We start from the raw sequence: 110905 nt of genomic DNA, 5'->3' as shown, positions 1-110905 counted from the left end.
CAACCGTGCGTTTACCCTGCACGGCGTGATCATGGTCTGGTTTTTCCTGATCCCCTCGATTCCCAGCGTGTTCGGCAACTTCCTCGTGCCGATCATGATCGGGGCCAAAGACATGGCGTTTCCGCGCCTGAACCTGTTCAGTTGGTACCTGCTGCTGGGCGGTGGTTTGTTCACCTTGCTCGCGCTGCTGCTGGGCGGGGTCGACACCGGCTGGACCTTCTACACGCCGTTGTCGACGATGTTCAGCAACGGTCATGTGGTCGCGGTGATTTGCGGGGTGTTTATCGCCGGGTTTTCGTCGATCTTCACCGGCGTCAATATCATCGCCACCGTGCATACCTTGCGCGCGCCGGGCATGACCTGGATGCGCCTGCCGCTGTTTATCTGGTCGATGTATGCCACCTCAATCATCCTGGTGCTGGCCACGCCGGTGCTGGCGATCACGCTGGTGCTGGTGGCCGCCGAGCACCTGTTCAATATTGGCGTGTTCGACCCGAAACTGGGCGGAGACCCGCTGCTCTTCCAGCACCTGTTCTGGTTCTACAGCCACCCGGCGGTGTACATCATGATTTTGCCGGCCATGGGCGTGGTCAGCGAACTGATCACGGCGGCGGGGCACAAGCGTATTTTCGGTTATCGCTTTGTCGCCTGGTCGAGCGTGGCGATTGCGGTCATCGGCTTTCTGGTGTGGGGCCATCACATGTTTGTGGCCGGGCAGTCGATGTACGCCAGCCTGGTGTTCTCGCTGTTGAGTTTTCTGGTGTCGATACCGTCGGCGATCAAGGCCTATAACTGGAGCGCCACGCTGTACAAAAGCGACCTGACGCTGCACGCGCCGTTCCTGTTCGCCCTGACGTTCATCGGCTTGTTCATCGTCGGTGGCGTCACCGGGCTGTTCCTCGCCTTGTTAGCCGCGGATCTGCACGCGCACGACACCTATTTCGTGGTCGCGCATTTCCACTACATCATGGTCGGCGCGGCGGTGGCTGGGTACTTTGGCGCGCTGCATTTCTGGTGGCCGAAAATCACTGGTCGGCTGTACTCGCAGCTGTGGGGCAAGATCACCGCGATCCTGATTTTCTGCGGCTTCAACCTGACGTTTTTCCCGCAGTTTTTGCTCGGCTACCTTGGCATGCCCAGGCGTTATCACAGCTATGACCCGGACTTTCAGTTCCTCAATGTGTTGTCCTCGGCCGGCGCGTCGATCCTGGCCGTGGCCTACGTGCTGCCGTTTTTTTACCTGCTGGGCTCGCTGCGTTGGGGCGAGCGGGCGCCCATCAATCCCTGGGAGGCTGCCGGGCTTGAGTGGCGCGTGGCGTCACCGCCGCCGGTGCATAATTTCGAAGCGCCAGTGACGGTGGATTTCGAAGCGTACGACTATTCGCCCGAGGCGCGTCGTGATCCGCTCTGACGAAAAACCCGCCGAGCCGTTCGTGGCCTGGGCCCAACAGCGCGACGCCGCACGCCTGGGCATGTGGCTGTTCCTGGCCAGCGAAGCAATGATGTTCGGCAGTCTGATCATGGTCGCCTGGTTGCTGCGGTTGCAGCACCCGGACGGGGTGGCGGAGGCGGTGGCAGGGCTGCATTACTGGCTGGCGGCCGGCAATACGTTCCTGCTGTTGACCAGCAGCTTGCTGATGACCCTGGCGATAGCCGCCGGTGAGCCGCGCCGGGTGCGTCACTGGCTGCTCGGCGCTGCACTGTTGGGTGTGTTGTTCCTGGGCTGCAAGGGCATTGAGTATGGCTTGGAGATTCAAGAGGGTGTGTTGCCCGGTTTCGCCCAGGCGTCGCACTGGCAAGTACCCTCGGCGCAATTGTTCATGAACCTGTATTTCATCGCCACGGCGCTGCACGGCGTGCATGTGCTGGTCGCCGTCGGCCTGGCGCTGTGGCTGTACCGTTCGCTGGGACGCGGCACGCTGGCGGTGCATCAGGCCGACACGCGGCTGGAAATGATCAGCCTGTATTGGCACTTGGTCGATGGGATCTGGATTGTGTTGTTCCCCACCCTCTACCTGGTAGGGCGCTGAGATGAGTAAGACGGGCGCACTGAAGGTCTACGCCGGGTTGCTGCTACTGTTGGCGCTGCAATTGCTGTGTGCAACGTTCTGGCCCCGGCAGGGCGGCGTGATCATGCTCGCCGCCGGTGCGCAGTTCCTGCTGTTGTTGCTGTTCTACCTGGGGCTGTACCGCCACCGAGGTTGGGCGCGCCTGTTTGGCTGGGTGTACCTGCTGTGGCTGCTGCTGATGGCGGTGTTTATCCTCGGTGAATCAGCCACCCGCTGAACTCAGGCGCACCGGCACCGACTTGGCCGCCGGCACTTTACTGCGTTCGGCGTGGTGCCAGAGCGGCACCAGCGGGTTGCATTCCGGGTAGTAGGCGGCGGCGCAGCCTTCGGGAATGTCGTAGGCAATGATTTCAAATGGGCCGACCTGACGCTTTACCTCCGGTTCGATGGCGGTGGTCAACAGCACCCGCTCGCCGACCTTGAAGCCCAGGCGCACGATGTCGTTGCAATGCATAAAAATCACTTCGCGCGTGCCACTGACCCCGCGAAAACGGTCGTCATACCCGTAGATGGTGGTGTTGAACTGGTCATTGCTGCGCAGCGTCATCAGTTGCAGCACGTCGCGCGCGGGTTCGGCGAGGTTGACGTCATCGTCTTCGGCCAGCGTCACGGGGGTGACGAACTGCGCCTTGCCCGTCGGGGTCTGCCATTCGCGTTGCGCCGCGGCGATCGGCCGGTGGAAACCGCCGGGTTCGGCCATGCGGGTTTCCATGTCATGAAAAATCTGCGGATAGATCGTGCCGATGGCGGTTCTGACCGTCGAGTAATCATCGCTCCAGGCTTGCCAGTCGATACGGTTGTCGGGCGCCAAGGCGGCCATCGCCAGGCCGGCGACGATGCTGGCTTCGGCGCGCACGTGCGGCCCCACCGGTTCGGCGCTGCCGTGCCAGCCGTGGATGCAACCGGTGCTGTCCTCGGTGGTGTAGGTTTGCGCCACGCCGTTTTGCCGGTCAATTTCTATGCGCCCCAGGCACGGCAGCAGCCACATGTTTCGGGCAGGCAGCAGGTGGGTGCGATTGAGTTTGGTGGCGACTTGCACATTCAGTTCCAGCCCTTGCCACGCCGGTTCCATGCGCGAGGTGTCAGGTATCGCCCGCAGGAAGTTGCCGCCCAGCCCGATGAACCCGCGCACGTGCCCCGACAGAATGCCTTCGCAGGCGTCCACGGTGCACAGGCCCTTGTGCGCCGGGACCTTGAAGCCGAAGTGCTGCTCGATCAGGTCTGCCGGGACTTTTTTCGGGTCTTCGGTGATGCCCACGGTGCGCTGGCCCTGCACATTGGAATGGCCGCGCACCGGGCAGATGCCGGCGCCGGGTTTGCCGATATTGCCGCGCATCAGCATCAGGTTCACCAGCATCTGCACATTCGCCACCCCGTGGCGGTGCTGGGTCAGGCCCATGCCGTAGACGAACATCACCCGTTGGCTGCTGGCGTACACCGTGGCGGCGGCTTCGAGTGCCCCGCGCGTGAGCCCGCTTTTGTGCTCCAGTTGCGCCCACGTGCAGTCACGCACGTAGGTGGTGAACGCCTCGAAACCTTCGGTGTGGGTGGTGATGAAATCGTAGTCGAGCACGGCCGGTGTGCCGCGTTCAGTAGCGCAGTCATCCATTTCCAACAGCGCCTTGGCGATGCCGGTGATGGCGGCCGTGTCCCCGCCAATCGCCACCTGATGGTACTGGGTGCTGATCAGGGTCGACTCGGGCGTGAGCATTTCGCTGGGCGATTGCGGGTTGACGAAGCGCTCCAGCCCGCGCTCGCGCAAAGGGTTGAAGGTGATGATCGGCACGTCGCGGCGGCGCACGTCCTGCAATTGATGCAGCATGCGCGGGCTGTTGCTGCCGACGTTCTGGCCAAAGAAAACCAGGCAGTCGGTGTGCTCGAAGTCGTCCAGGGTCACCGTGCCGACCGGTACGCCGATGCTTTCCTGCAAGCCGACGGAGGTGCTCTCGTGACACATGTTGGAACTGTCGGGCAGGTTGTTGGTGCCGTAGGCCCGAGCGAACAACTGGTACATGAACGAGGTTTCCAGCGAGGCGCGCCCGGAGGCATAAAACACCACGCTGTCGGGCTCCATCGTCTGGAGCTGCGCGCCAATTGCCTGATAGGCCTCGTCCCACGACGTCTCACGGTAGCGGTCGCTCTGCGGGTCGTAGCGCAGCGGATGGGTCAGGCGGCCCTGTTGTTCAAGCGCATAGTCGGGCCAGTCGCGCAATTCGCTGAGGGTGTGCTCGGCAAAAAACGCCGGGGCGGTCTTCAGCGACGTCAGTTCCCAAGCGGTGGCCTTGGCGCCGTTCTCGCAGAACTCCAACGCATGCGGGCGGCCGGGTTTGGCCCAGGCGCAGCTGACGCAGGCGAACCCGTCGGGCTTGTTTTGCTTGAGCAGCGCAACGGGCGCCTTGGTCAGCGCCTGTTCGCGCCAGAGGATCTGCATCACCGATTTAGCCGAGCCCCAACCTCCGCTCGCGTGGGTGTAGGGCTGGAAATGGGTCTTGGGATGAATGAGCATCGTGGCACTCCCGGGCGCTGGCTGGATAACCTTGGGACGGGCCGTCAGGGCAAAGGTTCGAGCGGAATGCCGGACGGGAGGTGCCGTTTGTCTGCGCTGTGCAACACCGAGTGAACCCATGGCCGCCGAGCGTCCTCCACACCCCTGTGTGCTCTGAAAAGACGAAGAGGTAAGTGGCATGAAAGCGATCAGGATTGAGCAATTTGGCGGCCCCGAGGTCATGCACGTACGCGAGGTCGAGGTGCCGGAACCCAAGGCGGGTGAGGTGCTGGTCAAGAATGTCTTTGTGGGTATCAACCCCGTGGACTACAAGATTCGCGAGGGTCAGTACCCGGAGGTCAAGCAGGACAAGTTGCCGCTGACGTTGGGCCGGGAAGTCGCTGGCGTGGTCGACAAGGTCGGTCAAGGCGTCAGTGATTTCAAGCCGGGCGACCGCGTGTTTGCCATGATCGGTGCCGACGGCGGTTATGCCGAGTACTCGCGGGTGCCTGCCGAGCATCTGGCGCGGGTCCCTGAAGGCCTCGATTGGCCGTCCGCTGCCGGCGTGCCGCTGGCCGGGCACACTGCCTGGCAGGCTTTGGTCGAGCACGGCCAGATCGAGCAGGGGCAGAAGGTGCTGATCCATGGAGGCACGGGTGGCGTCGGCCATTTCGCGGTGCAATTTGCCAAGGTAAAGGGCGCCGAAGTCTACGCCACCGCCTCCACTGACAGCCTGCCGTTCCTGCGAGAGCTGGGCGTCGACCGCGCCATTGATTACAAGACCGAACGGTTCGAGGACATCTGCAAGGACTTTGACTTGGTCATCGATTTGATCGGCGGCGACACCCAGGCGCGTTCATGGCAGGTGCTCGGCGAGGGCGGGCGATTGGTCTCGACCCTGACCATGCCCGATGCGCACCATCCCCAGGCGGCAGGCAAGACCGGCACGCGATTCACCGCCGACCCGCGCGGTGAGGAACTGACCGAAATCGCCGGGCTGATCGCGGCGGGCAATGTGCAAGTGTATGTGGCCAAGACCTTTAAATTGGAGGAAGCCAAGCAGGCGCTGGACTTCCTTGCCAACGGACACGTGCACGGCAAAGTTGTATTGCACGTCAGCGATTGAGGAGGCGGTATGAGCGAGCATTCAAAACCGGGCCCAGGCACGCATGCCGGGCAGAAAGTGCGCCCTGAAACGGCCAAGCGAAACGACAAATCGGAAAATCCGAATGTCGACCGCCCCTGGGAAGCCGAGACCGAGCAGGGCGGCGTTGCCCCTGGCGGGCCTTCAAAAGATCCTGAGTCAGGGGCTTGATAGAGCGCTCACGTGCCAGCCCTGTGTTCAACAGGGCTGGCCGTTCATTTGCGCTTCGCGCGGTTGATGCGCATCCACTCTCGATACGCGGCGGTACGTTGCGCGTCCGCGACCTTCTTGGCCTCGGTAAAGCGCGCCCAGGTGGCCGCATCACCGCTGTAGCGCTCGATGATTTCATAGGCGCGTGCGTCCAGCCGATCGGCCTCGAAGAACATCTCGGTGTTCTGTGCTATTTCGTCATCCCAGGCCTGCCTGGAGCTGTAGTTGAGTAGTCGACTGGTCATTGTGTAAGTCCTTCTGTCCACTGGATCTGTTCCGCGCCGCTCCATCGCACATGGGTGATGCCATATTTCTCAGCCATTGGTTTAGAGACGCGTTTGAGTTTTTGTTGGCCAAATTTCGGTATGACTGCCACGCCTGCATCGCAACTGGCCCAATGCCATGCCTCGCCGTTATCCATCCGTGTCGTTCGCACGATGAACGACTTCGGTTCACCGTGAAGTTCGTAGTTGATCCTGAATAAATCGTTGTGTTTCATGAGGCCCTCCCTATGCTCATGAACTACAGATATTTGACGTCAAAAAAAATTCAAAATAATTGTCCTACAATTCGATAAGCGACACGGGCCGCAGGGCCCTCAATCGTCCACCGTAAATGTCACCCACCCCGGTCCGTCATTTCGCCGTTCGATTCCGGCTATTACGCCGCTGACCGAAGTGCCGTCGGGCAAATTGATGGTGACGAAGTTGGGATTGCCGGGCCAATCGAGCGGGGTCTCGAAGCTCAGGCGCGCGAGTGTGGGTTTGCCGCTGCTGGTCAGATGGATCGAGACGGACGCATTCAGACATTCGTCCGATTGTGTTCCCAAATGCCGCGAGGCGGTGATGATGCTGGCGTTACCTTGGTAGTCGTAAGACATGTTGGTTACCTCTTCGGGTGGACGCGGTCAGGGGCGACGTTGAGGGTCCGATTGATAGCGGCGCGCAACGGCAACACCTCCCAGCAATAGCGCGGCGCCGACGGCAACGAGCAGATACGGTGCAGGTTTGCTGTTTTGCCGCCAGCCGCCCTCGACTCGGCGCTGCCCCGTTGACGGCGTAAACAGATTGCCTGAGGACGTGTCGGCCTGCGGGCTGCGACCGAGCGCGAAGCGCGTCAGCCAGCCCGACATGTGGGCAAAGCCTGGGACCAGGAAGTGAGCCACCCTCGCAGCGGTGGCGGCGGCGCCCACGGTGATGCTGTTGCGCGGCTGAAGGGCGCAGGCAACCATGGCGTCGGCCACCAGGTGCGGGTCATAAACCGGTGAGGGGGGCTTCAGCGCGTGGCCGGTGAAGTTACCGCCATCTCGAAAGCCTGGCGTGTCCATCACGGCCGGGTAAATGTCACACACGTGAATGTTCGGCAGGCCGGTCAGCTCGGCGCGCAATGCTTCACTCAGGCCGCGCAGGCCGTATTTGCTCGCCGAATACGCGACGGCATACGGCTGGGCAACCCAACTCCCGAGTGACAGCGTGTTGATCAGGATGCCGGCCTTCTGCGCCTTGAAATAAGGCCACGCCACATAGGCGCCACGCAGGTAACCGAGCAAGTCTGTCTGCAACACCTGTTCGTGGGCTTCCAAGGGCGTGTCTTCGAAGCTCCCCACGGCACCCACGCCGGCATTGTTGATCCATATGTCGATACGGCCGTGGCCGAACGCTGCGGCTTCCGCTGCCAAGGACCTCATCGGGTCGGATTGGGTAACGTCGGTCTGGACGGCAATCGCCTCGGCGCCGCGCAGGGCACATTCCTCGACGACTTCGGCCAGCGCGGTAGCGTCCCGGGCCGCAAGTACCAAGCGTGCGCCTTGCTTGGCGAAGGCATGCGCGGCCGCGCGCCCGATTCCGCTGGACGCACCAGTGATTACCACCGTTTTGCCGTGCAGTTGGCCGCTGACGGGACGGGCGACGGAGGCGCGCTCGGGCTGTGCGTTTGGCACATGCACTTGCGCGGCTTCCAGCTCGAGGCGGGCGCCATCATTCAATACCAGGGTCAGGTTTTCGATGATGCCCGCCACCCGGTCTGGGAAAACCGGCTCGCCCATGGCATCCAGCTCGTCGTACAAGAATTTCTGGCCCTCCAGCCACCCGACGGCCGTCATCAATTCCGGGCCCAGGTAGTACTTTCCATCAAGGAAGAACCCGCCGAAGTTGTGGGTTCGCTCCAGGTTGTGCACGACATAGCGTTCGCCGGGCCTCATTCCGGTGCCTGAATCGATCATGATGACATCCTCCATTCACGTGTGTTTGGGTAGAGAAGGCGGCGCAAATGATCGTTCAATCGAAATGACCGACAGGCACTGTCAATGGGCGTGCGGCGTTGCGGTCGGGTCGACGATTTGAATGATTTCACCCTGACGCCACGCATCGGCACCTGGTGCAATCGGCGGCGCAGCGATGTCTGCGCGCGCCTGCTTTTTCTGGCTGCTGTCGATACCCATCCGTTGGTCCCGCTCAGCGACCATGTGCGCATCCGCCTGCCCGTCGGCGGTGAACCCCATCATCAACTGAGGCACGCCCAACGGCAGGCGTTTGTCGAGGTCGGTATGCCAGGTGTGCCAGGTCTTGCCGTAGGTGTGCACCAGCTTTTCCATCAGCGCATGCTCGGCCACCGCCGGGATGCCTGGCGCCACCAGTTGCCCCGATTTCACCTCGTGCACATGGCTGTGCCACAACGCTTTCTCCGGCGTGGGCAGGCTGTTGAACAGTTGCTCGCTGATGATGTACTCCACGCCCATCAGCTTGGCGTCTTTGCGGTTGCCGTCATAGATCACGCACTGGATCACCTCTTCGTTGAGGATTGCGCAGTAGTGATGGGCTTCCACTTGCATCTCGGGGTGGCCGTTGTAGAAATGGAAACCATCCAGGTAAGCATTCAGTGCGTCGATTGGCGGGCGCGACTGCAACAGCGCGGCGCCGGCCTCCAGCGTCTGTGTGCCGGGGGTTTCAGGCTGGCCGGGTGCTTCGACGTTTGAGGGTGAAGTGTTGCCCGTGCAGGCGGTGAGCAGGGCCAGGGATGCCGTCAAAGAAAGTGATGGGGCGGTTCGGCGGGTTCGGGTCATCGTAGGTTCCATCCTTTTGCGCGTGTTCACGCTGAAAATTAAAGCAAGGGCTGACCGTGCACAGCGCACCGTCAGACGTGCGTGGTGGGGCGGCTGACCCATAAGCGGCGATACGTCCCGTGGTCTCTCTCCACAGGGCCTTGATCAGGAAACGGCAGCTGCTTGATGCTCGCCAGCTGCGCCTGCGTGGGCGCTCCGCGGCAGATATCCGCGTGCTGGCCTGGCGGGTAAGCGCCTACCACCAGGAAGTCATCGCTGGCCCCGATATTACGGTGACCGGTTCCGGCGGGCAGCAGCAGGACATCGCCCGCGCGCACCTCCAGAACCTGCCCGTCGGGGCCGCCCAGCATCAGTTGGGCGTGGCCTGTCGCAACACCCAGCACTTCATGGCCCTCGGTATGGTAGTGGTGATAGTCATAGACCCGGCTGCGCCATTTGGGCGGCCAGCCTTGGGCGCTGAACATTTCCTCAAACCGCGCGGCCAGGTCGCCGAGCTGTGGGGACAGTACTAGGGCGTAATGCAGCACAGGCAGGTCCGGGTTATTAGGAACCGGGTCATTGGGCTCGAGCATGAGCGACGTTGATGCCGGTGAATCAGCCTGTAAAACGTTCATGTAGACACTCCGATTGCACGTGTTGGGTTTATTGGGCCGCCTGCCACGTCCACTGGCCGCCGTCTTTTTCACAGTCGACTTTCGCTTGCTTGAGATCCTGCGCGGCGTAGTGGTACGTCACCATCCGGGCGTTGTCGGGCAGCATGGCACCTGCGTGATCAGGGGCTTTGGACGTAGCGTGAGGGTTGGCGAGCGCCTCCTGAGTCAACGTGGCCTTGCAACTGGCAGCAAAGTCGCCGGGGCACTGTGCAACCCTGGTTTTCTGTGTGGCCAGCATGTCTTTGTTTTCATTGCTGCATGACCAATCGATGGCGTCGGCGGGCACGCCTTCGTAGGCATAACAGGTGTGCTGTTCCACCATCGGGACCTGGTCAATTTGAGAACGCGTGACCACATCACAGCCAGCGGCCAGGGCCGTCGAAGAGGCGAAGCAGAGCATTAAAGCCATCGGGCCTGCCAGCGCAGCGACAGGTGAAGTGTTCATCGGTCATTCCTCGCAAGTAAGACGATTATCCGGCCTGCTGGCGCTTCACGATGCTGCACTTGAGCCGGTCCCTACACAGTGGGAGGCGTTGAGCGCGGGGAAAGTTTGAACAATCTGCACACGCTTCGACGAATGGCATTCGCCGTGTTTCATCAAGGCTCGGCGGGCAGATTGAGTTTGAACATCGAGAACGCTGCACGCTCTCAAATACACACCGGCAGTTTCACTGGAGGATGAAAAATATGAGCCAGGCACCTGAACGTCCAGAGCTTAAGGCCTGGTACCAATTGTTGAATGACGAGGGCTACCGCTTCGATTCGCCGGATGCGTACCACCGCAGCCTGCTGGACGCGGCGCAGGCATTGCTCAGCGGTGGCGTCATCGACTGGGACCAATGCGAGAGTTTGAAACAGCAGGCCGATTCGGCGCATGCCGAAGCGCTGCAACATGCCGTGGCGCGACAACTGCGCGATCCATCGGCGTAAGCCCCCCAGTTAGGGCTGGGTTTCAACCGCTACCAGCAATTCACCAGTGGGCAATGGCTGTGCGTCCTTGATGAGACCGTGGCAGGCAACGCCGTCGAACGCGAAGGTAATCGTGTGGGCATGCTGCAAGCGCGATGGCCATGGCGGGTTGAGCTGCAGCCGCCAGCCAGATGGCGTGCGAGCCACCTGTGCTGCGCATTCGCAGGAGAGCGCATTCACGCCGAAGAGCGTGTCTTGAAGGTAATCGATCTTGATGAGTTGCAGGCTTGTTTCAGAATGTTCAGGCATGAAAAGCCTCGCTTTTTTTACCCCGTGGATGACAGTCGGGAAGACTGCCGGGAAATCACCATTTCTTCCAAAATTTCACGGATGAGCCTGCTAAAACCTGGCTCTTCGTGATACTGGGCACGTTTGATGTTGGCGATGGTGAATTGGTCGGCACCCTGTACCAATACGGTTACCGACAGGTTGCCATCAGGGTTGACTGCGCATTTCACCCTACAATGAGGCAGGCGCGCCGAAAGCGCTATGTCAATCTCCGCTTTGGTTAGCGTGTCCATGTAGTTACCGTGCTGGAAGACTTTTACACAATAAGGCTAGTTCAGAATACGTTTACGTAAATACTGGCATGGCCGTAGCACTGGAGCGCGGGGTCGCTCGTCGAGATTTGGTCAAGTCCGACCATCGAGTTACGTGAAACCTCTCACGTTAACGCTTCGCGACTACCTGGCTTCCGTTGTGGCTTCCGGTCCGCACATCGGAAGCCTTCCATGAGTCCAGAAGCCAGCCGCACAGTGGGGTGACCTTTGGATTTGATCGATTGGGTGCAATGGCCCGCCATGGCAGTGACTTTAATCTCGGCTGGGTTTATGGGTTCTCAGCGGCCGCGTCAACGCATGATCGCCTTCTGGGGCTTCATCTTCAGCAATGCGTTATGGGTTGCTTGGGGATGGCATACAAATGCTTTTGGATTGGTCGTGCTCGAGTGCATTCTGCTGGGCATGAACGCCCGCGGGTTTAGGAAAAATCAACGCGCAAGCCAGGCCTCCAGATGATCGCCATTACTGATTTTGAAAATTCTTTTTTAACCCGCGCAGGTTCATCGAACAGAGGCAGATCTGTAGCACGATCAATGCGTAGGCTTCAGCGTGAGCCCCCCAAATAACCCACAGAACATTACTCAAAATAAAACAGAAGAACCCTGCCATTCTTCTTGCGGGGCGTTGAGAGCCGATAAGCCACGCTGCGACCACGGTCACTGCCATGGCTGGCCATTGAACCCAGTCAAGATAACTCAAGACAACTCCTCTAATCTCTTGGCGGTTTAAAGGAGAGAGGCGCCTAAGGGCGAATAATTCAGATTATTGTCGCGTGGCGTGCTGATTAACCGCTCGTCAGACTCGACGCTGATTTCTTGAACATACGATTCGTTCTCTCGGACAGATTAACCATGTGCTGGCGAAAATTCCCTTTCGTCTTGCTTGTGGGAGAACACTATGAAAGCCATCGTTTACAACGGCCCTCGTGACGTCAGTGTGCAAAATGCGCCTGACGCCAAAATCGAAAAACCCACCGACGTTCTGGTTCGAGTGACAGCCACCAATATCTGCGGATCTGATCTGCACATGTATGAGGGTCGCACCTCCTTTGAAACAGGCAGAGTGTTTGGCCATGAGAACTTGGGCGAGGTCATCGAAGTAGGCGCCGGCGTAGATCGGGTCAAGGTTGGAGACCGTGTATGTCTTCCATTCAACATTGGCTGTGGTTTTTGCGAAAACTGTGAAAAAGGCCTCACCGGATTCTGCCTGACGGCTAACCCAGGTAGTGCTGGTGCTGCCTACGGATTCGCTGACATGGGCCCTTATCAGGGCGGACAGGCGGAGCTGCTTCGAGTGCCGTACGCCGATTTCAACTGCCTGGTGTTGCCCGAGGACGCGCAAGAACGTGAAGAAGATTACGTCATGCTGTCGGACATCTTCCCGACTGGCTGGCATGCGACCGAACTGGCAGGCCTGCTTCCCGGAGAAAGCATTGCCATCTACGGCGCCGGCCCAGTTGGTTTGATGGCGGCCCACTCCGCCATGATCAAGGGCACCTCTCAAGTGTTCGTCGTCGATAATCATCCTGACCGTTTAAAGCTCGCTGCTCAAATGGGCGCTACGCCCATCAACTCGCTTGAGAAACAAGCAGTGGATCAAATTTTGAATCTTACCCATGGCAAAGGCACAGATCGCGGTTGTGAGTGTGTTGGTTATCAATGCTGCGACCACCATGGTCATGAGGCCAACCACCTGACGATGAACAACCTTGTCGCCTCAACCAAAGCAACTGGGGGCATCGGTGTCGTTGGTGTGTTCGTGCCGCAAGATCCTGGGGCTAAAAATGAATTGGCCAAGGAGGGCAAGATGGCTTTCGACTTCGGCGCTTTCTGGTTCAAGGGGCAGCAGATTCGAACTGGGCAGGCCAACGTCAAAGTCTACAACCGTCGCTTGGCCGAGCTTATCCATCATGGCCGAGCAAAACCTTCTCAGATCATTTCTCATCGCCTCAGGCTTGCTGAAGGCCCAGATGCCTACAAGCACTTCGACGCACGTGATGATGGCTGGACGAAGGTCGTACTCAGGCCAGCAGCCTAAATCGAACAGCCAATTTCTTGCGAGCCCGCTTCTGACTGGCGCCTTCTCATGAAGATAAACATTAATGCTCTCTGGGATGTGGCGTGTGTTACCCGCGAGTTCTTTCAGCACCGCGGCATTGGTGCAAAAAGCTTGAACGCCCGGGCGTATGCACGCTCTCGCTTGAAGATCGGCTTAATAAAATAGGCTTAGAGGGGTGTGATGATCGCTTTTGAGATCTCGCACCGTATTTGATCCATTCACTACCCGGTAAATGATCATGAAAAAGTTGAGTATGTGCTTGGCGTTATGCAGTGTATTCATGCTGCATGGATGCTTTGACAGCGCCGATAACGCAACGAAAGACAACTCCAGTGGCGCCAAGTCGTCTGTACAGATGCAAGAAGGAAAGGCCGACGAAAGTAGACAGTGATCGATGGCCCGGGCAGTCGTAGACCGCTTGGGCCAACAACCATTTACGATAGTAAAATGGTGATTGAGATGAATTGCCTGATTTCTGTGGGCACTGTCGAGTGCTTGATGTACCGACGCGGAATGGTGTGCCAACTGCGAAAGCGGCTAACCTTGGCGGTGATATTCCGGAACCCATTTATCGGGCGACCTGAACGTGGTCGGATTTGGATACTCTACAAAGGTAGGCACAGTGCTCAATAACTAAGAGGATGCGACCATGCCGCGCGGGGATAAAGATACGTACACCGATAAGCAAAAACGTAAAGCGAAAGCTATCGAAGACAGCTACGAAGCTAAAGGGGTTCCCGAAGATGAAGCAGATCGTCGTGCCTGGGGAACAGTGAATAAACAGTCAGGTGGGGGTGAGCGCAAGGGTGGTTCTGGGCAGAAAACCTCCGAAGCAACCAAGGCTAAGGCTCGAGAGTCATCAGCCCGGCGAGCTGCAGCGACACGGCAAGGTGCCCAGCATTCTCATCAACGATTAGAGGAGATGAGCAAAAATCAGCTGATGGATCGAGCTCGCAAACACCTAATAGCAGGACGTTCGACTATGCGCAAGAGTGAACTGATCGAGGCGCTGACGGCTGTGAGCTAAGGACTTCACTGAAGTAACTACGTGGCATGAACGGTTGCATGGACGCAGGCAGTCCGCTCGGAGTTCTCCTCATCAATAGTCTGCTCGTCTTCAGGTTGGGGGGCATTCGTTTCAAACCACCCAAGTTATTCCCTCAGATGTGCCCCCAATTCAGCAATCCGCTCGAATTGAATGGAGCTCTATGGCTTGTGGAGAGGCAGAAATGATCAGATAAACAACCTATCCGACGACGCCTAAAGATTCTCAGGGGCGCCAAAGAACATTTTGACAGGACTCTAGAGCGGTATTTTCAGGTCTTAAAAACTAAAATATGCCCTTAGTTTTGCGCCATTCGCATCGGGTCTAAGAGTGATTGCAAACGGCTATTTCCAACGGGCCAAAGTCTTGCTGTGCCTGGATCAGTGTATTCCGTTTGGGCTTCGGTGTAGGTTGGAGGTTTCTTCGCATAAACGAGTCTATGGTTGTTTGAGATGAAGGTTTGATCGGCCACTTTCCATAGCTGCCGGCGCCTAATGCCCGTTCTCGAGCATACGCCTGGCGTCGGGCAGCACGCCAATCCGCAAGATGCGCAACCGCTGTGTGCCGGTGAGTCTTGGGGGGATGCTGGGCTTTCAACAATGACGCCAGCATGAGCGGTGAGGTGCACCACACCTACTGTCGGAGCAGGTGGGTTTCGGCCCCCAATGCGATAACTGCATGCGACGCACCGGAATTTGGCAACCTGGGCGGTGCCAAGGAGCTCAACCCCCAAAGTATCGCCGCCTTGGCCCCGTGCATATCTGGCTACCCCATGTATGGGGTGCTAGGGGTCGAGTGTTCGAATCACTCCGTCCTGACCGTATAATTCAAGGGGTTGCGAGATTTTATCTTGCGACCCCTTTTTATTTTTCAGTGTTTTTACCCCTACAAAACGACTGGCTCTTGGTGGAATCTTTACCAATTCTAATATGGGTTTACATCCTGTATTGCGGCTTTCTCGGGTGAACTGGGCAACTTCACCGCCAGCTTTTAGCCATAGGGGAAGGTGCAGTTACTTGGCGTCTGTTTACGTAGTTGCAGCGCACCTGATCCCGTGTTTGCAATCGACCTGACCATTCAATTGCATTGGACTTGAACGCCGATTGCCGGGGGAATTGACTAGTCATAAGTCGAAGCTGAGAGGCTCATGACAAGCCAAGCGGTCATCGAGTAAGCGATTTTCCCTGTGCTTACTTCAGCCCTTTCAAGCGCACATTCGCCCTTTGCACCGCGGCCATTTTTTCAGGCCGCTTCATGCATTTCCACTTTCTGATGTCTTCCTTGCTTCGCCCACAACTCACACACAGATCCCCCCTCAGTTGGCACACCGAGATGCAGGGGTTTTCGATTTCTTTCGCCATCGTCAATAACCTTCAGCCAGACGCTTCTGCCAATCGCCACCATGAATGCGCTGGCATTCTTCCTCAGAGTCAAGGCAGACATTACGATCCGAAAGATTCAGATCGATGCCGGCCTCATTCAACGCGATGCCCGTCAGCATCAAAGATGCGAGCCTTCGCGTCAACCTGGGCGAGCTTTCTGTCAGCCAGGGTTTCGAACACCCAGGTCATCTTCAGGGTTTCAGTCAGCGCGTTCAGGTCAGCAGTGCGGGTGAGCCAGGTAAAGCCTTTGATTTCACCTTTGGCTGTTTCACACGCTTCGGTCAGCGTGGTTATCAACCGGCGTTCGATCCGCGCCAGTTCACGTTTCCCTGGAGGCATTGCAAGTCCTTTGGAGTTAATGGAGGGGAGGCCCTGAATCAGGCCGGTCGAAATTCGACCGTCAGATGGCTGACTTCGTGAACCGGCTTGAGACGTTCACGAATGCTGTCGGGGTTCGCAGTGGGCTTACCAAGGACGCTGACGATGGCCGCGTGGGCTTGCGGTCCAACCCGCCAGACGTGCAAGTCCGTGATGGTGGCATCCCCCGTTTGCTCAACCAGTTCGCGAATTTCCTCGGCAACGTGCGCGTCTGTCTGATCCAGCAATACACCAGCGGTGACCCCCATCAAGGTCCACGCCCAGCGCGCGATAACGATGGCGCCGACGATGCCCATGACCGGGTCCAGCCATACCCAACCCAGATACCGTCCTGCGAGCAGCGCTGCAATGGCCAGAACCGAAGTCAGCGCGTCCGCGATGACGTGGACGTAGGCCGATTTCAGATTGTTGTCGTTCCCGTGATGAGCATGGGCATGATCATCATTATCGTGCCCATGATTATGCCCGTGACCCAGCAGCAGGGCACTGACGATGTTGACGATCAAACCGGCAATCGCGATGAGCGTAGCGGTACCGAACTGAACTTCCGTTGGCTGAAAGAGGCGCATGACAGACTCAACGCCAATTCCCAAGGAGACCATACCGAGAATCAGCGCCGAGGCGAATCCGCCCAAGTCTCCGACCTTTCCGGTACCAAAACTGTAGCGTTGGCTGGAAGCGTGGCGTTTTGCGTATCCGTAAGCGGCCGCCGCGATGCCCAAGGCGCCGGCATGAGTTGCCATGTGAAAACCATCCGCCAGTAATGCCATCGAGCCCGTGATATACCCGGCGGTGATCTCGCCAACCATCATCACAACGGTCAGGGCTACAACCCAAAGTGTACGCTTGGCATTTTCGTCGTGCGCCGAGCCAAGGAACACATGGTCATGCGTGTAGTTGACGGTGGTGCTGTTCATGAGTGTGTGCCTGGATATGTTCACTTGGAGTAACGGCGAATGGCCTCAAGAAGCTCTTCGACCCCCTTGTTGCGTTCTTCTTCGCTGAGTGCTGGGTTCGCGACATGCTCCCGTGCGTGATCCTCGATGATTTCCTCCATCAAGCCATTGATGGCGCCACGCGTGGCAGCAACTAGGTGCAGCGTTTTGGCGCAATCGAGATCCGATTCCAATGCCCGTTCAACGGCTTGGATTTGTCCTGCGATGCGTTTGACGCGTTTGAGTAGATTGTCTTTGTTTGCTGCGATATGACCCATGGGATAAGCCCCCCTACCTATGCTATGCGTAACTTATAATAGGTATACCCCCTATACCTATGCAAGGGCCGACAGCCCTTGAACTGGACAGAAGCTTTAATTGCGAGGGAGCTCGAGAGCACCGGATTGTCCGCTTCTGGCAATGGTAGGCCCGTCGTCAAGGTCCTGGCGACGCTGCAAGCAGCTAGACGTTTAAACGAGCCCCCCTGAAAAAGGAGGAAGAATTTATCACTGGATTGTCAACGCTAGGCGCACTTCGCGGAGCCGTTGAAATTACTGAGTCATTGTTAATAGTTGGTTGAGGCATACTCAGCAATGAGTTGCGCATCGATTGGTAGAATCCCTGGATGTGGCAGCCAAATAAAGCTCGCTGCCATTCGAACAACCGGACGGGGTAACAGCATGCAGGTCGATCGAGCCAACCTTGCCGATTTTGTATTATTTTTGGCCATTGCCAGGCACAAAAGCTTCAGCCGGGCCGGACAAGAGGTTGGTATTAGCGCTTCAGCATTGAGCCATGCAATCAAAGGTCTGGAGACACGTCTCGGTGTTCGCCTTCTGAACCGCACTACCCGCAGCGTCACGCTAACAGCCGCTGGTGAAGAACTTCACAGCGTGATCAGCGTACCAATGGACGAGATCGGTCAAGCCATGGAAGCCCTCAATCGCTTCCGCGACGAGCCAACCGGCCGCATTCGACTGAACACCCTGAGCGATGCCGCCGATCTCCTCCTCGGCCCTGTTTTGCCAGTATTCAATGACCGCTATCCTGAAATCCAGATCGACTTGACGGTGACCAATTTGATTGTCGACGTGATCGGGGGCGGCCATGACGCAGGCATCCGAAATGGCGGTACGGTACCGGAGGATATGATTGCTCAGCGCTTGTCTCCGGACATCCGGTGGGTAGTGGCAGGTACTGCCGACTATCTTGAAAGGTTTGGTGTTCCCACACACCCCACCGATTTGCTCAAGCACCGCTGCCTGCGCATTCGGTTGGGAAACGGGTGCATGTACGATTGGGAGTTCGACAAGGATGGCGAGCATCTCGCCATCGCTGTGCCAGGCGTTATCACCATCGACGAGACACGTGTCGGTCTGTCGCTAGTACGCCAAGGTGCCGGCTTGATGTACGCGCCGGAGCCAGCGATGGCGGCCTTGGTGGAGTGCGGTGATGTGGTTAGGGTGTTGGATGATTGGGCCAGCATGGCACCAGGATTTCACATGTACTACTCAAGCCATCGCCAGCTTCCCATGGGCCTTCGCCTGCTCATCGACTTGATTCGTGAGCTTGATCCGTTAGGGGCGTGAGCGACTTTCCAAGTCAGGTTTTCTGGCGGCTGGAAAACACTTCGTTAACCACCGGAACTGCCGTAAACACATTTGGCCAGCCCGCGTAGAACGCGAGCTGCGTCAGCATTTCCGAGGCTTCGTCCTGGGCGAGCCCATTGTCCATGGCACGGTTCAGGTGAGCGCCAAGTTGAGCAACCTGGCCGGTGGCTATCAGCGCGCTCACTGTGATCAAGCTGCGGTCACGGGGAGCAAGGCCTGGCCGCAGCCATAAGTCGTGGAACAACGCAGTGCTGGTGTACTGCACCAGCCCCGGGGAGACCGGACCAACCGTCTTGTCGACGAAGGCTGTACGGACCTTTTCCGAGGCCTCATCGATAGGCAGCAGTTTTGGTGATACCGGTGGTAGCAGATCGGGGGTGATACGGCGCGCTGCGAATACATCCTTCGCGATGAGTACGGTGGCCGTTGCGTTCCCCCAGCCCGTATAAAAAGCAAGGTGGTTGATCATTTCAGACAGTTCGGCGGGTGTTACACCGTTATCAAGTGCCAGATTGAAGTGATAAGCCATTTCAGCCGTTTGCTGTTTGGAAATCAGCACCGCCAAAGTCACAAGACTGCGATCACGCGGCGACAAGCCGGGACGCTTCCAGACTTCACCCAGAAGAGTCGATTCAGTGTTATGCGCCAGCGCTGGTGATACTGCGCGCATGTCTGCCAGGCTTGGAACAATAGGTGAATGCGATGCGCTACTGGTCCGGCCGGAGGAGGTGCATGCCGCGAGCAGAATTGATAGCGAGGTCAAGCTCGCTTTCATAATGTTCATCGCGACGCCTCGTATTGCACTTCGGTAACAGGCTCCATCCACTCGACATTTTTTCCGTCCAGCGACTCCTGGATTGCGATATGGGCCATGCCTGTAGTCGCAGTAGCTCCATGCCAATGCTTCACTCCCGGAGGTGTCCAGATTACGTCGCCTGGCTTGATGACGATTTTTTGTCCGCCCTCCTGTTGCACCCAGCCTGTTCCTGCCGTCACCACCAGCGTCTGGCCAAGTGGGTGGGTATGCCACATTGATCGAGCGCCAGGTTGAAATGTCACCGCACCTGCTGAAACTTTCGATGGCGCGCGGACAGGAAACAGAGGGTCGATCCGAGCATTACCAACGAAGTTAGAGGGCGCGCCTTGGATAGACGCTTGCTCTCCGTTCCTGACGACGTTCATTGCCTGGTCTTTGGCGATGTCATCAGCGCACACAAGCGATGAGGTCATCAAAGCGGCGGCAAGCGCACTCATGGAGGCGAGGGTTTGCATGGTTCAGCTCCTGCTAACTAGCGATCGAACTGACAAAGCTAGTACATGGCCGATCCTTGGACTACCCGCCAAAAACCACATGAAATACTGAGCGGAATTCATTAATGGATCTGCTCTGTTAACGCTGCCTTGCAAGCTTTGCACCGCCCGCTTTTCACCTTACTGCTGAGTATTACTCAACAGATCATTCCGTTTACCCCAGGTATTCATCGCCATCGATGTTGTCTAGTTTGAAGGGATGTAATCATTAATGAACATGCGGTAGCAGCAGACTCTTCAAGCCGAGGTGTAACGATGACTCCACGACCTCTGTTAAATCAATTTTTCTATTGAGGAATCACCGATGGGCTTTTCATTTGAAAACAAGGTTGCGCTGGTTACCGGCGCAGCCTCGGGGATTGGCCTGGCCACAGCCAAGGCCTTCGCGGCCGCCGGCGCATCCGTCGCTCTGGCAGACATCAATAAAGATGCTGCTTGTGCAGCGGCTGAGGCCTTGGCCAAAGCAGGCTTTCAGGCAATTGGCATTGGTTGCGATGTTGGGGAAATCGATCAGGTGAAGGCTATGGTGGATGAAACCATCTCGACCTTTGGCCGTCTCGACGCTGCGTTCAACAATGCGGGCATCCAGAACATTCTTGCAGAGGTCGCCGATGCGACTGTGGAGGACTACGACAAAGTCATGTCTATCAACCTTCGCGGTGTGTGGAGCTGCATGAAATATGAACTTGAATACATGCGCCGACAGGGCAGCGGAACCATCGTCAACTGCTCCTCCTTGGGCGGGCTGGTAGGAGGCGCCGAGCGGGCCAACTACCACGCTGCAAAACATGGAGTTATCGGTCTGACCAAAAGCGCTGCGCTTGAATATGCCGCGCGCAACATCCGCATCAACGCCGTATGCCCAGGGCTGATCTGGACGCCAATGGCCGACCAGTTGGTCGCAGCAGGGCAGGGTGAGGCTTTGGAAACGATGGTGAAAAGCGTACCTATGGGCCGTCATGGCCTTCCTGAGGAAATCGCCGACGCGGTGCTGTGGCTGAGTAGTTCCACCTCAAGTTATGTGACTGGTCAATCCATCTCCGTGGATGGCGGTTTCATCATGCGTTAAGACGATGCAAAGGGGCCGTTGGCAGTTAAAGCGCGCAACTCTTGAGCCACAGGCATGACCCTGCCTCCATTGAGGACGGCTCTTTTACAGTCGTTGGTTGGGTTGCGCTTGAAATCCAGTTAAAGGAATAAGAATCCGATGTCACCCACCAACGTCTCGAAGATGAACAGCGTTTGCCTGATTATCCTGGGCACAGTGATTTTATTGGTAGGCCTGTTCATGCTGGTGGGCGGTGGATATCTCATCACCCTTGGCGGCTCCTGGTATTTCGCGATCGCAGGTTTGGGTCTAACCCTTAGCGGCGCCTTCGTGATACAGCGCCGTCTGATCGGGACAGTGCTCTATCTTGTTGTGTTCGCGGCATCCATCATTTGGTCGCTCTGGGATGTGGGGTTCGCGTTCTGGCCGCTGTTTTCGCGTCTGTTCGCACTAGCGGCACTCGCTGTCGTCGTGCTTGTAGCGATGCCACACTTTCATGGGCGTGAGCAACGAGTATCTGTTCCGTTTGCCTATATGGGCGCTGTGATCGTTGCGCTCGGCCTGATCGTGACTTTCTATTCTGCCTTGCAGCCGCAGCCTATACAGACGGCCGATAGTGCTCCTGAACCTGTACCAGGCAAGGCTGTGGGGACAGTCGAACCGGCTACCGATTGGCGCTATTTTGGGCATACACCTTCCGGGACCCGCCATGCTCTGTTGGACCAACTCACCCCCAGTAACGTCGCAGACCTTAAGGTTGCCTGGACTTACCGAACCGGAGAAATTCCCAAAGACAGCCAAGGCCACGTGGTAACACCGCTTCACGTCAACGGCGTTCTCTATGGCTGCACTCAATCCAGCCAATTGTTTGCATTGGATGCCGACTCGGGTAAGGAGATTTGGCACCACGATTCCAAAGCACAGGCCAACAATGTCTACCCAAGATGCCGAGGCGTGGGTTACTACGGCGTCGCGCCTGAGCCTTCATCAGTATCGTCTGATACGCCCACGGCAGCGTGTACACGTCGAATCATTGCCACTACCGTCGATGCCCGCTTGATCGCTGTTGATGCGCAGACAGGCCAGTCATGTGTGGACTTCGGTGAAGGTGGCAGCGTGAGTCTGCGCATCGGCATGGGCAGTTCTAAACAGGAGCTTTATTTCCCTACTGCGGCACCGACTGTAGTACGCGATCTGGTAGTCGTCGGTGGTCTCGTTTGGGACAACCAGACAACGGGCGAACCCTCCGGTGTCGTTCGCGCCTTCAATGTGCATACAGGGGCTTTGGTCTGGGCATGGGACTTGGGAAATCCGGCTATCACCCGAGAGCCGCCTCCTGGGCAAAGCTACACGGCCGGCACGCCTAATGTGTGGTCGACGCCCGCCTTCGATGACGCGTTGGGGCTGATTTACTTGCCGACCGGTAATGCGACTCCGGACTTTTGGGGTGGTCATCGCTCGGAGGCGGACGACCGCTACTCGTCATCCATAGTTGCGCTAGATATCGCTACGGGACGCGAACGGTGGCGTTTTCAGACCGTACATCACGACCTCTGGGACTATGACGTGCCGTCACAGCCGGCACTGTATGACGTTCCTGATGGTCAAGGAGGGGCGCTGCCTGCTCTGATCCAGACCACCAAGCGTGGCCAGATTTTCATGCTTGATCGACGTAACGGAAAACCTATAGCGCAAGTCGAAGAGCACCCCGTTCCCCAAGGCGGCGTTGCAGATGATCGAAGCTCTCCGACCCAGCCTTACTCGGTAGGTATGCCGGCCATAGGTACAGAGCCATTGAGTGAAAAACGGATGTGGGGGCTTACGCCGCTGGATCAGTTGATCTGCCGGATTGATTTTCGTAAAGCCCGGTATGAAGGTGAGTTCACACCGCCAAGCGAGCGGCTGACGATTCAGTATCCGAGCTGGCTCGGAGGTATGAACTGGGGCTCTGTTTCCATTGCCGAGAACCTCGGCTACATGATCGTCAACGACACCCGTGTTGCGATCTGGAACCGAATGATTCCACGCGCTGCCTACGACGAGAAGACCCTCAGCGGCGGAGGCCATGAAGGCAACGCTCCCCAGGTGGGAACACCATGGGGTATCGAGCAGGGGCGTTTCCTTTCACCGCTGGGCATTCCTTGCCAGGAGCCACCGTATGGAACCATCAGCGCTATCGACTTGGCCACCCGCAAAGTTGCCTGGTCGACACCGCTCGGCACCACCGAACAAACGGGGCCGTTCGGTATTGCCACACACTTGCCTATGCCTATTGGCATGCCGACACGTGGAGGCCCCATCACTACCGCCACTGGCTTAGTGTTTATGGCTGGAACCCAAGACTTCTACATTCGTGCGCTGGATGTGCGCACTGGCAAGGAGTTGTGGAAGGGGCGATTGCCGGTTGGAGCTGAAGCCACGCCCATGACTTACGTGTCGCCGAAAACCGGAAGACAGTTCGTAGTCATAAGCGCTGGTGGTAACTCGGCCACGACACAGAAAGGCGACTACGTGATTGCGTACGCGCTACCCGAATAGCAAGTTTTTGGCGTCTTGTTCGGCGAGGTTTCTAAAATCCGCGGGGGCCGGATGCCGACCGCGTAATTGCAACCATTGGAACTGTGTAGAGGAAACTATGGAACTTAAACGTGCAGGTTCTCAACCATCTGTTAAAGGCCCAGAAGAGTGGTTCACCGGAGCCGTTCGGATCGATCCGCTCAACTTCCCACCTGAGCCAGCGCGTGTCTCGGTAGCGAGTGTGACCTTTGAGCCGGGCGCTCGTACCGCTTGGCATACTCATCCATTAGGCCAGACGCTCATCGTCACCTCAGGGTGCGGTTGGACCCAATGTGAGGGCGAGCCAATTGTTGAGATTCGGGCAGGCGATGTCATCTGGTGTCCACCGGGACATAAGCATTGGCACGGTGCAACCATGACCACTTCAATGACGCATATTGCCGTGCAAGAAGCACTGAATGGCAAGAATGTTGAGTGGCTGGAGAAGGTCACCGATGAACAATATCAAGCTGGTCCAGGCGCAAGCGTTGCCCCACCTCACAACCATTGACTATGTGAGACCTGGCCGTCGGAAACGTATGGTGGGTTTCGCCCGTCAGCGAAACTCCGATGTCCTCCATCGGCCAAGGTCAGTTGCCTCGATACTTCACCGCATCCACGAACGCGGTGAAAGCGGATGAGGCTTGTCGCCGGTTCGGGTAATAAAGGTGAAAGCCCTGGAAGTAGGGGCACCACTCCGGCATCACTTCTTGTAGCCTGCCATCAGCGAGATAGGGCTTGGCCATGAAGTCGGGAACATACGCCAGCCCTATACCGTCGAGGGCACCGTTGACGACATGAATCATGCTGTTGGCGGTCAGTTGGCCGGTCACACGAATATTGAGCTTGCGGTCACCCTTCTCGAATTCCCACGCATAGCACCCGCCATCCATCGTGTGACGAATGTTGATGCAATTGTGCTGGGTTAAATCCTGCGGAATGACGGGAGCTGCGTGGCGGGCGAAGTAGGCCGGTGCTCCCACCACCACCAACCGCCAGTCCGGACTGACTCGAACAGCGATCATGTCTTTGCTGATCGATTCGCCCAAGCGTATGCCTGCATCGAAACGGTCGGTCACGATATTGGTGAAGCCGTAGTCGATGCTGATTTCTACACTGACGTCGGGGTACTGCTCAAGAAAGCTTGTAAGCATCGGTCTGATGATGCTTTCAGCTGCATCGTCCGAGCAAGTCACTCGGATCCTTCCCGCTGGTTTATCTCGCAGCTCACCGAGCCTTTCGACTTCGGCAGTGATCTGGTCGAACAGCGGCCCGATCGAGAGCACCAACTTTTCGCCAGCTTCGGTAGGAGCCACATTTCTCGTAGTTCGCGCAAGCAGGCGCACACCCAACCGCGCTTCCAGCCCTCTGATCGTGTGACTTAGTGCCGAGGGTGTAACGCCCAACTTTGCCGCAGCCTTCGTGAAACTTTGATCACGGGCAACGGCGAGAAAGGCTTGTAGATCGTTGATCTTGGGTGCGCTCATTGCTGATTTATTCTCAACACTACATGAAAACTATGGTGGCTAATCACGGTAATGGTTTCACCTTAAGCTGTCATTCAAATTCAGAATCCATCTGTCTCCCACTGACGCCGCACGGTCCACACCGTAGCTGACGTTGATGCAGATTCATCAGGTAAAAGATATATGACCACATTTGATGCCACGCTTGGGCGCGCAACGTCCGCTTCACATCCACCCGCATGGGGCGCCGTTTTCTCAATGGCGCTGTGTGTTGTTGTTCTAATCGCCTCAGAGTTCATGCCGGTCAGCCTCCTCACACCCATTGCTCAGGATCTGGGTATCAGCCAGGGCCAAGCTGGCCAAGCTATTTCGATCTCGGGTTTTTTCGCAGTACTCACCAGCTTGCTGAATACACCGCTGACAGGACGATTTGACCGGAAAAAGGTCCTGCTCGGCTTCAGTCTGCTTCTGACAGTCTCGGGTTTAATCGTCACCTTTGCGCACAATGGATTGATGTTCATGACCGGGCGTGCATTGTTGGGAGTGGCCATTGGTGGCTTCTGGTCGATGTCCACCGCAACAGTCATGAAGCTCGTCCCTAAAAATTCCGTCGCAAAGGGATTAGCGCTTATCAATGGCGGCAACGCGCTGGCCGCTACTGTTGCTGCTCCGTTGGGCAGTTTCCTGGGTCAATACATTGGCTGGAGAGGGTCCTTTTTCCTGGTAGTTCCACTGGCAGTTCTAGCATTCGCTTGGCAGTGGGCAAGTATCCCCGCAATGCGTAGCGAGCCTAGTGCCCGATCCAGCAACCCATTCCGCCTGCTGGGCAATTCTCAGGTCGCAATTGGAATGCTCGCAATCATGCTGTTGTTCATGGGCCAGTTCGCCGTCTTCACCTATCTGCGCCCGTTCCTTGAAACGATCACGCAGGTGAGCGTGACCACCCTGTCTCTCATGTTGCTGCTGCTGGGTGTTTTCGGGGTCATCGGCATCTATCTGATAGGGGCGCTCCTGCAACACCGCATGTATGCGTACCTGATCGGAATTCCGTTATCGATGGCACTGGTTGCAGCGGTTTTGATCGCCATGGGCAGTTCGACTTTGGCAGTCGAATTCCTGCTCGCCGTTTGGGGGCTGGTGGCCACGCCAGCGCCGGTAGCGTGGGGGCTTTGGTTGAGCAAAACCCTGCCAGACGATGCTGAGGCAGGCGGCGGTCTGATGGTGGCGACGATCCAACTGGCCATCACCTTGGGCGCAGGCTTGGGCGGATTTATGTTCGACGCCCTGGGCTGGTGGAGTCCATTTGCATTCGGTGTTGTTGCTCTAGCGGGCTCCGCAGCATTTGCCTGGGCCGCGCTTCGCAACGCTCACCCATAAAACAAGCTGGGCATTTGAGGTTTACAGGTCTCTGCCCATCGAGACCTGGCTGTTTGGTTATCTCTTGAATCGATATTAGAGGGACGTAGCATGAAACATATCATTGCAGCGATGGCACTGGGCGCAAGCGTAGCCACTGGTGGCAGCTATGCGGCTGAAGAAGACAAATGGGATAAAACCTTTCCGCGCAGCGATAAGGTGACTGTGCAGAAGGTTACCTTCAAAAACAGAATCAATCTTTCTGTTGTGGGTGACCTGTACTTGCCTAAAGGCCTGGATAAGACTCAGAAGCATGCGGCGATTATCGTCGGTCACCCGTTCGGCGGCGTGAAGGAACAGACCGCAGGTCTATACGCGCAGCGTATGGCTGAGGAAGGGTTTGTTACCTTGGCTTTTGATGCCTCTTTTGGTGGTGAGAGCGGCGGTGAACCCCGCCATATCTCATCACCTGAAATCTACACCGAGGACTTTAGCGCTGCGGTCGACTTCATCGGCACTCGACCGTTTGTGAACCAAGAGAAGATCGGGATTATTGGTATCTGTGGCTTCGGTGGCTTTGCTGTCAGCGCAGCTCAGATTGACCCGCGCATGAAGGCGATCGCTACTGTATCCATGTACGACATGGGCCGCGCCCGTCGCCAAGGCCTAGCGCCAAACGTCGACAAAGAACAGGTGGCAGCAACGTTGAAAGCCATTGGCGAGCAACGCTGGGCTGAGTTTGACGGCGGTACGGTTAAGTACGAGCCAGGCGTTCCTACGGCTCTGAATAAAGACTCCTACGAAGTCGAAAAGGAGTTCTTTGATTATTACCGTACGCCAAGAGGCCAGCATCCACGTGCCTCGACGGATATGTCGATGACCAGCACTGGACCGTTGCTGAATTTCTACCCGTTTGAACATATCGCCAATATCTCTCCTCGGCCGCTGCTGTTCATTGCAGGTGAGCATGCACATTCGCGGTTTTTCAGCGAGGAGGCTTACGCGCTCGCCGCTGAGCCTAAGGAGCTTTATATCGTTCCCGGAGCGGGACATGTCGATCTCTACGACAAGGTCACCCTTATTCCTTTCGATAAATTGAAAGGTTTCTTCCAGCAATATCTGGACTGATTTCGAGCGAATGCAACGTCCTCATAGACTGCGGTGACCTTGGTCGCATTGGTAGGGGCGTTGCTGAAGCCCAATGAAAAGGGGAATGACATGAAAGGAATACGAATCCACCAACACGGTGGACCGGGCGTCCTCTCCTTCGAGGACATCGACCTTGCGCCACTTCAGCGAGGGCAGGCTCTTGATTGGTATCACTGACGTAGTCGTCAAGGCTCTCGGGAAGCAAGGTGCTTTGGCCGCGATGTTCGCCTTGGATGAAGCGCTTCATTGACGATCCCTGAGTTAACTCCCTCGGAAATCATAGCAAAGGTACGTGGAGGTATAGGCTCCATGGCAGAAGCAAACTTCAGTTACCCCTCTCACCGGTGAACAATTTTTAGGTGCTGACGATGACCCGCTTACAGGTTGTAAAGATTGACTTGAGTGGGGTGGCGAGTTCCGATGAACTCCATTCCACCTTGAGGGTTGCGCTCGGATTCCCCGGCTGGTACGGCTGTAATTGGGATGCTTTCTGGGACGCAATTACAGGACTCGTGCAAATGCCCGCGCAACTGAAAATTTCAGGGTGGGATACTTTATCCAGACGTTTGCCGGGGGATGCGAAGCTCATGCAAAAATGCCTTGCAGACATGAAGATTGAGTATCCAGAACTCGCATCAGATGTGGAGTTCGACTAAACGATCTTTCAAGCCTACATTCGGCCGGGGCCACGTAAAAACGCCAGCTTCACTCAGGGAAACTTTTAGCAGATCCAGCAACGAGAACCTTGGTCCAGAGCCGTTGGCTGATCTGTTTTTACACACTCTGGGCCATTAGCGGACGTTGAACTACGTCCGCTGGACCCAAGACCTCAACGTCGGCTTGGCTCAGATTCAAATTCAGATTGAGCAAGTCGGCCTCTCACCCAACCGCGCTACCAACCTGACGAGACAACCGTCAGGATCCTGGACGATGAATTCGCGCTGGCCTACTCCAAGATGGGTTAGATCCTACAACTATAGTTCGGTGGCACGAGGGGAACGTGGCGAGGATCATGATGCAAGGACGGGCGGGAATTATCGTGATGCGTTGTTGGCTGCAATTGGTCGAACGGATTCATGCACGCAGCGCGTCTTTAAGCCGGAGGGCATCGATCAGACACGCTTGCGGATGACCGGTAATCGAAGCGCGTCAGGTCATAAAACATTTTTGGGGTGAACCTGCCAGCGGTTCGAATACACATATACTGTGCGTATTGCGAATGGTAGCCGTTTGATATTGCCGATTAAGGGTTGTGTACTCGATGAACAAGACTGATCTGCTTGAGAATTTGAAAGAGACCAGTTACGAAATGACCCGAGGCAACATAGACGAAGCTGTTCTCCTGCATTTCGATTTGGTTATGGAGAGCTATCGACAAAAGCCTTCATTCTATAAAAACCTGTTGAAATATGACCGGTTCATGGTAGCCCTGTCTTTGTTGAGCTTTAGTTATAAAGATGAGCAAGTCCCCTTATCCAAAGTGAAAGCATTTTGCCAAGAACGTGGCTATATGTCTCGCAACAGCCTGGACTCATATTGCTCGTTTTTATCTATCAGCGGATATCTGGATGTCCGGTTACATGTCCAGGACGGACGCCAACGTAGCTTCCGACCCACGGATAAAGCGCTGTGCAATACCGCGCAGCTAATCAAATCGTATCTACTGCCTTCGCAGATGATCTCTCCATACGACAGTTGGTTGTCGGGCCTGGGGAGAAGTGCGGATCTATTGCGCGTTTTTTTTCGAGGGTTTGCCAGAATACTCGAAGGCGACTTCCTGCTCGACAAGCTTTTGCCTGAAGCGAAATGGATTCTCAACCGGGATGGCGGTCACCTGCCGATGCTCGCACTCTATGCTGATGCCTTGCGCAACGGCTCGCTAGAGACTGGCTACAAAGTATCCTCTTACGTTGAGCTTTCATCGCGTCTGGGCGTATCCAAAACACACATGCAGCGCATGATAAGGGAAGGCCAGTTACACGGCTATTTCAAATGCGATAAACGCTTGGTGGAGTTGAGCCCGGCCTTTCTCGAACTGATGCGGCGGGCCATGTCAATTTACTTCGCAGTTGCACGGGTCAGCATGGAACTGGGAGTTGATGAAAGCGAAGTGTAAAACAAGTTTGGCGGTATTTGCATTGTTTGTGGACGCTAGCCCCAATGAGTTCGTTTGTTATTTAACCTTCCCTCTCGGGATCGACTTAAACACTGAGCAATGTCTTTTTCTGTTGTAATTGTTTATACCGGAGTTTAGCGTGTTTAATCGCCAGATAAAGAATGCTCTTTTTGCCTGTCAAGAGGAACTGTCCCTGTCGCTCGGTACAGTTGCCGGTATCGAAGCGGTTTTTCTTTCAATACGTGTCGATGGTGCTGGTCGGATTATCTCGGCCAACCAGCGGTTTGCGCAAACGCTGGGATACTCGCTGGAACAGCTTTCAAATATGGCAATGAGTAACATCAACGCGGAACCGCAGAATGATTTTGCACCCAACCTGTGCGCCATCCAACGGCAACGCTATCGTGCCTCCGACGGCCGTGCTGTGACACTCAATGTAGGTTGGATCGCTGCAGCGAACCGGACGTTTCAAGGCTACGGCATGGTTGCGCCACCTCTGGCGCAAGACGAACAGGAGGACATCGAAATGTTCAACGCACTGAACCGCTCGATGGCGATGATTCAGTTCAGTCTCGCGGGTGAGGTCATTTACGCCAACGAATCGTTCGTCCAGGCCATGGGTTATAACCTTGCGGAGATACAGGGCAAGCATCACCGCCTGTTCTGCCTGGCGGAGGACGTGGCGTCGGCGCATTACGCCGAGTTCTGGAAGAGTCTGAACAATGGCGTGTTTAACGCTGGTCGCTTTCGCCGGGTAGATAAAAGCGGAAAAGTGGTGTGGCTAGAGGCCACTTACAATCCCATCAGAGACGCTTCCGGTCGGGTTTATAAAATTGCCAAATTCGCCAGTGTAGTGACCGAGCAAGTTGAAAAAGCCGACCAAATCAAACAAGCAGCGACCATGGCTTACGACGTGTCGCTAGATACCGATGTAAAAGCTAACCGAGGTATGGAATTGGTCGCCGACTCCGTACTTGGAACACAGAATATCGCCCAACAGATGGCCTTGGTGACCGACAGCATGACCGCGCTTGAATCGCAGTCGCAGTTGATCGGTTCCATCGTCGACACGATTGGCGCCATTGCCACCCAGACCAATCTTTTGGCGCTTAACGCCGCTATCGAAGCTGCACGCGCTGGAGTGCATGGGCGAGGATTCGCTGTCGTGGCGGATGAAGTGCGCAAACTCGCCGGCCGTACCAGTGCAGCCACGCGGGAGATTAACTGCGTGGTCAGGCAAAACCGAGAATTGGCTGGCGCAGCAGCGTTGCATGTCCAGTGCAGCAGAGACCAAGCCGACGTTTTATTGGAACTGTCCGAACAGGCAGGTATGGCGATGGTGGCTATCCAGTCAGGCGCAAAGCAAGTCGTGAAAGCCATTGGCAGAGTCACCAGCGACCTGCATTGAATGCTCTATCTGCGTCGCGGTAACGCCTCTTCGTTGATGGTGAAAGCAATATGAAAGTTTTTGCGTGCAGTCTTTTCCGATTGATAACAGGAGTATAGATGCCGAAATACACTTAAGTCATTGGTCAGGTATTGCCCACACGTTCACGTCACATTTTGGCCGTTTCGGAAAAGGAGTTTAGGGATGCCGGCGATTTTCAAAGTTCGACCAAGAATGCGAACGCTGCTGTCACCAGCGGTTACCAAGATTGAAATGGCAGGAATTGTTTCCTGGCTTTGCGTTTTGCTGATTGAGCCTGCGACAACGTTAAATCTACCGAATCTATTGGTCACAACATTGTTGTTTGTTATTTGGTACGTCCATCGCGTAGTTGCTGATTTCCGCATATGGAGAATGCTCGGCGGCGTCTATATATTAATTTTGTCGCTCGGCTTTGCATATGTGATTGACACCAATGTGCAGTTACGCGTCTTTACGCTGCCCCTTGCTGTGATCATGGTGGTAAGCAGTGCTATCTTATTCGTCACAGTTCAGGACTATCTTCTTTCTACATTACTGGTCTGGATGCTGATGTGGCCCACTTTGGACGTTGGCTTTTACCGGGAACTGGAAGTTTATGTGGTAATTTTTTGCGTTGCTTCCATGTCCATTGGTTTTACTCTTAGCTTTACCTTTTTAAGAAGCATGCGGTCGGTATTGTTGGTCGAAAGTGAGTTCAGGACATTGGCGGAGACAGATTTTCTCACCTCCTTACTTAACCGGCGGGCCTTTATAGAGACCTTCAAAAAGATATTGGCTGAAGGTCACAGCGGCTACTTCATAATGTTGGACATTGATGACTTTAAATTAAAAAATGATCAGTACGGTCACGATGTCGGTGACAAGATTTTGTGTGCCATGGCCGGGTGCCTGAAAACCACCGCTGGCAGCCACAGTGTCGGACGGATTGGAGGTGAGGAGTTCGGTGTCTTGTTGTTGGGCGAAAATGATGCGGTTGCTAATGAATATGCGTTGCGCCTGCTGGCCAACATCCGTAGCAGCGTATTGCCTCCGCATCAATTCACTTGCAGCGCGGGCGTCGCGCCGTTCCGAGCGACATCGGACATGTCAGCGGTGCTCAAATGCGCCGACAGCAATATGTATAAGGCCAAGCATGATGGTAAGGATCGGGTGTTTCAGGATGGAAGGCAGGTCAAACCGCTACTTCCTGTAACTACGTAATTAAGGTTTGACTGGAGGACGTCTGTGAAAATCGTTTTCGAAGAAATCGAATCTCCCCCTTGCTGCTTGCTTACGCTGGGCACCTTCACTTTGATGTTCCATAACCGTTCTGAGGCTGAAAGCTTTCTAAAGCTTATTAAGGGATGAAATACATCGCTTAGCCCCCATCGCTGAGCGTCTGCTTTTGGCCGATGGCTGTGTCTCTGGGGGAGTACACTTGCAACGGAATAGACAGCCCAGTTTTACTCACAGGGCTGTCGTTGGCTGGCGGCTACTTCGCTTGCTCGATCAGCGGCGATTTCCATTTTCCGGACAGAAGTTCCGGTTTCGGCCAGTAGTAGCGCATCGTGACCATGAATGGCCCGTTTGGCGCCGGCAGCCAGTTCGCCTCTTTGTCTTTGCCCGGGGACTCGTGCTGGATGTACAGGGTGAGTCCGCCATCGCCATCCTTGGTCAGGTTCGGCAGCATTGGCGAGTTGATCAGATAGCGGTTGATCGCATTGTCCACGAGCAGTTGTTTTGGCAGATCGTACATCGTCAACGACCAGAATGCTTCCACTGGTGGTTGCTGACCCTTCGCGAATTTCAGTGTGTACTTGTGTTGACTGCCATCAAGGGACTGACCAGAAGCGTCCTTGTCGTAGATGGGGTACATCGCCTCTTCACGCGAGTTCGCGCCAATGCCCATTTGGGTACCTGTGGCGCGGACGACATAGTTGTTCTTCAGATATTCTCTGGTGCCGAATAGGGTGTCTGTTTTACCGCCCAACGAGTTGCGTAACTGATCGATTTCTTTCTGGCCGTCTTGCATACCCGCCACCAGCGCAGCTTGCTGCTCCTGCGACAGTTTCGAGGCGTTGAACGGTTTTCCCGGTTCGATACCGATCTCGGTGAAACGCTTACGCAACACAGCCTCACTCGGATGGATCGGGGCGAATTGCAGCAGGAAGGCGAACTGGTTGAAAAACTCCGGGGATGTGCGTTCGACGGCAGGCGTTATCGGTTTGATCCAGTTCACCTCAGCCGCCGCTTTTGGGGCAGGTTTGTTCTGGAATGCGGAGAGGGTTTGAACCTTGTAGTTGGCCTGAATTTTTTTAACGTCATCCAGGTCGGCTGGATTGAACAACTGAGTACGGCCCACCACCGAAACCATTTCCGTTTCGGCCTTGATGACTTTGTCCACGCCTTTAGGTTTTTCACCTTCCCAGTTGGGCCCGGCGATCATGTATGTGCCGCCTTGGTTGCCAGTGGAACGGCTGCCAATATACGCAAAGTTGAAGCTGTAGAGATCCATCAACTGGAATACGAAGTACCGATTCTTCTCCATCGGCGGGACACTGATGATCACCGGTTCTGCTCGCAGGTCCAGGCCTACGAACGAGTAGGGCGTATCAGAGTTCGGGGTGACGAACGCGGTATCTGCCGGGGTAAAAACCCGGGAGACATTGAGGATGCTATTGAACGGGCCCTTATACTGCGGGTTGGTTTTATCAACCGAGAACGCATACATGACCCGGTAGGTATCCACCATCGGTGTGCCGAAAACATAGGCGTCCTTGGCGATGCTCCGGGTCTCTTCCACGCTTACTGCAGCGTTGGCCTCGATGGGTACGGCAATCATCATGGTCGCTAACAGTGATGTAGCAAACAACACTTTTTTCAGCATGTACGACGCTCCCTGATTCCATGGCGGCAGTCTTGACTTTCATCTACCAAGCTTAAGCATCGTAGGTGCGAACTCGCGGATCGTCCACGCGCCCCCACTCATCTCATAGAAACTCGGGTACTTTTCGTACCCAAAAGATATGAACGTTTCCTTTTGGCCGATTGTAGCCTGTTGCGAAGGGCTGCGTTCTTCCCAGGCGTGCCGTTGACGAAAAGACAGCGAGCGTCTCGGGATGATTAACAGAGCGGTAAAGCGGCGAGTGTGCACTTCAGAATCAACTTGAGTTTTGATTCCTACCACGGGGCCGTTGAAAGTTAATCTCTTTCCATTTTAAGAAACGGATTATCGAGTGGCATAACTTCAAAAAATAGCTTGGGATCCTCAATCAAGTAGCCCTTCAAAGTCGTTTTCTTTCTAGGACCTTGCACTTTGCACGCCCAGATGTTCAAACCATCAACTTGCTTCCTATGGACCTTCAGTTTCTCAAACTGCTTCTGCAGCCAGCGCCATTCTTCGATCTCTTGACAGGCGCCCTGAGAGACACCAGGAAACTCCTGCGCATAGCGTTGAAAGAGGCCAGGCGTGACCAAAAATACGCTGCCAGCCACCGTGTGGATTTTAGCCTTGCTGTCGTTGATGATCAGCTTGTGGCTCTGAATGCCTTCCTTCACCCAATTCAGGAAAACCTGACCAGGGTTACACGAAAAGAGTGTTGGTATTTCGCGAATGCTTTCTGACGGCGCATCACTGGCCTCGGGTTCTGCCAACTCGAACATGTCCAGCAGCGTGCCCAGGTAGTCGGCATCCTCCAGCGCCATGGGATCTGGCTGCGATGGGTTTTGGGTTGACTTTGTATTGACAGCCTTGGGGGCTGGAGGTGATACCGGAGCGTTGGGCTGATTGTCATCGAGTGCAACGCTTACCGTTCCGCCGAAAGCGTCGGGGCGGTCTTCGTTCCCCCAGATCAATGCCGGTTGAATGCGCAAAAACGTAAAGGTCTGCTGCCAGTCCCCCTGAGCGACAAGAGCGGTCCAGATGGCTTTGCCTTCTGGAGTCGACTCGGCAAGCCCATGCGATTGCAGTTCGTCGAACACAGCAATGTTGGAGGAGGGAATGCCCTCTATCGCTTGCGACAGCAGATAGGCTCGCAGCTTGTCCGTGACCGTCTTGCTGACCAGCCAGAGTCCGTCGTGAGTCAACCAACCCGCGGCACCTGGTTGGTTCAGTTTCAGCTCGTGTTGAACCAGATGACGCAGTCCGCTGATCAAGTGATGTTGCAGCGAATGAATCGGCGCTTGCAGCGCCTTGCTCGGGTTACCACCGATGTTCTGTGCGGTGGAAACACGGTCGGCCTGCATCACCAACTCACCGAGCACGCCGGCACGTTCGTATTGGCCCGCCAGGACATACAGCAAGCTGGCCCACAGTGACGGAAATCCACTGAGCCAATCCAAGATCGGGCGGTCGAGAATCTGGGTGTAGAGCAAGCCTGCAGCGGCGCCGTGTAGGTGGTAGTCGCGACCTTTGAGGTAGCGAAAACGGTAGGGCTGATCCAGTGGTCCCAGCCAGGGGTGCCAAAGACGGCCATCCTGGCGTTCAACCAGCAGGTCCACGGCGATCTTGCCGATGTCATGCAGCAGGGCACCATACGCGATGCCGGCTGACCAGGCATCAGTCTGGGCGGCCTGGTCTTCGGGCGCGGCGCCACTGGGTAGTAGATAGGACTGGCGCAATTTTAGACTACAGGCGACCAGCTCAAGGCCATGGTCGAGCATGCCGCCGAGGTACGCATGATGGTGCGTCTCGCTGGCCGGGAGTTGCTGGACCAGTTCGGCGTAGCGATGGATCGGATTTAAATAGAGCTGGATGAACTGCGCGTGGGAGAGGGCGGTGTACTGCCAGATGCGATCGAGCAGCTGGCGGCGGTGCTCCGCGGCTAACAAGTTGTGAGCCGACTCGATGGACAGGTAACCTTCGGCGACGTTGACGGTCGGTGGCGGAGGGGGCTTCTGCCTTTTGCGGCGAAACAGGCTGAGCATCGTGACCTCCGGAAAGTGGCTGGGTCAGTGGCCTTTTAGCCTTTTCGGATAGAGCTCTTACCCTTGAGTCCCCATTCCCTTCCAACCCTTACCCGTCCTTTTGGCTCGTGTCCCTTTGGATGGCAATCGGAATATGGATACGGCTAGGCATCGTTTTGTTGGGGCTAGTACGGCAAGGACAAGAGTCGGTACACTGCGGTGCATATTTTTTGGGTCTTGCCATGAACCTCACTGACGCCACGCTCGTGCTGCTGCTCGCGGCACGTATCCATGGGACCGACGAAGCCGTCCGGGCCTCGGCGAAGAGCGTGGTCAAGAAGTTACCGCGCAGTAAACGCGATCTGATCTACAAGGTGATCGATAGCCGAAGTCCGCTCGAGCTGGTGGATTTTCTGGCGCAGAACCTGGATGCGGAATGACAGGTTGCGGGTGTGTGCCCCTCTCTTGTTCTTTGCGTGAGGGGCCCGCCGTATGATTCCGTCTGTTTTCTGGAAACATAAAAAAGGGCTCAACTCGCGTTGGGCCCTGTGAAGCGTTTGCAGCGGTGAGGTAACGATCAAGCTCCATCCTTCATGCACAGCGAGTCATCCAAGACCGCTTGCTTCAGTTGCTGCTCCAGGTTGAGTACATACTCCGAGGCGCTTCGGGCCTGGCCACTGGCACGAAAGATCGCGCGTTTGTCTGCCTTGAGCAGGCCGAGCCAGGAGTCGATATAGCCCTCGTGGCGCAGGTCCCCCTGTATACCGGCGTAGGCACATAAAAAAGCAGCGCCCATCTCGGCGATCAACTCCTCAAACGCGTAGCCTGGCGAGCCGAACGGACAGGCTGACGTCATGCCTTCGCGCTGTAACCGAGCGTGATGCCCGGTCCAGTGCGTCAGCTCATGCAGTGCCGTGGCGTAGTACCCGCCTTCATCGTGAAATTGTGCTTTTGTCGGCAGTTGGATGAGATCCCTGATCGGGTGGTAAAAGGCTTCGTCGGCAGGCCGATGTACGATGCGTGCACCTGAACTTAGCAGCAGATTTTCCGCGGCGCTGTTGGGCTGGAAGGGATCACTCTGTTCCGTCTCGAGCAGGGTGTCATTGAGCATTTCGAGCCCTTCCGTTTGCTCGATGTTGAACAGAAAGTGTGTCCTGAGAATGCCGAAGTGAGCGACCTTGGGTTGACCGCTTTCATCGAGTACGTGTTGCCCTGACTCGCTCTGTTCCTCGCGCTCCATTGGCTTGTAGAGCACCGCCAGAGTGCTGTGCTCACCCTTACGGATGTGCCCACCGTTCTTTTTGGCTTGGTTGAAGGTCAGCCAACGATCTTGAGTGAACCCCTGCAACCTGGCCTCGGCCCAGAGCAGCGGTAAATTGATGCCCGAATACGGACGTCGCGTGATGGCGTTGATGGGGTAGGGTTGATGGCCGATGTAAGCGGAGCCACTTGAGGACCAGGGTTTGATCCAGGGAGCAACGCCTTGGTCTAACGCGGTAACGATCTTGTCAGTCACGTCTTGGTAGATATCGCGCATGGCAATTTCCTCGAGAGAAAGACGGAGGAACGCCGTGCCCGTCGGGAAGGGTTCCCCGGTTGGGTGATGTGCTGGATTGATGCAGGTCTTGCATGCCGTTCGAATGTGGAATGGAACACCGCTAATTGCGCTTAGCGTTGGTGTTCTCCTGCAAGTGCTATCAGCAAGGCGCCAGGCTGACCCGGTTCTTGGAGTAAGCTCAGACTCAATTGCAGCAACGGGTCGTGGCCTAAGTGATCGGCTGGTTCAATATGCATTACCTCGAACAGCACGTAAGGCTTGTGTGGAAAGGCCAGGTGGGCTTCGAAGGCTGCGCGCAATACGTGGCTCAACCGATTGACCTGCAGCTTCTCAGCGTGATCGGATTGATCGAGCAGTACTGCGCGTTGCCACGCGCCAGGAGTGAACACGATGGGCAGCCGAAGGGTGTTCAGTGTTTCCGGTGTAAGTGATTCGGGCATGGTATGTCTCCGTTGAAAACGCGAAGAAACCTGTCCCTTGCGGGAAAAGATTTCCCCGCAGTGGGTTGAAGAAAATCAAGAGGGTTTTCCTGACGAGCAGAGCTCGAAAGACGCTCAGGAAAGCAGTAGGCGTTCATCACCGTAGAAACGGTTACCGTGCGAGCTACCGAACGCTAATCGCACTTGGGGAGAACCATCACCGAAGTGACGTAGCCTTGAAGGTTCTGGCTACCCGGGGAAGTGCTGTCGATAACAGCGATCCGTACCTTGTATTTAACTGGACGATTTGTATGGGTCAATGACTGTAGAGACGCTGTTTCACGGAGCTTGTCTTCTGTCATCCAGTGAAGATTTTTCGGCTGGGGCAAACTGATAGACGGTCAGGCACGGGCCGATTTCAGTAGTACGCTATTGCTCTTGTCTCAACCATGAAAACGCTCAGAAGAGGGCGAGACCATGCCGATTCAGCAACCTGTTCAGAGTTCACGTGCCCACCGCTGGGCGTACGTCTGTGGTATGTCGGTGAGGCGTGGTTACCGTAGGTTGAAAACGTTTGAATCCTGTGTGGTTGAGCGTGCGGAGACGGTAGGTATGCCCGCAGGTAAATTTCTTGTTCGCGGGAGTTTTTTGATTTCCAAACTGGCATTGATCGGAGGATTGCTCTTTGTCAGCGTTTGGATGGTTACTTTCATTGTGATAATGCTGGCTGTCACTACTTTGCTGTGGCTCAGGGGTTTTATTGGTGCCGATCAACGAGAGAAAAATCCAGGGCCAGACTACCTAGGTGCGGACCTCTACATTGGTGACTTCGACGACAATGGGCATTATATAGGCGACAGCAAGTCATCTAATTGAGCGCTTAGCAGCACCCAATATTTGATCCGTACCTTTGCTCGCTGAATCACTTGCGGCTTTGCTACCGTTCGCCAACATGCCTTGAATCCCGGTGCCAACTGAATATCCTGCCCAGCTCATGGCCCCTAGAAACAGCATCGGCAGCACGATAAACATCGCCCCCATCACATACTCAATTACCTGTGCCGTGACCGTCCCATCCATAAACCCGGATGTGGGCAGCGACAACAGCACCTGATTGGAAGCCGAAACCTGGTTGTACAGGGTATCGAGCATGCTGGAGTCGACCCAGCGGGCCAGTTCCCACCAGAAGGTCAACATGTGAAGCGTGAACAGTGCGAATGTCACCGTCATGACGGTCTTCAACTGATAGGTACTGACCAGCAGAATCAGCGGCAGGCTGATGATGACGCCCATGATCAGGAAGGCCTGCACCATCGGCAGGGCGGCGCGTAGTGCATTCATCGCCGGGAAGTTGCTGAAGGAGCCGAGGGCCAACCCGGTATTGGTGGCGAGGTTATTGAGCCCCTGATTGATCGAGCCGCCACGAGCGCTGGAGCCATAGTCCTGGTACACCTGTCCGGGCGACATGGACATCGATTGCTGGCGCGGGCTGACCAGCTCACGCAGGGTGGCATCCTCGATCTCGTTGCTCGAACGGCCAGTCAACCAACCTTTTAGCTGAGTCAGCAGCGAGGGATCAACCTGCTCGATCAAGCGCCCGCGCAAGCCAACACCGCTATCACTCCACCACTGCTTGCAGGTGGGGTAGCCCGCGCCATTCTCTAGCCGCGGCAAGGAAACATCTCGGCTTTCGTTATACGGCCAACTGACTCGCGGCATGCGTGAGCGATCGGTGTCGTAGTAGCCGGGTGTGTCGAGAAAGTAGCTTGAGCCTATCCAGGACGCGTCGTGACTTTGTGCTTTGTCTAACTGCGGACGGTTGGTGAACAGTCGAGAACGGGAATAGCCATAGCAGTCGCGAGTGAAGTCGGCGACTTCCTGCAGCAGTACCTGGCTGTCGATGCGCGAACTATCGATCTCCATGCGCATCTGCCGGATATCCGGTGCGCAGGGAATAGAAGCGGCTGCTGCGGCGGTCACGCCTTTGCTCAAGGCATGCACCAGAAACCACCAGATCGGTACGTTGGCGGAGCGTTCGCCGATAGTATTGAAGGTCTCCCCCCAGGCGGTTTCTGCTGGCTTTGCCACACTAATGCCGCAGCGTTGGCTCGCCGCATCATCGAACGCCATTGACGTGAGGCTCAGCGGAAAGACCGGCGCGCAGCCGAACAACACGACGATGTAGGCCAGCCACAGCCGGTTCTCGATCCGCGGCACCGAGAGCAATCCCTTGTTACCTTCATCTGCGCCTTGCTGACGGGCCGACAACCACTCTTGCAAGATGATCGCGCCGAAGGGCGCGGCGAACAGCCCGGTATCGGACAGGATGCTCCAGAGGCCGTTGTTGATGATCCAGGCCAGCAGGGAGAGGTAAAACTCCAGGTAGCTGTTGGTGCTCATGAGCATGGTGGTGACCTCACAGTCGGGTGAACTCGACGCAGGTAAAGAGCACGAGTCCTAATGCCCCGATGCGTTTCACGCGCAGTCGATTCTGTGGTCGATGTCGGTAGCGTCGAAGCAGATCCCACCAGAGTGCAAAGAGGGCGCCGTAGAGCAGGGCACGCCACCACCGCAGATAAGGTTTTGCGGATTCGAATGCCTGCTGCCAGGCCTCGAGGCTACCCAGCGCAGTGTGGCCGATCCAGGCGACCAGTGCGGCGGTCAGGACCATCGCCGCAGCAATTCCCAGACTCGAAAGCAAAGTGAGTAGTGGTGAGCGTTTCATGGCTCACTTGCGCCTGGCGTCAGCATCATTGAGTCGACCCGGCTCAGGGTCGCCTTGCTCGACGGTACGCGAGGCCTCAGCGCCGCCGGCATGCCGGTCGAGCACCAGGCTGGCGGTATTGGTGGCCAGCATTTGCCGGACCTGCAGTTCGGTCTGCAGCAGGCGTATTTCGCGCTCCAGAGCGTCGATGTTTTTCGTCAAGGCGGTTTGGGCCGGCTCGGCGGAGGCGATGTTCGGTTCGTGACTGCCCGCCAGCAAGGTGCGCAGTAGCAGCAACGCTTTGTCGAGCACGCTGGACAAGGCCGTCTCACTGGCCAGGCGCCGTGCCAACAGATCCTGATCGGGATCGTCGCGCAGGGCTTCGATCACACCACGGGTCACCGGCAGCATCGGGCTGGAGGCTTTAGCCAGATTGTCAGAAGTAGGTAACAGTGAGCCCGACAGCAACCCTTGCAGGGCCGTGAGGCGTTCGCTGTAGGCCTCCTGTATCAGCGGCGTCAATCCGCTGCCGGCGGTCGCACGCAGGGTTTCGCAGCTGTCGCAGGTTGAGACTTCGCTCTCGCCCAACACCCGAACAGCCCATTCGGATTCCTCCTGGGGCGAGGTCCATGTCTGGCAAATGGCCCCACCCAGGCAATCGCTATTACTAATCGAGGCATTGTCATCCATCGACCGGTTATGCAGCAGGTTGTAGCCCGCGCGCACTACGTCGGCGGTCACCCGAATGGGCGTCTGCCCATCACCACCAGCCTTCGAGCCGCCGACCCAGGACACCCCCTTGTTGCCGTTATGGGCCTCGGTATTTTTCACCGCGGCCACCGCATCTCCGCCGGTTTTCTCCAGATTACCCTGCATCTCCTGGTTCCTGGCCAGCGCGCCCCAGCCGGCTTGACCGACCTTGTCCGCCATCTTCTCGGCCATGGCCTGGCAGGTCAGCTTGGAGCGGTCGAAGTCGATACGCCCCTGCATCACCCCGTTGCTCAACAACTCATAGAGGCCGGGGTTGGCGCGTTGGATGATCAACGCCGGCAGCGACATCACGGCTTGGGTCGCGTTCTGCACGATGCTGCCCATGATCTGCTGGAAACCTTCGGTGACGCCGTTCAGCTGGTTTTGCAGGGTGTTGGTGAGGCTCATGTTTCCGCACATCATGTTCGCTCGCCATGACCCGCCGACACCGAGACCACTGGGTCGGTAGAGCGAGCTCGGTGAGCCCACTGCTGAGCCGCCACCAATGGTGTACATCACTCGGTCGTCGAGTACTTCACCTTGAGTGCCCAGGCGATAATCGCGTTGGACCGCGTGGGCATGAGTAGCCATGGCGAGCAATCCACAGAGCAACAGACTCATCGTGCCCAACCAGGGCCGCGCGAGAAGCCGACTCATGAAGCACCTCCTTCGAAGTCGATGCTGAACAGGAAGGTCTGTCCCTCACGTTTGCAGCAGCTATAGGGACGCCACAGCGACCAGGCATAACCGCCATCTGCGCTCTGGACTGCATCGCTGGGGAAGATGGCGCACGTGGGCTGCACCTGGGGGTAGAGCATTTGCCATTTGTGGGTCGAAGCGTCGTTTTCAATGATCGGGCCAGGTGGCCAGTAGCCGTCGTGTGGGGTGGGTGTGAGCGGTACATACACATGCGACTGTCCGTTACGAGTAATCACATCGCCGGCCCGTTGCGCCATGACTGCGGCCGCCTTGAAGTCGTGGGGCTGTACCAGAAAGCCCTGCCGGGGATAAACGTTGCCCCACATGTTTCCCGAGGCCTGACGACCAACTTCACGGATCCCCGGCATGAGCGATTCGGGGTAGAAACTTTCTGGGATGCCATGGCGCCAGGCCAGTGAGTCCAGGGTACTCAGGTAGTAAGGCATTAATGCCGTGGCGCCGCTGGCGCAGGCATAGCCGGATTGCGAGGCCAATTGCGTGGCGGCCCATCCGCCCGGGTGACCGATGCCGTCAACGTTTTTGAAACGAGGCAGGTTATCGCGCTGTGTGTTCGGCGTGATCAGGTTACCGCCACCTTCCGCACCGCTGATGGGAGAGGAGAGGGTGGCCATCTCGGTCCAGGGGTTATTGCCGGTGGTGGCGTAGCTCGAGACCACCAACTCAGGAATGAAATGACGAACCTTGGTCGAGGTATTGACTGTGCAGCCGAAGGGCGTGCAGAGCAGCCAGAAACAAATGCCGACGACCCTGTATTCGAGACAGTTTGGCGAAAGCACTGAGGACGTGATGCTGCCGGTGTCCAGCGCCACGCTTGGGCCGCACGCCAGCAGGATGCTCAGCGCCAAGGGCCGAAGCTTTGTGGGAGGGATTGACGAGCAGACAACAGGCATTTTTCCTAGGCTCTCAATGTATGGCCTAGTCAGGTTCGGTTATGGACTGAAGACTGTCAGTGGAAATTATGAAGGCGGGTCTATCGGATTTGTGAGGGGTAAGACTATTATTTGACGTGGAGGGCGCTGCGCAGGATATCGGGATCTACAAGTAACTGATCTGCGGTAATTTCGAAAATGTTGGCGAGTTTGCACAGGACCAACAATGACGGATTGCCCGTGCATCGTTCGATTTGACTGACGTAGGTGCGATCCACCTCGGCCATGAGCGCGAGTTGCTCTTGGGTCAGGTTTTTCACGCGTCGCATCAAGCGGATGTTTTCCGCCAGCTGCAGACGAAGCTGTTCGTAGTCTTGAGTCATGCGCGCAAATTGCGCCTTGAGGGACTCTCAATCCACGGGATATAGTCTACATTGGTATTGATCTAGGCTATTTGATGCTCATGCCTGTTATTGAGCGTTCATTTGGTACCGTTAAGCTTTTCGAGTTTGGATTCCACTGCTAACAATAAATCAGAAATCTAGGGTGTGTATGGACGAAAACTACATTTCAATTCCTGCGGCGGATGGTTGCCCAAGTCTTCTGACACCTTGGGGCAACGAGTTTGCCTCGATGATCGAGCGTGGCGTGCAATGCGCTCAGGCTTGGCTTGATACGCCCGGCGAGATTCCCCTGTGGTGGGAGCTGGCGCAAACCCGCAAGTCCTTTCCTGTCGGTGACTGCCAGGATGCTTTTGAAGCAGGTTTTTTATTGAGGATTCAGCAGCGGCTTCGTGGCGTGTCACAGTAACTATTGTTGCTCATGGCGATTTCGACTTGACCCCCCTTTTGCATCAGTCAGACCACATTGGGACAGATAAATGATTGCAGCGATAGAGCTATTGTCTGTCTAGTTGAGGTGTATTGGTCCAAATACTGAAAAGCTTGGTGGGGAGTCGCGCTTTCCTTAGTTGGGTGCTGCGCCAAGGGCGGTACTTGCCTCCAATGCCGCCAGTCGTGCATCGAGCGTGAAAATCTCTTGAAAGGTATGGTTCCAGACGCCATTCCTCTAGACTGGGGGCTGACAGAAGTAGCTTTCGCCCTGTTACAAACAGGTTTACGTAGCTAAGATTCTGATTAAGTGCAGATTCTGCACGCTCTGAGAACGTGGAGCGCGATATGAAAGCCGACCGAATGTTGAGTGATGATCTGGTGAGCCGACTGGAGGATAAGATTCCGGCCATGGCTGAAGGCGCGATCAATACTGCCTATATCAACGCGCTGGCGGCCGGGCGCAGCGTGATGGAAGTCATGGACGGCATGCTGGTTGAAACGACTGCCGACGGTAAGCACAAGGTTATTCGAGTGGCCAAGCCCAAGCACAAAGTGACTTTGGGTGGCGTAATCAAGGTGCGCCGCTGCTCATGACGGTTCCTCGGTTGAGGGTTTTTGCTGGACCCAATGGCTCCGGCAAGAGCACGATGAAAAGTGCCATCCCTTCCCACCTGATTGGTATCTACATTAACCCGGATGAAATCGAGAAGGCTGCCAAAGAGAGCGGCCGTCTGGAGTTCAGAGATTTTCAACTGGAAGCTGAAGGTGATGAGGTCCTCAGTTTCATTAGGGAGCATCGGCTGGTCAAGTCCGCCGGGCTCGATGAGGAGTCCGCCAAAATAGGCTTTAGCAGCAATGGTCTGAATTTCCAGACGGTCGCGATGAACTCCTATTTTGCCTCCGTGCTCTCTGACTTCATCCGGAACAAGCTTCTCGAAGAGCAGTTGTCTTTCACCTTCGAAACGGTAATGTCCAGCGACGACAAAATCGCTTTTATGCTCAAGGCGAGAGAGTCTGGATATCGAACCTACCTTTACTTTGTGGCAACTGAAGACCCTGACATCAATATCAACAGGGTCAGGAACCGTGTTGCAGCAGGTGGGCATCCAGTTCCCACAGAGAAAATTGTTCAGCGTTATGGCCGTTGTCTGAGCCTGCTGCCTGCGGCTATTGCCGCTTCGAGCCGGGCCTACATCTTCGATAACTCCGGTGCCGACCTCGTGCTGCTTGCCGAAGTTACGGATGGAACTGACCTGGAATTCAGGGTTGACGAGGTCCCCGGCTGGTTCATGGATGCCTACGTTGAAAAAGTGCTCAATGGCGAGCTGCCGGGTTGATCAACATCGGATGCGCTTTCCCTCTTTTTATTGGCTCTATTCCACGCGCCTGATCAATACGCTCAGCTACTCGATAGGCAGCTTCCAACTCCGAGCAGTCGTGCTCTTTCATCAATGTCCAGCGTTCTGCCTTTTCTTCAGGTTCCGTCATGGCAAGGGCGAGGTAGAGGCTCGGTAGGACCGCTCGGAATAACGTTTCGAGCTTTTTCGACAGCACGACCCCCTCAGTGTATTTACCCGGCTCTTTACTGGCGGAGAGCAGCAAGGCTTTCTGTGCCGGCGTGAGCTTCTTGAAGCGTGCGATTTCCTCGATCTCCGCGGGCGGCATGTTCAAACAAATCCACCATTCGATCATGTTGAGCATGGTCTGCGCAGCAGTGGGAAAGTCGGCAAGGTTTTGCGTCGCCATCCAGAACCAAGCGCCGAGCTTGCGCCACATCTTCGTCCCCTTGACCACGAAGGGCGCCAGCAGCGGGTTTTTGGTGATGATATGACCTTCGTCGGTGACCATGATGATCGGCCTCCCTAGGTACTGGTCGCGTTCGGCGAGGTTGTTCACGGTGTTCATCAGGCTTATGTAGCTAATGGACATCTGTGCCTCATAGCCTTCGCGAGCGTAAGTGGCCAGATCGACAACGGTCACATCGCTCTCGGGCCAAGGCGTGCCCTCGCGATCGAACAGTTCACCCTCGAAACCCTGGCAAAACAGGTCGATGGACTCGCCCATTTCCTGGGCACGCTCGCGACGCTTCTCCGGCAAATGCGGGTCGGCGGCGACGCGTAGCAAGGCATCGCGCACGTCGCGAGTCAGCACTCGACGGCCCGCGGTGACGCAGGTTTGCGCGGCATCGAGAATGCACTCGCGGATCAAGCTGCGATCGGCTCGGCTCAGGCGTGCCTCTTCCTTGGCCTCGCCGCCGGTGATCATCAGCCGGGCGGTGATTTCCAATTCGCCGAGAATGTCGCGCTGGTTATCGCGACTGGCTACCACCTCATCGTCAAGCTCATCGATCGACAGACTCGCCACCTGATCCGGCTGCTCGACTAGGCGCCAGGCATCGGCGAACGGGGCGAGACTGACCGAGCCGCCAGGTTTCAATTGGACTTTATTGACCGACAGGCCCTGTGTCGCGAAGTAGTCTCCCTGCAAGCCGAATGAGTTACCGGCCTCGACGATAAAAAGGCGAGGACGGTACACCGCCATGACCTGCATCAGCAGGGTGACCAGGGTGGCCGACTTGCCGGCACCGGTGGGGCCGAACAACAGCAGATGGCCGTTCATGGCCCGGTCCAGACGTGACAAGGGATCGAAGCTCAACGGCGAGCCACCACGATTAAACAGGGTGATACCGGGGTGGCCGGTTCCCGTGCTGCGGCCCCAGACAGGAACCAGGTTCGCCAGGTGCTGGGCGAACATCAGGCGTGTGTACCAGTTGCGCGTGTCGCGGGCCGGGTTGTAAGCCATCGGTAACCAACGCAGGTAACTGTTGCAGGCGGCGACTTCATCGCCTTCGCGTACCGGTTGTAGCCCCGCACCCAACAGCGCGTTGGCCAGGCTGACCGAGCGCAGGTGCAATTGCTGCTCATCGTGACCGCGCAGGTAGAACGCCAGAGTGCCGCGATACAGCTTGTGCTGGCGACCGATGATCGCACGAGCCTCTTCGACATCTTGGCGGGTCTGGGTCGAGGCTAGGTTTTCACCAATGGCTTTGCGCGCCAGGCGGTTTAATTGGTCCTCGAGTACATCCTGCGGTTTGACCACCAAGGTCAGACTCATCACCGTTCCTTCAGGCAACTGGTCGAACAGCGCGTTCACTGCATCACCTTTACGGGTTTCGCCAGTGAGTTGGCCAATAAAGGGCGCCCGCCGCAGCTTGTCCACCACCATCACCCGATGAGGCTGACCATCGAAGTACCAGAGTCCGTGCTGCACATCCGAACGCGGTTCGTTGAAGAACAGCCGCTCGGCGAAGTCATGATCGAAGGGCAGTTCCAACGACGCATCGTCGCCCGACTCCGGATAGGCCACACGGCGGTAGAACGCCTCGGGCGCTTCATCGGTGAGCTTGGGTGCGGGATTGAACCAGGGAACTAACCAGGCATAAAGACCTCGCCCATCGACTCGCGTCGATGGCACCCCACACGCCTGTAACGAAGCAGCGATACGTTCGCAAGCCTGTTGCAGGGATTGCGCCGGAGTGAGTCCCGCCGCCTCAGCGTCAGACTCAAGCCAGCGATAGACCACCAGGCGCACCCGACGGTTATTGCCACGCCAGGGCAGGCGCGTGACTGCCTTGTCCTCGAACAGACCGCCCGGCTTGGCGATGGCCTTCAGATGCTGGCGAGTAAGTTCCAGGTATGCTTCGGTGAACACCGTGCCTCGCGCTCTGTCCTGAATATAATCGGTGAGCCGGGTCAGGTAGGGGGTGAAGTCGTTGTCGTCCTGACAAAAAAACTGCGCCACCCACGGCGCTTGGTCCAGCTCGTCAAAGCTATCCTGCAGGGCATCCTCGAGGGCATCGCGGGCGGCCATCAACCAATCGGGTTCGCGACCTTCAGTGCCAATGGGTAGCAACTCGAACACGGCGCCCACCGAACGGTTGTCATCCAGTAGAAAACACTGCTCGGTGTCGAGGTATTCGACCCATGGCAGGTGATCGGTGAAGCTGGGGTTATGCGCATAGAGTGCAGCTTCATCGGCCAAGGTGGCGCGAGGGCGCAATGGATGGCGCCAGGCTTTCCATGCAGAAGTGCGGTTGCCCGCATCGCTGGTACGCACTACAAGTCTTCCTGACGTTCACCGGGGAATGCGTGCTGCACCCGTTGGTAGAACGGAAAGACGGTCGAGTAACCCGGAACCGGTGCCTGCTCGGTACCACTCAAATGTGGATACACGTACAGCACCAGATCGGGATTGGGCAAGCGCGGGAACAGGTTGCGGATCTCGTTCGCCGCGGTGCGCGTGTACGGTTCCTGGAGAGCCGCGGAGACATCTGCCTGAGCCAGCGGGCGGCGTAACTGCTGTCGAGCATCCAGCAGTTGCTGCTGAGTGCCTTGCGAACCGGCGCCGTTCCAGATGTCCAGCATGGTTTGCTCGCCATGGGGCAGCAGCGTCTCCTTGTCGGTGGAACACCCCGCCAGGACTAAGCAAAGCAAGCTAATCCAGATCAGGCAGGGAGACAGGGTCTTTTTCATGGCGAACGCTCCGGCCCTTGGGCTCGTAGTCGATGGTGATCTCATGGTCGAGGTGCAGCGCGACCTGTGCTGCAGGTGGTACGTACACGGCCGCAAAGGCTTCGCCATACAATTTGTTCACCCACTCGCGGATGTCGCTGACCCCACCACTGAAAATTGAGTTCAGTGCGCTATTGCCACTGCTGCTGGTGACTCCGAGCGTACTGCCGCCCGAACTGATCACACTGCTGTTGTTCCGCTCATCCCCGAGCAGCGCTGCGACACCGGCCCCGGCGGCAGTGATCAGGCTCTGGCTGCCGAGGTATTGCTGGGCGTTCGAGCGGCGCTCGCCAGCGATGCAAGGAATGCCATACGGATCGGACAGGTAACCGAGTTCACCGCGGATCTTGTCGGTGTTTGAGCTCTGGGTGGTGGAAGCATTGCGGCTGGCGACTGCCTTCGGCTGAGGCACCGTGCGGATGGTGCCATCGGTAAACACAAAGGTGATCGACTCGACCTGTCCGCGTACGCAAGACAGGGTCCAGTCACCGGACGCCGTACCGCTCATCACGGCTCCCGCGACGTCCGGCAGGTCGATGCCGTTGGCAGTCAGGTTCTCGGGGCCGACCAGCACTTTGAAGGGATAGGGATCATTCACGGTGCCGTCCACTGGGACGCGGCCGATCAGCGCGGTCATGGCGACTGAGCCCATCAATGTTGCGTTTTCGGGAATGGTGTAGACCGGCTTCGCGCCTTCGGTACGATCAGCGGATCGTGTCGGGTCATGCTCACCCTGGGTGACTGTACGTAGCTGTTTCTGGCTGCGATCAATAGCGTTATCGTTCAAGCCTTCCAGTGAGTTGAAGGCGGTAGGCAGACTCAATGCGGGGGAAGTCTTGGTTTTACCTCGGGCGTCGGTGGACGGAGCATCCGAGGGTTCAATCCACTGCAGCGCATCATTGGTAGAGTGTCGCCCTTCGAACTGAGCGCCGTCGCCGGGCTCAAGCCCTAATCCGATCGGCATGTCCTTGCCTTTGCCGGTCAGCCCCGACAACTGCTCCTGCAATTGCGTCAGCAGGCCGCGAGCCTGACGACTGTCTTGTTCCGCTTTGAGTCGGGCCTCGTTGGCTTGGCGGCGGCCTTCGTCGACCCGCTGGGTCACACTGCCAAGCGCGGTCTGGATACGCGAATCGACACTGTTTTCCCGCTCGCGTAGGCGGTTGTTTTCCGTCTGCAGTGAGTCATTGTGTTTCTTCAAACCGAGCATGTCGCTGCGCATGGCCTTCACCTGGCCGACCAGGGTGGCGACCGTGTCGCGTGGGGTATCGCCCGCAATGCCAAGCGAATTGGCTTGCTCGGCGGATAACTGAATCTTGCCCTGATCAACTGGGAGCTCCTGAGAGGGAGTACTAACCGCGACCCAGGTTTTCAGGATGATAAAAACCACGGCCAACAGCGCAGCCGGTACCAGCCATCTGAGCAAGGCGTTAGCTTTCATCGTCAGCACCTCGCGCAATAGGCGGGAGCAGCACGGCGTGTTCGAGGCCGGCACCGCGAGTGACGAGGTAGGCGATCGTGGTGTCTTCAGCACTGCCGACAGGCCCGAGGAACGCATGCTGAAAGGCCGCAGCGAACAGCTTGGCCTGCAGCCGACGCGGATCGAGTTGCACCGTCTCTGGACCACGGTTGCGCAGCTTCACCGCCGTCACCCAGTAATCGCCGAGTCGCCAGGCGGCGATGGGTGTGCTGGACACATTTTCGGTCGGCAGCAGGGTCGGCAATTCGGTGCGCAGCTTGAGCGGTACGCGGCGTACGCCGGGTAGGGATTCTACGGTGCGCAGCGGCGCGTACAGGCTCTGTGCGGCATAGCGCGTCAAAGCGACCGGAGTCGGCGTGCGTTCTGGAACAGGGACAGTGCTAGATTCAGCCTCGGTAGCTTGCACCTGAGCATTCTTGAGAATACGCACCGGCTCCAGAGGTTGATCGCCGGGCGTGGCCGCAATATCCAGGAGCATAATCTCGCCCGTCGTGACCGATTGCAATTGCAGTCGGGTCGGTGCAATGGCTTCCGACGCTCGCAGGTACAGCGTACCGCCAGTTGATTGCACGCGCAGCTTGCCCGTCAGGGTTGAGGGCACGCCGATTCGAACATCCTCATCGACAAAGACCACCCGCTCTTGATTGATCACCAGTGGGATCGCGAGGGGGAGGCGTTCCCAGTGCATCAGCTCGACGGCCTGCGTTGCAGCTCCCCATAACATCAGTGCGACGGTGAGTCCCAGGGTAGAAATCCGCTTCATGGCTCACCTCCAGGCAGAGCGATTTTTTGCGGCGTGCCCTGATAGCAATCTAGCGCCAGCCCCCACTTGTTGCGCTCGGGATCCAGGTCAAAACGCACCACGCGCAATGGATAACGCACCACCACCCGTTTCACCGGTTCGGCGGCGTAATATTCATCGGCGTTGAGGTCGAGCTTGACCAGCCAGCTGTCACGGTCGAGTTGCTTGACCCTGAGTTCCGGATCTTCGCTGTAGCCTCGCCCCAGAATTTCGTAGACCCCACGCACCCGCTGGCGCAGTTCGCCGGCGGCCTTGCGGTACTCGTAGTCGCCATTGAGGAAGGCCTTGCAGGCGGGTGTCAGGTAGGACTGCAAGCCATAGATGGCGCGGCGATAATCCTGCTCGCCATCTGAGGGCCATCGGTTGAGCTGACCAAAGATGTACAGGGCAAAGGCATAGACATTCTCCGAGGGGATATCCCACCACTTGCGCGTGCTGCCCGAGCGCAGATCCGGGGGGACATGCACGGTCAGATCGGTCGGTGCCGAGCGCCAGCCATACCAGAGTCCGGCACAGAACACGGCGAGGACCATCACTGCCAGACGCAGGCTGAAGATATGGGCCTGTTGGGCATCGACCTTGTTCCGAAAGCGACTCATGGTTGCCACCGGGACAGGGCAGGGCGCAGTCGACGCGAACGGCGAACCGTCCAGGCACCGGAGTGAAGGATCAAAGTCCCTCGACCTAGGCGCCAGCGGCTGGCGAGTACCCATTCGAGCTTACGGTACAACCAGGTCTCGGGGCGAGCCCGTTTGGCTCGACGCAAAAGCGTACCACCGGCAAATAACACCACCGCCATACCTGCGATCATGCTGGTCGGCGCCACGGCAATGGAAGCGGTGGCGATCGCCAGAGGAACGCCCAGCAGCAGGCCAATGACGGCGCCAGTGCCGAGCGCTACCCACATCTCATCATTGGTCAAACCACGCAATACGGCGGGATCACGATTGAGTCGCTCTGGCAGAAAGACCAAGGTGCCGTCGACAAGGCGTTCGATAGTGTCGTTCATATCGACCTCACAGAATCGCGGCAGCCTTGGTCAGGAACCAGATGATGATCACCACCAACAGGGCACCGATACCGACCACGGCGCCGAGATCCTTCCAGGTCTTGCGCTGGTTCTGCACGTCGGCATACACCGTCAGGGAATGCCAGGCCACCCCGAGAAAAGCGAGCAGGGCGATCAGCAGACCGAGCAGGATACCGCCGTCGTAGGCGTAGTTTTTGATCGTTTCGATCAACCCGGAACCTTCACCCCGTGAAGGTGCTTCCATGGTGGGGAGCTCGGCAAAAGCCAGGCTTGGACCGAGCACGAGGAGCAGGCCGATCAAGCGCTGGCTGGCACGATCACGCAGGTTGTTTTTCAGGGGGACAAGGCACTTGAGCATGACGGCGATCTCCGGGGTCAGGACAGGGTAAAGAACATCAGAACCAGCAAGATGAGCAGCACGCGCGCGGCGCTGCCGCCAAACGCGCCGAAGCGCACACTGCCTGTTGCCCATCCCCTGTAAGCCGTCCACATCACCCAGGCACACCACAGCAAAACCAGGACGAGGACCAGGGACAGCCAGAGCGTCGAACTGCTCTGCGGTGAGAAGCCGGAAGCGCTTTGAAAGGCAGCGGTCTGCGCGTCCGTCATGCTCATGGCGACGGTTCCACGGACGGGATGTCGAGGCGGTAATCGCCGACCAGCTCACCAGGATCGTGAGGTTGAGCACGGGAGGGCGACAGATAGTTCTGCATTCCTTGGCGAATGCGTTGAATGTCCTGAGACAGGCGGGGATAGTCGAAGCGATAGCGTTCGTTTAGTTCAGAGGTCCTGGCTACCTTAGCTCGCGCCGCAAGGCGCTCAATAGTGTCGAGCTGCTGCTGAACTAGGCTGAGCTGTTCGCGCTCATGAGTAGATGCGGCATAGCCACCGCTATGGAACGTCATCAATATGAACAGTGAGCAGACTCGGAAAATTGTAGTCGGCATGTGGATAGCCCATTTGGAGATGGGGCCAGCATTCAACCAACGTCCAGGACTCAGCAGTAAGAAACACGAAACACGCTGCGTCATTTTATTTCGATACAGTCTCTGATCGTGTAGCGAGTTCGAACACCGTATCGAGAGCTACGAAAGGCGGAAAATGACACGATTGGACCGCAAGTACAGCATTGGTTACTCATGGAAAACGATTAGTAGCCGTTAACGTTTGATTCCGCTAACAACATTGTTAGCGGGGCGCAGATAAGCGCGGACAAAATCAGTTAACGAAGAGTGATTGCAGAGAGTGAATCCAACAAGCAATTCGGCGGTACCGTATTTGACGGGCCGTGGGCTTCTCCTTGATGGTCTTCGGGGCTCTATTTTATTTGGTTTCATCGTTGATTTTTCTGCACCATCAAGCAGAGATTCTCGCGAGCACAAAACTTTTTGGGCATTTGGGAGGGGTTGTGCAAAATTTAGTAGCCGATGTTTACCAGGCCACATCACCCTACATCGGTTTTGTATGGGAGCACGCGCCTACCCTCAGCCAGGAAAACCCGCTCAGCTATGGAAATTTGCTGTTTTTCGGTTTGCTGGGTGTGATGATTATTGGAAAGCAAATTCTCCTTTCCGCTAGCCAACTCAAAAGGCGTGTTCAGGTTCAACTCGAACGTCTTGAGGAAGCTCAGTGGCGCAACTCGATGCAAAATGGAGCAGCCACCCAAGTCAACGCAAATCAGATCGGGCAGATCAATTTTTATCAGCAGTCTATGCCGCCGTCCCCTAGCGGTGATTGGTGGCAGCGGCCGTTGGGTATTCTTGGTTTGTCTATTATTGGCGGATACGTCGTCGCGTTTTTGGCCAAATTCACCGGAATGGTTTAACACGTCAGCATTACATCTTATCAAATGTATTTTTTAAACGTCGCCGCGGTGATAGCTGTCGTTATTCCGAGCGTCATCGCGCAAGGCAAAAAGACGGCCATAGGATTGAGCGAAAAGGGCAGGGACAGATACATGACCCAGGGCACGAGCAGCAGGGGTATCACTGCTCGCTTGGCGCGGTGATAGACAAAACTGCTTTCTCGTCCGGCTCCAAACTTGCGCAGGTCGCGGCGCATCAAACCATCAACAAAACCGGTAAGCGTGGCCAACAAAAATAGTGGTGTGGCCAGGACTAGAATCGTCAGGCGCACCACGAAGGTAAAGGTCACATACACTGCGGCCAGTACGAAATCCTCAATACTCACGTAGAGCTGGTTGATCCAGCCCCAGAAGCCGTTGCCCTGGCTCGACATCCGCGCCTGCCGTGCAAAATCCGCAAAGCCAGTCTTAACCAATAGCCATTGATTGAGAAAATCCAGCCATTGAACAATCGTCTGTCCAGGTTGTTGGAGGATGAGAGAAGATTTGAAGTGCTCACTCAGCCAGCCCAGTTCGTTCGCCAACATGGCTTGGCTGTGCCGCCAACCCTGATCGCCCCAGAACAGCAGTAAGCCGGCGAACTCGATGAGGATCGAAAACAGCAATGAGGCGATCAGCAAACCGATGATGCGTAAAACTAACCCAATCGCCGAGATAATCAATCCCGGACGCTGGATCGGTTGTGGCGGCGTGTGTCGGACGGAACTCGCCATCGTTCACTCCATTGCGCGTTGCAGTGTTGGTGTCGTCACGACGCCTTTTGGATCGTTTTCTGCTGAATCGAAACCAGTGGTGGGGTAGGGCTACCCCACCTGATCCAGATCGAAGTTGGTTGTTGGGCCGCCACCACTGGCGCTCCACCATTGCCCCGCCTGCTCGTTATAGGCGGCCCGCATTCGCTGGGTGAGCTCCTGCAGGTCCTTGGGCATGGCATCGTCGTTGGAGGGTTTTGGCAAAGGCATGCGGACTTTCAAGAGCTGCCCACCGGCCTGAAAGGAGAACATCTGCCCCTTGGGCAAACTGACGATGTGAGCAGGCTCGATCAGCGGCACACTGGTACTGCTGACACGGTCCTGTGAGGACGAGGTGAAGTCGGTGTTGGCCTCAGGATCGGAGGTGTCGGTGGCGCCCGACACTAGGGTTTTGGTCAGCACATTGACCTTGGGCAACTGCTGGGTGAGCAGCTCCGCGGTGGCGGTCTCGCGTACGCGGAGCATCTGCAAGGTGTTGAAATTACCAATGACCTGGCCGGCCTTGGCGCGATTACCAATGCGCGCTTCGATATCGCTGAGGGTTTGGGTGTAGGCGGTTACCTGGATACCGGCGCCGCCACCCTTGTTGATCAGCGGAATGAACTCATCACCCATCAACTCGTTGAACTCGTCAGCGTGCAGATTGATCGGTAGCTTGACACTGCTGCTGCCCGAGGTGGGCAGGCCATGGTCAATGCCATGTTTGTAGATGTGCCCCGCGACCGAGACCAAGTCGGCAAACATGGAGTTGCCCACTGCGGCGGCCACCTCGGCGTCGGTCAGTGCATCCAGGCCGACGTAGACGATGCCGCGTTTTCGGATGATCTGCATCCAGTCGAAGATCGGCCGCGGGTCATCCAGGTCAGTGTAGTTAGGGGCCAGTAACTGGGCGGTCTTGCCGGTAGTGAGTTTCTCCAGTAGCGGCAGTAGCGAGGCAACGATCTTGTCGAAGTAAGTACGGTCGTAGCGCACTGCCGAACGCAGTCCGTCCATTACCGGATCAAATACCCGCTTCACCGCCAGGTACTGTTCGATGGCCACCACACGCTTTTCGCGTCCTACCATATGCCGGGGAATGTTTTTCTCGTTGAGCTTGCCTTCCAGTTGGACGATCACTTCCCAGGCTTTCGGATCGGTCTTGGCGAAAAACTGTTGAGCGTATTCGATGAACAGTGCGTCGATATTGACCACATGTCGCTGGATCTGCAGGTAGTCCGGGCGCCGACCCAACTCGATCAATGCGCGGGCGATGATGTTGACGAAACGCCAGGCGAACTCACGGAAGGCCGCCGAGTTACCTTCACCATTGAGTTGCCCAGCGATGCGTGATGCGACCTCCGAGATGCGTCCGAAACGCCCCACGGCATTGTAACGCGCGGAGATTTCTGGCCAGCCCAGATGGAAGACATAAAACTCCTTCTCCCGACCGGCGCGTTTGGCTTCGACGTACATGCGCTTGAGCAGGTCGGCATCGCCCTTCGGATCGAAGACAATCACTACCTCGTGTTCGACGCGGTGTATGTCCTGGGTGATATACACCTCGGCGAGTCGCGTCTTGCCGACACGGGTCGTGCCCAACACCAGTGTGTGTCCGACCCGTTCGCCCAGCGGCAGACTGACTTCCATTTCGTCGGGCTCGACCCCATGCAACAGCGGCGAGCCACCTACCGGGGGCAAAGGGCGCAACGGATTGAAGGCACTGTCCCAAGCCGTGACTCGGGCTAATGTCGAGAGCGGAAACGGCGCGTGTTCGAGGCGTCGTTCGAGTCCTCGGGCTAGGCGGTAGCCGGTCGGTTGGTCGACATAGTGAGCGACCGCCGGATCCTGGGCCTCGACCAAGCGCTGGGTGTGCAGGCGGGTCCAGCGAAAGCCTCGGCCCATGAACAGACGCTTGCGGCTGACCGGAATCTGCCGACTGGTCAGCTCGTAGCGGGACAGCCGACGGATGTTGCGCCGATAACGCAGCACCTCCCAGGCTTGTCGCAGCCGGATAAAGCCGAACAGGGTATAGGCCAGCGCTGCAACCAGACCGATCTCGGGTGACAGGGCAACCGCCCAGGGCGAGTACACGCACAGCATTGCGGCGGCGATGCAGATCGCTACGGTGTACAGCTCAACCGCTGGCCGGAGTTTGGACTCCATCGCATGCTCGGCCATGGCCTGGACTCACTGTTCCAGTGAAGTGGCGGTGATCAAGACGGGGTAGTGCTCGATCTGCAGGCGGGTGGCGATGTCGTTGCCGTTGACCGGCAGGATGGTGGTGTCCGGAGCGGCCGCTCGAATCCGGGTCAGGCCTTCAGTATCGGCCACTTCGACGGCGAGGCCGGCCGCGCCCATTTCCTGCAGTTCAGTCGCGCGTTGACGCAACCAAGCCAGTGACTGGGGATCCTCACCCACCAGGAAAAATGGCCGTAAGCCCGGCATGTTTAAGGCGCGAGACGTGATTTGGCCGGGGCTCAAGTGAGAGCTGCGGACGGGTAGTATCCAGGCTTCATCGGCAAACGTGGACAGGTCCGCATGCATGGCCCGATTAGACTGGAGCTTGTTGTTTATTAGCGGCCTGGCAACCTGAAAATGGGGCCGGTTGAAGTCGCTAGGCTGATCCCCGGCTACGGTCAGCTCCGGCTGGGCGAAAGGTGCCAAGAGCAGGATGAAGTAGCAGGTAAGGGGCATTCGCTTCATGGTGGTGTGCCCTGTTTGAAGGAAGCCTGCAACCGTTCGAGTTGCCGGGAAAAACCGGCGCGGTAACGCGCGGCCGGCGTTCCTCCTGCCGGGCGGTGATAGCGTCCGGCCGCTGACACCCAATCACCGGTGGCGGCGTGATGCTCCTGTAGCAGCGCCGCGGTGACGGCGAGATTTCGGTCGGGGTCGAGGGCTTCGCAGGGACTGGAAAAACGTTGCCCGTGGTAGCCCAGGTTGGTTTGCCCCAATCCGGCATCGACCCGCTTGGCGTCATGTTGAGTGAGCGCCTGAAGTAAGGCGTGACAGGTGGCCTGGCGAGTGGCGAAGCGGTAGGGTGTTCCGGCGATGTTCAAGGTCCAAGGCCAGGGCAGCAGTCGGCCACGGACGCGGATACCACTCTCCTGCAGCGCAATCGCGAACAGCACCGTAGAAGGGATGCCGGCGTCATGCGCCGCCAGCTGATAGGCCGGAGGCGGAAGTTCGTCAGCCTGGACGGCGAGCACCGTCAGCGTGAGCGCAAGACCACTCAGTCGAGCCGTTGCCATTGTCCGTTCACCTGTTGAAATGTGGCGGGCAATGGCCCCGGAGCACCCAGGCTGAGCCAGCGACCACGGTCATGGTTCAGGGTGATCTGCCGGCGTTGAACCTTGGCCGGATCAATGTCCGCTTGCTGAGCCCAGTTACGGACGCGCTCATCCTCGCTTTGGCTGCCCACCAGGTAGATATCGAACGCCGTGTCGCTGCTTTGCAGACGCTGCGCTTCGGCGGTGCACGCGGGGCAGTGGTCCTCCACAAACAGGGCTGGGCGCGGGGCTACCGCTGAGCTGGTAGGGGACGAAGATGCCATGCCCTGGATCGGCAGCAGCCCGGGAAACAGCTTGGCCCACGCCACGGTGTAAGCGTTTTGATAAGCCAACTCGCGCTCGGCGCGTTTGGCTTCCAGCGCTACCTGTAATTCGGCATAGCGTTGGCGCTCTTGGTCGGTGTGGGCCTCGACTCCGAGTGCGGTTAACGGATCAAGGTTTGGGCTCCAGAAACCGCGCGGGCCGGCTTGGATCTGTTCGAAGCGTGTCCACTCCTGCTCGGTCAGCCCCCAGTTCGCCGCCTGTTCAGAGTGAGAGCGCCCCAAGGGCGCGACCTGCGTGTCCTGATTCCGCGACTGTATCGTGACGGGGGTGCTCATCGCAGCGCCCGTGGTCAGTAGCGAAACGAGGCAGACGACGGCGGGCAGTAACGCTCTGTTCATGATCGCTTCTCAAGGGCGGTGCACGGTCTGATCTGGTTGAGCGGCCACCGTGAAGATGGCTGAGTTCGGCCCCAGCACTTTCAGCTGCCAAGTTCCGACCTGCTCGCCGCTATGCAGCAGCCGAAGATCCATGAGAGCGCGACTGCCAGGAGGAGCGATCGCCAGAAAGCGCTCACCCCCGCGGGACTCGACACCCAACACCGAGAACGGTGGCGAGAGCCGAGTGGGTTTGGGGTTAGCGGTCTTTTTCGGCTTGGTCGCTGATAAACTCGGAGGTGGGGGTGATGGCTGGGTCTTGAGGTCCAGGAGCTGCTGCTCGACCTGTTCAAGGCGTGCGCGCAGCGCGGTCAGGTCTGCCTGGGTGGCGCGGGCTGCGAGACCATCACGCAGTTCCTGTATCTCTTGCGCCCACTGATCCAACTTCGGATCGAGGGTATTGGCCTGTTGCTCACCAGTATCGACCGTCTGCTTCAGATCTTTGAGTGCGTACTGCAGCTTCTTCTGGGCGTCCTTGAGGGAGCTTGAATCATGTTGCAGGGTGTCCAGGGTTTGTAGGCGTTGGGTGTCCGTGCTCTGTAGTTCTGCTATGCGCTGGTACTGGTTATACAAACCACCGCTCAGCCCGGCGACCGCCAGGCAAAGCAACCCCACAATGAGATTTTGAAACGTTGAGGCTTTCATGGGTGTGCCTCCGACTGATGGGGCGAGAGGGGTGCGATCAGCACAACCCCAGCACCCGTTTTCTGCTGTTCGAAGCAGACCGACCGATTGATTTCATCGGTCGTGAGTCGCCAGGCGGGGCCAGCCAACATTTGTAGCGCGCTGCGCAATGGGATTGGACCAACCCGGTAATGGGCCGCGGGCAGGGGCCGAGTAAACAGCACCTTCACCGCAGCGGAATCGCGACAGAGCGAATAGCCCGAGCGCTGCAATATGTACTGCAGCGCATCTTGCACCGAAGGGCTCAGGCTGGATGGGATACTCACGTCGATGATTTGGGCTAGAAGATCGCGTTGTTCCGTGGTGGGCTCGGTGCTGACCAGCGTATAGCGGCCATAACGAAGTTCTGCCGGATGGCTTTCTTCGGCTGTGCCCCTCGAGTGCTGGGCCTGATTGGAGCCACTGCCGATTTCCGGATGGGTCGGCAATGGGGCGGGGATTTGCGCGGTACAGCCGCTCAACAAACCCAGCAGACAGACAGGCGTGAAAAAACGCTCCATGGAAAAACCTCATGTCAGGTTCAGTGCAGAACCTGACATGAGGTGAAGGAGCGATTCAGTGAGAAAGTTGATTCAAGGCGGGTCGTGTTAAAGCAGAACGCGTTATTACTCATCAAAAATGGCGAGCCCATTCAAGACGGTAGCGTCGGGGTCGAAGATCAACAATCGCACATCCGCCAATGCCGCCAGATACAGTACGTTGACCAAGGTTGCCGGCGTACCGGTATCGAGTTGCTCTTGCCTCAGCGATGAGTAAGGACAGCCCTCGATTTTCTCCAGGTTATCGTCGGTCCAAGGCGTGCCGATCAGCTTACACCCGACGCCATTGCAGTCCGCCAGGGCAAAGGGTTCGAACAGCAGACCGGTTGGTCTGGAGTCGAAATCGCCAACCCGGCGTTCCAAGTAGCGCAATGCTTCTTCAGTGAGGTGTGCGGTACTGATCTCCCAGGTTCGACTGTAGTGTCCCGTTTCAAAGCTCAAGCGATGGACCATGACTTGTGCCTCTTCCAGGGAGTACAGATCACCGAGGTGATGCCGCTCGTTGAGCATTTCGCCCATCACAGCGTAGATTACTTGGCGCACTAGCCCGGTGGACGGGCAGCGTTCATCCAAATCATCCGAAATGGATTGGCCTTCGCTGATCAAGGCGAAATCGTCATTGAACAGGCAGGGGAACAGTTGCAGCTCATTGTCGGGCAGTTGGGCTTGTGAGTCGTGCAGGGGTCGAAAGCAGGGAGGGTAGTCGTTTTCGTAGGTGATCAGTAGCAGCCGTTCGATATGAAGGTTGTCGTAGCCGCGAGCAAATGGATTTGGGGCCGACAGCAGGGCTGCGGCTTGGGGGGCGGGGTTCATGAGGGTTCTCCAGGATGAAAATGAATAAGGCGCCCGAAGGCGCCTGTGATGGTTAAAGCCAGCCATATTCGGCAAGGGAGAGCGGACGACCTTCACCCACAATGAAGTGATCCAGTACGCGCACTTCGATCAAGGCCAAGGCCTCCTTCAGCCGTGCGGTCAAGATGCGGTCCGCCTGGCTGGGTTCCGTGCACCCTGAAGGGTGGTTGTGAACAAAAATGGCGGCCGCAGCGTTATGCGCGAGCGAACGCTTAACGACTTGGCGGGGGTAAACGCTGGCGCCATCAATGCTGCCGTGAAAGAGGGCTTCGAACACCAACACCCGGTGCTGGGCATCGAGAAAAATTACGCCGAAGATTTCGTGCTCTTGTTGCACAAGGTGCAGTTTTAGGTAGGAGGCCACAGCTTCAGGCGACGTCAGGTTAGGGCCACGGGAGAACAGCCGACGATCCAGAATACGCAGCGCTTCGTCGATCAGCTGGTTTTCTTGGACGATACGATCAGCCTCGACATTTGAGGTTTCAATCAGTGTGAGTTGGGTGCTCATGGTGGTACCTCCGAAGGGAACAATCAGGGGTACACGCCCGAGGGGCGTGGTGTCCCCTGGCTGGGTGTGGAGTTGCAGGCGTTTGCAGCTTATGTACGGTTTACAGCCGAGTGAATCGGTGGCGCTGACCGTGCAGAGGTGAACCACAACCGTCGCAAGGCAACGGAGAAAAGGCTCTTATTCCCCAGCCAGTTTCGGGATCGAAGTCGGCACTAATGGGCATTAACCGAACCAGTCCACGATGGATGCCGGCGATCCGTTTCTCGCTTTCATCCGTGGTGTAGTAGAGCGATAACGTGCTGAAGTCCTCGTAAGCAGCCGCGAATAGGCAGTCGTCGCATAGCCAGAAGGATTCCATGTGGATTCTCCTTTGCGGAGTGAAGAAAAGGCGCTCGAGGGAGCGCCTTGATGAGGGGTATCGTGGACTGTTCAGGCGGACTGAACGGTACGGGGGGCATCACGGCGCGCCGTGCTTGGAGCAAGTGCAGATTCAGGTTCGACCTGAGCTTCTGTTGGGTTTTCGAGCTCCTCAGCTTCGGCATCAGCCGACGTTGGGGATGCCTCACTGGTTGGCACTTGCTCAGCAGGTGCTGTTGCTTCCTGCCTAGCGGGCGCTTTGTACTCGACCGTGCCGTTGACCTTGATCCAGTCGATGAACAGCAAACGACCTTTCAGGCTGGCGCCCGGTTGGCCTTGTTTATCGCCTTTCTCGTAGAGAAACGGATCGATCCACAGGTCGCCGATACGAAACGACAGCAAGACCTTTTTCTCGGCTTTGACGGCGTCCATATAGAGACGAATCAAACGTTCTGCTTCACCCCCAGCGACTTTGCAGTCGAAGCGGGTGTATTCCACCGCATCGGTGGCACCGTGCAGGGCTGCAATATCGCAGGCCATGAATGGTTGGCCGCGGCGGACTTGTACTTCACGAACTCGGTTGAGGTAACCGATACCGACGGTGTGCAAGTTGAAGTAAGTGGTCGCTTCATGGGAGTGGTTGGCGTGGGCCATGGTAGTTCTCCTGTTTCAAGGGAAAACGGCGACGCACAATCCCTTACGGGAAGTGAGCCCCCGTCAGGGTGGGTAAGGTGAAGGCAAGCGATGAGCGATTCACCATCGGCAAGCCGATGACAATCAGAACGATGCGACTTGGGGGAATAGCGGTGCAGCAGAGAAGTGTCTGCGGAGGTGATCCGCAGGCATGGGATAGTGGGCATTCATCACCGCCGATGCGGTAAACGCGCGAGCTTCCGAATGCTGATCGCACTTGGGTGAACCACCACGAACATGGCGTAGCCTTGAAGGTTCTGGCTACCTGGGCTGGGCTGTCAACGACAGCGGACCACGCCCTTTATATAAGCCTGTCACAGGGGAGCGTCAAGACGCTGCGACCCGGTTTTTTAAGGCCGGAATACGGTGGCAGTTACTGGAATTAAGAAAATGAAAAAATGAACAGTGGGCCCGGCTGGGCGCCAGGCGAGGAAGAGAAAAGCCACCTTTGGCGAACTGACGCAGTCGACAAGCTCCTCGCAAAACTTGGTTTAACTGCGCCATGATTCGCCAACCGACCCTTGTCGTGGCCTGGGTCGGAACCTGCTGGCACGCATCCGCGCACAAAGGGAGCCCAGTGTTTCCCCGGTGGGCTCCGGGACTGAATACGATCGCCGAAGCGGATGACCGCTATTGCCGGGTAGAGGCAACAGCGGTCATCCGCCACCACGATCAGGTCGAGCATAAAACGGGAATTAAATTCCGCAGAAAAGAAGGCTCCGAACTCTAAAAGTCCGACCGAGCCACCCGGAGCAAATCGGTCTTGGGTCGCCGTTGGCGATGATCCTGAAGCACTACAGCAGAGAGGGTGGGATCACGTCAAGCCAGTGGCGAAGGGGTTATTTGCTATTGAGATGAGCGGCCAGCTGTTCGACGGTCGTCAGGATAAAGGCACGGTCGCTTTCTTGAAGGCCGCTCAGCAGGCCCGCGATCATCCGGCCCTGGTCGTTGGGGCGATTGCTCGATTCCGTCAGCAGTTCATCCATCCGGCAGTCGAAGACGTCCGCCAGTTGCATCAGCTTGACCACGGAAAGCTCCACCACACCCCGCTCAAGGCGCGAAATGGCTTCGCTGCCTATCCCCAGGCGTTCAGCCACCTCTTCCTGGGTAAAATTACGCTGAGTGCGGTGTTTCGCGATCATGCGTCCGATTTGGGCTTGGGTTGGATGTTTATGTGTCAAGTGATGAGTTCTCCAATTCAACCCGAATGGTTGAGCAAAGACCCATTGACATGAACATCCTTAACGGTTGAGTATCGACTTTTGGGGTTGCTATATTGACTGAAATACCTGTTTGTCGCGACGTGACATGTGTTCTTACAGGAAAGAAAGCACGTAGTGACCAGTGAGACTGAGCGGTCTGATAGGACCAAAGGGAGGCAAGGTTGAGCATGGGTGAGCAGCGCGAGAACGACATGGACCTGATCTGGGATCGAACAGTGGAGTTGTTCATCAAGATCCATGACTACCCTGATAGCCCCGAACACCGCGACAACCTTGTTCGTTGGCTTAACGAAGATTCTGCTCACCTGAAAGCGTTCAACGAACTGGGGCAGATATGGATAGCGGCAGGCATCGCCTTGGCGCGTGAAGTCGGACAACCGCTAGGCGACTTGGAGAAGGATCAGCCGCCGTTGATGGTGCACTGACTCGCACATCACCCCCGAGATTCATGTGAACACCAATGGCACCTCATGGACGATGCGTCGCTTTGCTGATCGGCACGGTGCCTTTGCAGTCTGGATAGTGGGAGCATGACCAGAACGGTCCTGATTTTCCCTTTCGCCTGAGCATTGAGGCGTTGCACTTGGGGCAGCTCGGGCTCGTTTCGACCGCTATTGCCAAAGTGAGCGAGCGGTAGTGTGCGACCAACTGCGCAATCCAGTTCGCCTGCTTGGCAACGAACGCATCCAGGCTCAGGCGTCCCGCTTCGATTTCATCCAGCGCCTGTTCCCAGATTGCGGTCATACCTGGATCGGCGACTGCTGCCGGTACCGCCTCAATCAGGGTATGGGCCGCGGCGGAGGCCATTAAGGCGCGTTTTTTCTTCAGTAAATAACCGCGATCAATCAACCCTTTGATAATGCCGGCTCGCGTGGCTTCGGTGCCGATACCGGTGGTGTCCCGAAGTTTCTGTTTCAGGCGTGGGTCGTTGACTAGCTTGGCCACATTTTTCATCGCCTTGATCAGATCGCCCTCGGTGAGCGGCTTGGGAACGGCGGTGCGCATGGACTTGAGTTCGACGTCGTTTAAGGCGCACTGAGTACCCTGTTGCAGGAAGGGTAAGACTTGGGACTTTTGGCCGCGCTCATCGTCCTCGGTGTTTTCGGTGAGCAAGCCTTTCCAGCCCTGTATCAGGATCTGTTTGCCGACAGCGGTCAAACGTTCTTTGCCACATTCCAGTTCGACCTGGGTTCGATCAAACTCATGATGCGGAAGAAACTGCGCCAGGTAGTGGCTACGGATCAGTTCGTAGACCTGGCGTTCTTGTTCGGACATCCGCACCAGGATTGCGGGCTCGGTGGTGGGAATTATGCCGTGGTGCGCGGTGACCTTGGCATCGTTCCATACGCGGGCGCGCAATGATCGATCGAGGCTCCCGAATGCAGGTCTGAGTGCAGGATCCGTTTTGAGCAGGGCATCGAGTACCGCGGGCGCCTCGTTGAACATACTCTCTGGCAAATAGCGGCAATCGCTGCGCGGGTAGGTGGTGGCTTTGTGGGTTTCATACAGGGCTTGGGCGATGTTCAGGGTTTCCTGGACACCGAGCCCCAGCTTACGCGAGCAGACTTCTTGCAACGTGCTCAGGTCGAAGGGCAGGGGCGGCGGTTCTCGGAACTGTTCAGTCTGCAACGAGAGTACCGTGGCGGACTTCTCGCCGGTGATTGTTTGGACCGCGTGATGGGCAAGCGCCTGTTGCAGGCAACGCCCCGATTCGTCCCGTCCTGAGCATGGTGGTAACCACGACGCGATGAATCGCTGGCCCATCGACGATAGGTGCACGTCAACGTTCCAGTAAGGCACCGGGACGAAGCTGACAATCGCACGATCCCGATCGACCACCAGACGTAAGGTGGGTGTCTGGACGCGCCCCACTGACAAAACGCCGTCGTAACCTGCTCGCCGACCGAGAAGGGTAAACAAACGACTGAGGTTCATGCCGATCAGCCAGTCAGCGCGGCTGCGAGCGAGAGCCGAGTGATAGAGCGGGAAAGTCACCTGACCAGACTTTAGCGAGGACAGGGCTTTGCGAATCGACGCATCGTTGAGGGCGGACAACCAGAGGCGCTGAACGGGACCTCGATACCTGCAGAGTTCCAGCAGTTCGCGGGCGATCATTTCACCTTCGCGATCGGCGTCGGTCGCGATGACAACACTTGAGGCTTCACTGAGCAGGCGTTTGATGATTTTGAACTGCGCGGCAGTCTTGAGTTTGACCTCGACCTGCCACTGCACAGGAATGATCGGTAGATGATCCAGCGACCAGGATTTGTACTGAACACCATAAGCTTCAGGTGGGGCCGTTTCCAGCAGGTGACCGATACACCAAGTGACGGTTGAGTCGGTTCCGACCAGGCAACCGTCACCACGCCGAGTGGCCCCGAGAGCCTTGGCAATGTCCCGACCTTGGGAAGGCTTCTCGCAGAGGAAGAGGCGCATAGAACTGCTCCGGATTGAGTTCGGAGCAGCGTTGTTGGAAACAGTAGGTGCGAGATATGAGAAACCTGAATGGCAGGTTCCTCATATTAGTCGGTAAGGGCAGCCTTGAATGGGCCGAAGCTGCTACCTTGTTGTAGCGTGGATGACAGGGCGGGGCTTCACGAGCAGTGAGTAATAACTGACCGGCGACTTCGCGCAAAGGCGCAATTTTTACCCCTGAAGTCTGTCAGGCCCTAGGTGTTTACCCGCCGCGCTTCTTGGGTTTCGACGCCGGTGTACTGGCCTGCTCTGTATTTTGAGAAGCTGCCGGTTCACTGGAGCGCTCGCGCATGACCACGCCGTTTAACCGGTGAGGCAGGATACCGACGCGACGGGCCTCGATCTTGAAGGTAACCCGCGCGTTATCTTCGCTGTCCTCCCACTCGTCGCGCACGGTACGACCTTCAACCAGCACGCGCATGCCTTTTTGGTACAGCGTGCCCCAGTGTTCAGCCTCGCGGTGCCAGAGCTCAACCGGCGCCCAATAGCCGCCTCGATCTTCATAGCTGCCCTCGCGTGGCACGGGGTTGTCGAAGTACACATTCAGCCGCAGCAAGCGCCGTGGCTCGTCATTGCCTGATGGAAATTCCTGGAACTCTGGCGCACTGCCGATATTGCCTTCACCGACGAAAAAAGTGCTCATCGTGATACCTCCACTGCGGGTGTGAACTGGCACAGCAGCTGTTCGGCGCTGGCCATTTTGATCGCGCAGGTCGAGGCCTGGCGGTAGATCGAATGCACCACGCTCATCTGCAGGTTCAGTGCAATGCGCTCGCATTCGAAACGGTGCAATTCCTCGCGTACGGCCTGCGGCAGGGCGTTGTTGCAGATCTGGCGTTCCCAGACCGCAACCCCCATGCGGGAAAAATCACGGGTGCGCCAACGCAAAAAGGTGCTACCCGCGCTGGTGTTCTGCAACGCCAATCGGATATCCAGCAGTGAATAAGGGGGCTGTCCGACCTGCTGCACCACAGCCTCCATCAGGCGACATAACTGCGCCTCAATTTCCCTCGCCACCTGCGCCAGGTGCTCCAACTCCCCCTTACCCTTAAAAGGTTTTAAAAGGCCTTTTAGGGAGGCTGCGTGTTCGAGCTGTCGATAGGCATCCGGTGTCAATACTTCGAGGTACATTGGGTGAGCCGAGGTCAGGGGATTCATGCTTCGTCCTCCGGCTCATCCACTGTCGCAGACGGTTCTTCCGCGTCCTCTGCCAACGCGTCGACGTCATCCACTGGCACAGCGCCGCGGCGAATGATCGGCGGCGCGAACTGGGAGCGGCGATGCCCCTCCAGGATGTCCATCGGGGGCAAACCCAGTTTCTCTATGGCCGCAATGGCGCGGGCGTTGTTCGCCGCCATGTCATCGCGTGTGACGCCGGCATGCCGATAGCGCTGGGCCTGGCCGAATAGGCTGCGCAGCAGATGGGCGCCATCATCGATCCAGGCTTCCATGTCGACGCGGCCGATCAGGGCGGTGTGATGGGCCAATAGGGTACGACGCACCAGGGTGTCGTAGTCGGTCAGCAGGTAGACTGCCAGAAAACCCAGCTGGCTGCCGATGTACAACGGCAAGGTGACGGGGTGGATGTTGAGGTTGTCGCCCATGTCGATCTGTGTCGGCAGGTCCTGTCTGATCCGATCCAGCTGTTGGGTCAGTTCCAGCATCCCGGCTTTGGCCTGTATGAGTTTTTCTTCGAGTTGCACGATGGCCCAATCGGCATAGGGATCGTCCTGGGCCGCGGTTTGTTTGATCAGGTTGGTGACACTGATGTAGCCAGCCATGCCCATGATTGAGTGGACGCCTTCGCGTGCGGTTCGACCTTGCCAGATACGGGCGGCGTGGTGAGTGTGCAGAGTCAGGGTGATGCTGCTGCGCAATGAACCCAGGTTGAGTTGATAGTGATCGGCCACGGTGTTGTCCTCGCATAAGCTTGGACGGGAACGTTGCGACAGATGGGGGTCAAGGGCAGCCAAAAAGCTGAATGCGGTCTATTCGGTTTTAGAGGGGTAATTTCGGAGATGTTCGTGAGCGATGCCAGTGGCATCATTTCCATTGATGGCGATGGCGCTCGGATTGCGCAGGTTCGGCCCTTTGCGATATCACAGTAGAACTCAGTAGATTTGATGCCACTGGCATCAAATCTACTGATGTCCAGGGCGTTTGCCGCGCAGTTGGCGTAGCTCATTCAGGCACGCCTGTGCAAGGGCGGAAGCGGGCTCGCCCTGTTTTCGGGACGGGCGAGACGGCGCTGTTGGGGGCGGTTCTGCAACGGGTGAGGGCTCTGTCTGACCTGCCCAAGGCCGAAAGTCGCCTTTCAGTGCACGCTGGACAAGCCCCATCAGATAGGCCGCTGGCTTGCGAATACCGCCGATCGCACAGCGTGCGCCGGCTTCGTTGAGCACCGCCTGACGATCCGCTGGTTTGAGCTTGTTCAGCGCCACGGCCACGGCCTGACGCTCGCTTGGACTCAGGTGCAGCGAGTCGGGCCAGAGCAGGTTATCCACCGCTAGGGTCGCGCGCGGTACAGTACAAGTACTTTCTTTTAATACAGTACAGGCGGCGTTCGGATTCCGAACGGTGCCGGAAACACTGGAATTCAAGCTCGGTTCGGAATCCGAACGAGGGCCTGCACGATTCCGAACGCGGTGATCGCCACCCAGTTCGGAGTCGTGTAACGCGTCAGCGGTTGCCTGATCCAATCCTTGCTGCGTCCAGTGTTCGCCCCAGCTGTCGAGCCGGGTGGGGAGTTGACCCAGATCGATATGGGTGTCCTGGCGAATTTCTTCCAGAATGTGCTGGGCGACAATACGCACCGCCTTGGTGTTATGACTGAGGCAATGACCAATCAGCTCGAGGTAGTCTTGATCCAGCTCCATGGCTTCGGCGGGGGTTAACGGTTCATCGTGCAGGACGTACAGAGAACCTTGTAGACGCCCAGTGACCTGGTCACGCCCGCGCCTCACCAAGCTGAGCCAGCGCGTTAGCCTGAGCATCGTCAAGACGCGAGCGATGGTTTCCCGGGAGGCTGACGCACCGTAGGGCACGCTCGACAGGTAAGGCTGCAAATCCTCATAGCGCGGTGTGACCACGCCTTGACCTTGCAGCATGAGTCGAAACACTTGCCAGGCATTACGTTCCAATGGCGTCAGCCGGCTATCCAACAGCAGGCGACGTGGCACGACTTCGTGTGATTGGCCACTGAACAGAAAGCCAGCCTGCAGCGCCTGATTGGAAGGTTGTTCAGTGGCAGGGCGCGCGGGCCAGCGTTCATTCAACTGCTGGGTGCATTGCTGCAGGACACGCTGCCAGCGACTGGAAGGGGCAGTGTTCATGTTCCTTTGCTGTACTGGTCGATCTGTTGCCAAACGATGGTCAAGCTGATCTGTTGCTCCTCCGCCAGCATCATCATGGCGTCGAGCTGATCCTCGGCACCGTCCTGAGCGCTTAGCTGGCACCATCGCTGCCAAAGCGCATGTTCCTGTGCTTCGCTCAAATTCTGAGGGCGGCCTTTACGGGTTTCTATCTTGAGCAGACGTCGGCGCAGGGCGGTTTCCGAATGCGCCAAGCCAAAGCACTGGTACATGATGGTGCTACTGGCACCGAGCTTGAGCGCTCGGTTGATCAATCGCTCGTTCTGCTCGTCGCGTTCGGCTTGCTCGATCAACCGATGCAGCACCGGCGAGTCAATCTTGACCTCAACCCAGGAGACGGTGGCATGGGCCAGACGCGACAGCGTGGTGGGCGGTAAGGATTGCAACAGATAGATATCATCCTCACTCAGCCCGAGTGCCTTGCAGCGTTGCAGATTACCCAATCGCAGCTCATGCAGCACCTGAGTCAGCATGGCCTGATTGAGCACATTGAAGGGCAGGTTCATGGCAGTTCCTTCTGTGAGTCGTCTTCAGGGGCAAGCGTTAAGTCGATCAAGCGACGGGCCAGGCGGATCAGGCGAAACAGCTTGATTAACAAACTGTCGGGCAGTCGCTCCAGTCCCACATCCACAGCGGGACGATCTGTCAGGGGGAGTTGATAGATGCCCAACAACAGTTGGCCGAACAGGGCTGAGGGCAGTTGCTTGCGATCCTCCCAGTTCACGTCGTCTTGAGCGCGCAACAGGGCCAGGAGCATTAGGTGAACGCCGGTCGCGCGAGGCGCGGCAAGATCAAGTCGCTCGATGTTCAGAGTGAAACCCAAGCCAAGCTGCTGATCGATGATGCTCTCGGGATGTCCGGCATAGGTCGCCATTTCCCGCGCCAGTCCGGCAATGGCTAAACGCAGTTGTTCGGGGGTATTTAGTGCTGGTGCAATGGTCCAGATGTCGTCGGTCGAGCAGGCCTCGAAGGTCGGTGCTGTTTCGGTGGCAGTTTCGCGCTCGATCTGTTTGCGAATCTGTTGAACGCGTGACGGAGGGCTGACCGCTGAAACGACATTGGTTTCAGGCGGTGTAAGCAGTTCCTCTCGCGCTGTTTCAGTCTGGGGCCTGCTCTCAGTTGATTTGGGATTGGACTCGGAGGAGGGCGATCCTGCCGCAGCTTCATCAACGCTCGGCGGATGGCTGTTCTCTGAGGGTGTGGTGACGACAACGCCAGGCGTCGAGATGACCCGTTGGGTGTCGCTCAGCTCCAGGGCCAACATGCGGTAGGACTGTCCGAGCAAACGGCTCATGCGCTCGAGCAGTTCATCCTGGATCTGCTCAAGATCGAAGGATCCGGGATCGGCATCGAAGTCGCCCAGGGTCTCGAGCCAAAATTCGGCGAACGCAATGGTGGCGGTTGGATAACGGTTCCAGGTTCGTTCAGCCTGGCTACGTAGGCCGATCAGGCGTTCGATCTGGGGCTTGCCCAAACCGGCATACAGGGTTTGTGGAATCGCGGGCAGTAAGTGTTCAAGGGTGTCGAGCATCCGACTGATATGCGACTGCGAAACCGGATAGCCTCCAGCGGCAAGGCGTCGTGCCAATTCGCGCTGCGAGAGCACTGCTCCATCCGGTTCGAGCATGGCTTTGAGTTTGGCCACAGCCAGTGCTCGCTCGATGAAGGTGAGTTGGCCGTGCAGATCGCTTTCGGCCAGATGGCCGAGCAGGGCGCTGATTTCATTGCTCCAAGGCCGGAATAGGCAGTGAATGCGAAAGAAGCTTTCGTCACGGGTTTCCTGCCACAGTTCGCCGAGAATCGCTAAGCGCGTATTGCCACCGTTGCGGATGATGAAATAGGTTTCTCCCGGCCGGCGAGTAATCGGTGGCGGATGGTCCAGCCCGCGTTCACGGATCGAGGCCTTGATATCGTCGTAAAGCGGATTACGGATGAAACGCGGGTTGTGTTCGTAGGGCCGCAACTGCTCCAGGGTGACCAGCATAGGTGTGTCGATCACTGGATCGGACAGCCGCTCCAGTTCTGGACCCCGAGGGAAGTGGTCCTGGTGCAGCTTGTCGGTGATCTGCTCCTGACTAAGCTTCTTCATCTGTACCGCCTCGGTTAATGCCGGTTACGCAAGTGGTCACCGACCTCGAACTTGACGATCTCGGCAGTCCCCGAACCTTCGAAATGGTGGGACAGTTCTGCGAGGAGCCAACCCATGGCCGAGCGTCCACCCTGCAGGCGAAAGACTACAGTGCAGTACTCCTCGCAAGGTGGGGGGTATGGTCGAATAGATGGTTGAACGATGATGGGAAGTTGATCCAACATCAAAATTCTCCTGGCCAAACGCTGTTGGCATTAAGGTCGATAAAAAATGACTTGGCGAGAAATGCCGGCTGGGCGATTTGTCTCATTGAACCTCTGCGCATCTGCTCACCGTAGAGATCGCTTCGCGCTATTCCGGAAACAGTTCGATGGCCAGTGATTGCATAGTTTTCAACGCAGATGGCGATGACTGGCGAGTCTCGATTCGGTGGACGGGTAAGCCAAGCGAGGCGGCATTGAGGTACGCCACTCGATCCGGAACTACGGTGTCTAGAACCGAGATATTGGTAGTCTCTGCGAAGGTCTCGCGAAGACCTCGGATGATCATTCTGGTGTCCACCCGAATGGCATTCACCTGGTTCAATAGCAATCGCAAGGGTGGCGGTGTAATGCCCAGGTGGCGGAACGGTCCGAGTTCACTGAGCAGCTTCAAGGTGCCGCCGCGCAGTTCGCGCGCGGCGAGCATTTCCGGCGTGATGGGAGAGAGGGCGAGATCGGAGGCCAGTAGGGCCATCTCCAGCAGCACGCTGCGCGCGCCCTGAGTGTCGATCAAAAGCAGGTCATAACTGGGGCGGAAATTGTCGAGCAAACTGCGCAGCCGTAATCGCCCATCAGGGGCGTGCAGCAACAAGGTGCTCAGATGGCCTTGATCGTCGTTGGAGATGACCAGGTCGAGCCCTGCAATCACTGTCCTGGAAACAATCTGCGCAGGCGCTGTGAAGTTGAGTGCAATGAGCTCGTACGCACCAGCAACAGCTTTCTGGCTCAAGGCGAAATAGCTGGATAGGGTGGGTTGGCTATCCAGGTCCAGCAGCAGAACTCGCAGGCCAACATCTGCCAGAAGACCGCCAAGGTTGGCGGCCACCGTGGTTTTGCCTACCCCACCCTTGGTGGAAATCACCGAGACCACACGCATGACATCAGACCTTCTGACCTAAGCGTTCAACGACCCACCGCTCGATCTCCAGCGAATCCCAGCCCACCGCGCGCAGTCCAATGCGTTTGGCTTGCGGGAATTTACCTTCCTTCATCAAGTTGTAGATGTGCGCACGCTTGAAGCCGGTTTTACGCTCCACCTCGTCACGACGCATGATGTGCCGTTCGACCTGTGGTAGAGATACTTCAGCGATGGAGGAAGGTTGGCTGGACATGATGGTCACTCCTAGCGCCAATTGGCACATGGTGGGAAGTGACCTGAATTGAATAGCAAAAACGGCAGAGATTCATTGCGCTGCAATCGTTGGGATTGCAGTGCAATGCTTCGATTTACTCGCTTTTTTTGAGGCTACGGTTGGCTGCGGCAAACTTTTCGTCCAGCGTTCGTTTGCTGAGACCGGGAACGTTTTTATGGCGAGCGGTAATAGCATCGACGATTGCTGCTTGTCTTTCGAAGACAGAGAGTGGTTTTCCAGCAGGTGATCGACCCAATAAGAGGCTGATTAAGGCTCCAATGATCTGCAGAAGTGTCAGCTCGCTGCGTTCGCTGACTCTTCCATGTGACTTGATCAGACTGTTAAGTTCTTCCCGTTCAAGTCCCACAGCTTGAAGATCAGATAGGATTTCCTGATAAAGACGCTGAAGAGTTTTTAATTCAAGTAAAAGGGCTTCTCGATCAGCTTGGAGAGAGAGGTAGGTACCAATGCTGACTTTTTCATGAGTGTCGTAGGTTGGTTCAAACAAAAAGTCGGGTTTCTGGTCGGGGTAGTAAAGAGACATCCAGAGTCGTAAGTCAGAATGACGTACCGTTAACTGGGTGTGGTCCAGCGCAGTTCCCACGGGTACCGTGATACCGAAGTATCCATAAGGTAATTCGCGATTACGAATTGCATCGTAGATTTTTTCGGTATTGGCGTAAAGGCAAGGCCACTGGGGGAAGAGCTGCGCTAGCTTTTCGGGGCAATGACAGTCAGCTTGCAGAATCTGTGCTTTGTAGCGAGTCAGGTTGCACCAACGCAAGGCGGCGTCAATAGGCCGATAAAAGGTTTTTGCGTGCGGATTGAAGTTGTGTAAAGACATGTGCGGACGGGCCTCCATTTCATCGCTGATCGTTCCTTGATAACGCAGCTCAATGATGTCCTTGCGTTCAGTATCTTTAAAGCGTCTGGACAGCGGCGTGGTCAAGGGCAACACCGCGATGACAAAGCTGACTAGTCATTCCGTGCTCATTCGATTACTCCTTGCACATCAATGGAATTCTCTGGTCGTTGTCGGTCCCATTCCTTAACAATGTAGGAATGGGACCGATGTACTTTTGCCGTTGGTGAAAGTGGTGGTCACTTCAGATGATTGCGTCGTTATCGACGACGGCTATCGCCCGTAGGGGTGAGCCGGACCCGTTTTTGATCTTCAGCGGCAGGGCCATGAAATAAAACTCACCGGGGAGCTGATCCAGACCGTGTAGACCCTCCAGAATGAGAATGTCACGCGGCAGGAAGTAAGTTTCGTGCCCGAATGCGCTGAGAATTTTTCCATCTAGCACCGCAATGTCGCAGCCGGCAGTATCGGTGCCTACGGCAGTGACCTTCTGGTCCGCAAGCCAAGCGCAAAGCTCTTCGGTAAAGCCGGGAGCATTTCCACCCCACCAACTGCCGACGCCTTGCGGGTTGTGCTCAGGGTCTATCAGGTAGATGTCCCAGCCGAACTGAACCAGCACGATGTCGCCCGCGGCGATCGTGATGCCTTGCTCGCTCGCCAGTCTGGTGTATTGGGCCAGGCTCAGGGTTTCGCCTGGCTGGAGGTCAAGCGCACGGGCATCAACTTTCTTCCCCGGTTTCAAAAGTCGGTCAACCCCATAGGTGTCGATGGTGCGATCCATGAGGTGGCGATGGACATGGGCAGGGGCATCGACATGACTGCCGGAGTGCTCGGGCATTACCAGCATTTGCAAGTAGTAACCGTGCTGATCATGGTTGCGCGCGTCCGCAATGATGTTGACGTCGGGGTGTGCGGGCCATCGATGCATGTGAGAGCAGATCTGCGGGGACAGGTCCACGAAGCGAGCGGTGGACAACAGACGATTGAGCGAGGCACTAAGTGGGCTCATGGGATCTCCTGGTTTTTTTGTTTATTGGGCGGTTTCCTCTGACTTGAGTTTACGATCATATATGATATAACACCAGTCGGCACGGTCTCGACACGCCAGCAGGCCACAGTCTCGAACCCTAACAAAAATAAAAAGAGCAACGTCTATGTCTCGAAAAAACGGTGTACTCACGAGCTCAGCCGTGATCGGTGTGGGCTTGAGTAAAGTTGGGCCAATCAACAAATATTCATGGATTGCGATGCTGCTGTTATGGCTTTTGCTGGCCATGAACGACAACATGCGGTATTGGACGACCGGCGTTCTACAGCCATCGATCATTGAAGAGTTCAAGGTTGGACCCGAGCTCATCGGACTCTTTGCCGGAGCCATGACAGTCGCCCAGGGGCTACTGGCGCTACCCCTGACTATTTGGTCTGATCGTGCAGGTCACGGGTGGGCCAGGAAGTATCGCTATATGGTCATTCTCGCGGCATATACCTTGTTCACGCTGCTGACAGGTATCTCGATTCTGACGACCACCTTCGTTGCTTTCTTCGTATTTCAAGCACTGAACAAAGTATTCAGCGGGGCTGGCGAAGCCATTGAAGTAACGGCCGTTGCGGAGTGGTGGCCGCTTGAGAAACGCGGTTTCGCGGTGGGTCTGCACCACACGGCAGTTCCGTGGGGTACGTTTCTCGGCGGGCTTGCCGTGGCGGGTGTCTTTACCTTGTTTGGCCCCGATCAATGGAGGCTAACACTGTTGATTCCGGTGATTCTGATCGTTCCGATCGCGCTTGTTTTCTGGAAGTTTTCCACTCGCGAACGGTATGAAAAGTTCGAGCAAGCCGTCGTATCGGCCGGACAGACACCACCACTTCTTGAGGTGAAGAAGGGGGGTGGCAAGGCAGCCCCGGGCGCTTTTCGTAGAGCCCTGAAGAATCCCAACCTGATGATCACACCCGTTCTTGCAGGCCTGGCGCTGGCTGTTTATACCGGCATCTCACTGTGGTTACCGCTTTATCTGGCTTTTGTTGCGCGCTATTCACTAGCCGAAACAGCCGCCTATAGCGTTCTCTTCACGCTTACCGGTGGTATCGGCCAAATTATCTGGGGCGGTGTTTCGGACCGTATTGGGCGCAAGCCGACACTAGTGATTACCTTCCTTTGGGTTGCTATTGGCGTTTTGTTGTTGCAGTTCGCCGGGGGGCATGTGCTTTGGCTCGTGGTGATTCAACTGTTTCTGGGTCTTGCAACGAATGGTATCTACCCAGTGCTTTATGCCTTGTCCTCTGATTCGAGCGAGCCAGGCGCAATCGGGCTCGGCAATGGCCTCAACATGACGGGGCAGATGATCGGGGGCATAGGCCCCATTGTGATCGGGATACTCATCGCCGCAGGCGGTGGGTTCACGGCCGTTGCCGGGTTCCAGTGGAGTCTCTATTTCATGGCCGGTCTGATGTTGGTGGGGGTTGCAACGATTGTGTTGTTCACGCGTGAAAGCGTCGGTTCCTTCAAAAAGCATGATTGGGCATTGGTCTCCCGCGATGCGTGCTTGCCCGATCCACAGATTCGCAACAAGTACCTGAGCGACTAGATCGCCGGTGATGCACGCCCAGTGCGTGATGATCCGCCGTGGCACATTGAGCATATCGACTTCACTGCAAACAACAGGAGCACAGAATGAATGGGTTAGAAAATAACACTACTATACGTAGTATCAACGGTGTCGATATTTTTGTTCGTGACACTGGTGAGCCACATCTTCCAACGGTACTTGCATTACATTCACTCTTTCTAGACGGGCGAATGTTTGAAGCGTTTGCGCAGCGTGCCAAGGGTAGGTTTCGGGTGGTCAGCCCGGATTTTCGCGGACAGGGACGAAACGCCCCGCTGAGCGTGGACCTAGTGAGCATGGAGACTCATGCTGCTGACATCGATGTCCTCATAGACAGCCTCGGTTTGAGTCAGATTCGATTACTGGCTCAGTCGATGGGGGGCGACGTCGGTCTTCGTGTCGTCCATCGCCGACCTCAACTCTTTCACTCAATGGCGTTGATTGGTTCCTCGGCACGCTCCGAGCCTGCTGAAAAAATAGAGGGCCTCGACAGCTGGGTCGATGGGATTCGTGCGAGCGGTTTTACCGGGCAGATTCTCGAAGAAACCGTCAACGTCATGTTTGGTTCGACGACCCGAAACGACCCAGCGAAGGTCGATGAAATGAAACTGTGGCGAGGCCGGATCGCTGAAGCCACCAGTGGGTTGGCTCCCCAACTTGCCGGAGTTAACGCGCGAGGAAATCTTCTCGAATTCCTTCACGAAATCCCGGTGCCGGCCTTGGTGATCTGCGGCGACGAGGACATTGCCCGGCCAGTTGCCTGGTCTCAGGAAATGGCCAGTGCACTGCCGCGCTCGGAGTTGATAGTCATGCTGGGTGTCGGGCACAGCCCAACCATTGAACAACCGGCAATTGTTCTCCCTAAAATTATGACCTTTTTTACCTGACCAAATTCTACAATCGCGAAGAATTTGAAACGGGGTTGAGGGAGTATCAAGCTGGAGCCAAGTGGCCTGAGCCTTGTTGAATATAGGACTCAGGCCGGTAGTGTTCAGCGAATCAGACTACACCGTGAAACCTGGGCAAAACGTACTCGGCAATCTCTTCAACCACCTCCACAACGGGCCGCTCGCTATGCCGCAGATGCAGGCCTACATGCTGCACACCCGATTCACGCAACGCCTCTAGCTCTGCAATGAGTGCCATTCGCCCGCCGCGACCGCCGAAACGCAGAGGTTTCATTGGCGAATGAGGATTGGCCTCAAGGTCTAGATGCAGAAAGCTGATATAGGGTTTGTCAGCACCCACTTCACGCCAGAGCCCGACACGTCGACGATGTTCCTGCGGCGTACCAGGGTAGGCGAGCCATCCATCCATGTGTTCTCCAATCCATGTTGGTGATTGTTGGCCAAGTCCGGCAACCAGCAGGGGAAAGGGCTCTTCACGCTGCGGTAATAATTGGGCTCCCTCCGGCAGACGTCCAGCGCCTTGGCTTTTCAGAAGTTCGACGGTGCTGCGAAAATGCGCTCCCCGTTGGCTGTAGTCGACACCGAACAGTGGATACTCCATCGGTCGATCGCCACTGGCCACCCCCAATAGCAGGCGACCCTCGCTCAGTTCGTCGATGCTATTGGCTGCCTTGAGGGTTAACCACGGTTGTCGTAGCGGCAACACTACCGCGGCAGTGCCGAGCATGATGTTTTGGGTGATGGCGGCCAGATAGCCCAAGTAGGAAAAGATCTCGAAAACCTGTGCAGCATCTCCAAAATTTGGGTCATAGACCGGCACATCACGTACCCACAGGGCTCGAAAACCACTGGTGTCTGCCAATCGGGCCAGTTGGGCATGTTGCTTCAGGTCAGGGACGCCAAATGGGCGTTCTTCCGTCATACGCAGACGTTGGCCAGCAGTGGACCAATCATTATCCAGAGGCAATTCCAGCCCGATGGAGAAGTTGTTGGGGCCGAGCAAACGTTGAAAATGTGAGTTCATCAGGTCTCCTGCGCCTTGCGTGATACAGGGCTACTCTACGGGTGGTTGCCAGTAGTATCTGCGTCTCCATCCGAGAGAAAAATGCATCAGCAAGCACAATAGTCTTGATCAAAATGCACGATTAGAGTGCTTTCCTGTTAAGAGGAGGGGGCGCCTTCGCTGAGGGGATTGGTTTAAAAGTGTCGAGATATTCAAGTGGCCGAAATTCCTCTGCGCAGCGTAATGGTCTCCTTTCCGCGACCGGTATATGCCTTGGAGTACATGCACATGTTCCCTGCGCTCGAAATCCGGCACTTGTTTAAGTACGGCGTTTCGGATTTATCTCGGACAACCAGGAGCGTTACGCTCTGAATAATCGGGGTGGCTTTAGCGTGAACATAGGGCAGAAACGGTGGTCTTGAAGCTAAACTTGCCTGAGTACATCGCGCATGTCTAAGGTCTGTTCTACCTCTCGCAGCACCTCATCGCTGATAGTTCCTTGATGGCGCAGTTCAATGATGGCCTTGCGTTCCGCATCAATAAGTTGGCCCTCGATTCTGGACACCGTCTCTGTTCCGGCAAACTGCTCACTTCTGATTCGATAGGCTTGTTGAAGATAAGCACGGTGATCGGCATCAATAGGTTGAAGTGCGCCAATTTCTTCCAGTTTACTGAGGGCCGCGCCAGTCGCAGTGCGATGGGCCTGGGCGATCTCCTGCTCTGTAAAGGTATCGCGTTCAACGGGAAGGTTTTTGATAAGCCATGGCATGCTGATGCCCTGAACCACCAGGGTCACCAGAATCACTGAAAACGTGACGATCAGGGCGATATCCCGAAACGGGAAATCCTCCGGAAGCGCCAGCACCATCACCAGAGACAAACCGCCGCGCATGCCGGACCAGCCAGCCACCAGACTGTCAGCCCAAGGCCAGCGCGCGCCGTCCATGCGCATGCGACGCGCAATATGGGGGATGCCCAGTCCGATTCCCATGAAAAACAGGACACGAGTCACCATCACCGCCGCAATGGCACCTGCACAGGCATAAGCAATACCCGGTAGCGTCGATACTTTTTCCAGTACCTGTGGCAGTTGCAATCCAACGAGCACGAACAGCACGGCGGACAGTAAAAAGATCCAGGTGTTCCAAAACCCATAACCGCCTAATCGGGTTTGTGGGCGGTCAACCAATGCAGAACGTGAACCGACCACTCGGCCGGCTACACCCGCCGCGAGAATCGCTGATACATGCAATGCTTCGGCCGGCAAGAAAGCAAGGTAAGCACCAGCCAGAGTGATGATGGGCGCAACCAGCGGGTCGGCAACCCGGGTGTTGATCCACGATACCAATCGACCCACGGCGTAGCCAATCATCACGCCACCGGCGGCGGTGAACATAAAGTTTCCCACTGCGCTGAAGGTCGAGAATGAACCGTGGAGCACTGCATCAATTGCGGTGAGATAAAGAACCAGCGCGGAAAAGTCGTTGATCAGGTTTTCACCGTCGAGCAATCCCACCAGACGCGGGGAGACATTCAATTGGCGGGCGACGGTCAGAAAAGCTACGGGGTCGGTGGGTGCCACAATTGCGCCAATAACCATCGCTATCGCCCAGGGTAACCCGGCGATGCAATGTAGTACGGCGGCGACGGCGAACGCGGTGATAGCCACCAGAACCACAGAGGTCAGGCTGATGGCCGCAGCGTTGGCTTTGATTTCTCTCGGGGTGACGATAAAGGCATGCCAGAACAGCATAGGGGGCAAAACCACCAGCAGCAGTAGATCCGGATCAACTTGAATCGCCGGTAAGCCAGGCAGTAGCGCCAGGCCGACACCGGCAAGCATCAAGAGAATTGGCTCGGCAATTTTGAAGCGGCTGGACAGCAGCGTAACCAAGGCAACTACAGCGATGACAAGGCTGGCAAGCCATTCCGTACTCATTCCATTATTCCTTCCGCTTCAGTGTTATTTACGGACGAAAAGCCGGGAGATGCTGCACTTGTCTGCCAACGTGCCCATAAAGACATAAGCTTTTATAGTGGTAAATGAATGCGTGACCGACTAGCCGAAGTCCTTTCACTTCATTTGTTAATTAATTTCATAAATAGAAGCGCTTCAGGCCAACGCCAATACGCTGCTCTAGCGACGGCCTGAAGCAAAGCTGTGTGGCAGTGTGTTGCTCGTGCGAAAACCAGGTTTTGAATCGATCAGCTTTTCGTTTGGCTTTGGTTCTTGAGGCGCTCGAGAATTACCTTACCCACGTCCAGCGCTGAACCAGGGTTTTGACCTGTCACCAGTTCACGGTCGATGACAACATGACTGGTCCACGGTGAAGTGTTGCTGCTGTATACGCCTCCGGCTTGTTCCAGTGCCGTTTGCGGATAGAATTTCATGGCGCCTCCGTTCAACAACCCCTTGGCCAGTTCCTCTTCCTGATTGCTGATGACCGTGAATTTGTATCCTGCGTAAGCCCAGCCTTGTGCGGAGGCTTTGCCACCGGTTTCGAGTTGCCGAGTGAAGGCGGTCGGGTCGGACAGAGCCGACAGCAGGGCAATCGGGCCATGGCAAACGAGGGCGGTTGTCTTGCCATTGTCATGGAAGTTGTTCAGCAGTTTCCCCAAGGCAGCGCTATGCAGAAGATCCTCCATCGGCGCGTGGCCGCCGGGTACGTACACCGCATCGAAATGCTCGTAACCGATCTGATCAACCCGTGACAGGCTGATAACCGGCGATTCCCCTGGCGAGGTGATTTTTAGTCGGTCCAGCAGGGCCTTGTGCTCCTGCAGCGCAACAATGTCATTGTTGAAATACATTTTATCGGTGGACGACTTATCCAGCGTCGGCGCTTTGCCCGTCGGAGTCGCAAAGGTCACCGAGTGCCCGGCATCTAGCAGCAGTTTCACCGGTTGCATCAATTCGTTCAGATAGAAACCGGTCGCGAAGACCTTCTGGTCCTTGAGGTCGAGATGGTCAGAATCTGAAAGCACAACCAATACATTGCCGGCCTGTGCGTTAAAGGCCGAGGCGGAAATGGTCATTGCAAGGGAGAGTTTGGCGATAGGGAACATGGGGTTTCCGTTTGTGGAGTGTGTGATCGATCGGCAATCGCCGGACCGGTGATACAACTGTATTCATGCCTGGCCAGGCGATAAACTAGCTAGTGAGGAAATCACTTGTTCTTTGGAGGCAAAGGTGGGCCGTCGATTCGATTATCTTGCTGACGTTGAAGTCTTTGTCACCGTGGTAGAGAAGGGCTCTTTGAGCGCTGGGGCAGTGTTTCTGGCGACCACCCCGTCAGTGGTGAGCCGGGCGATATCTCGCCTGGAAGCACGCTTGAGCGTCCAGTTGTTACGACGTACAACTCGACGCTTGAGCCTGACCGAGGCTGGGCTGCTTTATCTCGAGCAGTCGCGCGCGGCGTTCTCGCTGATCGATGATGCAGAAAGGACAATCCAGGGGCAAGAAGGGGAGTTGACCGGCCGTGTACGGCTCAGTGTGCCGACAACCTACGGACACTATCGGCTTCCAGCATTACTTTGCCGCTTTACTCGGCAGTACCCGCTGGTGCGTGTCGAATTGAGTATCAGCAATCGAAATGTGGACCTGGTGGCCGAGGGGTATGACCTGGCTATTCGTCTCGGACAATTGCCTGACAGTGGCTTGATTGGACGAAAACTTGAGGACGCCTGTTTGTGCCTGGTCGCCTCGCCGGATTACCTGTCCAGGGCGGGAACACCGCGGAGTGTGGAGGATCTGGCAGCGCATGCTTGTTTGCCGTTTCTGATGCCCAGCAGCGGCCGTGTTGGCCCCTGGCTGTTCCGCGAGCAGGGAATTGATCGGGAGTGGATGCCCGAGGCGAATGTCCAGGTGGCCGACGACGTGCTCGGCATTGTGTCCTTGGCCGAGCATGGTCTGGGTATCTGTCAGACCTACGACTTTATTGTCCGTGAGAGGATTCAAAGTGGACGTCTGGTCCCGGTGCTCGAGCAGTCAGGCGGACGGTCCAGACCGTTTTCGGTGATTTATCCGCCCCATCGCCAATTGTCGGCGACGGCGCGGGCGCTGATTGAATTCCTGACACGAGAAGTGGCTGGCCAAACCAGCACACCACTTAAATAACGTCAAACGATCGAGTAGGTCGGGTAGTCGGTATACCCATTGGCTCCACCACCATAGCTCAGTGCCCGGTCTGGTTTTAACAACGGCCAGTTATTTTTCAGGCGCTCAACCAGATCAGGGTTTGCGATGAAAGGCTCTCCGAACGCTGCGATATCGATCAACCCATCGCGCAAGAATTGCTCTGCACGTTCTTTGGTCATGCCCCCTGCGAGAACCAGTATTCCGTGGTAGCAGCTGCGAAATTTTTTCAGAAAATCGCCTGGAATCGGCGAGCTGCCACGCGACAGCTGATCCATGAAATGGACGTAGGCCAACCCACGCCTGGAAAGCTGATCGGCGACATACAGGTAGGTCTCTTCGATATCCTCGTACAGCCCCATATCGAACAGGCCACCAAAGGGCGACAGGCGTATGGCCGTGCGTTGCGCACCAATTCGCTCAATGACGCTATCGACCACTTCCAACAAGAAGCGTGAGCGGTTTTCGAGGGTATCGCTGCGGTACTCATCCGTGCGGTCATTGACCAGTGGATTGAGGAACTGCTCGATCAGATAGCCATTAGCCCCATGCAGTTCAATGCCATCGAAGCCAGCATCAATAGCATTCGCGGCTGCCTGGGCAAAGTCACGGATCACCTCTTTGACTTCGTGTGTGCTGAGGGCGCGGGGTTTGGAGACATCAACCGGCCCGGGCTCGCCACGCTCAGTCATGCCCCAGGCTTGGGAGTTGCGGGCAATCTGAGAGGTCGAGCTGACCGGCGCAATACCGTCTGGTTGAATGCTGACATGGGAGACACGCCCGACATGCCATAGCTGCGTAAAGATTACGCCGCCGGCATCGTGGACCGCCTGCGTCACTTTTCGCCAGCCATTGATCTGTGGCGTGGTGTAGATGCCGGGGATGGCCAGAAACCCCTCGGCCGTGCGCGAAATCGGAGTGCCCTCGGTAATGATCAATCCGGCGCTGGCTCGTTGGCTGTAGTAGAGCGCAGTGAGGCCGTTGGCAACACCTTCGGGTGCGCGGGCGCGGGTCATCGGCGCCATTGCGATGCGATTGCGCAGCGTCAACGCGCCGACTTGGCAGTGTTCAAATAATGAGTTCATGGGATCCCGTCCTTTCCTGATGATGCTCAAGAAAGTAGGCGCATTGATGCTGATTGATAATCCGGTGCGGCTGAAAATGATCTGTGAGGCCATTTCACAAGTTGGAAAGCTGGGTCTGTAATCGCTCAGTGTGGAATGTGCTTCACAAGTCTAGTGACTGATAAGCCCATTATCCTGAAATACTTCCCGGTATCGCTTGTGATATTTTTTCACAAATCGATGCGATGGAGAAAAAATGTGGATAACAGGGCGGGCGAGATGCTGGTCTTTGTGCGGGTCGTCGATGCCGGCAGCTTTTCGCAAGCGGCGCGTCAGATGCTGATGACACCTTCAACGGTCAGTAAACTGATTGTTCGTCTGGAGTTGCGTCTGGGCGTTCGTCTGCTTGAGCGCTCGACACGTAAACTGTCGCTGACCGATGAGGGACGTATTTACTACGAGCGCAGTAACGCTTTGCTGGCAGAACTCGATGATGTCGAAAGAGTGTTGGCACAAGGCGCACAGAAAGCACGCGGAACCGTGCGAATCAATGCATCGGTAGCGTTTGGCACGCTGGCAATCGAACCCAATTTGCCGGCCTTCTGGGAAGCCCATCCCAACATTCAGATCAATCTGTCCTTGTCCGATGATATCGTCGACATGTACCTGGATCGTACCGATATTGCCTTCCGGGTAGGTGTATTAAATGATTCAACGCTACGAGCGAGGAAGATCGGTATCGCTCGGCGAAAGATCGTTGCATCCCCGGCTTATCTGGAAAAATACGGGGTTCCTGACACCCTTGAAGACCTCGCCGAGCATAATTGTCTGAGCTTCAACTTTCGGCGTTCCAGCCCCGTGTGGCCCATGCATCAGAGTGGCCGCATCGTTGATCGGATCGTCCAGGGCAACCTGCAAGCCAACAATGGCGAGACCGTTCGGCGTATGGCTATCGCGGGGGTGGGGATTGCCCGATTGGCGGACTTTCACATCGATGAGGATCTCGCCGCTGGCCGGCTGGTCGAGGTGCTCGCGCAAACCGGTCATGACTGCGAGGAGGTCCATGCGTTGTATCAGGGAGGACAGCATGTGCCCCAGCGCATCCGAACGTTCCTCGACTTTATGGTGCCGCGTCTGCAAGCGTTCATGAATCGGGGGTGAGCCGCGTGCCGTCGTCAGTCCGTGGATTCGACGACGGCCTTCAGGCGCTCCAGCCCTGCGCGGTAGAGTGCCTCGAAATGCCCGATGACCTCGGCCTCATCTGCGCCCTGGACGAGAAACGTGCTGGACCAGGACGCCAGCGTCCCCCCTTTGCCATCGTCCTTTGCTGACATCGTGCCCACATAATCAGTGACCGGCGAGGGCCCCTCAAGCAGGGCGTAGCTGTAATGCTTTTCGTCTTCATCGAACGTGAGCAAACGCTCGAGAATGATCGCACCGTCGGCGGTTTTCAGGTGACGCAAACGTCCGCCATCACTGAGAGTGCTGCTCGCGATGACATCGAGCCAGCGGGGTAGCCAATCAAACCCGCCGAGTAGCGACCAGACCTGTTCGGCTGGACGTGCAATGCTAATCAAGATACGGACTTCACTCATGTTTTTAACCTGTATGGGAGGAGGGCATTCAAAGAATGACTGATGTAACCAACCAGAGATTGGCGGCGCTGATCAGCAGGAAAATGCACCAGGCCATGACGGCGACCGGGCGTGAGATAGCAAAATCACCCATCAGCGTTTTATCGCTGGTGAAACGAATCAACGGATACACCGCAAACGGCAGTTGCACTGACAACACCACCTGAGAAAACACCAACAGATCACCCACCGCGGCGTCGCCCAGCCAGAGAATCCCGCACAGCGCTGGCACCATGGCCAACAGGCGGGTGGCTACGCGCTGTTTCCACAATGCAACTTTCAGCTTCAAGAACCCTTCGAGCACAACCTGGCCGGCGAGGGTGCCGGTCAACGTTGCGCTTTGGCCTGAGGCGAGGAGTGCCAGGGCGAACAGCACGGCAGAGATGGCCACACCTGTCAGGGGGGCCAGTAATTGATGGGCCTGCTCGATCCCGCCAATGTCGGTGTGCCCGCTGTCGTGGAAGACGGCTGCGGCCACCAGCAGAATGGCAACTTGCACGGCTGCCGCAATTGAAAGCGCGCGGATCGTATCGTTGGAACCCCGGCGCAGGGACCGTTTTACTTGCTCGCTGTCGTGCGTAATATTATTGGATCGGGCCAGTGAAGAGTGCAGGTACAGATTGTGGGGCATGACGGTGGCGCCGATGATACCCACCGCGATGAACAGTGCCCCTGGCTGAGCCAGCGTGTCCAATGAAGGAATGAACCCTCGAAACATGGCGTTTACATCAAGCGTGATCAATGCCAGCTCAATGGCGAAGCACAGGACAATGGTCGCCACCAGGGCCAGGACGATCTTCTGCACTCGGCCATTGGCGGCACCCTTCAAGCCGAGGATGACCAGTGTGCTGACAGCCGTCAGCACGATGCCGAGGGCCATTGGCAAGTTGAACAGTAATTTGAACGCCAGCGCCGCGCCCAGGACCTCGGCAATATCGGTGGCAATGATGGCAATTTCTGCCATTGCCCAATGCGCGAGTGTGGCTGGTCGGCCGTAGCGAAGACGACAGGTCTGGGCAAGATCCTGACCCGTGACGACGCCCAGACGCAAAGCCAGTGTTTGCAAAAGCATGGCCGCCAGACTCGACAACACCACCATGAACAGCAGGCTGTAACCGAACTGAGCGCCAGCAGCGATACCGGTGGCCCAGTTGCCGGGATCCATGTAACCCACTGCAATCAACAGTCCGGGACCCATCAGCAGCGAAAGGCGCCCAGGGGCTGTAGATTGTTTATTGGCGGGCATTCCGGGGTGCTCCGACAACGAGGTTTTTGCCATCATCGATCAGTCCGCCCTTCGTGGTCTCAAAAGATGGGGCGCGCGCGCCAGCACCAAGGTATGGATGAACAGTAGAAGACCTGCAACCGACAGGGTTTGCGAAACTCGCCCGCTCAAACATTGGGCCAGCAGCAAGCAAACCAGAGCAGCCAATTGGGTCAGTAAGCGGTGGGCCAACACGGTTCGTGAGGAATTCGCCACGTCGAACAGGCAGCCCGGCCATTGGGTCGGCCTGGCTCGCGAGAGCGTTATGGCCGCGATCGCCACCACGGCGTAGATCGAAATGCCGATACCCGTACCGCCCTCAATCAGCAGCAAGCCTGCAGTGCTGGCCGTCATCAACAGCAGTGCAATAACAACTGACACAACGTGGCGCTTGCTCATAGTGTTGCGCTCAACTCCATCGGTGCGCTCACCCGCAAACGCAGAACATGGAACGGCGGCTGGCTGTCATCCTCACCCGCATTGAGCAGTGGGTGGCGGTGCAACTGGTTAGCCGTGATGTAGAGCCATTCCCCCTGGGCATCGAGCTCAACGCCGTCCGGCCAGGCGAGTAATCGATCGTCTTGGGCAAGAATGCGGTAGCCGGCAGGCGACGCTAGCCCAATCGCATTATTCGCGATGTCGGTGACATAGACGTTGCCCTCTGCGTCGACATCAAACCCGTCGCAATGAGGCTTGTCGCACCAATACTCAACGGCCTCGCTCAGCGGGGCGATGCCTGCGGGTTCTGCAAGGACTTCGGTGGCTACCCGATAGACCTTGCGTGCCGACATCGAACCGAAATAGACCCAGCGGCCCAACGGGTCGATCGCGATGGGATTGAGGCCGTAGCGGTAAGGAATGATTTCGCCTTCTGGCGTACGCAGCGAAAGGGCTTTTCCACCGATCATCAGCGGCACATCTCCAGGCATCAACCCGGGGTAGCACTCAAGCGATCGCCACGAAAGACCTGTTTGCAGGTCGACCACGACAATGGCCGGATAGTCGCTTTCACCGTTGGGGTTCATCGTCATGTCGGCGATGTAAATGCGCTGACGCCGCCAATCGATCACGAAGTCCTGAGTGAAAGAACTTGGGCGAAGCACGTTCTGCGGCAGCACGATCAGGCGGTGCAGGCGATCTTCTCGATCATTCCAGGCGATGAGGCGCGGCTGTAGGCCCGGTCCGCCCATATCGAGTATCCAGACGATCCCTTGAGGGTCGGTGCGGATGCCGATCACTGCGGACATCCCGCGACCGTCCGTACCCGGTTTGCCCGCCCAGGTTTCATTGGGGTAGGCCGGATGCTGACCCTCTAGGGCCACCGCTCGCACCGAGATGTCCGGTGCGATGATGGCGGATACCGACACCAGCACCCGCCCATCCGGCATCACCGTCGGGTTGCCCGGGCGCTCAACCGGAAACGTCGCAAAAATCTCCAGTTGATGGGTGTTCATGACAGAGCCTTGACGAAGGAAGCTGCGGTGCCCGCGGTCGGGTCGACGAAGATGATGTCGCTTGGATCGCGACGCGGAGTGTCGACCGACACCATGAACAGTGGGTGCTCAAGGATCTCTGGCATGCCGTGGATAGTGAACCTCTTGAAGAACAGCATCTCGCCGGGACCGACTTCGAACGGTTCACGGTCTCCCATGAAAAACCTGGCGCGCCCGGACATTACGATGAGGTATTCATCACAGGTCGCGTGGTAATGTGCAGGTGTCGGGTGGTAGACACGAAAGACCCGGGCGCTGGCCTCGTCTTCGTCGGTCAGTCGTGAGTCAACCAGCAGCGTGTCGGCGGTCTCGGGGAACGTCTTGACGATCGCATCGAGATCAAACGAGGCATGGGGCGCAGCCTCTACCAGTTTTTTTCGGGTGCTTGCTTCGGTCATCTTGAAACCCTTATTCAGGTGTCCTTTTCAGGGGACGCTGCGATGTTGTTTGTGGGGTCAGGATAAGCATTGAACTGATTGCGGAGAACGCTGCGAGGGGGCACAAGATTTGAGAATTGAAATAACAACTGTGCTTTAACCAGAGCGCTTGGGAGCTGATCAGACGTACCCCGACTCGCCGCTCAGTGCCTTGTGGAATCAGGCCAGAGCCGCCGGACTCTCGTTTCGAGTGCTGCGATCACGATAGCCGTCGTCGAGCCCAGTGTGACCTCCAGAAAACGCATCAGTGCTGTCTCCCAGATGGCCGAGCCCACATCCTTGCTCAACAGAATGATGACCGCAGTCCACAGCCCAACCCGCCATTGTGGACGATTGGCGATTACCGCCGCAGTCACCGCCGTGACGACCATTAGCTCGATAGGGGTCGCCAGGTGAAGATGTTGCATGAGCATCTGACAGGCGATCGCCAGTGTCGCTCCCAGCGCTGTGCCAATCACCCGATTACAGAACTCGGAAAAGGTGTCACCCAGGTTTTCCTTGCTGGTGATCAAGGCTGAGACAGGCGCCCATAACGGTTGATGGAGCTGCAAAAGGAGCGCCACACCAAAAGCCAGACCCGCTGTAAGGGAGGAGCGAGCAGCGCATACGAACACGATACGGATTCGTGTTCCGCGCGATGGGTCGGTGACGACTTGATGAGGGAGTTCTGACATGCGGCGTCCAGCAACGTAAGAGTAACAACGTCACCACTATAAGTGCATCCAGAGCGCCCGTTTTGCGAATTCAATTCCAAACAGCTGCTCCCGGCGATGCGTTTCTGACACGGGCTGCCTGCGGCATAGTGGTGGGTACTCACTATCGAGTCCAGCTGCGTCGGAGACGAAAGATGCAAGTCAGAGCTGCTGTTCTAAGACACATGAATGTCAAGCCGCCTTATGCCCAGAGCAAGCCGATTGTGATTGAGACTATCGAGCTGGCGCCTCCGGGGCCGGGCGAAGTGCTGGTGCGTATCCGTGCCGCAGGCCTTTGTCATTCCGACCTTTCGGTGATCAATGGCGACCGCCCTCGGCCGATGCCCATGGCGCTCGGCCATGAGGCTGCTGGCGTGGTCGAAGCGTTGGGCGAAGGGGTCAGTGACCTTGAGCCGGGCGATCACGTGGTCATGGTGTTCATGCCCAGTTGCGGCCATTGCCTGCCGTGCGCCGAAGGTCGCCCGGCCCTCTGTGAGCCGGGTGCAAAAGCGAATGCGGCCGGTACGCTGATCAACGGTTCAGTGCGTTTGAGCAATCCTGTGGGGCCCGTGCATCATCATTTGGGTGTCTCGGCGTTTGCCGAATACGCCGTGGTGTCGCGCAACTCGGTGGTCAAGATCGATCGCGATCTGCCTTTTGTCGAAGCGGCACTGTTTGGTTGCGCGGTGTTGACTGGGGTCGGCGCCGTGGTCAATACCGCGCAATTGCGGGTCGGTTCAACTGCTGTGGTGATTGGTCTGGGTGGCGTCGGCCTTGCGTCAGTGCTGGGTGCAAGAGCTGCCGGGGCGAGCAAAATCATCGCCGTTGACCTGTCACCGGAGAAGCTCGCCCTTGCCAAAGACGTCGGCGCCACCGCGGTGGTCAACGGCGGCGACCCGGACGCCGTTGAGCAGGTGCTGCAACTCACCGGTGGCGGCGCCGACTATGTCTTCGAAATGGCCGGTTCGATCCGGGCACTCGATAACGCCATGAAAATGACCAAGCGCGGTGGCATGACCGTGACTGCAGGTCTGCCGCCGCCAGGTTCGGCACTCTCTGTCAATGTGGTTCAGTTGGTGGGCGAGGAGCGCACCCTCAAAGGCAGTTACATCGGTACATGCGTGCCGATCCGCGATATTCCGCGGTTCATTGAGCTCTATCGCGATGGTCGCTTGCCGGTGGATCGGTTGCTGAGCGGCCGACTCAAACTGGACGACATCAACGAAGGCTTCGACCGCCTGCATGACGGCAGCGCGGTGCGTCAGGTCATTGAATTTTGAGGAGTGACAGCATGGCCGATACAAACTTCCTGGCAACGCTCGACGACCCCACGTTGTTCCGTGAGGCGAACTACATCAATGGCCTGTGGCTGGAGGTGGGTGAGGGACGCAGCATTACCGTTACTAACCCGGCCACCGGTAAGGTACTGGGGCGCGTGCCTTCATTTGGGGCCAGTGAGACCGCCCTGGCCATCGCCGCCGCCAAGCGCGCGCAACCGGCGTGGCGAGCGCTTACTGCCAAAGAGCGCGCGGTCAAACTGCGCCACTTGTTCGAATTGATGATCACCCACCGCGAAGACCTTGCGCGGATCATGACGGCCGAACAAGGCAAGCCGCTGGCCGAAAGTCGTGGCGAGATTACCTATGCCGCGTCTTTCATTGAATGGTTCGCGGAGGAGGGCAAGCGTGTTTATGGCGATACCATCGCCTCCCATTCAACGAGCAGCCGCATCATCGTTCAGAAAGAACCCATCGGGGTGTTTGCCGCGATCACCCCGTGGAACTTCCCGGCAGCGATGATCACCCGCAAGGCCGGGCCAGGCTGGGCAGCCGGTTGCACCGGTGTATTGCGTCCTGCCAGTCAGACACCTTTTTCGGCGATTGCCATTGCAGTGTTGGCCGAGCGCGCCGGTCTGCCTGCCGGCGTGTGCAACGTGATTACCGGGCCGGGCAGTGAAATCGGCGCCGAGCTGACCTCCAACCCAGACGTGCGCAAGTTGTCCTTTACCGGTAGTACCGAGGTCGGTGCCACTCTGTTGGCCCAATGCGCACCAACGATCAAAAAGACCAGCATGGAGCTTGGCGGCAACGCACCCTTTATCGTGTTTGACGATGCTGATCTGGATGCGGCGGTGCAGGGGGCGCTCGCGTCCAAGTACCGAAACGCCGGGCAGACCTGTGTGTGCGCCAACCGTCTGCTGGTCCAGGACGGTATCTACGATGCTTTCGCCGCGAAACTGAAAACCGCCGTCGAGGCGCTGAAAGTGGGCGGCGGATTTGAGAATGGTGTGACGGTCGGCCCGCTGATTGACGACGCTGCCGTGCGCAAGGCTGAGGAGCATGTCGCCGATGCCGTTGAGCGCGGCGCCTCTGTCCTGGTAGGTGGCGAGCGTCATCCATTGGGGGGTAGTTTCTACCGGCCGACGATCCTAGTGAACGTGCCAAGGGAGTCAAAGGTGTTCCGTGAAGAGACGTTCGGTCCCGTGGCACCGCTGTTCCGTTTCAGCACCGAGGCGCAAGCCATCGAGATGGCCAACGACACTGAGTTCGGCTTGGCTTCGTATTTCTACAGCCGTGATATCGGTCGGATCATGCGGGTGGCCGAGGCGCTTGAATGCGGCATCGTCGGGATCAATGAAGGGTTGATCTCGACGGAAGTAGCGCCGTTCGGAGGGGTGAAGTCGTCAGGTCTTGGTCGTGAAGGCTCCAAGTACGGAATTGAAGACTATCTTGAAATCAAATACCTCTGCCTGGGGGGGACTGATCGCTGACAGGTGTTTAGGGAGATGGCGGCCAGGCCATCTCCTTTTTTATTATTTATATAGTTCCATTCCCCTCCAGTTATTCACCCGAGTTCTCAGTTGAATACAATAATCTTTTGTTGGCGTCTTTCCCTCGCTGAACCATTAGTGAATACGCTTCACAGGTTTTTGGCGTGCCAGTGTAGCTTCGCACGGTAGAACTTTCGCAGGTCCCGTGCTAGAGCACCCGCTCTTGCTTTTTGGTCAATATTCTTTTCCCATTCATGCGGTTTATCTTCTCTCTGCGGTATCGGAAAATCCTTTCCTACTTAATCGCTACCGAGAAAACCACACATGACCTACTTCAAAAAAACCGTTGCTCTGCTCGCTACTCTGGCGGCCCTTTCTACGTCCTTGGCAATTCATGCGGAAGAATCCGGTGCCTTTGTCGAGCGTAATAAATCATACGGTGAAAGTTCGGACCAACGTTAAGTCTCCCGTTTCACATCGCTGTCGACACTTAATTAAATGAACTGAAGTTTTAATTCGTTCGATTCGTGGGCCATCAAATGATGTTTGTTCAGTGGCCAACTGTGGAGAGTACTAACGTGAACTTGCATACAACGGGGAAGTTGGCAACATCGTCCTCAGTCAAATCGAAGGTAATCAAAGGCGTGGCGTTATCCGCCATCAGTCTTTCGCTGCTGGCGGCCTTGACCGGCTGTGGGCCGGACAACGCCAGCAGTACGCCTGTTGCACCGAGTGTGACGGTCAGCCAACCGGTCAAGTCAGTGATCACTGACTGGGACAGTTTTACCGGGCGCTTCGAGGCGACCGATTCGGTGGAGGTTCGCTCGCGGGTCAGCGGCTATCTGGAGAAAGTCGCGTTTCAGGATGGCGCCATCGTCAAGAAGGGAGACTTGCTGTTCGTGATCGATTCGCGTTCGTTCCAGGCTGCCGTGGTCCAGGCGCAGGGCAAGCTGTCTCAAGTGCGCTCGCAACTGGCACTCGCCGAGCAGGAATTCGCCCGGGCCAATGTGTTGATCGAATCGAAAACCATCGCTCGCAGTCTCTACGACCAACGCTTGCAGGCGCGTCAGGCCGCGCAAGCCGAAGTCCTCAGTGCCGAGGGGGCGTTGAGCGCAGCCAAGCTGGATCTGGAATTCACCCGCATCACTGCGCCCATGAGCGGCCGGATCAGCCGCAAGCTGATCAGTGAAGGCAACCTGGTCAACGGCGGCAACAGCAGCGCCACGTTGCTGACCACCATCGTTTCGATTGACCCGATTGATATTTACTTCGATATCGATGAACAGAGCTACCTCAAATACCGTCGACAGGTGAAGACTGCTGCCAACCAGAGCCAGGTGCGAATTGCCTTGCCGGGTGAAGCCGAACCGAGCATGACCGGGCGCATGGACTTCATCGACAACCGGCTCGATCCGTCCACCGGCACCTTGCGCCAGCGTGCCCGGGTCAGCAATAAAGACCTGCAGTTGAGCCCGGGGCAATTTGGCCGGGTGCAGTTCTCCAGCCAGGCGGCTTACCCGGCATTGTTGCTGCCGGACACCGCGATCACCGTCGATGCAACCCGCAAAGTCGTTTATGTGCTTAACCCGCAGAACAAAGTCGAAATACGCCCGGTGACCCTCGGCAAATTGCATAACGGTTTGCGCGAGATTTCCAGCGGTTTGCAGGAGCAGGATAGGGTGATCGTCGATGGACTGCAGCGCGTCCGCGCTGGTGATACAGCGACGGCCCAGGATCGCGTGTTGGCCCAAGCCGCGAAAACCCCTGAAACCCAAGGGGCGCCGTTATGAGCCTTGGACGCACATCCATCGAACAACCGGTGCTGGCGATTGTGCTTTCAATCGTCTTGATGATTATCGGTGGCTTGGCTTATCTGGTCTTGCCGACGTCCGAGTACCCGGACATCGCACCGCCGACCGTAGTCGTCACTGCGACTTACCCCGGCGCTTCAGCACAAACTGTGGCCGAGACCCTGGCGATTCCCATCGAGCAGGAGGTCAACGGTGTTGAAGACATGCTCTACATGTACAGCCAGGCGACGTCCGATGGCAGCCTCAACCTGACCGTGACCTTCAAGAGTGGCACAGATGTCGACAAGGCTCAGGTGTTGGTGCAGAACCGTGTGGCGCTGGCCACGCCGCGTTTGCCGGAACCGGTGCAGCGCAGTGGTGTGACGGTGCGCAAATCATCGCCGACGCAGCTGTCGACGATCTTCATCTCCTCGCCGAAGGGCACTTACGACCAACTTTACGTTTCGAACTTTGCGATCCGCAACGTCGCTGATGTCCTCAAGCGTATCGACGGTGTCGGCGACATCAACCCGCTGGGGGCTCGCGAATATTCCATGCGCATCTGGCTCGATCCAGAGCGCGTTGCGGCCTTCAACCTGACGCCGGCAGAGATCATCGCTGCCGTGCGTTCGCAAAACACCCAGGTGGCCGGTGGGGTGATCGCTCAGCCTCCGGTGGCGTCCCAAGCGTTTCAGCCAAACCTGATTTTCGAGGGGCGACTGAAAGAGCCAGCCGACTTCGACAACATCGTCCTCAAGTCGGGTGATGCTGGGCGCCTTGTGCGTCTCAAGGATGTCGCGCGCACGGAAATCGCCGGGCTGGCATACGTCAACAACACCTATTACTTGCGTAACCCGGCGATCGGCTTGCAAGTGCTACAACGTCCGGGCGCCAATGCCCTGGCAACCATGAAAGTGGTCGAAGAGACCATGGAAAAAATCAGTAAGGACTTCCCGGAAGGCATCGAATACAGCATCGGTTACAACCCGACAGCGTTTATTGCCGACAGCATCGGTGAGCTGGGCAAGACCATCTACGAGGCCGTCATCCTCGTGGTGCTGGTGATCATGATTTTTTTGCAAGGCTGGCGGCCGTCGATCATTCCGATCCTGGCCATCCCCGTGTCGCTGGTCGGTACCTTCGCGGTCATGGCGATGCTCGGTTACTCGATCAACAACCTGACCCTGTTCGGGCTGGTGCTGGCCGTGGGGATCGTGGTCGACAACGCGATTGTGGTGGTGGAGAACGTTGAGCGACATCTGGCCGATGGCAAGAACCCGCTGGAAGCGACCATCATAACCATGCAGGAAATCGGCGGCGCGTTGATCGCCATTACCCTGGTGTTATGTGCGGTGTTTATTCCGACCGCGTTCATTCCGGGTATCTCTGGTGAGTTCTTCCGCCAGTTCGGGATCACGATTGCGGTGGCCACAGCGATCTCGCTGTTCAATTCGGTCACGCTGTCTCCAGCGTTGGCGGCGATGATTCTGCGCCGACATGATCCTGAAGCCCATCAGAAGCCGAAAAAAGGCGTCTTTGGTGTACTTAAGCGTGCCGCTGATGGCTTCAACAGCGGCTTCCTGAAACTCTCTTCAGGCTACGCCGGCAGTGTGCGTGGCCTCGTGGCAAAAACTCCGTTGATGCTGGCGATTTACGCGGTGCTGATTGCCGCGACCGCTTATCTGATGGTGTCGACGCCCAAGGGCTTCATCCCGGTTCAGGATCGTGGCTACCTGGTGGTCATCGTGCAGCTCCCTGACGGTGCCTCTCTGGAGCGGACCAACGAAATTTCTCAGCAGATCGAGGCGATTGCCCTGGATGTGCCGGGTGTGGACCGAGTACCGACGTTCTCCGGTTTCTCGATGGTGACCGGTACCAGCTCATCGAACTCGGCCGGTCTGGCGCCCGTGTTCCAGCCGTGGTCCGTGCGTAAGTTGGACGGGTTGACGTCGGACAAGATTGCCGAAGACTTGCGTGAACGCTTGAAAGCGGTCAGCGGTGCAACGGTCATTGTCGCCACGCCACCACCGGTTCAAGGCTTGGGTAGCACGGGCGGCTTCTCCATGCGTTTGCAGGATACTGCCGGGCTGGGTACGGAAGCATTGGCCAAGGCAACCGATGACCTGATTGCTGCCGCCAACGCCACTCAAGGCATGACCGGCGTCTATTCACCGTTCTCGGCCCGGACGCCACAGGTGTTCGTTGAACTGGATCGCGAACGCGCCGAAATGCTCGGTGTGCCAAGCAGCCAGATCAACCAGGCGATTGAAACGTACTTTGGTTCGTCTTACATCAACGATTTCAACCTCGTGGGACGTACTTATCGAGTGACGGCGCAGGCGGATTTGCCGTACAGGGTCACGCCAGAGGATCTGTCACGGGTCAAAGTGCGCAACGATGCTGGCCAGATGGTGCCGATTGCCAGTGTGACACGTCTGCATGAGGCTCTGGGTGTGGAGCGATTCCCGCGCTACAACCTGTTTCCTACTGCGGAAATCAACGGCGATACATTGCCGGGACTGGGTTCCGAGTTCGGGATCAAGACGATGGAGCGCCTGGCTCAAGAGACGCTGCCGGCCGGTATCACTTACCAGTGGACCGACCTCAGTTACCAGCAAACCACTGCTGGCAACATGGGCCTGCTGGTCTTCCCGCTGTGTGTGATCTTTGTCTACCTGGTGTTGGCGGCGCAGTACGGCAGCTGGAGTCTGCCGCTGGCGATTCTGTTGATCGTGCCGATGTGTCTGCTGGCGGCTGCCGGTGGCGTACGTCTGATGGGGCAGGACATCAATATCCTGACTCAGATCGGTTTTATCGTACTGGTGGGACTGGCGGCGAAGAACGCGATTCTGATCGTCGAAGTGGCAAGGCAGCAGGAGAAAGAGGGGCAAGGCATCGTTGATGCAGTCGTCGAGGCATGTCGTCTTCGCTTGCGACCGATTCTGATGACCTCGCTGGCCTTCGTCTTGGGTGTGTTGCCATTGGTGATGTCCGAGGGCGCGGGTTCCGAGATGCGTCAGGCAGTCGGTTCGGCGGTGTTCTTCGGAATGATCGGCGTCACGCTGTTCGGTCTGTTGTTCACTCCGGTCTTCTATGTGTTGATCCGCCGAATGGCTGGTGGCGAGCGTCAGGCACAGCCTAAAACCCAACATTCTGAACAGGGCGTGGCCCATGAATAACTATCTCAGCGTTCCAGGTCTGTTACTTGGGGCCGCGCTACTGAGCGCCTGTACCTCCCCGGTCATGCCGCCCAAGAGCGACTTGCCGGTCGACAGTTTCGTCAACGCTCAAACGGCTGTACCCGCCAGCGTGACAGACAATTGGTGGAAGCTTTATCAGGACCCGTTGCTCGACCGTCTGGTGGAGCGCGCCCAAGGGGAAAACCTTGACCTGCAGATTGCGTTGGCGCGGATCGATGCCGGACGTGCCCTGCGCAACATCGCCGGAGCTTCCGGCAGCCCTCAGGTCGATTTGGGGGCGAGTGTCGCTCGTCAGCGTATCTCGGCTGATCAGGCAGGTTTCACCGACGCGCTGATCACCGAGCCGACCTCATTGGGGTTAAGTGCGGCCTGGGAAATCGATCTGTTCGGCCGCATCCGTGAAGGTGTGCGTGCTGCCGACGCCGACCTCAATGCGACCGAGGAAGAGGCGCGGGGCGTGCGGGTGGCGCTGATCACTGAAGTGGTCCAGGCCTATGCCGAAGCGCGAGGGCTGGAGGAGCGCCTGGCGATCGTCAAGCAAAGTGCGGCCAGCCAGGCTGAGACTTTGCAGCTGACTGAGCAGCTGTATGCGGCGGGGGACAGTCCTGAAGCGGATTTGCTTCGCGCCCGTTCGCAGTCGGACTCCACCGCCGCCCAGGTGCCAGCACTGCAACTGAACTGGCAACGGTCGCTGCATCGCTTGTCGGTGCTGCTCGCCCAGCCGACCGAGACGCTTTATCAGCAGTTCAAGGAGAGTCCGGCGAAGATCTCGACGGTGTCGTTGCTGGACGCTGGTACGCCTGCGGATCTGTTACGTCGGCGTCCTGATATACGCGCCGCCGAAGCACGTCTGATTGCGGCCTATGCGCGAGTCGGTGTGGCCAAGGCGGATCTGTTGCCGCGCTTGAGCCTGTCAGCGGCCCTGGGGTCTTTGATTGACGGTGTGAGCGCCGCCAATCTGGCCAGTTCGGCGTTTTGGTTGGCAGGTTTGAATGCCACCGTACCGGTGTTCGACGGCGGACGTCGGCGTAACGTGGTCGATCTTCGGGATGCCGAAGCGCGTCAGGCGTTGCTGAGCTATCGACGCACCGTGCTGACGGCCGTTTCCGAGGTGGAGTCAGCCTTGGCTGCTGCGCAACGCAATGCCGAGCGACAGACCTTTCTGTCGAGTGCGGCCAGTCAAGCCAGCTCAGCTGCCGAGCAGATTCAACGGGCCTGGCGGGCTGGGGAGACGCCGTTCCTTGATGTATTGCAGGCTCAGAGGGTGCAACTGACGGCGCAGAATGCGCTGTCGCAGGTCAAGACCGCACAGTGGCAGAATCAAGCGGCGTTGGTGAATGCGTTGGGCGGTTAACCGGGTTGTAGGACCTTGTAGAAAACCTGTGTGGGAGCGAGCTTGCCCGCGAAAGCGGCCGGACATTCAACATCAATGTTGACTGACTTGCCGCCTTCGCGGGCAAACCCGCTCTTACAGGTCATTCTTTTCAGATTTTGTCGATCGGCACACCGTGGTTGTTTTTCCACATCAACACCACGGCACTGGCAATGACCGCGACCACGATCAAATAGATGTTGAACATCCAGCCAATGTTTTCCGAGTACAGCCAGGTCGTCAGATAGGAGGCTGTACCACCGAACACCGCAACGCCTAGAGAGATACACACCCCAAACATTCGAGTGCGATAGCGGGTCGGGATCTGTTCTGAGATCGATGCCGGTTTACACCCGGTGATGAAGGCCACCAACAACAAGCCCGCCGTCTGCGCCACCATCAAAGTCCACGGTTCGCTGGAAATCAGACCCCACAGCGGAAACAGCGTGGCGGCAATCCCCAGCAAGGAAATCAACGCTGAAATCTTCCGTCCCCACAGGTCCGATATCCAGCCGGAGATCGGCAGGAATACCAGGTAGATGACCTGTGCAATGCAGCTCATGGTAAACGCACTGCGTGGGTCCATGCCTTTGACACTGATGGCATAGATCGAGGCCGATGTGACCCAGGTGTAGTAGGTCAACGTGGCACCGGCTTCATACAGAAACAGACGAATGCCGTGCTGGATGATCTTGCCACGGCTCCATTCCGGCGTTGTTGATTCACCGCCAGCGCTCGGCGAGTGTTCGCTTTCCATCATGTTGCGACGTAACCACAAGGCGAAGACGGCCAACAGACCACCCGTCGCGAAGGGGATACGCCAGCCCCATTCCTGCATTTCACTTACGGACAACAGTGACGTCAGCAATGCCATGTAGAACGTCGCCAGCAAGGAGCCGCAGCCCACCGCTATAAACACTGTGCTTGACCACAGTCCCCGGCGTTTCGGCGGTGCAATTTCAGCGATGTAGGCGTAGGAGGTGGTGGTTTCACCGCCATGGGCAAAACCTTGTACCAGCCTGGCCAGCAGCAACATCCCTGAAGCCCAACTGCCAACCGATTCATAAGAGGGAATAAAGGCGATCAGCAGACTCGCGCCAGCCATCAACAACATGGTACTGAGCAACACCACGCGCCTGCCCAGTTTGTCGGCGAGGATGCCGAAGAAGATGCCACCAATCGGCCTTAACAGAAACCCCGCAGCAAATACCGCGAGGGTGTTCAGTAGTGCAGAAGTTGCGTTGCTTTTATCGAAGAGTGCGGCAGCGATATACACCGACGCGACGGTATAGATAGTCCAGTCAAACCACTCCAGCAAGTTGCCGACGCCGGTAGCCATCAATGACTTTCTGCGCAGGGAGGTACGTGTTTTGGCCTGCCCGGTCGAGTAATCGGACATGGTCTCGGTGATGTTATTCATTGTTGGCTCCGAGATACTTCATAAACCACGAGGTGTGGTCGGTGGAGGTGAATTGCGTGAGGCTCCCTGAGGAAAAGAGGTGTCCAATACGACGAAAAACCTGGAGCGAAGCTTGCCCGCCATGGGGCAAACCTCACTCTTGAAAGGTGATCAGGCCTTCAGATGCGCCAGTGCCACTTCCTCGATACCGGCGGCATCCAGTTTGTAGTGTTCGTATAAATGAGTCGGCGGAGCGATCAGGCTGTATTCGTCGTAGATGCCGTGGCGCTTGAGCTTCACGCCGACACCTTCGTCCGACAAGACTTCAGCTACCGCCGCACCCAGGCCACCCAGCACGTTGTGCTCTTCGACGGTCATCATGCGTTTGCTGCGTGCAGCGGCGCGCAGGATGGCGTCGCGGTCGATCGGTTTGATCGACGCCATGTCGATCACGCCCACTGAACGCCCTTCAGCGTTCATTTTGCGAGCGGCGGTCAGGGCCGCATGCACCGTGATGCCGCAGGCGATGATGGTCAGTTCCTCACCTTCGATGTGCTCATGGGCCTTGCCGAACTCGAAGACTACGCTGTCGTCGTAAACGATCGGATCGCGACCGCGACCGATGCGGAAATACACCGGCTTGTCGTAGGTAGCCGAGGCTTTGATCGCTGCCGCCAATTGGGCGCCGTCCGCTGGCGACACCACCGCCAGGTCGGCGATCGAGCGCATGGTGGCGATGTCTTCAGTGGCGTGGTGCGAAGTGCCGTAGAAACCCAGGGAAATGCCGGTGTGGTGACCAATCAACCGTACCGGTTGCGCCGAATAGGCGACGTCCATACGGATCTGTTCGCAGCACAACAGGCCGAGGAACGAAGCAAAGGTCGCCACGAAGGGCATCACGCCGCAGGTGGCCAGGCCGGCAGCGGCGGTAACCATGTTCTGCTCCGAGATACCGAATTGCAGGTAACGCTCGGGGTAATGACTGGCGAACTTGTTCAGGCCGTTGGAGTATTGCAAATCGGCGGAGCCGGCCATCACCGGATAACCGGCCTCGGTCAGTTCGATCAGCGCATCAGACAAAAACGACAGACCCGGGTTGAGCGCGTTAAGGCCACGGTACTGCCAGGAATTGGGGGAAAGAGGGGCATTCATGATCAGATCTCCATGGCTTCAATTTCAGCGATAGCGCGTTTGGCGTCTTCCGGATCAAGGTATCCGAGGTGCCAGCCGGGTTCGGTTTCCATGTAGGAAACGCCTTTGCCTTTGACGGTTTTGGCGATGATGCATACCGGCTTGTCGCGGGTTTCATCGGCTTTGACACGGCGCAGGGTTTCGGTCACTTCGGCGATGTTGTGGCCGTCGATGACATGCACTTCCCAACCGAACGCGCGCCATTTTTCGTCCAGCGGTTCGATGCCGATCACGTCGTCGACCGAGCCGTCCAACTGGAAGCCGTTGCGGTCGACAATCGCGATCAGGTGTTTGGCCTTGTGATGGGCGGCGCTCATCGCGGCTTCCCAGACCTGGCCTTCCTGCATCTCGCCGTCTCCGAGCATGACGAACACGTCATAGACTTCGCCGGTGAAGCGCTGGGCCAGGCACATGCCCAGACCGCCGGAGAGGGCGTGGCCGATGGAGCCGGAAGAGAAGTCGATACCGGGCACTTTGCGCATGTCAGGGTGATCGCCCAGAGGGCTGCCCAGGCGGGTGTATTCATCGAGCCATTCCTTGGGAAAGACACCGAGGTCCGCAAGAATCGGGAACTGGCCCACGGCGGCGTGGCCCTTGCCCATCAGGAACCGGTCGCGGCCCGGCCACTTCGGTTCGTCCGGGCGAATAGTCATCACGTCGTAGTACAGCGCGGAGAACAATTCGGCGGCAGAAAACACCGAGGTGTAATGGCCGGTCTTGGCGATTTCAATCAGGCGGATTGTTTCCAGGCGGACGAATTTCGCCCGGTCTTTCAACTTGATAACAGTCTCGGCGGAAGGCACAAAGTTACTGGCTTTCCACTGTTCGAGTGTTTTTCGGGGTGCAGACATCTCTACCTCCAATCACAGGCATGAATTTGTTGAAGTTGAATCTCAGTGGCGGGGTTTGAACTTCAACAGGGTGGTTGTGTGTTCAACGGAGCTTTTGAGTCATTGCTCGTGGGTCAGGCCTTCAAGCGCGCGCATCGCACCGATCAGCTCGTCACACGTGAGTGCGCCGCCTGATACCGAGGCAAAATTGCGCGCGTGAGGGGCTTTCAGAGTGGGCTCGGCCACTCGCATCAGTACCGAATCGTCGACGTTGAGTACGCCCAGTTCGGTCAAGTTGCGGGGCAAGCCGATACGTTGATAGAAGCTCAACATATCGCCCATAAGTTCGGCATCGCGGTCCTCAAGCACCAACTGCACCAGCAAGCCATAAGCCACTTGCCAGCCATGAACTTGCTGTTGTGCACCCGGGATTTTCGACAGCCCGCGCGTCATCGCGTGGGCAATGGACAGGCCACCGCTTTCGAACCCGAGGCCGCTCATCAAAAGCACGGCTTCAACTAAGTGATCAAAGGCAACCGTCACCTCGCCAGTACCAGCCTGGGCCAGCGCCGGTTCGGCGTACTTGCGAATGATGTGATAACACTCACGCGCCAGCACCAACCCCGACAGTGCCGGGCGTGCGCCAAACATATTCACGCCACCGGATTTGTAGCACTGCTCGGCTTCGAATTTTTTGGTCAGCGCATCGGCAATCCCCGCCAGCAAAAACTGACGCGGCGCCTGGGCAATCAACGAGGTGTCCACCAGCACGTAGCGAGGACTAATCAGCAGGTGACCGACTTCGCTCAGTTGATGATGGGCGTCGTAAACCACGTAGTTTTTCGAGGTGGGTGCGTCGTTGGACGCTACGGTCGGCATGGTGATCAGTGCGCGGCCGGAGGTGTGGGCGAGGGCTTTACCGGCGTCGATGCATTTGCCGCCACCGACGGCTAGGATCACGTCGAACTCGACTTGCGAGGCGGCCGCTCTCAAACCGGCAATCCCGTCGGCGGTGATCTCGCCGTCGAAGGTGATGTAGTGCAACTCGACATCGGATTGCGCACAGGTTTCATCGAGTCGTTGCCGGATAAGGCCCAGCACATAACTGTCAATGACCACCACGGCCTTGCGTCCGCAGTGCGCCAGATAAGTACCCGCCTGAGCGAGCACTTCAGTGCCCTGGACGTACCGTCCGGGCGAACCGAAAACCAGATTCATTCAGCACCTCGTTTCACTGCTTATTGTTATTCGAGGCTCGGCGGCAGGTTGCCGAGCGTTCGATCTTGTTGTGATGCATGATATATCATGTTTTTAAACGGTCAAGCACTCATGTGACTAGGTGACGTCAGGCGATCGAATACCCACCATCTACCGGCAACGTTGTACCCGTCACGTAGCGCGCGTTATCCGACACCAGGAAGGCGATCACATTGGCGATGTCTTCCGGTGCTCCCCAGCTTTTCATCGGGATGCGCGCCATGATGCCTTCTGAGCGGACCGGGTCTTCAAACGCACGACGCGACAGATTCGTCAGAATCCAGCCCGGCGCGACGGCATTGGCCCGCACGCCATCGATCGCCCACGCCACCGCCATGCAGCGTGTCAGTTCGGAGATGGCCGCTTTACTCGACGCGTAGGCCGGGGTCTTGGCGGAGCCGAAAATCCCCCACATCGAGGCGAAATTCACCACCGCACCACGAGCAGCCTTCAGGCCGGGGAGGGCGGCGTTGGTGATGCGCAGCACAGCCGTGAGATTGACGTCCATGACGCGACTGAAGCCTTCCAGCTCCCACTCACGATTGTGATCAATGATGCCGGCGGCGTTGACGATCGCGTCGACTCGCTCAAATTGCTCGAAGAAGCCATTCACCGCCTCGTCGTTGGTCACGTCCAGTTCCTGGTAATGAATACCCTCGATATGTTGCTCGGGTTCGCCGAGCCCCACGGTGAATACTTCATAACCGTCAGCGTGCAGACGTTGTGCAGTGGCCAGGCCGATGCCGGAACCGCCGCCGGTAACGATTGCAGTCTTTTTCATGGTCTTTCCTTATGTGTTGGGGGGAGGCGTCTAAACGCCGGTTTTTGAAAACAGAAACTCGGCCAGCAGATCGATCTGGCCCGTGATCATGTGCGCGCCTTTATGGATGATGCAGCCACGCTCGGCGGCGGCGCTCAGCAGCGGCGTGATGTCTGGGTTCATCACCACTTCGCCGACCACCGTGCCGGGAGCGAGTGTCTCGACTGGCAGCGGCAGAGGGTCCTGCGCTTTCAGGCCCAGGGCTGTGCCGTTAATCACCACCCCAAAACCGGTCGCGTCGGCGGGTCCGGCATTGACCTGCTGATGGGGGAACATTTGCCGCAGCTCGCCGGCCAACGCTTCGGCCTTGTCCGGCGTGCGGTTGCTGATGACCAGTTCTTGAATATCTTCGGCGAGCAACGCGTGGGCGATACCGGTGGCCGCGCCACCTGCTCCTAGCAACAACACACGTTTGTTACGAAGGTCATAGCCTTGTTTTTTCAGGCCGCCGACAAAGCCGTCGCCATCGAACATGCGTCCGCTGAAGCGCCCGTCGGGCAGGCGTTTGGCAACGTTGCACACCTTCAGCAGACTGGCGGTACCTTTGAGTTCATCGCACAATTTCGCCACCTCCAGCTTGTGCGGAACGGTGACAATCACCCCCGCCAGGTTTTCAATCCCGCGCAAACCTTCCCACGCCGTGGCCAGGTTGGCCGGCGACACTTCCCAAGGCACCAGCACGCCGTCATAACCGAGGCGTTCCAGCAGTGGGTTGAAAAATTCGGGGGTGCGCAGGTGTTTAGCCGGGTAGGTGAGATGAACGACTACTTGGGTTTTACCGCTGATAGGCATGACGAAATTCCTCTTTCAAAGGTGGGATGCGGAGGCTGGCAACGCGGATCGCCCGAGAATCATGTCCGCGGCTTTTTCGCCGATCATGATTGACGGTGCATTGGTATTGCCGGATATCAGGTTGGGCATGATCGACGCATCGACCACCCGCAAATTGCGCAGACCGCGAACGCGCAGTTGCGGGTCGACCACGGCCATGTCGTCGTCGCCCATCTTGCAGGTGCCGACCGGGTGGTAAACGGTCTTGGCGCGCTGGCCGATATAGCTCAGCAGCGCCTCATCGCTGCGCACGCTCAACCCGGGGAAGACCTCTTCACCGGTGTATTGGCGCATGGCGGGTTGCGCCAGAATTTCTCGTGACAGGTTCAACCCTTTGATCGCAACTCGACGATCTTCCGGGTGGGCGAAATAACGAGGGTCAATTTGCGGTGGCGTGTCGACCTTGTTGTCGGTCAGGCGGATTTCGCCACGGCTCATTGGGCGCAGCACGCAGGTGTTGATGGTTGCACCGGGCTTTTTGATGGTGTCCTGATCGAGGTCGAAAAACACGATGGGCACGAAATGCATCTGGGCGTTTGGCCGATCTTGCGCGTTGTCGGTGTTGACGAACGCACAGGCCTCGGTGACGTTCGAACTGACAGGACCACTGCCAAACATCAAGTACTGCAGGCCGTTCTTGACCGTGTTGAAGGCATTGTCCTGGCCGTAGTAACCGTACTTGCCGTGGCAATAGGCAATGGTGCCGACTTCCGCATGGTCTTGCAGGTTCTGGCCGACACCGGGTAATTCATGCAGCAACGGGATGCCATGGCGTTCAAGTTCTTCGGCCCGACCGATACCAGACAGCATCAACAGCTTGGGTGACTGAATGGCGCCTGCGCTGAGGATCACTTCTTTGCTGCCGCGCGCCTGTACTCGTTGACCTTTGTGGATGTACTCGACCCCCACGGCTTGATCGCCTTCGATCAGGATTCGTTGCACCGTGGCGTCAGTAACGACGGTAAGGCGATCGGATTTTTCCGCTGCGCGCAGGTACGCCACGGTGGCGCTGCAGCGGCGATTGTTGCGAGCGGTGATCTGGTTGAAGCCGACGCCGTTCTGGCGTTCGCCATTGAAGTCGGGCGTGAAGGGGATGCCGGCCTGCTGTGCGGCACGCACAAACCCACGGGACAACTCGCACACTTGCTTGAGGTCCGAGACACCCAGCGGGCCACCGGTAGCGTGGTAACCATTGTCGAAGCGCTCATTGTCTTCGGCGCGCTTGAAGTACGGCAGCACTTCGCGAAACGACCAACCGTCGCAGCCTGCGCTGGCCCAGTCGTCGTAATCCTCGTGCTGGCCGCGGATATAAATCAACGCATTCACCGAGCTCCCACCGCCCAGCACCCGACCCTGGGGAAGATTGCGCTTGCGCCCATCCATGGCCGTCTGCGGTTGGGTTTCGTGACGCGACAGCAGCGGGCTGGACAACAGCCGGGTGAATCCGGCGGGGATGTGGATCAGCGGATGAGTATCGCGCGGACCGGCCTCAATCAGCAGGACCGAAGTGCCGGCTTCGATCAGGCGGCCGGTCAACGCGCAGCCCGCAGAGCCGCCCCCAATGACAACGTAATCGTGCATGCCTTCCTCCGAACAGTGTTGTTCTTGTTTTCATGCATCATATATCTTCGTGCCCCCCAAACGTCAATCCCGGGTTTTTCACATCGGTGCGTTTCGCAAAAAAGCGCTTGGTAGTTGAAAATTAAATATGATATATCATCGATCCGCCGAGAAATGAGCCTCTCGCAAACGTCCTCAAAGCAATAACAAAAAGCCTCCACGACGAGGCCAGGATGACGATGACATGACTCAAATGTTTGCTGCACCCGGCCGCTATATCCAGGGCTACAAGGAACTCGAACGACTGCACCGGCATGTTGCCTGGTTCGGCCGACGGTTTCTGGTGATTACCACTCAGGGCCGTCTCGACAGCCTGAAACAGACCCTGAGCGCCAGTTTCGATGCCGAGCACACCCAGCTGCACTACGCGATATTTTCCGGTGAAGTGACGCGTCAGGAAATCCAGCGCCTCACCGCGAGCATCGACGCCTTCAAGTGCGACGGGGTGATTGGTGTCGGCGGTGGCAAGGTGCTCGATGCCGCGAAGGCTGTGGCCAATCAGGCCAAAGTGCCGCTGTGCATCGTGCCCACCATTGTTTCCAACGACGCACCCACCAGTTCGCTTTCGGTGCTGTACACCGAAGCAGGCGCGTTTGACGACGTGCTTTTTTATGAGCGCAGCCCGGATGTGGTGGTGGTCGATACCTGGATCATCGCCCAGGCGCCAGTACGCCTGCTGGTGGCCGGAATGGGCGATGCTCTCTCGACTTATTTCGAAGCACGCACCTGCGTCGAATCGCACCGCGACAATTTTCTCGGTAACGCCGGTGCGGGGCTGAAAGAGGGCGGCGGCGGTGCCAAATCGACGCTGACTTCCATGGCCATCGCCGAGCTGTGCTATCGGGTGCTGCTTGAGGATGGTCTGCACGCCAGGCGCGCCGCTGAAAACCAATGCGTGACCAAGGCCTTCAATCGCGTGGTGGAAGCCAATGCGCTCATGAGCGGCATTGGTTTCGAAAGCAACGGCGTGGCGACAGCCCATGCGGTGTATTGCGGGTTCAGTGAACTGGGCGCTCGGGCGACGATGTACCACGGCGAGTACGTGGCTTTTGGCGTTCTGGTGATGCTGGTGCTCGAAGGCAAATCCAGCCGGGAGCTGGATACGGTGCTGAGGTTCTGCCTGAGTATCGGATTGCCGGTCACCTTCGAGGATCTGGAGCTGGCCGACATCACTGCGCACGAACTCGACTGCGTCGCACGCACCGCCGCCGATCCCAACCAGACCAGCAACGTCGAACCGTTCGAAGTCACTTTCGATGAAATGAAAGCAGCGCTGATCGCGGCCAGCGACCTTGGCGAATTCTATAAAAAAGGCGGGTCGTTGCGAATGGGTTGAACCGTTTGTAGCGCACATTCCACAACAACAGGTGAACTGATGAAAGCATTTCTGGCAAGTCTGCCGCTGACCCTCGATTTCGAAGTCGGGGCGATCAAGCGCATGGGCGAAAAGGTTGAGCCGTTCGGCAAAAAGGTCTTTTTGATGGTCGACCCGTTTCTACAGGGCAGTGACTTGGTTGCGCAAATTACCGGGAGTTTCGCCGAGCGCGGCATTGGGTTTATCGAGTTCTACGACATCGTGCCCAACCCTCGGCATACCACGATCGATCGCGCGGTCGAGCAGGTTCGCGAGGCCGTTTGTGATGTGGTGGTGGCCGTGGGTGGCGGCAGTGCGATCGACTCGGCCAAAGCCGTCGCTTTCGTTGCCGTTCATGGCGGCAGTTGCTGGGACTATACCGAGCGCCTGGGCGAAGCCGTCACCCGCCCGCAAAGCCGTGGGCTGCCCTTGCTGGTGGTGCCGACCACCTCCGGCACCGGCACCGAAGCGACCCCGTTTGCGGTGATCAACAATCCTGAACTGGGTCTGAAATGCGCCATCGTCAACCCGTTCATTTACCCCGATGTCGCTTTGATAGACCCGCAAATTCTGGTGTCGAAACCGCCTAAGCTGACCGCGCTGACGGCTGTCGATACCTTCTGCCACGCGCTGGAGGCGTACATCAGCATTCACTGCACGCCCTGGGTGGAAATGGTTGCCTTGGAGTCGATTCGCTTGTTCGCGGCTAATGCCCTGCAGTGCGTGGAACACGGCGATGATCTGGAGGCTCGCGCCCGCATGGCCTTCGCCTCGACCCTCGGCGGCATGGCGATCGCCAGTGCCGGGGTCACGGTTTCCCATGCCTTGGGTCAGCCTTTGGGAGCGATGACCGACGCGCCCCATGGGGGCACCGTCGCGGCCAGCACCCCTTATGTCATCAGCTGGACGCTACCGGTGGGTGCCGACAAGTTCGCGCGCGTGGCCGGGATTCTCGATCCGTCGACGCTGAGTCTGACGCAGAGTGCACGCGCAGAGCGCCTGCCCGACCTCCTGAAAACACTGTTCAGCACGTTGGGCGTCACCGACACCTTCCGCAGCTACGGATTGCGCCCGGAGCAAATCGATGAATTTGCCCAAACCGTCTGGACCAGTTTCAACCAAGATCTGGCCTGTCATCCGAAGAAGATCAACAGCAAGGAGGAAGTCGCCGACATAGTGAGAATGTGTTTCTAACCGAAGTCTCTGTCACAAAGATCTGAAGCAAGTTGTTTGACCGACCCGTCAGTTGGGTTGGCGGGGTTTTGCATGCTCGAAAAACACTAAAACCAACAATAAAAATAGTTTCGGGAACAATAATAATGACCAACAAAACGATAGTTGCCGTCGGATTTTTGAGCGCCTGCGTATTGCCGGGTGCTCATGCAGCCAGTTACTCGCCGAATAATTTTCTGCTCGGGGACTGGAATGGCGAACGTACTCGCTTGCACGAGCAGGGCGTGGATTTTCAGCTGACCTACGTTAACGAATTGGCCTACAACACCCAGGGCGGCGACGAGCACAAAGGGACTTACAGCGATCAACTCATGGTTGACACAAATTTCGATTTGCAGAAGTTGATCGGATGGCAGGGCGCGAGTTTTCGTATGACCTTCAGCAATCGCAACGGCGAAAACCTCACTGCCGAGGCCGGGACCAACACCTTGTTGGCGGCCCAGGAAATCTACGGGTATGGCAGCGTTACCCGCTTGGTGCAGTTCTATTATCAGCAGGCCTTGCTGGATGATCGGTTGGTGGTGAAGCTCGGGCGCTTGCCGATGAGTGGGGATGTGTTCCCGTTTTCCTGCAAATTTCAAAACCTGACGTTCTGCGGCACGGTGCCCGGTTACATCACACCCAACTGGTTCACCTGGCCCGTCAGCCAATGGGGGGCCGCGGTGGCAGCGAAGCTGACTGACGAACTGTCCGTCAATGCTTCGCTGTATCAGGTCAACCCTCGCTTCACCGAAAACTCCCAAGGCCTGAATTTTGGCAGCCCGTCCGGCACCACCGGTTATCTGGCGGTCGGCGAGTTGGCCTGGAAGCCCATCCTGAACGGCTTGCCCGGCAGCTACCGGGCGGGCATCTGGCGCAATACCGGTGACTTCAATGATGTCTACCACGACGTCAATGGCCAGCCCATCGGCCTGACCGGCAATGCGCCGGATCAGCACGATCAGGCCAGCGGTTACTACGCCATGGCCGAGCAACGGGTGTATCAGGATCCGAATAACAGTGCCCGTGGCCTGACCCTGTTTGCCAACTTCATTCAATCGGATCGCGACGTGTCCTACGTGGAAAAGGTTTTTCACGTCGGCGCGTTTATCAGCGGCCCGTTTGCCGCGCGTCCGCAGGATGAAATCGGCCTGGCAATCGGTCGTCTCGAGGTGAATGAACAATCCGCCAAGCGCGTCCGTCAGCAAAACGCATTCACCCAACCGGCGCCGGACACCGAGTACCCGGTGGAGCTGTACTACGGCGTCAGTGTGTCGCCGGCCCTGACGCTGCGACCCAACGTGCAATACGTCGCCAATCCTGGCGGGTTGAGCGGGGATAAAAGCGTGGTGGTGTTCGGCCTGAAAACCGAAGTCAGTTTTTAAGGATTACGAGTTTTTAACGAACAGAAGTTGTGAAGAAAAACCCCTTAGTCAGGGCATTCCTTCGCTTGCGGTTTAGATAATGCATGATATATCGTCGTTAGGCGCCTACGCCTAAAACAAAAACAGGAGACGCACCAGCATGAACACTCTCGTTGATATCGCTGCGGTCCAGCAGCGTGTCGCCGCCCTAAAACTGCCAAGGCAAGCCTTCATCAATGGCCGTTTTGTCGACGCTTTGAGCGGCGAGACATTTGCCAACATTTCCCCACGCAACGGCCAGGTACTGAACCACGTAGCCTCCTGCCAGGCTGACGATGTAGACCTCACCGTCAAGGTCGCGCGCCAGGCATTCGACAGTGGAGTGTGGTCGCAACTGGCGCCGAAGGAGCGCAAGAAAGTCATGCTGCGCTTTGCAGCACTGTTCGAGCAGCACATGACGGAACTGGCCTTGCTCGAGACTCTGGACATGGGTAAACCAGTCTCTGAAAGTGCCGGGTTCGATGTGCATGCGGTGCTTGAATGCCTGCAGTGGTACGCCGAGTGCTGCGACAAGGTCTATGACGAAATCGCCCCATCGGGACCCGGTGCGCTGGGCATGATTACTCGCGAAGCCATTGGTGTGGTCGCGGCCGTGACCCCTTGGAACTTCCCGATGCTGATGGCGATGTGGAAAGTCGCACCGGCCCTGGCGATGGGCAACTCGGTGATCCTCAAACCCGCCGAACAATCACCACTGACGGCCTTGCGCATTGCCGAACTGGCAGCACAGGCGGGCATTCCGCCGGGCGTTTTCAACGTGCTACCGGGTTTTGGTCCTACCGCTGGCCGTGCGCTTGGCCTGCACATGGACGTCGACACGCTGGTGTTCACCGGCTCCGGTGAAGTCGGCAAATTGTTCCTGCAGTACTCCGGGCAGTCGAACATGAAACGGGTGTGGCTGGAATGCGGCGGCAAGACCCCGAATATCATTCTCAATGACTGCCGAGACCTGGAAAAAGCTGCCACCACCGCCGCCAAATCGATGTTTTTCAACCAGGGCGAAGTGTGCGTGGCACCGTCGCGGTTGATCGTAGAGGCGGGGATTCGCAACGAGTTTGTCGCCGAAGTCTTGAAAGTCGCCCGGACCATCGCTATCGGCGACCCGCTCGATCCGGCCACGCAGTTGGGCGCCATGGTCGACAAGGCGCAGATGGATCGCGTGCTCGGTTACATCAAGAAGGGCTCGGAAGAGGGTGCCCGCATCATCCTCGGTGGTGAGCGTGCCAGCGGCACCCTGGCCGATGGTTTCTTCATCCCGCCGACGATCTTCGACAACGTCACCAACGAGATGACCATCGCCCGGGAAGAAATCTTCGGTCCGGTGTTGTCAGTCATCACCGCCAAGGATCACCTGGACGCTGTGCGCATC

Annotated in this window: 115 protein-coding genes and 5 pseudogenes (2 of these 120 only partly in view); 41 read left to right on the top strand and 79 right to left on the bottom strand. The window is 57.2% G+C overall.

The window, feature by feature from the left end; all coding sequences use genetic code 11:
• The 3 genes in view from QF039_RS12930 to QF039_RS12920 are tightly spaced (at most 1 nt apart) and all read left to right on the top strand, a layout consistent with a single transcriptional unit that may run on beyond the window.
• On the top strand, positions 1-1411 hold the 3' portion of the coding sequence (locus QF039_RS12930; RefSeq protein ID WP_058821828.1) for a cbb3-type cytochrome c oxidase subunit I. 188 nt of this gene lie to the left of the window's left edge; 1411 of the gene's 1599 nt are visible here — the last part of the coding sequence; its start codon lies off the left edge, out of view; its stop codon occupies positions 1409-1411.
• Positions 1398-2030: a cytochrome c oxidase subunit 3 gene (locus QF039_RS12925; RefSeq protein WP_307419019.1), complete on the top strand. Its 633-nt coding sequence runs from the start codon at positions 1398-1400 to the stop codon at positions 2028-2030. Before QF039_RS12930 ends, QF039_RS12925 begins: the two co-directional genes overlap by 14 nt.
• Before the next feature lies 1 nt (position 2031).
• Complete coding sequence (locus tag QF039_RS12920; RefSeq protein WP_058821826.1) at positions 2032-2286, top strand: hypothetical protein; 255 nt, start codon at positions 2032-2034, stop codon at positions 2284-2286.
• Here QF039_RS12920 and QF039_RS12915 read toward each other — a convergent pair.
• A complete protein-coding gene (locus tag QF039_RS12915; protein WP_307518626.1) occupies positions 2272-4575 on the bottom strand; it encodes an FdhF/YdeP family oxidoreductase in 2304 nt (767 codons plus the stop codon). The genes QF039_RS12920 and QF039_RS12915 overlap by 15 nt on opposite strands.
• Before the next feature lie 178 nt (positions 4576-4753).
• On the opposite strand from QF039_RS12915, the gene QF039_RS12910 reads away from it, so the two are divergent.
• Both QF039_RS12910 and QF039_RS12905 read left to right on the top strand, forming a co-directional pair.
• Entirely contained in the window at positions 4754-5680 is a 927-nt protein-coding gene (locus QF039_RS12910; protein ID WP_307518624.1) for an NADP-dependent oxidoreductase, read from the top strand.
• 9 nt (positions 5681-5689) lie between these two features.
• Positions 5690-5869: a hypothetical protein gene (locus QF039_RS12905; RefSeq protein ID WP_058821823.1), complete on the top strand. Its 180-nt coding sequence runs from the start codon at positions 5690-5692 to the stop codon at positions 5867-5869.
• 44 nt (positions 5870-5913) lie between these two features.
• Here QF039_RS12905 and QF039_RS12900 read toward each other — a convergent pair whose 3' ends face one another.
• From QF039_RS12900 to QF039_RS12870, 7 genes are all read right to left on the bottom strand, one after another.
• Complete coding sequence (locus QF039_RS12900) at positions 5914-6153, bottom strand: hypothetical protein (protein WP_307419015.1); 240 nt, start codon at positions 6151-6153, stop codon at positions 5914-5916.
• Entirely contained in the window at positions 6150-6407 is a 258-nt protein-coding gene (locus QF039_RS12895; protein ID WP_307518622.1) for a DUF6555 family protein, read from the bottom strand. Before QF039_RS12895 ends, QF039_RS12900 begins: the two co-directional genes overlap by 4 nt.
• Before the next feature lie 99 nt (positions 6408-6506).
• Positions 6507-6788: a hypothetical protein gene (locus QF039_RS12890; protein WP_307518620.1), complete on the bottom strand. Its 282-nt coding sequence runs from the start codon at positions 6786-6788 to the stop codon at positions 6507-6509.
• Between the two features lie 27 nt (positions 6789-6815).
• Positions 6816-8129, bottom strand: coding sequence for an SDR family oxidoreductase (locus QF039_RS12885; protein ID WP_307518617.1), 1314 nt, complete (start codon positions 8127-8129; stop codon positions 6816-6818).
• A gap of 81 nt (positions 8130-8210) precedes the next feature.
• Positions 8211-8969: an OBAP family protein gene (locus QF039_RS12880; protein ID WP_307518615.1), complete on the bottom strand. Its 759-nt coding sequence runs from the start codon at positions 8967-8969 to the stop codon at positions 8211-8213.
• A gap of 71 nt (positions 8970-9040) precedes the next feature.
• Positions 9041-9583, bottom strand: coding sequence for a cupin domain-containing protein (locus QF039_RS12875; protein WP_307518613.1), 543 nt, complete (start codon positions 9581-9583; stop codon positions 9041-9043).
• A gap of 28 nt (positions 9584-9611) precedes the next feature.
• Complete coding sequence (locus QF039_RS12870; RefSeq protein WP_307518611.1) at positions 9612-10067, bottom strand: hypothetical protein; 456 nt, start codon at positions 10065-10067, stop codon at positions 9612-9614.
• Positions 10068-10309: 242 nt separating this feature from the next.
• Between QF039_RS12870 and QF039_RS12865 the strand changes: the two genes are divergently transcribed.
• The gene (locus QF039_RS12865) at positions 10310-10552 is read left to right on the top strand and encodes a hypothetical protein (protein ID WP_058821816.1); all 243 of its coding nucleotides are present in this window, start codon (positions 10310-10312) and stop codon (positions 10550-10552) included.
• Between the two features lie 9 nt (positions 10553-10561).
• Here QF039_RS12865 and QF039_RS12860 read toward each other — a convergent pair whose 3' ends face one another.
• The gene (locus QF039_RS12860; RefSeq protein WP_307518609.1) at positions 10562-10840 is read right to left on the bottom strand and encodes a hypothetical protein; all 279 of its coding nucleotides are present in this window, start codon (positions 10838-10840) and stop codon (positions 10562-10564) included.
• 17 nt (positions 10841-10857) lie between these two features.
• On the bottom strand, positions 10858-11112 hold the full coding sequence (locus tag QF039_RS12855) for a hypothetical protein (protein WP_307518607.1): 255 nt from the start codon (positions 11110-11112) through the stop codon (positions 10858-10860).
• A 246-nt stretch (positions 11113-11358) separates the two neighbouring features.
• On the opposite strand from QF039_RS12855, the gene QF039_RS12850 reads away from it, so the two are divergent.
• A complete protein-coding gene (locus QF039_RS12850) occupies positions 11359-11607 on the top strand; it encodes a hypothetical protein (protein WP_058821813.1) in 249 nt (82 codons plus the stop codon).
• A 6-nt stretch (positions 11608-11613) separates the two neighbouring features.
• Here QF039_RS12850 and QF039_RS12845 read toward each other — a convergent pair whose 3' ends face one another.
• A complete protein-coding gene (locus QF039_RS12845) occupies positions 11614-11850 on the bottom strand; it encodes a hypothetical protein (RefSeq protein WP_307518603.1) in 237 nt (78 codons plus the stop codon).
• A gap of 198 nt (positions 11851-12048) precedes the next feature.
• Here QF039_RS12845 and QF039_RS12840 point away from each other — a divergent pair, with 198 nt between their 5' ends.
• Together QF039_RS12840 and QF039_RS12835 are read left to right on the top strand one after the other, a co-directional pair.
• Complete coding sequence (locus QF039_RS12840; protein WP_307518601.1) at positions 12049-13188, top strand: glutathione-independent formaldehyde dehydrogenase; 1140 nt, start codon at positions 12049-12051, stop codon at positions 13186-13188.
• A gap of 670 nt (positions 13189-13858) precedes the next feature.
• On the top strand, positions 13859-14236 hold the full coding sequence (locus tag QF039_RS12835) for a Rho termination factor N-terminal domain-containing protein (RefSeq protein WP_307518599.1): 378 nt from the start codon (positions 13859-13861) through the stop codon (positions 14234-14236).
• Positions 14237-15444: 1208 nt separating this feature from the next.
• On the opposite strand, the gene QF039_RS12830 is transcribed toward QF039_RS12835, so the two are convergent.
• The 4 genes and pseudogenes from QF039_RS12830 to QF039_RS12815 all read right to left on the bottom strand — a co-directional run bounded on the left by QF039_RS12830 (position 15445) and on the right by QF039_RS12815 (position 17227).
• On the bottom strand, positions 15445-15615 hold the full coding sequence (locus tag QF039_RS12830; RefSeq protein ID WP_307518597.1) for a DUF1289 domain-containing protein: 171 nt from the start codon (positions 15613-15615) through the stop codon (positions 15445-15447).
• Between the two features lie 2 nt (positions 15616-15617).
• Positions 15618-15975: pseudogene (locus tag QF039_RS12825) on the bottom strand (hypothetical protein).
• 38 nt (positions 15976-16013) lie between these two features.
• Complete coding sequence (dmeF, locus tag QF039_RS12820) at positions 16014-16931, bottom strand: CDF family Co(II)/Ni(II) efflux transporter DmeF (RefSeq protein ID WP_307518595.1); 918 nt, start codon at positions 16929-16931, stop codon at positions 16014-16016.
• Between the two features lie 20 nt (positions 16932-16951).
• Positions 16952-17227, bottom strand: a complete 276-nt coding sequence (locus tag QF039_RS12815; protein WP_307518592.1) for a metal/formaldehyde-sensitive transcriptional repressor — start codon at positions 17225-17227, stop codon at positions 16952-16954.
• A 402-nt stretch (positions 17228-17629) separates the two neighbouring features.
• On the opposite strand from QF039_RS12815, the gene QF039_RS12810 reads away from it, so the two are divergent.
• Positions 17630-18538: a LysR substrate-binding domain-containing protein gene (locus QF039_RS12810; RefSeq protein ID WP_307518590.1), complete on the top strand. Its 909-nt coding sequence runs from the start codon at positions 17630-17632 to the stop codon at positions 18536-18538.
• A gap of 13 nt (positions 18539-18551) precedes the next feature.
• Here QF039_RS12810 and QF039_RS12805 read toward each other — a convergent pair whose 3' ends face one another.
• Together QF039_RS12805 and QF039_RS12800 are read right to left on the bottom strand one after the other, a co-directional pair.
• Positions 18552-19343, bottom strand: coding sequence for a carboxymuconolactone decarboxylase family protein (locus QF039_RS12805; RefSeq protein ID WP_307518588.1), 792 nt, complete (start codon positions 19341-19343; stop codon positions 18552-18554).
• Entirely contained in the window at positions 19340-19831 is a 492-nt protein-coding gene (locus QF039_RS12800; protein ID WP_307518586.1) for a cupin domain-containing protein, read from the bottom strand. The genes QF039_RS12805 and QF039_RS12800 overlap by 4 nt, the downstream gene beginning before the upstream one ends.
• Before the next feature lie 343 nt (positions 19832-20174).
• Here QF039_RS12800 and QF039_RS12795 point away from each other — a divergent pair, with 343 nt between their 5' ends.
• The 3 genes from QF039_RS12795 to QF039_RS12785 all read left to right on the top strand — a co-directional run bounded on the left by QF039_RS12795 (position 20175) and on the right by QF039_RS12785 (position 23985).
• Positions 20175-20939, top strand: a complete 765-nt coding sequence (locus tag QF039_RS12795) for an SDR family NAD(P)-dependent oxidoreductase (protein WP_307518584.1) — start codon at positions 20175-20177, stop codon at positions 20937-20939.
• A gap of 138 nt (positions 20940-21077) precedes the next feature.
• A complete protein-coding gene (locus QF039_RS12790; protein ID WP_307518582.1) occupies positions 21078-23456 on the top strand; it encodes a membrane-bound PQQ-dependent dehydrogenase, glucose/quinate/shikimate family in 2379 nt (792 codons plus the stop codon).
• A gap of 97 nt (positions 23457-23553) precedes the next feature.
• A complete protein-coding gene (locus QF039_RS12785; protein WP_307518580.1) occupies positions 23554-23985 on the top strand; it encodes a cupin domain-containing protein in 432 nt (143 codons plus the stop codon).
• A 79-nt stretch (positions 23986-24064) separates the two neighbouring features.
• On the opposite strand, the gene QF039_RS12780 is transcribed toward QF039_RS12785, so the two are convergent.
• Complete coding sequence (locus QF039_RS12780; protein WP_307518578.1) at positions 24065-24961, bottom strand: LysR family transcriptional regulator; 897 nt, start codon at positions 24959-24961, stop codon at positions 24065-24067.
• A gap of 162 nt (positions 24962-25123) precedes the next feature.
• On the opposite strand from QF039_RS12780, the gene QF039_RS12775 reads away from it, so the two are divergent.
• Together QF039_RS12775 and QF039_RS12770 are read left to right on the top strand one after the other, a co-directional pair.
• Positions 25124-26317 (top strand): MFS transporter, encoded by a 1194-nt coding sequence (locus tag QF039_RS12775; RefSeq protein WP_307518576.1) that lies wholly within the window; start codon positions 25124-25126, stop codon positions 26315-26317.
• A 90-nt stretch (positions 26318-26407) separates the two neighbouring features.
• Positions 26408-27424 (top strand): alpha/beta hydrolase, encoded by a 1017-nt coding sequence (locus tag QF039_RS12770; RefSeq protein WP_307518573.1) that lies wholly within the window; start codon positions 26408-26410, stop codon positions 27422-27424.
• A 184-nt stretch (positions 27425-27608) separates the two neighbouring features.
• On the opposite strand, the pseudogene QF039_RS12765 reads toward QF039_RS12770, so the two are convergent.
• Positions 27609-27692 (bottom strand): annotated as a pseudogene (locus QF039_RS12765) (hypothetical protein); the annotation flags it as partial.
• A 121-nt stretch (positions 27693-27813) separates the two neighbouring features.
• On the opposite strand from QF039_RS12765, the gene QF039_RS12760 reads away from it, so the two are divergent.
• A complete protein-coding gene (locus tag QF039_RS12760) occupies positions 27814-28101 on the top strand; it encodes a barstar family protein (protein WP_105642014.1) in 288 nt (95 codons plus the stop codon).
• A gap of 201 nt (positions 28102-28302) precedes the next feature.
• Here the strand turns inward: QF039_RS12760 and QF039_RS12755 are convergent.
• A pseudogene (locus QF039_RS12755) lies at positions 28303-28395 on the bottom strand (VOC family protein); the annotation flags it as partial.
• Between the two features lie 311 nt (positions 28396-28706).
• On the opposite strand from QF039_RS12755, the gene QF039_RS12750 reads away from it, so the two are divergent.
• From QF039_RS12750 to QF039_RS12740, 4 genes and pseudogenes are all read left to right on the top strand, one after another.
• On the top strand, positions 28707-29561 hold the full coding sequence (locus QF039_RS12750) for a hypothetical protein (RefSeq protein WP_307518571.1): 855 nt from the start codon (positions 28707-28709) through the stop codon (positions 29559-29561).
• A gap of 139 nt (positions 29562-29700) precedes the next feature.
• Positions 29701-30420, top strand: a pseudogene (locus QF039_RS33725) (PAS domain-containing protein); the annotation flags it as partial.
• A 183-nt stretch (positions 30421-30603) separates the two neighbouring features.
• Positions 30604-30969: pseudogene (locus tag QF039_RS33720) on the top strand (methyl-accepting chemotaxis protein); the annotation flags it as partial.
• 183 nt (positions 30970-31152) lie between these two features.
• Positions 31153-32190 (top strand): GGDEF domain-containing protein, encoded by a 1038-nt coding sequence (locus tag QF039_RS12740; protein WP_307518567.1) that lies wholly within the window; start codon positions 31153-31155, stop codon positions 32188-32190.
• Positions 32191-32461: 271 nt separating this feature from the next.
• On the opposite strand, the gene QF039_RS12735 is transcribed toward QF039_RS12740, so the two are convergent.
• Positions 32462-33856, bottom strand: coding sequence for a DUF1254 domain-containing protein (locus QF039_RS12735; RefSeq protein ID WP_307518565.1), 1395 nt, complete (start codon positions 33854-33856; stop codon positions 32462-32464).
• Positions 33857-34170: 314 nt separating this feature from the next.
• The gene (mobH, locus tag QF039_RS12730; RefSeq protein ID WP_307518563.1) at positions 34171-35895 is read right to left on the bottom strand and encodes a MobH family relaxase; all 1725 of its coding nucleotides are present in this window, start codon (positions 35893-35895) and stop codon (positions 34171-34173) included.
• 221 nt (positions 35896-36116) lie between these two features.
• Here mobH and QF039_RS12725 point away from each other — a divergent pair, with 221 nt between their 5' ends.
• Complete coding sequence (locus QF039_RS12725; protein ID WP_007901093.1) at positions 36117-36314, top strand: hypothetical protein; 198 nt, start codon at positions 36117-36119, stop codon at positions 36312-36314.
• A 137-nt stretch (positions 36315-36451) separates the two neighbouring features.
• On the opposite strand, the gene QF039_RS12720 is transcribed toward QF039_RS12725, so the two are convergent.
• Together QF039_RS12720 and QF039_RS12715 are read right to left on the bottom strand one after the other, a co-directional pair.
• A complete protein-coding gene (locus tag QF039_RS12720; protein ID WP_307518560.1) occupies positions 36452-37411 on the bottom strand; it encodes an ArdC family protein in 960 nt (319 codons plus the stop codon).
• A 131-nt stretch (positions 37412-37542) separates the two neighbouring features.
• Complete coding sequence (locus QF039_RS12715) at positions 37543-37872, bottom strand: hypothetical protein (RefSeq protein WP_307518558.1); 330 nt, start codon at positions 37870-37872, stop codon at positions 37543-37545.
• A gap of 456 nt (positions 37873-38328) precedes the next feature.
• Here QF039_RS12715 and QF039_RS12710 point away from each other — a divergent pair, with 456 nt between their 5' ends.
• Positions 38329-38727: a DUF3742 family protein gene (locus QF039_RS12710; protein ID WP_307518557.1), complete on the top strand. Its 399-nt coding sequence runs from the start codon at positions 38329-38331 to the stop codon at positions 38725-38727.
• On the opposite strand, the gene QF039_RS12705 is transcribed toward QF039_RS12710, so the two are convergent.
• The 5 genes from QF039_RS12705 to QF039_RS12685 form a co-directional block, all read right to left on the bottom strand.
• Positions 38716-40257 carry a conjugal transfer protein TraG N-terminal domain-containing protein gene (locus QF039_RS12705; protein ID WP_307518554.1) on the bottom strand — a complete coding sequence of 514 codons (1542 nt, stop codon included), beginning with the start codon at positions 40255-40257 and terminating at the stop codon, positions 38716-38718. The genes QF039_RS12710 and QF039_RS12705 overlap by 12 nt on opposite strands.
• Before the next feature lie 10 nt (positions 40258-40267).
• Positions 40268-40576 carry a hypothetical protein gene (locus tag QF039_RS12700; protein WP_307418990.1) on the bottom strand — a complete coding sequence of 103 codons (309 nt, stop codon included), beginning with the start codon at positions 40574-40576 and terminating at the stop codon, positions 40268-40270.
• A 3-nt stretch (positions 40577-40579) separates the two neighbouring features.
• Positions 40580-41962, bottom strand: a complete 1383-nt coding sequence (locus tag QF039_RS12695; protein ID WP_307518552.1) for an integrating conjugative element protein — start codon at positions 41960-41962, stop codon at positions 40580-40582.
• A complete protein-coding gene (locus QF039_RS12690; protein WP_307518550.1) occupies positions 41959-42915 on the bottom strand; it encodes a TIGR03756 family integrating conjugative element protein in 957 nt (318 codons plus the stop codon). The genes QF039_RS12695 and QF039_RS12690 overlap by 4 nt, the downstream gene beginning before the upstream one ends.
• 107 nt (positions 42916-43022) lie before the next feature.
• Positions 43023-43277, bottom strand: a complete 255-nt coding sequence (locus QF039_RS12685) for a helix-turn-helix domain-containing protein (RefSeq protein WP_008071413.1) — start codon at positions 43275-43277, stop codon at positions 43023-43025.
• A 169-nt stretch (positions 43278-43446) separates the two neighbouring features.
• Here QF039_RS12685 and QF039_RS12680 point away from each other — a divergent pair, with 169 nt between their 5' ends.
• The 3 genes from QF039_RS12680 (at position 43447) to QF039_RS12670 (ending at position 45064) form a co-directional block, all read left to right on the top strand.
• Positions 43447-43704 carry a LasR-specific antiactivator QslA gene (locus QF039_RS12680; RefSeq protein WP_307518548.1) on the top strand — a complete coding sequence of 86 codons (258 nt, stop codon included), beginning with the start codon at positions 43447-43449 and terminating at the stop codon, positions 43702-43704.
• Between the two features lie 368 nt (positions 43705-44072).
• Positions 44073-44321, top strand: a complete 249-nt coding sequence (locus QF039_RS12675; protein ID WP_307518546.1) for a hypothetical protein — start codon at positions 44073-44075, stop codon at positions 44319-44321.
• A complete protein-coding gene (locus QF039_RS12670; RefSeq protein ID WP_307418985.1) occupies positions 44318-45064 on the top strand; it encodes a zeta toxin family protein in 747 nt (248 codons plus the stop codon). Before QF039_RS12675 ends, QF039_RS12670 begins: the two co-directional genes overlap by 4 nt.
• Here QF039_RS12670 and QF039_RS12665 read toward each other — a convergent pair.
• From QF039_RS12665 to QF039_RS12625, 9 genes are read right to left on the bottom strand one after another with little or no spacing between them, the layout of a single operon-like run.
• Entirely contained in the window at positions 45042-47843 is a 2802-nt protein-coding gene (locus QF039_RS12665) for a conjugative transfer ATPase (protein ID WP_307518544.1), read from the bottom strand. The genes QF039_RS12670 and QF039_RS12665 overlap by 23 nt on opposite strands.
• Positions 47843-48259 carry a TIGR03751 family conjugal transfer lipoprotein gene (locus tag QF039_RS12660; protein WP_307518541.1) on the bottom strand — a complete coding sequence of 139 codons (417 nt, stop codon included), beginning with the start codon at positions 48257-48259 and terminating at the stop codon, positions 47843-47845. Before QF039_RS12660 ends, QF039_RS12665 begins: the two co-directional genes overlap by 1 nt.
• Positions 48222-49736 carry a TIGR03752 family integrating conjugative element protein gene (locus QF039_RS12655; protein WP_307518539.1) on the bottom strand — a complete coding sequence of 505 codons (1515 nt, stop codon included), beginning with the start codon at positions 49734-49736 and terminating at the stop codon, positions 48222-48224. Before QF039_RS12655 ends, QF039_RS12660 begins: the two co-directional genes overlap by 38 nt.
• Positions 49726-50538: a TIGR03749 family integrating conjugative element protein gene (locus QF039_RS12650; protein WP_058821794.1), complete on the bottom strand. Its 813-nt coding sequence runs from the start codon at positions 50536-50538 to the stop codon at positions 49726-49728. Before QF039_RS12650 ends, QF039_RS12655 begins: the two co-directional genes overlap by 11 nt.
• Positions 50535-51176: a PFL_4703 family integrating conjugative element protein gene (locus QF039_RS12645; protein ID WP_307518536.1), complete on the bottom strand. Its 642-nt coding sequence runs from the start codon at positions 51174-51176 to the stop codon at positions 50535-50537. Before QF039_RS12645 ends, QF039_RS12650 begins: the two co-directional genes overlap by 4 nt.
• The gene (locus tag QF039_RS12640) at positions 51173-51586 is read right to left on the bottom strand and encodes a TIGR03750 family conjugal transfer protein (protein WP_058821792.1); all 414 of its coding nucleotides are present in this window, start codon (positions 51584-51586) and stop codon (positions 51173-51175) included. The genes QF039_RS12645 and QF039_RS12640 overlap by 4 nt, the downstream gene beginning before the upstream one ends.
• Before the next feature lie 7 nt (positions 51587-51593).
• Positions 51594-51965, bottom strand: a complete 372-nt coding sequence (locus QF039_RS12635) for a TIGR03745 family integrating conjugative element membrane protein (RefSeq protein ID WP_003174125.1) — start codon at positions 51963-51965, stop codon at positions 51594-51596.
• A 17-nt stretch (positions 51966-51982) separates the two neighbouring features.
• Positions 51983-52222, bottom strand: coding sequence for a TIGR03758 family integrating conjugative element protein (locus QF039_RS12630; protein ID WP_307518530.1), 240 nt, complete (start codon positions 52220-52222; stop codon positions 51983-51985).
• On the bottom strand, positions 52219-52554 hold the full coding sequence (locus QF039_RS12625; protein WP_307518528.1) for an RAQPRD family integrative conjugative element protein: 336 nt from the start codon (positions 52552-52554) through the stop codon (positions 52219-52221). Before QF039_RS12625 ends, QF039_RS12630 begins: the two co-directional genes overlap by 4 nt.
• A gap of 341 nt (positions 52555-52895) precedes the next feature.
• Here QF039_RS12625 and QF039_RS12620 point away from each other — a divergent pair, with 341 nt between their 5' ends.
• The gene (locus tag QF039_RS12620; protein WP_307518526.1) at positions 52896-53432 is read left to right on the top strand and encodes a hypothetical protein; all 537 of its coding nucleotides are present in this window, start codon (positions 52896-52898) and stop codon (positions 53430-53432) included.
• Between the two features lie 20 nt (positions 53433-53452).
• On the opposite strand, the gene QF039_RS12615 is transcribed toward QF039_RS12620, so the two are convergent.
• From QF039_RS12615 to QF039_RS12560, 12 genes are all read right to left on the bottom strand, one after another.
• Entirely contained in the window at positions 53453-54184 is a 732-nt protein-coding gene (locus QF039_RS12615; RefSeq protein WP_307518523.1) for a TIGR03747 family integrating conjugative element membrane protein, read from the bottom strand.
• 90 nt (positions 54185-54274) lie between these two features.
• Entirely contained in the window at positions 54275-56380 is a 2106-nt protein-coding gene (gene traD / locus QF039_RS12610) for a type IV conjugative transfer system coupling protein TraD (protein WP_307518521.1), read from the bottom strand.
• Positions 56381-56389: 9 nt separating this feature from the next.
• The gene (locus QF039_RS12605) at positions 56390-56905 is read right to left on the bottom strand and encodes an integrating conjugative element protein (RefSeq protein WP_307518519.1); all 516 of its coding nucleotides are present in this window, start codon (positions 56903-56905) and stop codon (positions 56390-56392) included.
• A complete protein-coding gene (locus QF039_RS12600; RefSeq protein ID WP_307518517.1) occupies positions 56902-57450 on the bottom strand; it encodes a lytic transglycosylase in 549 nt (182 codons plus the stop codon). The genes QF039_RS12605 and QF039_RS12600 overlap by 4 nt, the downstream gene beginning before the upstream one ends.
• Positions 57432-58151: a TIGR03759 family integrating conjugative element protein gene (locus QF039_RS12595; protein WP_307518515.1), complete on the bottom strand. Its 720-nt coding sequence runs from the start codon at positions 58149-58151 to the stop codon at positions 57432-57434. The genes QF039_RS12600 and QF039_RS12595 overlap by 19 nt, the downstream gene beginning before the upstream one ends.
• Positions 58152-58160: 9 nt before the next feature.
• The gene (locus QF039_RS12590; RefSeq protein WP_307518513.1) at positions 58161-58832 is read right to left on the bottom strand and encodes a chemotaxis protein; all 672 of its coding nucleotides are present in this window, start codon (positions 58830-58832) and stop codon (positions 58161-58163) included.
• Positions 58829-59371: a PilL N-terminal domain-containing protein gene (locus QF039_RS12585; protein ID WP_307518511.1), complete on the bottom strand. Its 543-nt coding sequence runs from the start codon at positions 59369-59371 to the stop codon at positions 58829-58831. The genes QF039_RS12590 and QF039_RS12585 overlap by 4 nt, the downstream gene beginning before the upstream one ends.
• Before the next feature lie 105 nt (positions 59372-59476).
• Positions 59477-60223, bottom strand: coding sequence for an ABC transporter substrate-binding protein (locus QF039_RS12580; RefSeq protein ID WP_307518509.1), 747 nt, complete (start codon positions 60221-60223; stop codon positions 59477-59479).
• A 52-nt stretch (positions 60224-60275) separates the two neighbouring features.
• Entirely contained in the window at positions 60276-60770 is a 495-nt protein-coding gene (radC, locus tag QF039_RS12575; RefSeq protein ID WP_307518507.1) for a DNA repair protein RadC, read from the bottom strand.
• A 100-nt stretch (positions 60771-60870) separates the two neighbouring features.
• Positions 60871-61128, bottom strand: a complete 258-nt coding sequence (locus QF039_RS12570) for a hypothetical protein (protein ID WP_307518505.1) — start codon at positions 61126-61128, stop codon at positions 60871-60873.
• A gap of 71 nt (positions 61129-61199) precedes the next feature.
• Entirely contained in the window at positions 61200-61781 is a 582-nt protein-coding gene (locus QF039_RS12565; RefSeq protein ID WP_307518503.1) for an STY4534 family ICE replication protein, read from the bottom strand.
• A gap of 878 nt (positions 61782-62659) precedes the next feature.
• On the bottom strand, positions 62660-63001 hold the full coding sequence (locus tag QF039_RS12560) for a helix-turn-helix domain-containing protein (protein ID WP_307518501.1): 342 nt from the start codon (positions 62999-63001) through the stop codon (positions 62660-62662).
• A 209-nt stretch (positions 63002-63210) separates the two neighbouring features.
• Between QF039_RS12560 and QF039_RS12555 the strand changes: the two genes are divergently transcribed.
• Positions 63211-63468 (top strand): hypothetical protein, encoded by a 258-nt coding sequence (locus tag QF039_RS12555; protein WP_307518499.1) that lies wholly within the window; start codon positions 63211-63213, stop codon positions 63466-63468.
• Between the two features lie 43 nt (positions 63469-63511).
• Here the strand turns inward: QF039_RS12555 and QF039_RS12550 are convergent, their stop codons facing one another.
• From QF039_RS12550 to QF039_RS12495, 12 genes are all read right to left on the bottom strand, one after another.
• The gene (locus QF039_RS12550) at positions 63512-65479 is read right to left on the bottom strand and encodes a DNA topoisomerase III (RefSeq protein ID WP_307518497.1); all 1968 of its coding nucleotides are present in this window, start codon (positions 65477-65479) and stop codon (positions 63512-63514) included.
• Positions 65480-65720: 241 nt separating this feature from the next.
• A complete protein-coding gene (locus QF039_RS12545; protein WP_307518495.1) occupies positions 65721-66161 on the bottom strand; it encodes a single-stranded DNA-binding protein in 441 nt (146 codons plus the stop codon).
• Positions 66158-66676, bottom strand: coding sequence for a DUF3158 family protein (locus QF039_RS12540; protein ID WP_307518493.1), 519 nt, complete (start codon positions 66674-66676; stop codon positions 66158-66160). Before QF039_RS12540 ends, QF039_RS12545 begins: the two co-directional genes overlap by 4 nt.
• Positions 66673-67428, bottom strand: coding sequence for a PFL_4669 family integrating conjugative element protein (locus QF039_RS12535; RefSeq protein ID WP_307518491.1), 756 nt, complete (start codon positions 67426-67428; stop codon positions 66673-66675). The genes QF039_RS12540 and QF039_RS12535 overlap by 4 nt, the downstream gene beginning before the upstream one ends.
• 231 nt (positions 67429-67659) lie before the next feature.
• Positions 67660-68850: an STY4528 family pathogenicity island replication protein gene (locus QF039_RS12530; RefSeq protein ID WP_307518489.1), complete on the bottom strand. Its 1191-nt coding sequence runs from the start codon at positions 68848-68850 to the stop codon at positions 67660-67662.
• Positions 68847-69395, bottom strand: a complete 549-nt coding sequence (locus QF039_RS12525) for a DUF2857 domain-containing protein (protein ID WP_307518487.1) — start codon at positions 69393-69395, stop codon at positions 68847-68849. The genes QF039_RS12530 and QF039_RS12525 overlap by 4 nt, the downstream gene beginning before the upstream one ends.
• Positions 69392-70978 carry a ParB family protein gene (locus QF039_RS12520; RefSeq protein WP_307518485.1) on the bottom strand — a complete coding sequence of 529 codons (1587 nt, stop codon included), beginning with the start codon at positions 70976-70978 and terminating at the stop codon, positions 69392-69394. Before QF039_RS12520 ends, QF039_RS12525 begins: the two co-directional genes overlap by 4 nt.
• A gap of 14 nt (positions 70979-70992) precedes the next feature.
• Positions 70993-71202: a hypothetical protein gene (locus QF039_RS12515; protein WP_307518483.1), complete on the bottom strand. Its 210-nt coding sequence runs from the start codon at positions 71200-71202 to the stop codon at positions 70993-70995.
• A 127-nt stretch (positions 71203-71329) separates the two neighbouring features.
• Positions 71330-72115, bottom strand: coding sequence for a ParA family protein (locus QF039_RS12510; protein ID WP_307518481.1), 786 nt, complete (start codon positions 72113-72115; stop codon positions 71330-71332).
• Positions 72116-72119: 4 nt separating this feature from the next.
• Positions 72120-72350 carry an AlpA family phage regulatory protein gene (locus tag QF039_RS12505; protein WP_307518479.1) on the bottom strand — a complete coding sequence of 77 codons (231 nt, stop codon included), beginning with the start codon at positions 72348-72350 and terminating at the stop codon, positions 72120-72122.
• A gap of 115 nt (positions 72351-72465) precedes the next feature.
• The gene (locus QF039_RS12500; RefSeq protein ID WP_307518477.1) at positions 72466-73320 is read right to left on the bottom strand and encodes a hypothetical protein; all 855 of its coding nucleotides are present in this window, start codon (positions 73318-73320) and stop codon (positions 72466-72468) included.
• A 157-nt stretch (positions 73321-73477) separates the two neighbouring features.
• Positions 73478-74242, bottom strand: coding sequence for a cyclase family protein (locus tag QF039_RS12495; protein ID WP_307518475.1), 765 nt, complete (start codon positions 74240-74242; stop codon positions 73478-73480).
• A gap of 145 nt (positions 74243-74387) precedes the next feature.
• Here QF039_RS12495 and QF039_RS12490 point away from each other — a divergent pair, with 145 nt between their 5' ends.
• Together QF039_RS12490 and QF039_RS12485 are read left to right on the top strand one after the other, a co-directional pair.
• The gene (locus tag QF039_RS12490) at positions 74388-75815 is read left to right on the top strand and encodes an MFS transporter (protein WP_307518473.1); all 1428 of its coding nucleotides are present in this window, start codon (positions 74388-74390) and stop codon (positions 75813-75815) included.
• Positions 75816-75901: 86 nt separating this feature from the next.
• Positions 75902-76723, top strand: a complete 822-nt coding sequence (locus QF039_RS12485) for an alpha/beta fold hydrolase (RefSeq protein WP_307518470.1) — start codon at positions 75902-75904, stop codon at positions 76721-76723.
• 112 nt (positions 76724-76835) lie between these two features.
• Here QF039_RS12485 and QF039_RS12480 read toward each other — a convergent pair whose 3' ends face one another.
• From QF039_RS12480 to QF039_RS12470, 3 genes are all read right to left on the bottom strand, one after another.
• Positions 76836-77768 (bottom strand): TIGR03571 family LLM class oxidoreductase, encoded by a 933-nt coding sequence (locus QF039_RS12480; protein WP_307518468.1) that lies wholly within the window; start codon positions 77766-77768, stop codon positions 76836-76838.
• A gap of 403 nt (positions 77769-78171) precedes the next feature.
• Positions 78172-79686 carry a sodium:proton antiporter gene (locus QF039_RS12475; RefSeq protein ID WP_307518466.1) on the bottom strand — a complete coding sequence of 505 codons (1515 nt, stop codon included), beginning with the start codon at positions 79684-79686 and terminating at the stop codon, positions 78172-78174.
• 266 nt (positions 79687-79952) lie between these two features.
• A complete protein-coding gene (locus tag QF039_RS12470; RefSeq protein ID WP_307518464.1) occupies positions 79953-80813 on the bottom strand; it encodes a type 1 glutamine amidotransferase domain-containing protein in 861 nt (286 codons plus the stop codon).
• A 124-nt stretch (positions 80814-80937) separates the two neighbouring features.
• Here QF039_RS12470 and QF039_RS12465 point away from each other — a divergent pair, with 124 nt between their 5' ends.
• The gene (locus QF039_RS12465) at positions 80938-81864 is read left to right on the top strand and encodes a LysR family transcriptional regulator (RefSeq protein ID WP_307518462.1); all 927 of its coding nucleotides are present in this window, start codon (positions 80938-80940) and stop codon (positions 81862-81864) included.
• A 2-nt stretch (positions 81865-81866) separates the two neighbouring features.
• On the opposite strand, the gene QF039_RS12460 is transcribed toward QF039_RS12465, so the two are convergent.
• Positions 81867-82967, bottom strand: coding sequence for an alkene reductase (locus tag QF039_RS12460; protein ID WP_307518460.1), 1101 nt, complete (start codon positions 82965-82967; stop codon positions 81867-81869).
• Between the two features lie 237 nt (positions 82968-83204).
• Here QF039_RS12460 and QF039_RS12455 point away from each other — a divergent pair, with 237 nt between their 5' ends.
• Complete coding sequence (locus QF039_RS12455; protein WP_307518458.1) at positions 83205-84107, top strand: LysR family transcriptional regulator; 903 nt, start codon at positions 83205-83207, stop codon at positions 84105-84107.
• Positions 84108-84121: 14 nt separating this feature from the next.
• Here QF039_RS12455 and QF039_RS12450 read toward each other — a convergent pair whose 3' ends face one another.
• The 6 genes from QF039_RS12450 to QF039_RS12425 all read right to left on the bottom strand — a co-directional run bounded on the left by QF039_RS12450 (position 84122) and on the right by QF039_RS12425 (position 88448).
• Entirely contained in the window at positions 84122-84541 is a 420-nt protein-coding gene (locus QF039_RS12450; protein WP_307518457.1) for an SRPBCC family protein, read from the bottom strand.
• 28 nt (positions 84542-84569) lie between these two features.
• Complete coding sequence (locus tag QF039_RS12445) at positions 84570-85826, bottom strand: Nramp family divalent metal transporter (RefSeq protein ID WP_373462077.1); 1257 nt, start codon at positions 85824-85826, stop codon at positions 84570-84572.
• A gap of 39 nt (positions 85827-85865) precedes the next feature.
• Entirely contained in the window at positions 85866-86243 is a 378-nt protein-coding gene (locus QF039_RS12440) for a hypothetical protein (protein ID WP_307518453.1), read from the bottom strand.
• Complete coding sequence (locus QF039_RS12435) at positions 86240-87298, bottom strand: L-dopachrome tautomerase-related protein (protein WP_307518451.1); 1059 nt, start codon at positions 87296-87298, stop codon at positions 86240-86242. Before QF039_RS12435 ends, QF039_RS12440 begins: the two co-directional genes overlap by 4 nt.
• Entirely contained in the window at positions 87295-87735 is a 441-nt protein-coding gene (locus QF039_RS12430; protein WP_307518449.1) for a cupin domain-containing protein, read from the bottom strand. The genes QF039_RS12435 and QF039_RS12430 overlap by 4 nt, the downstream gene beginning before the upstream one ends.
• Positions 87736-87917: 182 nt before the next feature.
• Complete coding sequence (locus tag QF039_RS12425) at positions 87918-88448, bottom strand: FUSC family protein (protein WP_307518447.1); 531 nt, start codon at positions 88446-88448, stop codon at positions 87918-87920.
• 203 nt (positions 88449-88651) lie between these two features.
• Between QF039_RS12425 and QF039_RS12420 the strand changes: the two genes are divergently transcribed.
• The 6 genes from QF039_RS12420 (at position 88652) to QF039_RS12395 (ending at position 97580) form a co-directional block, all read left to right on the top strand.
• Positions 88652-89746, top strand: coding sequence for a zinc-dependent alcohol dehydrogenase family protein (locus QF039_RS12420; protein WP_307518445.1), 1095 nt, complete (start codon positions 88652-88654; stop codon positions 89744-89746).
• Positions 89747-89757: 11 nt separating this feature from the next.
• A complete protein-coding gene (gene gabD / locus QF039_RS12415; protein ID WP_307518443.1) occupies positions 89758-91236 on the top strand; it encodes an NADP-dependent succinate-semialdehyde dehydrogenase in 1479 nt (492 codons plus the stop codon).
• Between the two features lie 324 nt (positions 91237-91560).
• Positions 91561-91698, top strand: a complete 138-nt coding sequence (locus tag QF039_RS12410) for a hypothetical protein (protein WP_307518441.1) — start codon at positions 91561-91563, stop codon at positions 91696-91698.
• A 182-nt stretch (positions 91699-91880) separates the two neighbouring features.
• Positions 91881-93026, top strand: coding sequence for an efflux RND transporter periplasmic adaptor subunit (locus QF039_RS12405; protein WP_307518439.1), 1146 nt, complete (start codon positions 91881-91883; stop codon positions 93024-93026).
• Entirely contained in the window at positions 93023-96205 is a 3183-nt protein-coding gene (locus QF039_RS12400) for an efflux RND transporter permease subunit (RefSeq protein WP_307518438.1), read from the top strand. The genes QF039_RS12405 and QF039_RS12400 overlap by 4 nt, the downstream gene beginning before the upstream one ends.
• Complete coding sequence (locus tag QF039_RS12395; protein ID WP_307518435.1) at positions 96198-97580, top strand: efflux transporter outer membrane subunit; 1383 nt, start codon at positions 96198-96200, stop codon at positions 97578-97580. Before QF039_RS12400 ends, QF039_RS12395 begins: the two co-directional genes overlap by 8 nt.
• 130 nt (positions 97581-97710) lie before the next feature.
• On the opposite strand, the gene QF039_RS12390 is transcribed toward QF039_RS12395, so the two are convergent.
• The 7 genes from QF039_RS12390 to QF039_RS12360 form a co-directional block, all read right to left on the bottom strand.
• Positions 97711-99018, bottom strand: a complete 1308-nt coding sequence (locus tag QF039_RS12390) for an MFS transporter (RefSeq protein WP_307518433.1) — start codon at positions 99016-99018, stop codon at positions 97711-97713.
• Between the two features lie 150 nt (positions 99019-99168).
• Positions 99169-100149 carry a transketolase family protein gene (locus QF039_RS12385; protein ID WP_307518431.1) on the bottom strand — a complete coding sequence of 327 codons (981 nt, stop codon included), beginning with the start codon at positions 100147-100149 and terminating at the stop codon, positions 99169-99171.
• A 2-nt stretch (positions 100150-100151) separates the two neighbouring features.
• Entirely contained in the window at positions 100152-101039 is an 888-nt protein-coding gene (locus QF039_RS12380) for a transketolase (RefSeq protein ID WP_307337118.1), read from the bottom strand.
• Positions 101040-101138: 99 nt separating this feature from the next.
• Complete coding sequence (locus QF039_RS12375; RefSeq protein WP_307518429.1) at positions 101139-102236, bottom strand: glycerol dehydrogenase; 1098 nt, start codon at positions 102234-102236, stop codon at positions 101139-101141.
• Between the two features lie 127 nt (positions 102237-102363).
• Positions 102364-103056, bottom strand: a complete 693-nt coding sequence (locus tag QF039_RS12370; RefSeq protein WP_307518427.1) for an SDR family NAD(P)-dependent oxidoreductase — start codon at positions 103054-103056, stop codon at positions 102364-102366.
• A gap of 30 nt (positions 103057-103086) precedes the next feature.
• Positions 103087-103887: a shikimate dehydrogenase gene (locus tag QF039_RS12365; protein WP_307518425.1), complete on the bottom strand. Its 801-nt coding sequence runs from the start codon at positions 103885-103887 to the stop codon at positions 103087-103089.
• A gap of 15 nt (positions 103888-103902) precedes the next feature.
• On the bottom strand, positions 103903-105507 hold the full coding sequence (locus tag QF039_RS12360; protein WP_307518423.1) for a GMC family oxidoreductase: 1605 nt from the start codon (positions 105505-105507) through the stop codon (positions 103903-103905).
• A gap of 223 nt (positions 105508-105730) precedes the next feature.
• Between QF039_RS12360 and QF039_RS12355 the strand changes: the two genes are divergently transcribed.
• The 4 genes from QF039_RS12355 to QF039_RS12340 form a co-directional block, all read left to right on the top strand.
• Positions 105731-106882 carry a glycerol dehydrogenase gene (locus tag QF039_RS12355; protein WP_307518421.1) on the top strand — a complete coding sequence of 384 codons (1152 nt, stop codon included), beginning with the start codon at positions 105731-105733 and terminating at the stop codon, positions 106880-106882.
• A gap of 39 nt (positions 106883-106921) precedes the next feature.
• Positions 106922-108094, top strand: a complete 1173-nt coding sequence (locus tag QF039_RS12350; protein ID WP_307518419.1) for an iron-containing alcohol dehydrogenase — start codon at positions 106922-106924, stop codon at positions 108092-108094.
• Between the two features lie 125 nt (positions 108095-108219).
• Positions 108220-109497 carry a carbohydrate porin gene (locus tag QF039_RS12345; RefSeq protein ID WP_307518417.1) on the top strand — a complete coding sequence of 426 codons (1278 nt, stop codon included), beginning with the start codon at positions 108220-108222 and terminating at the stop codon, positions 109495-109497.
• A gap of 139 nt (positions 109498-109636) precedes the next feature.
• Positions 109637-110905, top strand: partial view of an aldehyde dehydrogenase gene (locus QF039_RS12340; RefSeq protein ID WP_307518414.1) — the 5' portion only. 237 nt of this gene lie beyond the right edge of the window; the window shows 1269 of its 1506 coding nt (coding positions 1-1269); it begins with the start codon at positions 109637-109639; its stop codon lies beyond the right edge, outside the window.

Source organism: Pseudomonas sp. W2I6 (assembly GCF_030815935.1).
In the GTDB taxonomy this organism is placed as follows: domain Bacteria; phylum Pseudomonadota; class Gammaproteobacteria; order Pseudomonadales; family Pseudomonadaceae; genus Aquipseudomonas.
The sequence above is the reverse complement of the archived record's forward strand: the minus strand, read 5'-3'. Positions and strand labels throughout refer to the sequence as shown.

What these genes read in the sequence shown, in the direction of transcription:
- QF039_RS12760 (WP_105642014.1), top strand. Translation starts at nt 27,814, where the DNA reads ATGACCCGCTTACAGGTTGTAAAGATTGACTTGAGTGGGGTGGCGAGT.
- QF039_RS12580 (WP_307518509.1), bottom strand. Translation starts at nt 60,223, where the DNA reads ATGAACCCCGCCCCCCAAGCCGCAGCCCTGCTGTCGGCCCCAAATCCA.
- QF039_RS12875 (WP_307518613.1), bottom strand. Translation starts at nt 9,583, where the DNA reads ATGAACGTTTTACAGGCTGATTCACCGGCATCAACGTCGCTCATGCTC.
- traD (WP_307518521.1), bottom strand. Translation starts at nt 56,380, where the DNA reads ATGGCCGAGCATGCGATGGAGTCCAAACTCCGGCCAGCGGTTGAGCTG.
- QF039_RS12345 (WP_307518417.1), top strand. Translation starts at nt 108,220, where the DNA reads ATGACCAACAAAACGATAGTTGCCGTCGGATTTTTGAGCGCCTGCGTA.
- QF039_RS12390 (WP_307518433.1), bottom strand. Translation starts at nt 99,018, where the DNA reads ATGAATAACATCACCGAGACCATGTCCGATTACTCGACCGGGCAGGCC.
- QF039_RS12385 (WP_307518431.1), bottom strand. Translation starts at nt 100,149, where the DNA reads ATGAATGCCCCTCTTTCCCCCAATTCCTGGCAGTACCGTGGCCTTAAC.
- QF039_RS12835 (WP_307518599.1), top strand. Translation starts at nt 13,859, where the DNA reads ATGCCGCGCGGGGATAAAGATACGTACACCGATAAGCAAAAACGTAAA.
- QF039_RS12865 (WP_058821816.1), top strand. Translation starts at nt 10,310, where the DNA reads ATGAGCCAGGCACCTGAACGTCCAGAGCTTAAGGCCTGGTACCAATTG.
- QF039_RS12860 (WP_307518609.1), bottom strand. Translation starts at nt 10,840, where the DNA reads ATGCCTGAACATTCTGAAACAAGCCTGCAACTCATCAAGATCGATTAC.
- QF039_RS12725 (WP_007901093.1), top strand. Translation starts at nt 36,117, where the DNA reads ATGAACCTCACTGACGCCACGCTCGTGCTGCTGCTCGCGGCACGTATC.
- radC (WP_307518507.1), bottom strand. Translation starts at nt 60,770, where the DNA reads ATGAGCACCCAACTCACACTGATTGAAACCTCAAATGTCGAGGCTGAT.
- QF039_RS12570 (WP_307518505.1), bottom strand. Translation starts at nt 61,128, where the DNA reads ATGGAATCCTTCTGGCTATGCGACGACTGCCTATTCGCGGCTGCTTAC.
- QF039_RS12440 (WP_307518453.1), bottom strand. Translation starts at nt 86,243, where the DNA reads ATGAGCAAGCGCCACGTTGTGTCAGTTGTTATTGCACTGCTGTTGATG.
- QF039_RS12855 (WP_307518607.1), bottom strand. Translation starts at nt 11,112, where the DNA reads ATGGACACGCTAACCAAAGCGGAGATTGACATAGCGCTTTCGGCGCGC.
- QF039_RS12830 (WP_307518597.1), bottom strand. Translation starts at nt 15,615, where the DNA reads ATGGCGAAAGAAATCGAAAACCCCTGCATCTCGGTGTGCCAACTGAGG.
- QF039_RS12870 (WP_307518611.1), bottom strand. Translation starts at nt 10,067, where the DNA reads ATGAACACTTCACCTGTCGCTGCGCTGGCAGGCCCGATGGCTTTAATG.
- QF039_RS12360 (WP_307518423.1), bottom strand. Translation starts at nt 105,507, where the DNA reads ATGCACGATTACGTTGTCATTGGGGGCGGCTCTGCGGGCTGCGCGTTG.
- QF039_RS12770 (WP_307518573.1), top strand. Translation starts at nt 26,408, where the DNA reads ATGAAACATATCATTGCAGCGATGGCACTGGGCGCAAGCGTAGCCACT.
- QF039_RS12375 (WP_307518429.1), bottom strand. Translation starts at nt 102,236, where the DNA reads ATGAATCTGGTTTTCGGTTCGCCCGGACGGTACGTCCAGGGCACTGAA.
- QF039_RS12780 (WP_307518578.1), bottom strand. Translation starts at nt 24,961, where the DNA reads ATGAGCGCACCCAAGATCAACGATCTACAAGCCTTTCTCGCCGTTGCC.
- QF039_RS12505 (WP_307518479.1), bottom strand. Translation starts at nt 72,350, where the DNA reads ATGTCCAGCCAACCTTCCTCCATCGCTGAAGTATCTCTACCACAGGTC.
- QF039_RS12890 (WP_307518620.1), bottom strand. Translation starts at nt 6,788, where the DNA reads ATGTCTTACGACTACCAAGGTAACGCCAGCATCATCACCGCCTCGCGG.
- QF039_RS12900 (WP_307419015.1), bottom strand. Translation starts at nt 6,153, where the DNA reads ATGACCAGTCGACTACTCAACTACAGCTCCAGGCAGGCCTGGGATGAC.
- QF039_RS12735 (WP_307518565.1), bottom strand. Translation starts at nt 33,856, where the DNA reads ATGCTGAAAAAAGTGTTGTTTGCTACATCACTGTTAGCGACCATGATG.
- QF039_RS12410 (WP_307518441.1), top strand. Translation starts at nt 91,561, where the DNA reads ATGACCTACTTCAAAAAAACCGTTGCTCTGCTCGCTACTCTGGCGGCC.
- QF039_RS12615 (WP_307518523.1), bottom strand. Translation starts at nt 54,184, where the DNA reads ATGGCGAGTTCCGTCCGACACACGCCGCCACAACCGATCCAGCGTCCG.
- QF039_RS12540 (WP_307518493.1), bottom strand. Translation starts at nt 66,676, where the DNA reads ATGAATCCCCTGACCTCGGCTCACCCAATGTACCTCGAAGTATTGACA.
- QF039_RS12565 (WP_307518503.1), bottom strand. Translation starts at nt 61,781, where the DNA reads ATGGCCCACGCCAACCACTCCCATGAAGCGACCACTTACTTCAACTTG.
- QF039_RS12905 (WP_058821823.1), top strand. Translation starts at nt 5,690, where the DNA reads ATGAGCGAGCATTCAAAACCGGGCCCAGGCACGCATGCCGGGCAGAAA.
- QF039_RS12480 (WP_307518468.1), bottom strand. Translation starts at nt 77,768, where the DNA reads ATGAACTCACATTTTCAACGTTTGCTCGGCCCCAACAACTTCTCCATC.
- QF039_RS12785 (WP_307518580.1), top strand. Translation starts at nt 23,554, where the DNA reads ATGGAACTTAAACGTGCAGGTTCTCAACCATCTGTTAAAGGCCCAGAA.
- QF039_RS12810 (WP_307518590.1), top strand. Translation starts at nt 17,630, where the DNA reads ATGCAGGTCGATCGAGCCAACCTTGCCGATTTTGTATTATTTTTGGCC.
- QF039_RS12515 (WP_307518483.1), bottom strand. Translation starts at nt 71,202, where the DNA reads ATGTTGGATCAACTTCCCATCATCGTTCAACCATCTATTCGACCATAC.
- QF039_RS12520 (WP_307518485.1), bottom strand. Translation starts at nt 70,978, where the DNA reads ATGAAGAAGCTTAGTCAGGAGCAGATCACCGACAAGCTGCACCAGGAC.
- QF039_RS12885 (WP_307518617.1), bottom strand. Translation starts at nt 8,129, where the DNA reads ATGATCGATTCAGGCACCGGAATGAGGCCCGGCGAACGCTATGTCGTG.
- QF039_RS12670 (WP_307418985.1), top strand. Translation starts at nt 44,318, where the DNA reads ATGACGGTTCCTCGGTTGAGGGTTTTTGCTGGACCCAATGGCTCCGGC.
- QF039_RS12585 (WP_307518511.1), bottom strand. Translation starts at nt 59,371, where the DNA reads ATGGAGCGTTTTTTCACGCCTGTCTGTCTGCTGGGTTTGTTGAGCGGC.
- QF039_RS12450 (WP_307518457.1), bottom strand. Translation starts at nt 84,541, where the DNA reads ATGAGTGAAGTCCGTATCTTGATTAGCATTGCACGTCCAGCCGAACAG.
- QF039_RS12420 (WP_307518445.1), top strand. Translation starts at nt 88,652, where the DNA reads ATGAATGTCAAGCCGCCTTATGCCCAGAGCAAGCCGATTGTGATTGAG.
- QF039_RS12605 (WP_307518519.1), bottom strand. Translation starts at nt 56,905, where the DNA reads ATGAAGCGAATGCCCCTTACCTGCTACTTCATCCTGCTCTTGGCACCT.
- QF039_RS12625 (WP_307518528.1), bottom strand. Translation starts at nt 52,554, where the DNA reads ATGCCGACTACAATTTTCCGAGTCTGCTCACTGTTCATATTGATGACG.
- QF039_RS12400 (WP_307518438.1), top strand. Translation starts at nt 93,023, where the DNA reads ATGAGCCTTGGACGCACATCCATCGAACAACCGGTGCTGGCGATTGTG.
- QF039_RS12775 (WP_307518576.1), top strand. Translation starts at nt 25,124, where the DNA reads ATGACCACATTTGATGCCACGCTTGGGCGCGCAACGTCCGCTTCACAT.
- QF039_RS12680 (WP_307518548.1), top strand. Translation starts at nt 43,447, where the DNA reads ATGGACGAAAACTACATTTCAATTCCTGCGGCGGATGGTTGCCCAAGT.
- QF039_RS12460 (WP_307518460.1), bottom strand. Translation starts at nt 82,967, where the DNA reads ATGAACTCATTATTTGAACACTGCCAAGTCGGCGCGTTGACGCTGCGC.
- QF039_RS12370 (WP_307518427.1), bottom strand. Translation starts at nt 103,056, where the DNA reads ATGAAAAAGACTGCAATCGTTACCGGCGGCGGTTCCGGCATCGGCCTG.
- QF039_RS12475 (WP_307518466.1), bottom strand. Translation starts at nt 79,686, where the DNA reads ATGAGTACGGAATGGCTTGCCAGCCTTGTCATCGCTGTAGTTGCCTTG.
- QF039_RS12555 (WP_307518499.1), top strand. Translation starts at nt 63,211, where the DNA reads ATGGGTGAGCAGCGCGAGAACGACATGGACCTGATCTGGGATCGAACA.
- QF039_RS12690 (WP_307518550.1), bottom strand. Translation starts at nt 42,915, where the DNA reads ATGCCTGTTGTCTGCTCGTCAATCCCTCCCACAAAGCTTCGGCCCTTG.
- QF039_RS12545 (WP_307518495.1), bottom strand. Translation starts at nt 66,161, where the DNA reads ATGAGCACTTTTTTCGTCGGTGAAGGCAATATCGGCAGTGCGCCAGAG.
- QF039_RS12685 (WP_008071413.1), bottom strand. Translation starts at nt 43,277, where the DNA reads ATGACTCAAGACTACGAACAGCTTCGTCTGCAGCTGGCGGAAAACATC.
- QF039_RS12525 (WP_307518487.1), bottom strand. Translation starts at nt 69,395, where the DNA reads ATGAACCTGCCCTTCAATGTGCTCAATCAGGCCATGCTGACTCAGGTG.
- QF039_RS12435 (WP_307518451.1), bottom strand. Translation starts at nt 87,298, where the DNA reads ATGAACACCCATCAACTGGAGATTTTTGCGACGTTTCCGGTTGAGCGC.
- QF039_RS12705 (WP_307518554.1), bottom strand. Translation starts at nt 40,257, where the DNA reads ATGCTCATGAGCACCAACAGCTACCTGGAGTTTTACCTCTCCCTGCTG.
- QF039_RS12915 (WP_307518626.1), bottom strand. Translation starts at nt 4,575, where the DNA reads ATGCTCATTCATCCCAAGACCCATTTCCAGCCCTACACCCACGCGAGC.
- mobH (WP_307518563.1), bottom strand. Translation starts at nt 35,895, where the DNA reads ATGCTCAGCCTGTTTCGCCGCAAAAGGCAGAAGCCCCCTCCGCCACCG.
- QF039_RS12365 (WP_307518425.1), bottom strand. Translation starts at nt 103,887, where the DNA reads ATGCCTATCAGCGGTAAAACCCAAGTAGTCGTTCATCTCACCTACCCG.
- QF039_RS12750 (WP_307518571.1), top strand. Translation starts at nt 28,707, where the DNA reads ATGAACAAGACTGATCTGCTTGAGAATTTGAAAGAGACCAGTTACGAA.
- QF039_RS12425 (WP_307518447.1), bottom strand. Translation starts at nt 88,448, where the DNA reads ATGTCAGAACTCCCTCATCAAGTCGTCACCGACCCATCGCGCGGAACA.
- QF039_RS12350 (WP_307518419.1), top strand. Translation starts at nt 106,922, where the DNA reads ATGAAAGCATTTCTGGCAAGTCTGCCGCTGACCCTCGATTTCGAAGTC.
- QF039_RS12815 (WP_307518592.1), bottom strand. Translation starts at nt 17,227, where the DNA reads ATGGGTCATATCGCAGCAAACAAAGACAATCTACTCAAACGCGTCAAA.
- QF039_RS12880 (WP_307518615.1), bottom strand. Translation starts at nt 8,969, where the DNA reads ATGACCCGAACCCGCCGAACCGCCCCATCACTTTCTTTGACGGCATCC.
- QF039_RS12895 (WP_307518622.1), bottom strand. Translation starts at nt 6,407, where the DNA reads ATGAAACACAACGATTTATTCAGGATCAACTACGAACTTCACGGTGAA.
- QF039_RS12590 (WP_307518513.1), bottom strand. Translation starts at nt 58,832, where the DNA reads ATGAAAGCCTCAACGTTTCAAAATCTCATTGTGGGGTTGCTTTGCCTG.
- QF039_RS12530 (WP_307518489.1), bottom strand. Translation starts at nt 68,850, where the DNA reads ATGAACACTGCCCCTTCCAGTCGCTGGCAGCGTGTCCTGCAGCAATGC.
- QF039_RS12795 (WP_307518584.1), top strand. Translation starts at nt 20,175, where the DNA reads ATGGGCTTTTCATTTGAAAACAAGGTTGCGCTGGTTACCGGCGCAGCC.
- QF039_RS12910 (WP_307518624.1), top strand. Translation starts at nt 4,754, where the DNA reads ATGAAAGCGATCAGGATTGAGCAATTTGGCGGCCCCGAGGTCATGCAC.
- QF039_RS12395 (WP_307518435.1), top strand. Translation starts at nt 96,198, where the DNA reads ATGAATAACTATCTCAGCGTTCCAGGTCTGTTACTTGGGGCCGCGCTA.
- QF039_RS12920 (WP_058821826.1), top strand. Translation starts at nt 2,032, where the DNA reads ATGAGTAAGACGGGCGCACTGAAGGTCTACGCCGGGTTGCTGCTACTG.
- QF039_RS12700 (WP_307418990.1), bottom strand. Translation starts at nt 40,576, where the DNA reads ATGAAACGCTCACCACTACTCACTTTGCTTTCGAGTCTGGGAATTGCT.
- QF039_RS12710 (WP_307518557.1), top strand. Translation starts at nt 38,329, where the DNA reads ATGCCGATTCAGCAACCTGTTCAGAGTTCACGTGCCCACCGCTGGGCG.
- QF039_RS12790 (WP_307518582.1), top strand. Translation starts at nt 21,078, where the DNA reads ATGTCACCCACCAACGTCTCGAAGATGAACAGCGTTTGCCTGATTATC.
- QF039_RS12695 (WP_307518552.1), bottom strand. Translation starts at nt 41,962, where the DNA reads ATGAGTCGGCTTCTCGCGCGGCCCTGGTTGGGCACGATGAGTCTGTTG.
- QF039_RS12635 (WP_003174125.1), bottom strand. Translation starts at nt 51,965, where the DNA reads ATGCTCAAGTGCCTTGTCCCCCTGAAAAACAACCTGCGTGATCGTGCC.
- QF039_RS12445 (WP_373462077.1), bottom strand. Translation starts at nt 85,826, where the DNA reads ATGCCCGCCAATAAACAATCTACAGCCCCTGGGCGCCTTTCGCTGCTG.
- QF039_RS12715 (WP_307518558.1), bottom strand. Translation starts at nt 37,872, where the DNA reads ATGCCCGAATCACTTACACCGGAAACACTGAACACCCTTCGGCTGCCC.
- QF039_RS12650 (WP_058821794.1), bottom strand. Translation starts at nt 50,538, where the DNA reads ATGAAGCGGATTTCTACCCTGGGACTCACCGTCGCACTGATGTTATGG.
- QF039_RS12355 (WP_307518421.1), top strand. Translation starts at nt 105,731, where the DNA reads ATGACTCAAATGTTTGCTGCACCCGGCCGCTATATCCAGGGCTACAAG.
- QF039_RS12660 (WP_307518541.1), bottom strand. Translation starts at nt 48,259, where the DNA reads ATGAAAAAGACCCTGTCTCCCTGCCTGATCTGGATTAGCTTGCTTTGC.
- QF039_RS12490 (WP_307518473.1), top strand. Translation starts at nt 74,388, where the DNA reads ATGTCTCGAAAAAACGGTGTACTCACGAGCTCAGCCGTGATCGGTGTG.
- QF039_RS12510 (WP_307518481.1), bottom strand. Translation starts at nt 72,115, where the DNA reads ATGCGTGTGGTCTCGGTGATTTCCACCAAGGGTGGGGTAGGCAAAACC.
- QF039_RS12595 (WP_307518515.1), bottom strand. Translation starts at nt 58,151, where the DNA reads ATGAACAGAGCGTTACTGCCCGCCGTCGTCTGCCTCGTTTCGCTACTG.
- QF039_RS12470 (WP_307518464.1), bottom strand. Translation starts at nt 80,813, where the DNA reads ATGTTCCCTATCGCCAAACTCTCCCTTGCAATGACCATTTCCGCCTCG.
- QF039_RS12645 (WP_307518536.1), bottom strand. Translation starts at nt 51,176, where the DNA reads ATGAGTCGCTTTCGGAACAAGGTCGATGCCCAACAGGCCCATATCTTC.
- QF039_RS12630 (WP_307518530.1), bottom strand. Translation starts at nt 52,222, where the DNA reads ATGAGCATGACGGACGCGCAGACCGCTGCCTTTCAAAGCGCTTCCGGC.
- QF039_RS12720 (WP_307518560.1), bottom strand. Translation starts at nt 37,411, where the DNA reads ATGCGCGATATCTACCAAGACGTGACTGACAAGATCGTTACCGCGTTA.
- QF039_RS12675 (WP_307518546.1), top strand. Translation starts at nt 44,073, where the DNA reads ATGAAAGCCGACCGAATGTTGAGTGATGATCTGGTGAGCCGACTGGAG.
- QF039_RS12550 (WP_307518497.1), bottom strand. Translation starts at nt 65,479, where the DNA reads ATGCGCCTCTTCCTCTGCGAGAAGCCTTCCCAAGGTCGGGACATTGCC.
- QF039_RS12805 (WP_307518588.1), bottom strand. Translation starts at nt 19,343, where the DNA reads ATGAACATTATGAAAGCGAGCTTGACCTCGCTATCAATTCTGCTCGCG.
- QF039_RS12840 (WP_307518601.1), top strand. Translation starts at nt 12,049, where the DNA reads ATGAAAGCCATCGTTTACAACGGCCCTCGTGACGTCAGTGTGCAAAAT.
- gabD (WP_307518443.1), top strand. Translation starts at nt 89,758, where the DNA reads ATGGCCGATACAAACTTCCTGGCAACGCTCGACGACCCCACGTTGTTC.
- QF039_RS12655 (WP_307518539.1), bottom strand. Translation starts at nt 49,736, where the DNA reads ATGAAAGCTAACGCCTTGCTCAGATGGCTGGTACCGGCTGCGCTGTTG.
- QF039_RS12380 (WP_307337118.1), bottom strand. Translation starts at nt 101,039, where the DNA reads ATGTCTGCACCCCGAAAAACACTCGAACAGTGGAAAGCCAGTAACTTT.
- QF039_RS12485 (WP_307518470.1), top strand. Translation starts at nt 75,902, where the DNA reads ATGAATGGGTTAGAAAATAACACTACTATACGTAGTATCAACGGTGTC.
- QF039_RS12600 (WP_307518517.1), bottom strand. Translation starts at nt 57,450, where the DNA reads ATGGCAACGGCTCGACTGAGTGGTCTTGCGCTCACGCTGACGGTGCTC.
- QF039_RS12800 (WP_307518586.1), bottom strand. Translation starts at nt 19,831, where the DNA reads ATGCAAACCCTCGCCTCCATGAGTGCGCTTGCCGCCGCTTTGATGACC.
- QF039_RS12495 (WP_307518475.1), bottom strand. Translation starts at nt 74,242, where the DNA reads ATGAGCCCACTTAGTGCCTCGCTCAATCGTCTGTTGTCCACCGCTCGC.
- QF039_RS12640 (WP_058821792.1), bottom strand. Translation starts at nt 51,586, where the DNA reads ATGAACGACACTATCGAACGCCTTGTCGACGGCACCTTGGTCTTTCTG.
- QF039_RS12430 (WP_307518449.1), bottom strand. Translation starts at nt 87,735, where the DNA reads ATGACCGAAGCAAGCACCCGAAAAAAACTGGTAGAGGCTGCGCCCCAT.
- QF039_RS12740 (WP_307518567.1), top strand. Translation starts at nt 31,153, where the DNA reads ATGCCGGCGATTTTCAAAGTTCGACCAAGAATGCGAACGCTGCTGTCA.
- dmeF (WP_307518595.1), bottom strand. Translation starts at nt 16,931, where the DNA reads ATGAACAGCACCACCGTCAACTACACGCATGACCATGTGTTCCTTGGC.